The sequence below is a fragment of the Hydrogenophaga sp. FW305-3-2-15-A-LB1 genome, from assembly GCF_058787875.1.
This window is the reverse complement of the sequence record NZ_JBYTAE010000002.1, coordinates 1-115,343: the sequence shown is the minus strand read 5'-3', so window position 1 is coordinate 115,343 and position 115,343 is coordinate 1. Positions and strand designations below refer to the sequence as shown.

The following is a 115,343-nucleotide window of genomic DNA, read 5'->3' as shown; positions in this document are numbered from 1 at the left end:
GACGACCACCACGTGCTGTTCTTCATGACGCACCACGTGATCTGGGACGGCTGGTCGTTCGACCTGCTGTACGACGAGATGAACGCGCTCTACCAGGCCTTCTCGGAAGGCCGGCCCTCGCCGCTGCCGCCCCTGGCCCTGACCTACGGCGACTTCGCCGACTGGCACGCGCGCTGGCTGGACAGCGACGAACTGCAGGACCAGCTGACCTACTGGAAAAAGCAGTTCCTCGGCAAACCGGTGCAGGAGCCGCTGACCGACCTGGCCCGCCTGCCCGGCATGCTGCGCGAAGGCGCCACCGAGTCCATGCACATCGCCGCCGAGCAGGCCGACCGCGTGCGCGACATCGCCAAGCGCACCGGCTCCACGCTGAGCATCGTGGCGCTCTCGGTCTACGCCGCCATGGTCTCGCAGCTGCTGCGCGAGCCCGCGCCGACCATCGGCCTGCCGGTGCGCGGCCGCCCCACGCCCGAGCTCGATCCCATCATGGGTTTCTTCAACAACATGCTGCCGGTGCGCCTGCCGGTGGACACCTCGCTGAGCTGGCTCGACTGGATCGGTCGCGTGCGCGCCGCCGTCGTCGAGGCCTTCGCCCACCAGGACGTGCCCTTCGAGCGCATGGCCCACGTGCTCGAAGCCGAACAGCCCGGCGTGCACGCGCGCCTGTACCAGTGCATGTTCTCGTTCCAGGACGCGCGCAACCGGCCCACCCACTGGGGCCCGCTCGAGCACGAGCGCGTGCACGTGCGCCACAAGGGCGCCACCGAAGACCTCAACCTCTGGCTGGTCGAGATCCCCTCCGGCATCGAAGGTGGCATCCAGTACGACACCCACCTCTACCTGCCTTCCACCGCGAAGTCCCTGCACGAGCGCTTCGTGGCCCTGCTCGATGCGGTGGCCCGCACGCCGAACCAGACCGTGGCGCAGCTGATGGCGCCCACGCCCGCCGAACAGGCCCGCGTGCTGGCGCTGGACGCGCCGGCCGTGGCGCCCGCGCAAAGCCTGTTCGATCTGCTGGAGCAGCGCGCCAGCGCCCTCACCCCACCCGCGCTGCTGCGCATTGGCGGCACCGAACTCGACGCCCGCGAGCTGGTCCGCCGCGTGAACGACAACGCGGCCCAGCTCAAGACCCGCCTGCCCGCGGCGGGCCACCCGCTCACCGTGGCCATCGCGATGCAGGAGCCGGTGGCCCAACTGGTCACCGCCCTGGCCGTGCTGCGCCTGGGCCACCACTGCCTGCCCCTGACGCCCGGCGACACGCCGCCCGCCGACGCGGTGGCTTTCGGCGACGCACCCTGGCTGCAAAGCCAGCCCGCCGCCATGGCGCGCAAGGCGGCGGTCCAGCCGCAAGCCTTCGACGCCGCGCTGGTCGCCCTGATCAGCGCCGGCCTCGCCCGCCAGGCCCACCTGCTGGTGGGCGACTGCCTGCGCGCCAGCGCCCACGCCACCGGCACCGCGCTGGCCCTGCTGGGCCTGGCGCTGCACACCGGCGGCCGGCTGGTGCTGTGGGACCAAGCGCCCGACGGCGCCACCCTGGTGGCCGACCTCCAGCGCGAGCGCACCGGCCTCGTCTTCGCGGACGCCAACACCTGGGCCGACGCCCTGCAGGCCCGCCGTGGCGCCTCGCTCTCGGTCATCGCCGCCGTGGACGCGCGCGACAACTCCCCCGACCTCGTGGCGCAGCTGCTGGACGCGGGCCTTTCCGTGCTCAACGTGCTGCAGACCGACTCACTGCCCCTGCCGCTGGCCGCCCACTGGGTGGCCGACGCGGCCGAGGCCGGCCTGGTGGGCCGCCCGCTGGTGCCGCACACCGTGCGCGTCGCGCCGCGGCCCGAGGGCACGGCCCCGATCGGCGTGGCCGCCCCCGTCTGGGTGAAGGCCGGCGCGGCGGGCGCCTGGACAGCCAGCCACACCAGCGCGCGCTGGCGCAGCGACGGCGTGCTGCAACACGTGAGCGATGCGAACGAACCCACGGTGCTGCTCGGCGGTGGCCTGGTGGACCTCGAGGCGCTGGAGCAGGCGGCGCTGGCGCTGCCGGGCGTCGACGTGGCCGCCGCGCAGGCCGCGGTGGACTCGAACGGGCGCCGCCGGCTGGTGATCGGCCTGCAGGCCAGCGGCCTGTCCGCCGCGCAACGCGAATCCCACGCCCGCGCGCTGCTCGACGCCGTGCCCACCGAGGCCCGCGCTGCGCTCGACCTGCGCTGGTTCGAGCAGATCGTGCGCCACCCCTCGGGCCGGCTGCAGCTGGCGCAATCGCGCGCGCTCAAGGCGCAGACGAGCCAGACCGGCGACCGCTTCGCCGGCACGGCCACCGAGCAGGCCATCCACGCGGTCTGGAGCGAGCTACTGGGCATGAGCCACATCGGCCGCAACGACAACTTCTTCGACCTGGGCGGCACCTCGCTCACCGCCATGCAGGCCGTGCTCAAGCTGGAGCAGCAGATCGGCAAGCAGATCAGCCCGCGCCGCTACGTGAGTGAAACGCTGGCCCAGCTCGCCGTGGCCTACGACGCCACCGGTGCCGACACGCCGGCCTCCGCGGCCGCCAACGCCGACGCGGCCGAACCCGCGCCGGGCCTCATGAAACGGCTCGCGCGCCTCGTTCAACGGGCCTGACCCGGCACACCACCGATTCGATTCCATGGACCTTGCGATCAGACGTTTCGGCCGCCCCGGGCGGGAGATGGTGGGCGTGTACCAGACCGCCAGCAGCGGTGGCGCACCGCGCGCGCGCTTCCTGCTGTGCCGCCCGCTCGGCCAGGAGGCCGTGCGCACCGCGGCCATCTACCGTGTCGTGGGCGAGCGGCTCGCGCGCGAGCGCTGTGAATCCCTGCGCTTCGACTACCACGGCACCGGCGACTCCCCCGGCAACGAGGAAGACCAGTCGCTCAGCGGCTGGCTGGACGACACCCTGGCCGCCCACGAGCAGCTGCAGGACGGCGATGGCGCGCCCGTGATCTGGTTCGGCATGGGCCTGGGCGCCACCCTCGCGCTGCGCGCGGCCCTGCGCGCGCGCAAGCCGCCCACGCAGCTCGTGCTGTGGGAACCGGTGCTCGACGGCCCCACCTACATGCGCCAGCTCATGGAAGGCCACCAGCGCGAACTGGTGCGCATGTTCCGCGTGCCCTGGGACCGGCTGCTCGCCAGCGACAAGGGGGTGGCCCCCGGCCTGCCGGGCGACCTGCTGGGCTTTCACGTCGGCCAGTCCCTCGCCGACGAACTGCAGAACCTGCGCGACGTGCAGGTGGCGCCCGCGCTGCGGCGCGGTGTGCGCGTGCTCTGCGCCGTGCCCGATGAACAGCGCGGGCATTTCGCCGACCTGGAGAACCACCCCGAATTCCGCCTGCACAATATCGGGCAGATCACCGACTGGATGTCCAGTCAGGCGATGGGCACGGCGATCGTCCCTCCGGACCTGCTGCGCGCCGTTCTCTCCACCCTCGACTGACCGATGGCCGAACACACCCTGACGCTGGGGATCGAAAACCACCTCGTCGCCACCTTCACCCCCGCCGACACGGGCTTCAACGGCGCGCCGCCCGTCGTGGCCCTGTTGACCAACTCCGGCGTGATCCCGCGCAGCGGGCCGCACCGCATGAACGTGCACCTCGCGCGCCGCCTCGCGGCCCAGGGCATTCCTTCGGTGCGTTTCGACATGAGCGGCCTGGGCGACAGCCGCCGCACCGCCAGCACCCTGCCGGTGGTCGAACAGTGGGTGGCCGACACGCGCTCGGTGATGGACGCGGCCCAGGCGCGCTTTGGCTGCGCGCGTTTCATGATGGTGGGGTTCTGTTCGGGCGCCGAGGTGGCGCACCTGGTGGCGCTGGAAGACCCGCGCCTGCGCGCCATCCTGCTGTGGGACCTCTACGCCTACCCGACGGCCGCCTCACGCACCCGGACCTTCTTCTACAAACTGCGCCGCGCGGGCCTGGCGGGCGCGGTGCGCAAGGCGGCCGACCGGCTGCTCGGCCTGTTCCGCGCCAGATCCACCGACGGCCATGGCGGCAACGGCAGCGGGCGCGCGGTGGAAGTGTCCCTGGCGCCACCGAAAGAGGTCTTCGGCCAGCGCATCCAGACCCTGAGCGACGGTGGCGTGGAGCTGCTGTTCGTCTACTGCGGCGGCGAGCCCGAGTGGTTCAACCACGCCGGCCAGTTCAAGGGCATGTTCGGCCAGTTCCCGTTCCACGAGAAGGTGGGCTTCAACTACCTGGAAGTGTCGGACCACCTGATCACGACACGCACCGCGCAGCAGGCCTTCCTGGCCATGACCGACGACTGGCTGACAAGCCGCGTGCTGCCTTCGAACCGCTGAACCGTTCGCTCAGCCCTTGGGCGGCGAGCGGAAGTTGGTCGCCTTCATCCACGTCTCCACCAGGCCGATCAGGCGGGCGCGGTTGGCCGACGACGCGAAGGTGTGGTCGCATTCCTTGAAGTACTCCAGCCACAGCTGGTCGCCGAAGGTCAACAGGGGGAAGGCGTCCAGCAACTGGCGGCGGTAGTTGTGCTGGCGCTGCCGGTCTGAGGTGAGCACGGCCAGCATCTGCACACCGCTGCCGAGCGCGCGGCCGTAGGCATTCTGCAGGAAGGCCTTGACCTTCGGATCTTCCAGCGACGGCCCCCGGGCCTCCACCTCTTCGGCCGGCGACCCGCCGGGCGCCTTGCGGCTCAGGCGGCGCCGCAGCGCGCGCCAGATCGGGTGGCGGCCCAGCATCAGGTTCAGCCAGGCGCGCAGGCCCAGGATGCGGTGGCCGTAGTGGTGCACGTAGTAGCCCAGGGTGCGCGGAATGGACGGGTCCATCAGCGCCACACCCACCACGCGCTCGTCGGTGCCGGCGTAGATGATGGAATGGTCGGCGCCCGAGCACAGGCCCACCAGCACCACGCGCTGCACCTGGCGCGTGGCCTGCAGCATGTCCAGGATCTCGCGGATATCGGCCATGGTGGCGTCCAGCGGCGGCAGCGCATCGCTGCGCGCCTCGCTGTCGCCCAGGCCGGAGAGGTCGACCCGCAGCACACCGAAACCCGCGGCCGCCAGCGCGCGGGCCAGCAGCACGTGCATGCGGTTGGGGCCGACGCGGTGGATGATGCCGGCGTTGAGGATAACGACAAAAGGCGCGTCGGGCACGGCCGAGCGCGTGGACGCGGGCGTGATCACCCCGACCATGGATTTGCGGGGGCCCAGCAGCAAGGCCTGTTCGACGACGCGTTCCATCAGGCCAGCCACTCCACGACACGCTGCAGCAGCTTGACGGGCACGGCGCCCGCGCCGGAATGCTGGTCCTCCAGCCAGGCGGGCTGGCTCTGGATGTGCTCGAAGGGCTGCGCGCCGGGCCGCGCCGTTTCGAGCGCGGTGCGCACGGCGTCCTGCCCGAGCACGTTTTCCGACACCACCATGAGCGTGCGCGCCGGCAGGCCGGGCGCGTGCTGCAGCAGTTCGATGGCCTGCAGCTCGGTGGCCAGGGCCACGGACATGGGAAAGCCCAGCAGCTCCCCGGCGTTCACCTTCAAGGCGCGCTCGCGGGCCACGGCCGCGTCCAGGCGCTGCAGGCCGGCCAGGTGATCGGCCCCCTGCACCACCGGATCCCACAGCACCACGGCATCCACGTCCTTGCGCCGCACCGGCGCCACGCGGGCCGCGAGCAGGCCACCCAGGCGCAGGCCCACCAGACCCACGCGCTGCAGGCCGGCGGTGTCCTTGAGTTCGTCGATGGCGGTTTCCACGTCGGCCTGCCAGCCTTTCAGGTCGCCCTCGTTCGTGTCCCCGGCGGAATCGCCGGTGCCGTAATAGTCGAAACGCAGCACGTGCACGCCGGACTCGGCCAGCAGCCGGCCGAGCTGGCAGACGCTGCGGTGCGCGCGCAGGTACTCCGTGCCCCAGGGCGGGCAGATCACGACCCCGCGCGCCTTCCCGCCGCGCGCGTGCGCCGGCGTGTAGACGCCGAACAGGCGGCGCGAGCTCTCACCAAAAAACAGTGGCGTCATTCCTGGAGGCTTCCCTTTTCGGCGGCCGCGGTGGCCACCACCTGACGCAGGTTCTGGAAGAACAATGTACGCGCATCCATGCGCCACCCCAACCGCTTTTCCACCGCCTGCGCCACGCGCAGCGACAGCAGGGAATGGCCGCCGAGTTCGAAGAAGTTGTCCTCGGCGCCCACACGATCGACGTGCAGGATGTCGCGCCAGATCTCGGCCATGGCCTGCTCGTGGCCCGGCTCGGGTGCGACGAAATCGCGCGCGGCCTGCACCGCGTGGCGGAACGGGTCGGGCAGCGCGGCGCGGTCGACCTTGCCGTTGGGCGTGAGCGGAATCGCGTCCACCGCCGCCACCACCGACGGGATCATGTAATCCGGCAGCTGCTTGCGCAGGAAGCGGCGCACGTCGCTGGCGGTCAGGTCTTCGCCCGGCTGGAACGCCAGGTAGGCCACCAGCCTCACGTCGGCCGGGCCGGCCTCGCGGCCCATCACCACCGCCTGGCGCACGGCCGGGTGGGCGGACAGCGCGGTCTCGATCTCGCCCAGTTCGATGCGGTAGCCACGCACCTTCACCTGGTGGTCGAGCCGGCCCAGGTGGTGCAGATGGCCTTGCGCGTCCCAGCGCGCGAGGTCGCCGGTGCGGTACAGGCGCGCGCCCGGCTCGCGGGCGAAGCGGTCGGCCACGAAGCGCTCGGCCGTGAGCTCCGCGCGCTCGTGGTAACCCGTGGCCACGCCGGCACCGCCGATGCACAGCTCACCGGGCACGCCGATCGGCACGGGCTCGCCGCGCGCATCGACCACATAGACCTGCGTGTTCGCAATGGGCCGGCCGATGCGGATGGGCGCCGGCGAAGGCTCCACGCGCTGCACGGTGGACCAGATGGTGGTCTCGGTCGGGCCGTATAGGTTCCACAGCTGGGCCACGCGCTCCAGCAGGCGGTCGGCCAGGTCGCGCGGCAGCGGTTCGCCGCCGCAGAAGGCGCGCAAGGGGCGCGCCGGGGTCCAGTCGGTTTCGAGCAGCAGGCGCCAGGTGGCCGGCGTGGCCTGCAGCACCGTGGCTCCGCACGCGGCGAGCCAGTCGGCCAGCGCCGCGCCGTCGGTGACGGTGTCGCGCGAGGCGAGCTCGACCCGCGCGCCCACGGTCAGGGGCAGGTACAGCTCCAGACCGGCGATGTCGAACGACACCGTGGTCACGGCCGCGAGCACGTCGTCGGCGCCCAGGCCGGGCTGCAGCGCCATCGACGCCAGGAAGTTGGCCAGCGCGCCCTGCGGCACCACCACGCCCTTGGGGCGGCCGGTGGAGCCGGAGGTGTAGATCACATAGGCCGCGTCGCCGGCGCCGGCCGAGGGCGCCGGGTTCTCGCCACTGTGCGCGGCGATCGCGGCCGCGTCGGCCAGCGGGTCCACGCAGCGCACGCCTTCGGGTGCGCTCACGGCGTCGGCCGCCTCGCCCGCCGTGACCAGCACCTGCGCGCCGCTGTCTTCCAGCATGTAGGCCAGGCGCTCGGCGGGAAAGTCGGGGTCCAGCGGCACATAGGCCCCACCGGACTTGTGCACCGCCAGCAGCGCGATCAGCAGATCCAGCGAGCGCTCCATGCAGATGCCCACGCGCACGCCGGGCCGCACGCCCAGGCCCTGCAGGTGGTGCGCGAGCTGGTTGGCGCGACGGTTCAGCGTGGCGTAGTCCAGGGTCTGGCCCTCGAAGCCCGCCGCGGTGCGCGTGGGCGATTCGGCGGCCTGCCGCTCCAGGCGCTGGGCGAAGAGCGTGGTGTCCAGCGCCTGCGTGGTCTCGTTGAAGCCGTGCACGAGCTGTTCGCGCGCGGCCGGCGTGAGCAGGGGCAGCTGGCTGATCGGTGCCTCGTGGTTCGCCACCGCGCCGCGCAGCAGGGCCTGCAGCTGCGAAGCGAGGCGCTCCATCATGTCGCTCGAGTAAAGGTCGCTGCGGTACTCCAGGCTGCAGACCAGCCGGCCGCCCTCCTCGCGCGCGAACCAGGTCAGCTCGTGCAGCGCACCACCACCGGTGATGGCCAGGCCGCTCTCGCTGGCCGAGCCCTGGCTCTGGGTGTTGACGTTGTGCTGCACCACCGCCACCTGGAACAGCGGCGAGTGCTGGAACGAGCGCACCGGGCGCAGCCGCTCCAGCACGCTTTCGAAAGACACCTCGCGGTGCTCGTGCGCGTCCAGCAAGGCGTTGCGCGCGCGGCGCAGCAGTTCGCTGAAAGCCGGGTCGTCGCCGGCCTGCAGGCGCACCACCTGCAGGTTCACGAAGGGGCCGATCAGGTTTTCGAACTCGGCGCGCTCGCGCACGCCCATGGGGCTGCCCAGCAGCAGGTCGCCCTGCGCCGTGTGCGCGCGCAGCAGCGCGGCGGTGGCCGCCAGCAGCGCCATGTAGACCGTGGCGTTCTCGCGCCGCACCAGCTGGCGCAGGCCCGAGAGCAGCTCCGCGTCCAGCTCGAAGTCCACCGAGGCGCCCTTGGGCGGCGCGTCGGACAGCGGCAGGTCGGCGGGAAAGGCCGAGAGCTGGGGCGCGCCTTGCAGCGTGCGTTCCCACCAGTCCAGCCCGGCGGAGGTGTCGACCGCGTGGCGCTGCCAGGCGGCGTAGTCGGCGTACTGCAGCGCGGGCGCGGCGGCTCCGTCGCCACGCGGCGCCGCCAGCTCGGCCGCGATCTCGCTGCGCAGCACGTGCAGCGACCAGGCATCGACCGCGATGTGGTGCGCCGCGACCATCACCACCCAGCTGTCGCCGGCGGTGGCGTAGACCTCGAAACGCGCAGGCGTCTCGTGCGCCAGGTCGATCGGCGTGTGCACCACGCGCTCGACATCGGCGTCCACCTGCCATTTCTGTTCGGTCGGGGTCAGGTGCCGCAGGTCGTGCATGCGCACCTTGGGCACCTGCACGCGGCGGCCCGTGGGCTTGCCCTGTTCCTCGACGAACACCATGCGCAGGCCGAGCTGGCGCGCGTGCACGCGCTCGATCGCGGCCACCAGGGCCTCACCGCTCACGCCCAGGGGCGCGAGCCAGGTGGTGGCCATCAGGTAGGTGGTGCTGTCGGGTTCGAGCTGCTGCAGGATCCACAGCCGCTCCTGGAACGGCGACAGGGGCAACGGCCCGTCGTGCGCCACGCCGGCCACCGGCCCGGCGCCGGGGGCGCGGCGCTGCGCCAGCAGCGCGAGCAACTCGGTCTTGTGTTCGCCGATGGCGTGTTTGAGGTCCTCGTCCAGGCGGCCTCGGGCCGCGCTCACGCGCAGGCGGCCTTCGTCCGCCGTCAATTCGACGCCCAGGCCTTGCAGCTGTGCCAGCAACTCGTGCGCGTTCAAAACTCGATCTCCTCCCGGTCCTCATCCCCAGCGCCGCTCTCGGGCTGGCCTGTGCTCCTGGCGCCCGATGCGCCCTGGGCCACCACTTTCGCCGCCAGTTGGCGGATGCTGGGGCCTTCGAACAGGTCGCGCAGCGACAGGCGCGCGCCGAATTGCTCTTCGATGCGCGCGATGATGCGGGTGGCCATCAGCGAATGCCCGCCCAGCGCGAAAAAGTCGTCGTCGAGCCCGATGTCGTCCACACCCAGCAGGTCGGCCCAGATGGCGCCGATGCGCGCCTCGATCTCGCTCGGGGCCAGCGCCTGCAGGTCCACCGGCGCGGCGGCGCCCGGCTCGGCCGAGGCGGGCTGGCTCTGCATGGCCTCGCCCGAGGTGCGCAACCAGGCCTTCAAGGCCTCCACGTCGCGCAGCATGTCGGGCATCACCTGGCGGGTGACGTACACATGCGGCAGGCCGCTGGCGAGCACGCGACCGAAGGCTTCAGCGCCCTCCTGCGGGCGGATGGCATAACGCAGCGCGGCGTGCGAGCTGTCGCCCCCCTGCGCGGCCGAGAAGCCGACGTCGCGCCACGAATCCCAGCCCACCGCGAGCACACGTTCGCTTGAGCGCGCGAGGCCGGACTTGGCGAACGCGTCCTGGAAGGCGTTGGCGGCCGAGTAGTCGACCATGCCGGCCGAGCCGAAGGAGGTGCTGATGGACGAGCACATCATGAAGAAATCGAGCCCGGCGCCGGCGAGCACGCGGTCCAGCACCAGCGTGCCTTCGAGCTTGGGCCGCAGCACGGCCTCGATGCTTTGCGCCGTTTTCTCGAACACCGTGCCGGTGCCCAACGCGCCCGCGGCGTGCACCACGCCGTGCACCGCGCCGAAACGCGCGCGCGCCATGGCGACCACGCCCTGCATCTGCGCTTCGTCGGCCACGTCGGCCGAGCACAGCAGCACCTCGGCACCGGCGGCTTCCATCGCGCGGATGCCGGCGATGCGCTCCTTCTGCGGCGCGGGCGTGTCTTTCGCCGCCAGCAGCGTGTCCCACTGCGCCCGATCGGGCCAGGCCGAGCGCGAGACCAGCACCAGCCGGGCCGCGCGCGCGGTGCGGGCCAGCCATTGGCCCAGCGTGAGGCCGATGCCACCGGCACCGCCGGTGACGAGGTAGGTGCCACCCTCGCGCAGCGGCAGCGCGCCCGCGTCGGCGCCCAGGCGCTGCGGCGTGAGCGTGGGCGTCCAGCGGTGGCGCCCACGGTAGGCCACCACGCCGTCCGGATCGGGCCGGGCCGCTTCGGCGCGCAGCGAGGCGGCCAGCCGGGGCGCGGCCTCAGGCGTCCATTCGCTGCCCGCCAGATCGATCGCGCGGCAGTGCACGCCGGGCACGTCCAGCGGCAGGAGCAAGGCCGGGCCGAGCAGCAGCGCGCGCTCGGGCCGAACGGACTCGGTGCCCAGCACCGGCTCGCGGTCGCTGCTGAGCACCAGCACCGGCAGCGGCTGGGCGCGCTTCACGCCACCCAGCGCGCGCGCCAGGCAGATCAGCGCGTCGAAGGCCTGGCGGCGGCCTTGCGGCAGTGCGGCGTCCAGGGCGCCGGCCATCAGCGGCGCATCGGGCGCCACGTTCCAGGCGTGCAGCACGCAGGCCAGCGGTGCCTCGCCCAGGGCGCCGAACAGTTGATCGTGGTCGGCCTGAGAACTGGGCGCCACCTCGTAGTGCGTGGCGGAGACCTGCCGGAACACGTCACCGGTGGTCACCGAGACCACCTCGGCGCCCTGCCCGGCCAGCGCGCTCGCCAGGGCCTGTGACGCGGCATCGTCGCCCCGGAACACCAGCCAGCGGCCCTGGGCCTCGGTGGACGGCGACAGAGCGGTCGGCAAGGCGCCCGCGCGTTGCCAGGAAGGTTCCCAGAACCAGTCGTCGACGGGCCGCTGCACGGCGGCCTCCGCCACCGGGGCCGCCGCCTTGGGGGGCGCGGCCTTGGGCGCCGCCGGGTCCACCGCGTGGCGCTTGCGTTCGAACGGATAGGTGGGCAGCGGCACGCGGTGCGGCCGCACCGGGCCGTGCAGGCCGGCCCAGTCGAGCGACACGCCCGCGAGCCAGAGGCGGCCGGCGGCGTCGAGCACCGCCTGCGAGCCCTGGCGGGCGTCGCGCGCATTGCCCATGGACAGGCTGGTGCGGCGCACGCCTTCCACGCCCAGCGTCATGCCCGCCAAAGTGGCCAGCGAGCGGCCGGGGCCGACCTCGAGCAGGTGCAGCGAGGCATCGGCCGCCAGCGTGCGCACGCCGGCCTCGAACAGCACGGCGCGGCGCAGGTGCTCGGCGTAGTACGCGGGCGAGGTGGCCTGGGCCGGTGTGATCCACAGGCCGGTGACGTTGGACACGTAGGGCACGCCGGGCGCGGCCAGGGCCATCTTCTCGACCAGCGCGGTGAACGGCGCGAGCACGCCTTCCATCATCGAGGAATGGAACGCGTGCGAGGTGTGCAGCGGCTGGGCGTCGATGCCCTGCTCCTTCAGTTGTTTGAGGCAGGCGTCGAGCGCTTCGTGCGGGCCGGAGATGGCGCACAGGCCAGGCGCGTTCACCGCCGCGATCTCCAGCGTGCCGGCCGGCGTGGCCAGCCACTTCTGCAGCTCGGAAGCGCTGAGCTGCACCGCCGCCATGCCGCCGGGCGCCATGCCCTGCATCAGCTGGCCGCGCGCGGCCACCAGGGTGAGCGCATCGGCCAGCGACATCACGCCGGCCAGGTGGGCCGCCACGTACTCGCCAATGCTGTGGCCCAACATCGCGGCCGGGCGCACGCCCCACGACTGCCACAGCGTCGCCAGCGCGTACTCGGTGACGAACAGCGCCGGCTGGGCATAGCGGGTTTCGTTGATGGTGAGGTCGCCCGCGGGGGCGAACAGCACTTCGCGCAGGTCGCGGCCCAGGGGCTCGCGCAGCAGCTCGGCGCAGCGGTCGATCGCATCGCGGTACACGGCGTGCTGCGCGTACAGGTCGGCGCCCATGCCGGCGAACTGGCTGCCCTGCCCGCTGAACAGGAAGGCCACGGGTCGCTCGCCGCCTTCGTGGCGGGCCGTGTGCACCGGGGCGCGCTTGGGCGCACCGAGCGCGGCCACCGCGTCGGCGGCCGTCGCGGCCACCAGGGTGCGGCGGTGCGGGAAGGCACGCCGGCCTTCCTGCAGCGTCCAGGCCACGTCGCGCAGGTCCTGCGCCGCGCCGGGCCCGGCGAGGTGCTCGCGCAGGCGCTGCGTGGCGGCTTCGAGCGCGGCCTCGCTGCGCGCGGACAGCACCAGCAATTGCGGTTGGCCTTTGGTTTCTGCGCGCTCCAGCTCGGGCGCTTCCTCCAGCACCACGTGGGCGTTGGTGCCACCGATGCCGAAGGAACTCACGCCCGCGCGGCGCGGCGCATCCCCCGCTGGCCAGGGCGCGACCTGGGCGCTGGCCGTGAACGGCGAGCGGTCCAGGCCGAGCTGCGGGTTGGCCTGGCGGAAGTTCACCAGCGGCGGCAGCTCGCGGTGCTGCAACGCCAGCACGGTTTTGATCAGGCCGGCCACGCCGGCGGCGGCGTCGAGGTGGCCCAGGTTGGCCTTGAGCGAGCCCAGGCGGCAGAAGCCCTGGTCGGCGGTGCCGGCCTCGAACACCTGGCGCAGCGCCGCGATCTCGATCGGGTCGCCCAGCGGCGTGGCGGTGCCATGCGCCTCCAGGTAGCCGATGCTGCGCGGCTCCACGCCGGCCAGCATCTGCGCCGTGGCGATGGCCTCCACCTGGCCGTCCACGCTGGGCGCGGTGTAGCCGGCCTTGCCGGCGCCGTCGTTGTTGATGGCCGCGCCGCGGATCACGGCGTGGATGGTGTCGCCATCGGCCAGCGCATCGGCCAGGCGCTTGAGCACCACGATGCCGGCACCGGCGCCGGGCCGCGTGCCCTTGGCGTCCACGTCGAACGGCCGGCAGTGGCCGTCGGGCGAGAGGATCATGCCCTCCTGGAACAGGTAGCCCCCGCGCTGCGGGAAGTTCACCGACACGCCACCGGCCAGCGCGATGTCGCACTCGTGCCGCTCCAGCGCGCGGCAGGCCACCTGCACCGCCACCAGCGAGGTCGAGCAGGCGGTCTGCAGCGTCATGCTGGGTCCGTGCAGGTCCAGCTTGTAGGACACGCGCGTGCAGAGAAAGTCCTTGTCGTTGCCCAGCATGAGCTGGTAGCCGCCGACCGAGGCGGCCAGCGCCGGGTCGCGCAGGATCTGCGACAGCAGGTAGGTGTTCATGCTGGCGCCGGCGTAGACGCCGACGGCCTGCGCGATCGCGCCGGGCGCGTAACCCGCGTGCTCCAGCGCCTCCCAGGCGCACTCCAGGAAGATGCGCTGCTGCGGGTCGATCACCTGCGCCTCGCGCGGCGACATGCCGAAGAAGCCGGCATCGAAGTGGTCGGCGTTCTCCAGCACCGTGCCCTTGCGCACGTACTGAGGCTGCGCGCTCAGGGTCGGGTCCACGCCCGCGCCGTGCAGGTCGGCGTCGCTGAACGGTTCGAGCGACTCGACGCCCTCGCGGATGTTCCGCCAGAACGCGTCCAGATCGCGCGCGCCCGGGAAGCGCCCCGCCATGCCGACGATGGCCATGGCGTGCTCGGGAAATTTCTCGCTGGGACCCATCCCCTTACCCCTGAATCTGTTTGGCGGCGCGCGCGCGGGCGCGCTCCAGCGCCCCACTGGCGCCCACCGGTGTTGACATGCGTTCGGCCTGGGCGGCCACGGTGGTGCGCTGGAACAGCTCCACCAGCGGGAACTCCTTGCCGAACTCGCGCTGCATCGCCGACTGCAACCGGACCAGCAGCAGCGAGTGGCCGCCGAGGTCGAAGAAGTTGGCGTGCAGGCCCACGCGCTGGGTGTTCAGCACCTCGCGCCAGAGCGCGGCGACCTGGCGCTGCACCGGCGTCATGAGGGCCTCGTCGGCGACGTCGGCCGCCTCGTCCACCACCAGCGCCGGCGCCGGCAGGGCCTTGCGGTCCACCTTGCCGTTGGGCGTGAGCGGCAGCGCCTCCAGCACCATGAAGAGGTTGGGCACCATGTACTCGGGCAGCTGCACGCGCAACGTGGCGCGCGCGGCCTCGGTCTCGAAAGTGGCGCCGGGCTGGCTCACGACATAGGCCACCAGGCGCTGATCGCCGGGCGTGTCCTCGCGCACGTGCACCACGCAGTCCTTGATGCCCTCGTGTTTCGCGAGCACGGTTTCGATCTCGCCCAGCTCGATGCGAAAGCCGCGCACCTTGACCTGGTGGTCGCGCCGGCCGACGAACTCCATGCGGCCGTCGGCCAGGAAGCGCACCACGTCGCCGGTGCGGTAGACCCGCGTCGGTCCCACGCCGGGCAGGTCCAGTGTCACGAACTTCTCGGCCGTCAGGTCGTCGCGGTTGCGGTAGCCGCGCGCCAGGCCGTCGCCACCGATGCACAGCTCGCCGCCCACGCCCACCGGCGCCGGCAGGCCCGAAGGCTCCAGCACATAGACCTGGGTGTTGGCGATCGGGCGCCCGATGGAGATCGCGCGCTGCGTGTCGGTGACGCGCCAGACCGTGGACCAGATGGTGGTCTCGGTCGGGCCGTACATGTTCCACAGCTCGCCGCCGGTGGCCAGCAGCTTGTCGGCCAGGTCGCGCGGCAGGCCTTCGCCGCCGCACAGCATCTTCAGGCCGGGCCGGCCTTGCCAGCCGCTTTCCAGCAGCAGGCGCCAGGTGGCCGGCGTGGCCTGCAGCAGCGTGGCCTCGGACCGGTCGAGCAGCGCCGCCAGGCGCACGCCGTCGAGCGCGGTCGCGCGCGAGGCCAGCACCACCGTGCCACCGACCGTGAGCGGGCCGTGGATTTCCAGGCCCGCGATGTCGAACGACAGCGTGGTCACCGAGACGAAACGGTCCTGCGCCGTGATGCCCGGCTCGCGGTGCATGGACAGCAGGAAGTTCACCACCGCGCGGTGCTCCAGCATCACGCCCTTGGGGCGGCCGGTGGAGCCGGAGGTGTAGATCACGTAGGCCAGGTCGCCGCAAGCCGCCAGGGGCGCCGGGTCGGCGGCTGGCTGGGTCGCGAGCGTGGCGGCGTCGCGGTCCATGCAGACCGCGCGGATGCCGGCGGGCAGGCCTTCGGCCAGGGCCGACTGGGTCACGACGATGGACAGCTCCGCGTCTTCCATCATGTAGTCGATGCGGTCCTTGGGGAACGCCGGGTCGAGCGGCACGTAGGCCGCGCCGGCCTTGAGCACGCCCAGCACCGCGACCACCATGTCTTCGCTGCGCTCCATCCACACCCCGACCAGCGACTCGCGCCCCGCGCCCAGGGCGCGCAGGTGGTGGGCCAGCTGGTTGGCCCGGGCGTTGAGTTCGGCGTAGCTCAGCGCCACGTCCTCGAACTGCAGCGCCACCGCGTCGGGCGTGCGCCGGGCCTGCGCCTCGAACAGGCCGTGCACGGTCTGCTCGGTCGGGTACGGCATGGTGGTGGCGTTCCAGTCCAGCAGCAGCTGGCGCTGTTCGCCGTCCGTCAGCAGGGCGAGTTCGCTCACGCGCGCGTCCGGCCGCTCCACGAAGCCTTCGAGCAGCTTGCGGTAGTGGTTGAGCATGCGCTCGATGGTCGAGACGTCAAACAGGTCGGTGTTGTATTCGAAGTAGCAGCGCAGGCCGTGCACGATGTCGAACACGTCCACCGACAGGTCGAAGCGCGAGGCGGTCACGTCCAGGTCCACGCTGTCGCAACGCAGGCCGGGCAGTTCCAGGCTGGTCATGGACAGGTTCTGCAGCACGAACAGCACCTGGAACAACGGCGAATGGTCCAGCTCGCGGCGCGTGCCCAGCTCGTCGACCAGCATGTCGAACGGCATCTCCTGGTGCGCGTAGGCCCGCAGCGCGCGCTCGCGCACGCGGACCATGAGTTCGCGCACCGTCGGGTCGCCGTTCAGGTCGGCGCGCAGCACCAGGTTGTTGGCGAAGAAGCCGATGGTGTGCTCGACCTCGGAGCGGTTGCGGTTGGCGATGGCCGAGCCGATGGCGATGTCGGTCTCGCCGCTGTAGCGGTGCATGAGCACCTGGAAGGCCGAGAGCATCACCATGAACAGCGTCGTGCCCTCGGCGCGGCCGAAGGCCTTGAGGCGGTCGGAGAAGGCGGGCGTGAGCTGCAGCGCGCAGCGCGAGCCGTGGGTGGTCTGCACCGGCGGGCGGGGCCGATCGGTGGGCAGCTGCAGCATCGACGGCAGGCCGGCGAGTTCGCGCTTCCAGAACGCCAGGTGCTCGTCGATCGCGCCCTGCGCGAAGGCGCGGCGCTCCCATTCGGCGTAGTCGTAGTACTGGATGGGCGGCTCGACCACCGTCACTTCGTGGCCCGTCGCCAGGCGCGAATACAGGTCGCGGAACTCCAGCATGAAGATGCCGAGCGACAGGCCGTCGGACACGATGTGGTCCAGCGCGAAGGCGAACACCTGCTGCTGCCCGCTCTCGCGGATCAGGCCGGCATGAATCAAGGGCGCCTGCGACAGGTCGAACGGGCGCCGCGCGATGCTTTCGATGGCCTGCTTGCACGCCGCGTCGCGCGCGGCGCCCTGCAGGTGCGAGATGTCGATGCGGTCCAGGTGCACGCGGGCGTTCGGGTCGATCACGAAACGCGGCTCGCCCTGCACCGAGATGAAGCGCGTGCGCAGGCTTTCGTGCCGCGCCACCAGCACCGCCAGCACGCGCTCGAGCACGGCTTCGTCCAGCGGCCCGGTGATGCGCAGCGCCGCCGCGATGTTGTAGGCGTGGCTGGTGGGGTCCATCTGGCGCAGGAACCACAGCCGCTGCTGGGTGTGCGAGATCGGCATGTCGGCCTGGCGCGGCACGCGCTCCAGCGCCGGCAGCACCGAGCGGGCGGGCGCGGTGCCGTGCGCCGCCAGGTAGGCCTTGACCTCGTCCTTGCGCCGCCCGAGTTCCTCGCGGAGTTCGGCCGTCACCGCGCCTTTGGGCGCGTTGACGCTGAGCCGGTCTCCGTCGAGTTTCAGATGGATGTCCAGCCCTTGAAGCCGCTTGATCAACTCAACGGTATCGCTCACAACGTGAGTTCCTCCCGGCTGTCGGCGTCGGAGGCATCCGAGGTGTCGTCATCGCCATAGAGGCTGTTCAGGTGGGTCGCCATCTCGCCCACCGAGGGCCATTCGAAGGCGGCCGTGGCGGCCACGCTGCGGCCCAGCGCCTGTTGCAGGCGGTTGCGCAGTTCCACCGAGGTGAGCGAGTCCAGGCCCAGCGCGGTGAAGGTCTGGTCGACCGGGATCGATTGCGGCGAACCCGCCAGGCCCAGCACGGTGGCCAGCTCGCGGCGCACCAGCGTCACGAGCTGTTCGCGCCGCTCCTTGGCCGGCAGGCTGGCGTAGTCCACGCGCGCGGCGCTGCCCTGGGCCTGGCCGCCGCCGCGGTTCTGCGCCGCCGCGAGCAGGTCCGACAGGAGCCTGGGCGCCTGCCCGGCCGGCATCTGCTGGCCCAGCAGCGCCCAGTCGATCGGCGCGACCGAGCTGCGGGTGGCGTTGTCGCGCAGCAGCACGCTCAGCGCCTGCATGCCCTCGGCCGGCGACAGCGAGGCCAGGCCTTGCGCACCCGCCTTGGAGACCGTGCCGGCGCGCACCGCCATGCCCACCTCGCTCCACGCGCCCCAGTTGACGCTGAGGGCGGAGCGGTCCGCGTCGCGGCGCTGGCGCGCCAGCGCATCGAGAAAAGCGTTGGCCGCCACGTAGTTGCCCTGCCCCGCCGAGCCGAACACGGCCGACAGCGAGGAGTAGAAGACCACGAAGTCGGGCCGGTGACCGGCGCGCTCCAGGGCCACGCTCAGGCGCCACGCGCCGTCGGCCTTGGGCCCCATCACGGTAGCGAAGCGCTCCGGCGTCTGCTTGATGAGCACGCCGTCGTCGAGCACCGCCGCGCCGTGGATGACACCGCCCAGCGCGGGCATGTCCTTCAGGGCGGCCATGAGGCGCGCGATGCCGTCGGCCGTGGCCACGTCGGCCGAGACAGTCTTCACGCTCACGCCCTCGGCTTCCATGGCGGCGATGGCGTCGCGCGCGGTCGCATCGGGTTCGCTGCGACCGGCCAGCAGCAGGTGGCGGGCGCCCTCGCCGGCCAGCCATTGGCCTGCCAGCAGGCCCAGGCCCTTGAGGCCGCCGGTGACGAGGTAGGTGGCGTCGTCGCGCACCGCCTGCGTGACCTTGCGCGGGTCCACGCGGTGGCGGAACACCACGCGGCCGATGTGCTTGGCCTGCGCCATGTAGCGGAAGGCGTCGGGCGCGTTTTCGAACGGGAAAGTGGTGCAAGGCAGCCACGGCAGCACGCCGGACTCGATCTCCTGCAGCACGCGCGTGAAGATCTGGCCCACGATCTCGGGGGTGTCGCGCGCGTTGTCGTTGCAGTCCACGATGTGGTACTCGATGCCCCGGTTGAGCTCGGCCACGCGCTCGTGCGTCCACAGGCCGCGCTTGCCGATCTCGAGGAAGACGCCGCCGTCGGACAGGCATTCGAAGCTGCGATCCAGCAGCTGGCCGGCCAGCGAGTTGAGCACCAGGCGCACACCCTTGCCTTCGGTGATGCGGGCGATCTCGTCGGCGAACGAGTCGCTGCGCGAGTCCAGCGGGTGGTGCACCCCGAGGCGGCGCAGTTCCTCGCGCTTCTCGGGGCTGCCGGCGGTGGCGAAGATTTCCGCGCCCGCGCGGCGGGCCAGCGCGATGGCGGCCATGCCCACGCCGCCCGCGCCCGAGTGGATCAGCACGCGGTCGCCCTTGCTCATCTTGCCCAGCAGGTTGAGCGTGATGTCGGCGGTGAGGTAGGCGGTGGGGATCGCGGCGCCCTGCTCGAAGCTCACGCCGTCGGGCAGGGGTGCGACGAACTCCCAGCGCGCGATCGCGTGGCTGGAGAAGGCGCCTTCGAGCATCGCGACCACGCGGTCGCCGACCTTGAACTGCGTCACGCCCTCGCCCACGGCCACGACCTCACCCGAGGCGTCGCTGCCCAGGTGGCGGATCTCGCCGGGGTACATGCCCAGCGCGCTGAGCACGTCGCGGAAGTTCAGGCCGCTGGCGCGCACCCGGATCTCGACCTCGCCTTTACCGGGTGCGCGGCGCTCCAGCGTGCCCAGGGTCAGGTTTTCGAGCGTGCCGCGCTCGGTGATGTTCAGGCGGATCGGCGCGTCGTCGATGTGCGGCGCGTTGGAGCGCGGCTGGCGCGCCAGGCGGGCGGCGTAGCGCACGCCCTTGCGCAAGGCGACCTGGTTCTCTTCGCTGCCGGACAGCATTTCGTCGAGCAGCAGGCGCGCGTCGCTGGGCGTGGCCTGCGGATCGAGGTCCACCAGGGTCACGCGCAGCTCGGGGTGCTCGGTCGCGGCCACCCGCGCCAGGCCGGCCACCGGGGCCTGCGTGATGCGCAGTTCCTCGGTGCCGTCCACCGACTGGCTGCCGGCGGTGGCGATCCACAGGCGCGGCGCCGACGGCAGCCCGGCCTGCGCCAGGGCCTGCAGGGTCAGCAGCGCGGCGTCCACGCCGAAGCGCTGCACCGCGCTGGGCAGGTCGTCGTCGCGCAGCGCCGGCACGCGCAGCGGCCACAGCGACACCACGCCACGCAACGCGCCACTCTCGGCGGCCTTGGCCATCAGGCGGGCGTACTCGCCGGCCTGGGTCTCGTCGATCACCGTGGCGCCCGCTCCGGCCGCGCTGCCCGAAGGCAGCACACGGAGGGCCTGGCCACCGCGCTGGGCGATCTCGTCGGCCAGCCGCTGGCCACGGCCCTGGCCTTCGTCGAACACCAGCCAGGTGCCTTCGGCGGTGGCGGGCTCGGCCACCAGGGCCTCGGGCTTCCATTGCAGTTCGTAGAGCCAGTCGGCCACCTGCGCGTCCACGCGCTGGCGGAACAACTCGCGGCTGGCGCGGCGGCAGCGCAGGCCTTCGAGCAGGGCCACGGGCTGGCCGTCGGGCGTCTCGATGTGCACGTCGAGCACCAGCATGTCGCTGTGCGGCGGCGCCGGGCGCACGCGCGCATGGCTGCGCAGCGTGGCGGTGGGCGTGGCGTTCCAGAGGTAGCGGTCGACACCGATGGGCAGGTAGAAACGGCCGTCGTTGGCGCTGGGCAGCGTGTCCATGGCGACCGCCGAGGTGTGGAAGCAGGCGTCGAGCAGCGCGGGGTGCATCAGGTACTTGCCGGCATCGGCCTGGACCGCGTCGGTCAGCACGATCTCGCCGATGGCCTCGCCCTCGCCGCACCAGACGCGGCGCATGCCGCGGAAGCCGGCGCCGAAATCGACGCCCAGCTTGCGCACCTTCTCGTAGAACGGCGCGACCTCGACCTCGTTGGTCAATCGCTTCGCCGCGTCGGCCACGGGCGACACCGGCACCGCCTCGACAGGGCCACGCAGCGGCTCGGCGCTGGCGTGCTGGGTCCATTCGGCGTCGGGCCGCTTCGCGTCGCGGCTGAACACCCGCACGCGCGAGGGCGCACCGCCCAAAGCCTTGTCCACCGAGACCTGCATGAGCCGCTGTTCGCCGTCGAGCAGGGGCATGGGTTCGCCGATCTCCACCGCCGTGAGCCCGGTGACGGCCGGGTCGGCCTGCCGCGCCCCGGCCAGGGCGGCTTCGAGGTAGGCGGTCAGCGGCATCACGGCCTCGGACGCGATCACGTGGTCCACCACCCAGGCCGGGCTGGTGGCGTCCACCGTGCGTTCGAACTGCGCGGCCACACCGGCCACGTTCAGGCGCTCGCCGAGCAGGTCGTGCACGGAGTCGCCGGCCACACGGCGGGCGCGCGGCGCGAAGGGCACCAGGTAGGCCTGGCGCTGGAAGGGGTACAGCGGCAGCTCCAGGCTGTGGCGCACGCCCGGGCCTTGCACGGCCGTCCAATTCAGTTTCGCGCCACGCACATACAGGCGCGCCACGCTGTCGAGCATCTGTTCCCAGCCGCCCTTGCTGCGCTTGAGCGAGGGCAGCCAGTCGGTCGCCGTGCCTTCGGGCACGCACTGCATGCCCAGGCCGATGAGCGTGGGGTTGGGCCCGACTTCGAGGTGCACGTCGCACTGCGTGGCGGCCAGCGCGCGCGCGCCGCTCTCGAAGGCCACCGGTGCGCGCACATGGCTGGCCCAGTAGTCGGCCATGCGGGAGCCCCATTTCGCCCAGTCCATGGGCGCGCCGTCGAGGTTGGAGATCCAGGTGAGTGTGGGCGCCGAGTGGGTCACGCTGGCGGCGAGCTGGCGGAACTCCGCGACCATCGGGTCCATCAGCGGCGAGTGGAAGGCGTGCGACACCGACAGCGCCTGCGTGCGCAGGCCCTGCTCGGCCAGGCGCGCCGCGATGGCCGTCACCTCGGCGCCGGCACCGGCGATCACCAAGTTGCCCGGCGCGTTGAAGGCGGCGACCGACACCTTGTCGGCGTGCGGCGCGATCTCGCGCTGCACCAGCGCCGCGTCGCCCTGCACCGCCACCATGGCGCCACCGGCCGGCAGCGCCTGCATCAGGCGGCCCCGGGCCGCGATCAGGCGCGCGCCGTCTTCCAGGCTGAACACGCCCGCGACCACGGCGGCGGCGAATTCGCCCACGCTGTGGCCGATCACCACCGTGGGCTCGATGCCCCAGCTGCGCCAGGTGGCCGCGAGCGCGACCTCGATGGCGAACAGCGCGGGTTGCGTGAAACCGGTCTGGTCCAGGCTGCCACCGGTCTCTTCGAACATCACCTCGCGCAGCGGCCGGCCCAGCAAGGGGTCGAGCACGGCCGCGCAGCGGTCGATCGTGGCCTTGAACACGGGCTCGGCGTCGTAGAGCTCGCGGCCCATGCCGACGTACTGCGCGCCCTGTCCGGTGAAGAGGAAGGCCACGCGGTTGCGGCCGCTGGCCGAGACGGAACCCTGCACGGCCGACTGGCCGGTGCTGGCGAGTTCGCGCAGCTGGGTCAACATGCCGGCGCGGTCGGCCGCGACCAGCACCGTGCGCAGCAGATGGTGCGAACGGCCGATGGCGGCGGTGGCGCACACGTCGGCCAGGGCATCGGCCGGGCGTTGTTCCAGGTGGTCGGCGTAGCGCTGCGCCAGCGCCTGCAGCGCCGCGTCGTTCTTGGCCGACAGCGGCATGGCGTACAGCGGCCGCGCGGGCGCGGCGGCCAGCGCGGGCGCGGCGGGCGGCTCGGCCACCAGCACGTGCGCGTTCATGCCGCTGAAGCCGAAGGCGCTGGCGCCGGCGATGCGGCGCGCGTCGCCCACCGGCTTCCAGTCGTGCAGCGCGGTGCTCACGCGCACCGGCAGCGTGTCCCAGGGGATGGACGGCGTGAGCTGCTTCACATGCAGGCTGGCGGGCAGCTTCTGGTGGCGCAGCGCCATCACCAGCTTGATCACGCTGGCCACGCCGGAGGCGGCTTCGAGGTGGCCGATGTTGGATTTGACCGAACCGACCTCGAAGGGCTGGTGCATGGCGCGGCCTTCGCCGTACACGGCGGCCAGCGCCTCGACCTCGATCGGGTCACCCAGCGAGGTGCCGGTGCCGTGGGCCTCGACGTAGCTCACGTCGGTGGGTTTAAGGCGGGCCGAGGCCAGCGCCTGGCGCACCACTTCCTGCTGGGCCAGGCCGTTGGGCACGGTCAGGCCGCTGGAGCGGCCGTCCTGGTTGATCGCCGAGCCCGGGATCACACCCAGGATGCGGCGGCCGTTGGCCACGGCGTCGGACAGGCGCTCGAGCACGATCAGGCCGCAGCCTTCGCCGCGCACGAAGCCGTTGGCCGAGGCATCGAAGGTCTTGCAGCGGCCGTCGGGCGACAACATGCCCCACTTGGAGATCAGCACGAAGGGGTCGGGCGAGAGGATGGCGTTGACGCCGCCGGCCAGCACCAGGTTGCTCTCGCCGTTGCGCAGGCTCTGGCAGGCGGTGTGGATGGCCACCAGCGAGGACGAGCAGGCGGTGTCGATCGCCATGCAGGGGCCACGGAAGCCGAAGGTGAAGGACACGCGGCCGGCCGCCGCGTTGAGCGCGGTGCCGGTGGCCAGGTAGATGTCGCTGCGGGCCGGGTCGGCCACGTCGATGCGGTTGGAGTAGTCCATCGACGTGATGCCGACGAACACGCCGGTCAGGCTGCCGTCGAGCTGGTCGGTCGGGATCGCGGCGTGCTCCATCGCCTCCCAGGCCACCTCCAGCAGCAGCCGCTGCTGCGGGTCCACGCCCGCGGCCTCGCGCGGCGACATGCCGAAGAAGCTGGGTTCGAACTGGTCGATGTCTTTCAGGAAGCCGCCGGCCTTGGTGCGCGCCTTGCCCTGCTTGCTCGGGTCCGGGTCGTAGTACGCGTCCACCTCCCAGCGGTCGGCGGGCACCTCGCCCACCACGTCCTTGCCCTCGGTCAGCAGGTTCCAGAAGCTGTCGGCGTCTTCCGCGCCACCGGGCACGCGGCAGGCCATGCCCACGATGGCGATCGGCTCGTGCTTGGCGTTCTCGACCGCGTCCAGGCGGGACTGCAGGCGCTCGATGGCGCCGAGCGCGTTCTGCAGCATGTTGCGCCGATCGGCGGCGGGCGCCGGCTGGGCGGGCGTCGATTCAGGGGGGTTGGTCCGATCTGACTGCATATCACTTCCTCACTGAAAACTTCATCACGGCGTCGACCGCGCCATCACCGCGTCGCGGGCATGCAGGCGCGGCTCGCGCAGCCACAGGCAGAGCGCAGCACCAACGATCAACAGGAGCCCCAGCGCCATGCGCGGGACCGACATATCATGCCCCAGCCCTGCCACCCAGAAGAGCGGCACGGTGAAGGCAATTTGTAAATACGCGAAGGGTGCCGAAATACTCACGGGCGCGGCGGCGGCGGAGCGGTCCAGCGCCAGCAAAGCCACGTAACCGAGCAGGCCGATCGCCACCATGGTGAGCAGGTCGGTCAGCGGCGGCGTGATCCACAGGCCGGGCATGGCGGGCGTGAGCGCCACGAACACGCCGGCGGCGGTGTAGAACAGGTTGGTGCGGGTGGTTTCGGTGCGCAGCGAGCGCGTCATCACCACGTAGACGCTGAAACACAGGGCCATGCCCAGGGGATAGACCAGCAGCGACGGCCCCGGCAGCCCGTACAGGCCGTTGACCAGCAGGCCACCCAGGCAGGCCACGAAGGTGGCCACCCAGACCAGCAGCGGCACGCGGTCCTGCAGAAACACCCAGGCCAGCCCGAGGATCAGCACCGGGCTGATCCAGAAGATCGTCATGACCGAATGCCCGGGCACGCCCATCTGCATGCCGATCACCCAGGACGCGGGCATGCCGAGCATCAGCAGCGAGCGCGCCACATGGAACACCGGGCGGCGCGTCTGCCAGAGCGAGGCCGGCTCGCGCCATCCCCACAGCGCCAGCATCAGCGCCAGGTGCACGGCATAGCGGGTCCAGACCACCTGGTACGGGGAATAGTGGCGCAGCACGTTCGCGGCCATGGCCTCGATCCCCGCCCACAGCAGGACGAAGGCCAGCATCAGCAGGATGGCGCGGCGGTTGGCAGTCACCCTGTCACCTCCTTCAGTCCAAGCCCGCGTGGCCGGTGTCGGCCAGCAGCGAGGTCATGTGCCAGGAAGACCCGCGCCGGCGCTGGCGCAGCGCGAGCCACAGGCCGGCGGCGAGCAGCACGGCGCCCACGGCGATCAGGCCCGGCAGCGGGTGCGATGCCACCCAGGCGAAGGCCAGCGTGAAACCGATCTGCAGGTACAGCAGCGGCGCGGTGCGTGAGATCGGCGCCACCGCCGTCAGCCGCTCCAGCGCCAGCAACGCGCCCAGGCCCAGCACCGCCACGCCCACGAGCAGCAGCAGGTCGGGCGCGCTCGGTGTCACCCAGCCCGAGGGCATCAGCGGCAACAGCAGCAGGCAGGCGCCCAGGCCGGTGTAGAACAGGTTCACGCGGGTGGGCTCGGCGTGCAGCAGGCGCGTCATCACCACGTACACGCTGAAGCAGGCGGCCATGGCCACCGGGAACACCAGCAACTCGGGCCGGGGCAGCGCGTGCGGGCCCAGCAGCAGGAACACGCCCACGCTGGCCGCCGCCGCGAAGCCGAAGAGCCTGAGCGGCACGCGCTCGCGCAGCACCAGGCGCGACAGGCCCAGGATCATCAGGGGCGCGATCCAGAACACCGCCAGGAAGGTGACCGGCGCCAGGCCGCGCTGCACACCCAGCGACCAGCAGGCCGGCATGCCCACCATCATCGCGGCGCGGAACAGCTGCGACACCGGCCGGCGCGTGCGCCACAGCGAGGGGCCGTTGCCGCGCCCGAACAGCATCCACAACAGGGCCAGGTGCAGCGCGAAGCGCAGGCACACGACCTGCGCGAGGCCGTAGCGCTGCAGGAGCACGCCGGTGAGCGCCTCCTCGGCCGCCCACAGGGCCACGAAGATGATCGTCAGGCGCATGCCAAGAGAACGGTATTTCATCGGGTCTGCTCCAGTCTGGCCAGCAAGCGGGCTTCCAGTTCGTCGTCGCTGAGCGAATCCAGGTCCGCATCGGCATCGGGCACCTCGACCTCGGCCACCGTGGCGGGCGCCGCGGTGGGTGCCGGGGGTGCGGCCGGCTTGACGGTGAGCTGGGTTTCCAGAAAGCGCGCGAGCGCGCCCACGTTGGGGTAGTTGAAGGTCAGCGTGGACGGCAGCGCACGGGCGGCGCCGCGCTCCAGCCGCCGCTTGAGTTCGACCGCCATCAGCGAGTCCATGCCCAGGTCGAACAGCCCGGTGGCGATCGGCACCACGGCGGGCCCGGCCAAGCCGAGCACCGAGGCCACCTCCTGCCGCACGAACTCCACCAGCAGGTCGTGGCGCATCGCGGGCGGCGCGGCCTCCAGCCTCGCCTGCAGCGAAGGCCCGCTGTCCGCGCGCGGCGCTTCCACCACGGCGGCGCGCGGTGCGATGCCCAGGTGCGACAGCAGCGGGCGCGAGCGGCGCGCCTCGTGCAAGGCCTTGAGCGCGCTCCAGTCCACCTGGGCCACGACCGCCTGCCGCGCCGTGCCGCCCAGCAGGCGGCCCAGCGCGTCCAGCGCGTCGGCGGCGGCCATGGGCTGCAGGCCGCCTTCGCGGTAGCTGCGCTGGTCGTCGCTGGAGGCCAGCCGCATCACCTCCCAGGTGCCCCAGTTCACCGAGATCACGCGGCGCGAGGCGTTGCTGGCCTCGGCCAGCGTGTCGAGGAAGGTGTTGGCGGCCGCGTAGTGGGCCAGCCCCGAGGCGCCGAGCAAGGCGGTGGTCGAGGAGAACAGCACCAGGAAATCGAGCGGCATGCCGCGCGTGAGGCGCTCGAGCACCAGCGTGCCCGCGAGCTTGGGTGCCAGCATCTGGCGCACCATCGCGTCGTCGAGCTGGAGCAGCGGCGCCGCGCTCAGCGCGGCGGCGGCGTGCATCACGCCGCGCAGCGGCGGCGCGTCGCGCTTGAGCTGTTCGAAGGCGCGCGCCATCGCGGCCTCGTCGGCCACGTCGGCCTGCACGGTGTGTACCTTCGCGCCCAGGGCCTCGATCTCGGCCACGCCGGGCGCACCGAGGTCGGGCCGGCGGCCCAGCAAGGCGATGTGGCGCGCGCCGTGTTCCGCCAGCCAGCGCGCCACCACCAGGCCCAGGCCGCCGAAACCGCCGGTGACGAGGTAACAGGCGTCGGCGCTGAAACTCAGCGGTGCGGCGGGCGGCGTGTCGGCCTGGACCAGGCGCGCCACACGGCGCTGGCCATCGCGCCAGGCCACCTGGTCTTCACCGTCCACCGCGTCGAGCGCTTCCAGCAGCGTGTCCGCGGTCGAGGCCGAAGGCAGGTCGATCAGGCCGCCCCAGGCGCCGGGCTGTTCGAGCGAGAAGCCACGCCCCCATCCCCACAGCGGCGCCTGCCAGGCGGCGCCCGGGCTCATGGCTCCACCGGCACCGCCTTGCACGCCCTGCGTCACGAACCGGATGCGGCCCTGCCCTTGCGCGGCCGCCGCCAGCCAGCGGCGCGGCGTTTCGCCCGCGAGCGTGTGAGTCAGGGTGGCGGCTTCGCGGTCGTCGAGACCGCGCTCTGCGAGTTCGAGGCCGGCCAGGTAAATGATCTCGCCCAGCGCGCCGGCGGGCGGCGCGGCGTCCGCCGCCAGGATTTGCACCTGGTCGCCGCGCGCGCGCAGGCGCTCGGCCAGCGCCTGGCCCAGGCCCTGCACGTCGCCCACCAGGGTCCAGGTCTGGCCGCCCAGCGGGGCCTGCGCCAGCATCAGCGCCTGCTGGGCCGCGCCGCGCGTGGTCCAGCGGTCGTCGGGCACCGCGCAGGCGCCCTGGAAGCCCAGGCCTTGCAGCGTGGCCAGCCAGGCCGAGCGCGGCACCAGGGGGTAGTCGGGCCGCAGGGCCGTGTCGGTGAAACGCCACCAGCCTTCGGTGAGGCCGAAGGTGAGGTCCACCCAGCGTTCCGGGGCCACGCCTTCCAGCAGGAACAGCAGGGCGCCGGGTGCCATCAGGCTTTTGGCGTGGCGCAGGGTCTGGGCCAGGTCGGCGGTGGCGTGCAGCACGTTGGCCGCGATCACGATGTCGTAGGCACCGGCCGCGAAGCCTTGCGCCAACGGGTCGCGCTCGATGTCGAGCAGCGCGTGGCGCACGAAGGGATAGGCGGCGAAGTTCTCGGCCGCGCGCTCCAGGAACAGCGGCGAGAGGTCGGTGAAGGTGTACTCGGTGCGCTCGGCGGGCAGCAGTGGCAGCACGTAGGTGGTGGTGCCGCCGGTGCCGGCGCCGATTTCCAGCACGCGCAGGCGCGCGCCGGCGGGCAGTTGGGCGATGGCCGATTGCAAGGCTTCGCCGAGCGCGCGGTTGTAGGTCTGCGCGTAGGGCGAGTCCACGTAGAGCTTGCGCGCCTCGTCGAACGAGCCGCCCGGGAACAGCAGCTGCAGCGGGTCCTGCTCGCCGCGCAGCACGGCGGCCAGCGCGGGCCCGCAGCGGCGCAGCGTGCGCAGTTCGCCGTCGACCTCGCCGAAGGTCTGCATCAACGTGTCGTAGCGCGTGGCGGCATCGGCAGTGCCCAGGCGGGCCAGCACCGTGTGGCGATCCCCTTCGCCACGCAGCAGGCCGTCTTCGGCCAGCATCTGCAGCAGGCGCGCGAACAGGCGTTCGTGGCGCGGCACGACGCCCAGGCGCTGCGATTCACCGGCGGTGTCGAACCCGCGCCCCGGCGTGTCGTCGAAGCCGAGCTGGCGCAAGGCGGTGGCGACGTGGTCGGTGCTCAGGCGATCGAGTTCGGGCAGCAGCCGTTCGTACACGGCCAGGCCGTGCTCGGCCGCCAGCGCGCCGAAGCGCTCGCGCAGGGCCGGCGCGAGGCCGGCGGGATCGGGCAGCGAGGCAGCGGCCGGCGCATGGGCCGGCGCGTCTTCCCACACCACCTCATGGAACAGGCCATGGCCCGAGGCATGGCCCAGGGACCGTGCCAGCGCGTCGCGCGAGGCGCGGCGCAGGTGCACGCCGCGGATCTGGCCGAGCACGCCGCCGTCGAGCGAGCGCAGGGTGACTTCGGCCTGCCACTCGGGCGGCTGCGGCTCCTGGCCCGCCGCGTTGAGCAGGCGGGCATGGCACCACAGGCTGGCGGGCAGCGGGCCGGCGAGGTCGATGCGGTCCAGGCCGGTGAAAAGGTAGGTGTGTTCGGTGTCCTCGGTCTGCGGCAGGGTCAGGCCGATGGATTGCAAGGCGCCGTCGAGCAGCGCGGGGTGAGCCCAGGTCACGGGCTCGTCGGCGCAGGCGGTGGGCAGCGCGATGCGCGCCAGGGCCTCGCCGTCGCGGCGGTGCACTTCCTGCAGACTGCGGAAAGCGGGCCCGAGGTGGATGCCCAGGGCTTCGAGGCGCTGGTGGTAGCCCTCGCCACTGGTGGCCACGCCCAGCGCGTCGCGCGTGGCGGTGAAGCTGGTGGTGTCGGCGCCGGCCTGGGCCTGCTGCGCGCTGCCGGGCTGCAGCCGGCCGCTGGCGTGCAGGTGCCATTCGCCCGACCCATCGGCCGCCTGGCTGTAGACGGAGAAGGGCTGCGAACCACCGGACTCGGGACCCAGGTGGGTCTGCACCGTGCGGCCCGCCTCGGGCAGCACCAGGGGTTCGACGATCTCGAAGGCCTCGACCGCGCGCAAGGCACGGCCGTTCACCGCCTGGGCCGCGCCCTGCGCGAGTTCCAGCAGCAGCGGGCCGGGCACCAGCACCACGCCCTGCACCACGTGGTCGGCCAGGTAGGGCGTGCTCGTGGGCGAAAGCAGGGTCTCGAAGATCGGCACGGCGGTCGGCAGGCGCCGGCCCGGCAGGCCGCTGGGCGCCGGCGCGCGCACGGCTTTTTCGGCGGTCGGCGTGATCCAGAAATCGCGCCGTTCGAAGGGATAGGTCGGCAGGTCCACGCGCTGGCGCGCGTAGGGGCGGTCCACGCCGGCCCAGTCGACCGCCGCGCCCCGCACGTACAGCGCGGCGAGGCTGGCGTTGAGTTCGTGCCAGTCGCTCTTCTCGCGCCGCAGTGAGGTCAGCAGCAGGTGGTCCTGCTCGGGCAGGCTGCGCTGGGCCAGGGCCATCAGCACCGGATGCGGGCCGACTTCCAGGAACACGCGGTAGCCCTGCGCCGCCAGCGAGGCGATGCCTTCGGCGAAGCGCACCGGCTCGCGCAGGTGGTCGCGCCAGTAGCGCGCATCGGGCGCGCCCGGCGCGGGCAGCGAGGCGCCGCCGGTGACGTTCCAGGCCACGGGAATCTGCGGCGCGCGCATGGTCACGGCGCGCGCGCAGGCTTCCATCGCGTCCAGCGCGGGGGCCACCAGGGGCGAGTGCGCGGCGAGCGAGACGAACAGTTTCTGGCCCTGCACGTTGCGCGTGGCGAAGTCGGCGAGCAAGGCGTCGACGGCCTTCGCATCGCCCGAGACCACCACGCTGTCGGGCGCGTTGATGGCGGCAATGGCCAGCCGGTCGGCCATGGGCGCGATGGCCCGGCCCACCTCGTCGGCCGAGGTGAACACGGCGGCCATGGCGCCGCCGGGCGGCAGCGCCTGCATCAGGCGGCCGCGCTCGGCGATGAGTTTCAGGCCTTCTTCGAGCGTGAACACGCCGGCCACACAGGCCGCCACGTACTCGCCCACCGAATGGCCGATCACGGCCGCCGGCGCGATGCCCCAGGCGCGCCAGAGCTGCGTGAGCGCGTATTCGACGGCGAAGAGCGCCGGCTGCGTCCAGGCGGTTTCGTGGATGGCCGCGCCTTCGGCCGGCCCGGCGCGCAGCACGGACTTGAGCGTGCGGCCCTGGGCGTCGGCGCCCAGCAGGCTGTCGCAGCGGTCGATGATGTCGCGGTACAGCGGCGAGGCGGCGTACAGCGCCTCGCTCATGCCGGGGTACTGCGAGCCCTGGCCGGTGTAAAGGAAGACCACCTCGGGGGCCACGCCCGGCGTGGCAGTTCCCCGGTGCAGCGCGGGGTGTTCGCGACCCTGGGCGAAAGCCTGCAGGGCGGCGCGCGCTTCCTGCGCGTCGCTGGCCACCACGGCCAGGCGTTCGGCGAAATGCGAGCGGCCCACGCCGGCGCTGTGGGCCACGTCCGCCAGCGGCGCGCCAGCCGCGAGCGCGTCGGCGAAGCGGGCAGCGAGCGCGCGCAGGGCGGGCTCAGAACGGGCCGAGAGCGGCAGGCAGTGCACCGGGCGCTGGTCACCCGAGGCGGCGGCCACGGGCGCGGGGGCCTCTTCGATCACGACGTGCGCGTTGGTGCCACTGAAGCCGAAGGAACTCACGCCGGCCAGGCGCGGGCGTTCGCCGCGCGGCCAGGCATGGCCGTCGCGCGTCACGCTCACCGGGTACTGCGACCAGGCGATGTGCGGGCTGGGTTCGCTGAAATGCAGGTGTCGGGGGATGCGGCCGTGCTGCAGCGCGAGGATCACCTTGATGACGCCGGCCACGCCGGCCGCCGATTCGAGGTGGCCGATGTTGGTCTTGACCGAGCCGATCAGCAGCGGGTTCGCCGCGTCGCGGCCCGGGCCGAGCGCGCCGGCCAGGGCGCGCACCTCGATCGGGTCGCCGAGCGAGGTGCCGGTGCCGTGGGCCTCCACATAGCCGATGTCGGCCGGGGCCACGCCGGCGTCGGCCAGCGCGGCGCGGATCACCGCTTCCTGCGCCGGGCCGTTGGGCACGGTGAGGCCGCCGCTGCGGCCGTCCTGGTTGGCGGCACTGCCCCGGATCACGGCGAGCACACGGTCGCCGTCGGCCTGGGCGTGGCTCAGGCGCTTGAGCACCAGCACGCCGCAGCCCTCGCCGCGCGCGAAACCGTCGGCCGAAGCGTCGAAGGTCTTGCAGCGGCCGTCGGGCGCGAGCATGTGCGCCTTGGTCAGGGCGATGGTGGTCTCGGGCGAGCACATCAGGTTCACGCCACCGGCCAGCGCGGTGCGCGATTCGCCGCTGCGCAGGCTCTGGCAGGCCACGTGCAGCGCCACCAGCGAGGACGAGCAGGCGGTGTCGATGGACATCGCCGGGCCCTGCAGGCCGAGGAAATACGAGACGCGGCCCGAGGCCACGCTGTGCGCGTTGCCCGAGGCGATGTAGGCGTCGATGCTGTCGCTGCCGCGCTGCAGCACGCGGTGGAAGTGGTCGCTGTTGCACAGGCCGAAGAACACGCCGGTGGGCGAGCCCGCCAGGCCTTCGGGCGAGAGGCCGGCCTGCTCCAGCGCTTCCCACGAGACCTCCATCAGCAGGCGCTGCTGCGGGTCCATGGTGAGGGCCTCGCGCGGCGAGATGCCGAAGAAGGCGGGGTCGAAACCGGCCACGTCGTCCAGGAAGCCGCCGTTGCGCACCGACATGCGGGCCGGGGCGTCGGGATCGGCGTCGAAGAAGGCGTCCTTGTCCCAGCGGTCGGCGGGCACGTCGCGGATCGCGTCGCGCCCGGCTTCGAGCAGGTCCCAGAACGCTTCGGGGCTGGTGGCGCCGCCGGGGAAGCGGCAGCCCATGCCGATCACCGCGATCGGCTCGTTGGAATGCGTGCCGGCGGCTTCCGCCTTTTCGTGCAGCTCCAGCGCCAGCAGCGCCAGGCGCTTGGGCGAGAGTTTGCTGATGCGGTCGAGAAAGTCGCTCATGTCGTCTTCATCCCTTGCGTTGCGCGCGTTGCGCGAGCAAGCGGTCCACTTCTTCGTCGGAAAGGTCTTCGATCGCGTCCACCATGCTGGCCGGCTCTTCGACCGTGACCGCCACCGCCTCGGGCGCTGCGGGCGCGGGCGGCTGGATCACGTCGTTGAGCAGGTAATCGGTGAGCGTGTCGATGGTCGGGTAGTCGAACAGCAGGGTGGCCGAGAGCGTCTGCCCCAGCGCCGAGCCCAGCGTGTTCCTCAGTTCCACCGCGAGCAGCGAGTCCAGGCCGAGCTCGCCCAGCGGCGTGCGCGGATCGACCGCGCGGGCCGGGTCCACGCCCAGCGCCTTGAGCGCGCGCTCGCGCACGAAGGCCGCCACCAGCGGGCGACGGCGCCCGGGCGGTGCGTCCTGCAGCTGCTGGCGCAGGCCGGCGGCCGGTGCGCTAGCGCCGGCCTTGGCGGAGGTGATCGCCACGGCGACCTGCCCGGCCACGCCGGCCAGGAACGCCGGCGGCGTGGACAGGCCCATCGCCTGCAGGTAGCGCGGCCACTCGATCGGCAGCACGGCGGCCTGGGCCTCGCCCTGGGCCAGCAGGCGCTCGAAAGCCAGCAGGCCCTGCGGCGGCGTGAGCGCGCCGATGCCCTGCGCGGCCAGGCGCTGCGCGAGCTGGCGATCCGCCGCCGCACCCACTTCCGTCCAGGCGCCCCAGTTGATGCTCAGGCCCGGCAGGCCCCGGCCCTGGCGCTCGTGGGCCAGCAGGTCGAGGAAGGCGTTGGCCGCCGAATGGTTGGCCTGCCCGCGCGAGCCGAGCACGGCCGCCACGGAGGAGAACAACACGAAGAAGTCCAGCGCGTCGCTGCGGGTGAGCTGGTCCAGCAGCCAGCCGCCGCGCACCTTGGGCGCGAAGACGTGCTCGAAGCGCGCCGCGTCCTGCTGCAGCAGGCCCGCGTCGTCCAGCACCCCGGCGCTGTGCACCACGCCGCGCAGCGGCGGGCCGTTGGCGCGGATGCGCGCGAGCAGCGCGGTCATGGCCTCGCCATCGCTCACGTCCACCGCCTCGGCCACCACGGTGGTGCCCAGCGCGCGGATCTCATCCAGCACGGGCGCCACCTCGGGCGTGACGCCCCGGCGGCTGATCAGCACCACGCGGCCCGCGCCCTGCTCGGCGAGCCGGCGCGCCACCACCGGGCCCAGCCCGGCCAGGCCGCCGGTGATGAGGTAGGTGCCGTCGCGGCGCACCGAGGCCGGCGCGGCCGCGCCGTGGCGCACCACGACCTTGCCGGTGTGTTTGGCCTGGGCCATGAAACGGAAGGCGCGCTCGGCCTCGTCCAGCGCGAACACGTGGCGCGGCAGCGGGGCCAGCCGGCCTTCGCCCAGCTCGGCCACGAGGCGCGCCAGCATGCCGCCAATGAGCGCCGGGTCGCGCTCGCCGGTTTCGCCCCAGTCCACGATGTGGTAGCGCAGGCCCCGGTTCAGCGCCTGCACCCACTCGGGTGTCTTGATGCCGCGCTTGCCGATCTCGACGAAGCAGCCGCCATCGGCCAGCGCCCGAAAGCCCGCGTCGATCAGCTCGCCCGAGAGCGCGTTGAGCACGGTGTCCACGCCCCGGCCTTGCGTGAGCGCGAGCACCTCGTCGGCGAAGTCGGCGCTGCGCGAATCCATCACGTGCGGCACGCCCATGGCGCGCAGCAGCTCGCGTTTCGCTTCGGAGCCGGCGGTGGCGAACACCTCGGCACCGGCGCGCTGCGCCAGCCGCACCGCCGCCATGCCGACACCGCCGGCCGCCGCGTGGATCAGCACGCGGTCGCCGGCCTTCATGCCGGCCAGGTGGCCCAGGCAGAACTCGGCGGTGACGAAAGGAATCGGGAAGGACGCGCCCTCTTCCGCGCTCAGGCCGGCCGGCCGGGGCTGCACGAAGGCGGCGCGCGCGATGACGTGCGAGGCGAAGCTGCCGCCGGCCACGGCCAGCACGGCATCGCCCACGCGCAGGTGCGTCACACCGGGGCCCACCGCGCTCACGCGGCCGGCGCACTCGCCGCCCAGCGGGCCCGGGTCGCCGGGGTACATGCCCAGCACGTTGAGCACGTCCTTGAAATTCAGGCCCGTGGCCTCCACCGCGATCTCGACCTCGCCGGCACCGGGCGCGCGGCGCTCCAGCGGCTGCAGGCCGAGTTCGTCGAGCGCGCCCCGGACGGCGGGCGCGAGGCGGTAGGCGGCCGGGCGGCCGGTGCTGCCCGTGACGGCTGAGCGCCGCAGGTGCGCCAGTTGCGCGGCGCGGCGTTCGCCCGCGCGCCAGGCGATCTGCTTCGACGCCGACGGGCCGGCCGCCGGCGCGTCGAGTTCGGCCAGCAGGGCCTCGATCTCCGCGCCCTCTTCCAGGTCCACGCAGGCACAACGCAGTTCGGGGTGTTCCAGCGCCACCGCCTTGGCCAGGCCCCACACCGGTGCCTGCGCCGGGTTGAGCGCGCGATCGCCCTCGTCGGTGCGCTGGGCACCGCGCGTGGCGAACCACAAGGGGGGCGGCGCGCCCAGGCCGATGAGCGCCTGCGCCAGCAGGGTGCCGCTCACGGCGCCCACGGTCTGCGCGGCGCTCAGCTGGCTGGCCGAGAGACCTTCCCAGGGCTCGGCGTCGAGCGACCAGGCGTGCACCACGCCGTGCACCGCCTGGCCCGCGGCCTGCAGCTCGCTGAACACGCGGCGGTGGTCGGCGGCGGACGCCGGGTTGATGCTGAGGGTGCCGTCGGCACCCGACATGAAGCGTTCACCCGCGCGCACCAGCACGCACTGATCGCCGCGAGCGCGCAGTCGATCGGCCAGTTTTGCGGCCACGCCGCCTTCGTCGGCCCACAGCAGCCAGCGGCGCGCGGCCGGGCCGGCGGCGCGCGCCAGCAGCAGCGACTGCAGGGCCAGCGTGCCCTGGTGGCCGCCGCCTTCGGGCAGGGCCGTGCGTTCTTCGAAGCCCCGGTCGGCCAGCAGCGAGAGCCAGGCCTCGCGCGGCAGGGTGGCGTAGTCGGGCCGCAGGTCGGTGTCGTCGAAGGCCCACCAGCCTTCGGTGAGGCCCACGGTGAGGTCGAACCAGCGCTGCGGCGCCGTCACCTCCAGCATGGCCAGCAGGCCGCCCGGCACGAGCAGGCCGCGCACGCGGTCGAGCGTGCGGCGCAGGTCGGCGGTGGCGTGGATCACGTTGGCGGCGATGACCACGTCGAAGCTCTGCGGATCGAAGCCCTGAGACTTCGGGTCCTGTTCGAGGTCGAGCACCGCGAAGCGCATGAAGCCGTGCGCGGCGAAGCGCTCCCTGGCGCGCGCCACGAACAGCGGGCCGATGTCGGTGAAGGTGTATTCCACGCCCTGCGTGGGCAGGCGCGGCGCCACGCGCGCGGTGGTGCCGCCGGTGCCGCCGCCGATTTCCAGGATGCGCAGCGGCCGGCCGCTGCCGGCGGCCTGGTGGGCCATCACGGCGAGCATGACCTCGGTCATCAGGCCGTTGAAGACCTGGGCGGTGGGCGCGTCGCGGTACATGCGCTCGGCGGTGTCCAGCGAACCGCCGGGGAACAGCAGTTGCATGGGCTCACGTTCGCCGCGCAGGGCCTCGGCCATCTCGGCGGCCACGCGGCCGGTCATCTCCAGCTCGGCGGTGGCGTCCGGGTAGGCGGCCTTCAGGCGCGCCAGTTCGGTCTCGGGCTGTGCCTCGTGCAGGGCACGGCGCACCACCCAGCCGGAAGCCTCGCGGGCCAGCAGGCCGACCTCGCCCAGGATGGCCAGCAGGCGGCCGAACAGGCGGTGGTGGCGCGCCTGCACGCCCAGGCGCGCGGCCAGGGCGGCTTCGATGGCGTGTTCGCCCACGGCGGGCGCCCAGCCCAGGCGCGAGAGCGTGCGCACCACGTACTCGGCGCACAAGGCTTCGAGCTGGGGAATGAAGGCGTCGTAGGCGTCCAGGCGCGCCGATTGGCGCAGCGCGGGCAAGGCCTGCATGGCCTGCGCGCTCAGCAGCGGCAGCGGGGCCTGCGGCGCGGCGTCCTGCACCAGCGCCGGCGCGGCGCGCCAGACGGTCTCGTACAGGCAGTCGTCGAGCCAGCGCTCGCCCAGGCGCGCCAGCGCGTCGCGCGAGACGCGCTTGAGTTGCACGTCGGCCAGCTCGGCCAGCAGCGTGCCGTCGGCCTGCCAGACGGTGACGGTGGCGCGGCTCGATTCGGCGCTGCTGGCGAGCACGTTCACATGGCTCCAGCAGCGCGCGCCGGGCGTGCCGTGCAGCGCGAAGCGGCCGATGCCGATGGGCAGGTACAGGCCTTCCTCGCCGTCGGTGGGCAGCGCGGCGGCCAGCACCTGCAGACAGCCGTCGAGCAGCACGGGGTGCATGCCGTAGGCGCCGGTTTCCCGGGCCAGCGCATCGGTCAGGGCGATCTCACCCACCGCCTGCGACGGCCCGCGCCACAGGGTTTGAATGGACTGGAAGCCGGGGCCGAAGTCCAGGCCACGGCGCGCGAAACCTTCGTAGAAACCGGCGATGTCCACCGGCTCCGAACATGCGGCCTTCAGGGCGGCCAGGGAACCCGTCGAAGCCGGCGCGGCGCCCGCGCGCAAGGTGCCCGACACATGGGCCACCCAGGGTTCGGCGTCGGCGGCGTCTTCACCCAGGCTGCTGAGCGTGACCGCCACCGCGCCGCCCTGCCGCGCCGCGCCGCAGACCACCTGCAGCGTGCGCGCGGCGCCGTCGTCGGCCAGCAGCATCGCTTCCTGCACGGTGATGTCTTCGACCGCCACCGGCCCCTGGCCGAACAGCTGGCGCGCGGCGGTCAGCAAGGTGTCGAGGTAGGCGGTGGCCGGCACGACCACGTGGCCTTGCACCCGGTGTTCGCGCATGAAAGTGGGCTCGTCCGCGCTCAGGCGGGATTCAAAAACCGTTTCGCTGCCCGCGCCACGCAACCGCGTGCCGAGCAGGGGATGGCCCGTGCCCCGGCCGCGCACCGCGGGCACCGGCGCGGGTGGCTTGGCCTGGAACCAGCAGCGCTCGCGCTGGAAGGGGTAGGACGGCAGGTCCACCGTGCGGCCGGGGCCACCGGCGCGCCAGTTCAAGTCGGCACCGGCCAGGTACAGCGCGCCGACGGCGTCGAGCATCTGTTCGCCGTCGTGGCGCCCCTTGCGCAGGGACGCGACCAGCGTGGGGCCGGCATCGCCCCAGGCCCGGCTGGCCATGGTCAGCAAGGTGGGGTGCGGGCCGATCTCGATGCACACGTCCGGCCGCAACGCGGCCAGCGCCTGCAGGCCGTCGCCGAAACGCACCGCCTCGCGCACGTGCTGGCGCCAGTAGCTGGCGCGGGTGAACGCCTCGCTCGCCAGCGCGCCGCTGAGGTTGGACACCACGCGCAGGCCGGGGCGCGAGAAGCGCAGCTGCGCCGCCTCGCGCTCGAAGGCGTCGAGCATGGGCTCGACCAGGGGCGAGTGGAAGGCGTGGGAGACGGTCAGGGCCTGGGTGCGCACGCCCTGCCCCGCCAGTTCGCGGCAGACCGCGTCCACGTCGGCCTGCACGCCGGAGATCACGACCTGGTCCACGCCGTTGACGGCGCCCAGCGACACGCTGTCGCGGTAGGGTTCGATGGCTTTTTTCGCCTGTTCCTCGGTGGTGAAGATCGCCGCCATGCCGCCGCCGGCGGGCAGCGCCTGCATCAGGCGGCCGCGCACCGCGATCAGGCGCAGCGCGTCTTCCAGGCTGAACACGCCGGCCACGCAGGCCGCCACGAGTTCGCCCACCGAATGGCCGATCACCGCCTGCGGCGCGACGCCCCAGGCGCGCCACCATTCGGTGAGCGCGTATTCGACCGCGAACAGCGCGGGCTGGGTGTAGGCGGTCTCGTTGAGCGGCGAGGTCTCGCCCTCGGGCGGGAACAGCACGGACAGCAAGGGCCGTTCGAGCTGCGGCGCGAGCAAGGCGGCGCAACGGTCCAGCGCGGCGCGGAACACCGGCTCGCTGTCGTACAGGCCTCGGGCCATGCCGGCGTACTGCGCGCCCTGGCCGGTGAACAGGAAGGCGATGCGTGGCGGGTCGCGGCGCGTCACGCGGGCGGTTTTCACGCCCTCGGTTTCGGCGCCGCGCGCGAGCGCGTCGAGGCGCTCGCAGAGTTCGGCCACGCTGTGGGCCAGCACGGTGGCACGCTGCGCGAAGTGCGAACGACCGACGTTGGCGGTGAAGCAGATGTCGGCCAGCTCGGCGTCGTCGCGGCCACGCAGGGCCTGGGCGTAACTCGCGGCCAGGGCGGCGAGCGCGGTCTCGTCTCGCGCCGACAGCGCCATCAGGTGCGCGGCGCGCGCCGGGCGGGCCGGCAGCGCGGGGGCCTCGGGCGCTTCTTCGAGCACCACGTGCGCGTTGGTGCCGCTGAAGCCGAAGGAGCTCACGCCGGCGATGCGGCGCCCGCCGATGGGCTGCCAGGGCGTGTGCTCGGTGGGCACGCGCAGCGCGTGGTCGGCCCAGGGAATGTGCGGGCTGGGCGTCTTGAAATGCAGGTGGGCCGGGATCTCGCGGTGCTGCAGCGAGAGCACCAGCTTGATGAGGCCGGTGATGCCGGCGGCCGCCTCCAGGTGGCCGATGTTGGTCTTGACCGAGGCCAGCCACAGCGGCTGCTCGCGGTCCTTGCCGAACACCGCGCCCAGGGCCTGCACCTCCAGCGGGTCGCCGAGCTGGGTGCCGGTGCCGTGCGCCTCGACCAGGCCCACTTCGTGGGGTGCCACGCCCGCGCGGGCCAGCGCCTCGCGGATCACGGCTTCCTGCGCCGGGCCGTTGGGCGCGGTCAGGCCGCTGCTGGGGCCGTCCTGGTTGACCGCGCTGCCACGGATGACGGCCAGCACGCGGTCGCCATCGGCCTGGGCGTCGCTCAGGCGTTTGAGCACCACCATGCCGCAGCCTTCGCCGCGCGCGAAGCCGTCGGCCGAGGCGTCGAAGGTCTTGCAGCGGCCGTCGGGCGCGAGCATGCGCGAGTGCGACAGCGCGATGTACAGGTCGGGCGAGAGGATGAGGTTGACGCCGCCGGCCAGCGCCATGCGGCACTCGCCGCTGCGCAGGGCCTGGCAGGCCAGGTGCACCGCCACCAGCGAGGAGGAGCAGGCGGTGTCCAGCGTCAGGCTGGGGCCCTGCAGGCCCAGCAGGTACGAGAGGCGGCCGGAGACGATGCTGTGCGCCATGCCGGAGGTGAAGTGCGCGTCGAGCAGCGAGCGGTCGCCGCTCATGAGCTGCATGTAGGCGTAGTCGCTGGCGGTCACGCCCACGTAGACGCCGGTGCGCGAGCCTTCGAGCCGGTCGGGCGCCTGGCCGGCGTTCTCCAGCGCTTCCCAGCTCACTTCGAGCAGCAGGCGCTGCTGCGGGTCCATGCCCTGCGCCTCGCGCGGGGCGATGCCGAAGAAGCCGGCGTCGAACTGGTCCACCGGGCCGAGGAAGCCGCCCTGGCGCGTGGCGATGCGGCCCGGGACTTCGGGGTCGGCGTCGTAGAGCGCGTCCATGTCCCAGCGGTCGGCGGGCGTGGGGCCGATGGCGTCCACACCGTCGCGCATGAGGCGCCAGAAGCTGTCGGCGTCGTTCCCGCCGCCGGGCACGCGGCAACCCAGGCCGATCACCGCGATCGGCTCGCGCGCGGCGCGCTCCATGGCCGCCAGGCGCGACTGCGCGTCCTCCAGGGCCAGGAAGGCGCGCTTGAGGGGCGACAGGGCCGCGGGCTCCTGCGGCGCCGCAGCGGGGTTCGGACGCTCGTCGTTCATGGTTTTCCCAGGCGGTCGAGGAGCAGGGCCTCGATGTCCGCATCGCTCATGGCCGCGACCGCGGCCTCTCCCAGCACCGCCGGGGCGGGTGCAACTTCCATGCCCGTCGGGGCCCCCGGCACCGGGGCCTCGGGCGGCGCCAGGCGGCCCAGCAGGTGGCTGGCCAGGGCGTCGATCGTCGGGTAGTCGAACATCAGGGTGGCGGGCAAGGGCTTGTCCAGGCCCAGGCTGGCGCCCAGCTGGTTGCGCAGCTGCACCGCCATCAGAGAGTCGAAACCCAGGTCCATCAGGCGATCATGCCGCCCTGGTGTGTCGTTTTTGTCCAGGCGCAGCACACGCACGACCCGATCGCGCACGAATTCACGCAAAAGCTCCAGACGTTCGCCCGGCAGGGCCGCTTCCAGCTGCTCGCGCAGGACGCCGGCGGGGGTCTGGGCCGGGGTGGCGCTGGGCGCCATCGCCTCGGACACCTCGCCGGCCTGCGCCGCCGGCGTGCCCGCCGACGCATCGCCGGGCACGCGCGCGACGATGACGTGCTGGCCCAGCCACTCGGCGCTGGAGCCGGCCTGGGGCCAGGCGCCCGCGGCGTCGAAACCGGCGTCGCGCAGCGCCTGCAGCCAGGTGGCGGGCGGCAGCAGCGGGTTGTCGGTGCGCAGGTCGTCGGCGAAATGCTGCCAGCCTTCGATCAGGCCGGTGGTCATGTCGAACCAGGCCATGTGCACGGTGGACTCGACCAGCAGCAGCACGCCGCCCGGGGCCAGCAGCTGGTGCAGGCGCGAGAGGGTCAGGCGCAGGTCCTTGCTGGCGTGCACCGCGTTGGCCGAGACGATGACGTCGAAACTGTGCGGCGCGACGCCCTGCTCCAGCGGATCGCGGTCCATGTCCAGCACGCCGTAGCTCACGAAGGGGTACGCCGCGAAGCGCTCGCGCGCCCGGTCCATGAAGAAGTCCGACACGTCGGTGAAGCGGTAGGCCGTGCGGTCGGCCGGCAAGGCGGGCAGCAGCGAGGCAGTGGTGCCGCCGGTGCCGGCACCGACCTCGAGCACGCGCAGCTGGCGCCCCGGTGCCACCGAGGCGCCCAGGGCCTCGAAACCCGAGGCCGCGAGCGCGTTGATGTAGCGCATGGTGGCCGAGCGCTCGTACAGGCCCTCGGCCAGCTCGAAGCCGCCACCGGGGAACAGGGTTTCCAGCGGGCTTTCGCCGCCGCGCAGCACCGGGCTCACGAGCTCGCCACAGTGGCGCACGTAGGCCAGCAGGGGCTGGTTGTCGGCGAACAGCGCCTCGGCCTCGCGCCAGAGCGCGGCCAGGTCGGGCTCGGCCAGCGGCGCGGGCGCCACGAAGCTGTCGCCCTCCTGCACGAGATCGCCCTGGGCGACCAGCCGATCCAGCCAGCGCTGCACCAGGTGGCCGTAGGTCTCGGCGATGCCCGCGCGCTGCAGCACCTGGGCCGGGGTGTGGCGCTCGCCCGCCGCCTTGAACAGCCCGCCATCGCGCAGGGTGCGCACGGCGTGGGCCGAGGTGATGCGCTCCAGGCAGGCCCACTTGGCGGGGTAGGAGGCGGCGTTCAGGTCGAGCGGGCCGCGTTCGGCCTGGCGCTGGAGCGCGCGCGTGAGCGTGTCCCAGCGGCGGGCGGCGCCGTCGGCCGGGGCGGCCGGCTGGCCCACCACGTCCATCCAGTGGCGGCGCTCGCGGAAGGGGTACGTGGGCAGGGCCACGCGCTGGCGGGCCTGGCCGGCGTCGAGCGCGGCCCAGTTCACGTCCGTGCCCGCGAGGTACAGGCGCTGCAGGCCTTCGAGCAGGTCGGTCCAGTCGGCGCGCTCGCGGTGCAGCGAGGGCAACCATTCGACCGGCGCGCCAGCGGCGCATTCGGCGCCCATGCCCAGCAGCACGGGGTGCGGGCCGATCTCGATGAAGTGCGTGATGCCCTGGGCCAGCAGCACCTGCAGGGACTGCTCGAAGCGCACGGGCTGGCGCATGTGGTCCAGCCAGTAGCCCGGGCGCCCGATCTCTTCCACGCCCGCGAAGTGGCCCGTGAGGTTGGACACCAGCGCGATCTGCGGCGCCGAGGAGCGCACGCCTTCGAGCGCGCGGCCGAACTCGGGCAGCACCGGCTCGATCCAGCGCGAATGCGCCGCGTGCGGCACACGCAGCGCCTTGGCGCGCACACCGGCGCGATCCAGGTGGGCCAGCAGCGCGTCCACCTCGGTGCGCAGGCCGCTGACGACGAAGTGCTCGGGACCGTTGTAGGCGGCGATGGTCAGCGCGCCGCCGGCGCGGGCCAGCTCGGCCGTCACCACCGCCTCGGGCGCGAAGACCGCGGCCATGCCGCCGTCGGCGGGCAGTGCGTGCGTGAGGCGGCCGCGCTCGGTGACCAAGCGCAGCGCGTCGTCGAGCGGGAGCATGCCGGCCACGCAGGCGGCGGCGTACTCGCCCAGGCTGTGGCCCATCACGGCCACCGGCTCGATGCCCCAGGAGCGCCAGAGCGCGGCCAGCGCGTACTCGATGGCGAAGGTGGTGGGCTGCGCGTAGAGCGTGTCGTTGATCGGCGAGGCCTCGCCGGGCGCGGCGAAGATCACCTCCAGCAGGCCACGCGGCAGCAGGGGCGCGAGGCGCGCGGCGCAGTCGTCCAGCGCCTGGCGGAACACCGGCGCGCTGTCGTACAGGGCCCGGCCCATGCCGGCGTACTGGGCGCCCTGCCCGGTGAACAGGAAGGCCACCTGCGGGCGCTGCGCGCCTTGCACCTGGCTGGCCTCGGCCTGGGCCAGGCCCTGGCGGATCCCGTCGAGGTCGGCACCGACCACGGCCACGCGGTGACTGAAGTGGGCCCGGCCGGCGTTGGCGGTGAAACAGAGGTCGGCCAGGGGCGCGGTGGCCGTGGCCAGCGCGGCCTCGTGGCGGCGCACCAGTTCCTGCAGCGTGGCGCCGTCGCGCGCGGAGAGCGCCAGCAGGTGCAGCGGGCGGTCCTTGCCCGCCGGGGCGGGTGTCTTCTGCGGGGCTTCTTCGAGGATGACGTGGGCGTTGGTGCCGCTGAAGCCGAACGAGCTCACGCCCGCGAGGCGGCGGCCTTCGATCGGCGCCCAGGGCGTGACCTGCGTGGGCACGGTCAGCGCCAGGCGGTCCCACGCAATGTGCGGGCTGCCGGTGCGGAAGTGCAGGTGCGGCGGGATCTCGCGCCGCTGCATCGCCAGCACCACCTTGATCACGCCGGCCATGCCGGCGGCGGCTTCCAGGTGGCCGATGTTGGTTTTGACCGAGCCGATGGGCAGCGGCTGCGCCGCGCTGCGGCCCTCGCCCAGCACCGCGCCGAGCGCGCCCACCTCGATCGGGTCGCCCAGCGGCGTGCCGGTGCCGTGCGCTTCCACATAACCGATCGCGCTCGCCGGCACCCGGGCCGAGGCCAGCGCCGCGCGCAGCACGGCCTCCTGGGCCGGGCCGTTGGGCGCGGTCAGGCCGCCGCTGCGGCCGTCCTGGTTGAGCGCGCTGCCGCGCACCACGGCCAGCACGCGGTCGCCCTGCGCCAGCGCGTCCGAGAGGCGGCGCAGCACGAGCACCGCGCAGCCTTCGCCGCGCACGTAGCCGTCGGCCTCGGCGTCGAAGGTCTTGCAGCGGCCATCGGCCGCCATCATGCGGGCGCGCGAGAAGTTGATGTTCATCTCGGGCGTGAGGATCAGGTTCACCGCCCCGGTCAGCGCCCGGTCGCACTCGCCCGCGCGCAGCGCCTGGCAGGCCTGGTGCAGCGCCACCAGCGAGGAGGAACAGGCGGTGTCCACCACCACCGCCGGCCCCTGCAAGCCCAGGAAGTAGGACAGCCGGCCCGCCACCACGCTGTAGGCGTTGCCGGTGCTGAAGTAGGCGTCGATCAGCTCGCGGTGGGCGAACAGCGCGCGGCCGTAGTCGTTGTTGCTCACGCCCAGGTAGACGCCGGTGCGCGAGCCCGCGAGTTCGGGGCCGGCGTGGCCAGCGTCTTCCAGCGCTTCCCAGCTGACCTGCAGCATGAGGCGCTGCTGCGGGTCCATGCTGGCGGCCTCGCGCGGCGAGATGCCGAAGAACTCGGCGTCGAAGCGGTCCACCTGATCGATGAAGCCGCCGAAGCGCGTGGTCATCTTGCCCGGCGCGTCCGGGTCTTCGGCGTAGAGCGCGTCGAGCGACCAGCGGTCCGCCGGGATGCCCTGGATCGCGTCGGTGCCCGACCACAGCAGCTCGGCGAAGCTCTCGGCGTCGTGCACACCGCCGGGCAGGCGCATGCCCATGCCGACGATGGCGATGGGTTCGTGCAGCGCCGCCTGCGCGCGGGCCAACTGGGCCTTGAGATCGCGGATCTCGAGCAGCGCGCGCTTGACGGGGGTGAGCGCTTCGGCGCCCGGCGGGGTGTCTGTCATGTGTGCTCCGAGGACCCGCTTTCGAGTTCCTTCAACAAGAGGGCTTCGGCTTCTTCATCGCTGAGGTCGGCCAGTTCATCGAGCGCGGGCGGCGCGGCGGCGGGCGCGGCGAACGATTGCGCGGGCGCCGCCTCGACCTCCAGGCCCAGCGTGCGCAGCAGGCTGGTGGCCAGGGCGTCGAGCGTGGGGTAGTCGAACAGCAGCGTGGCCGGCAGCGGGTGCGCGAAGGCTTTGGCCAGGGCGTTGCGCAGCTCCACCGCCATCAGGGAGTCGAGGCCGACTTCCTTGAGTGCGATGCGAGGCTGCAGTGGCTGTGCCGATTCCAGGCCCAACACCTGCAAGGTGCGCTCGCTCAGGTAGGCGATGAGGGCCGCGCGGCGCTGGCCGCTGGGCATGGCCTGCAGCCGCTCCAGCACCGCGGGCCCGGCGGGCGGGGCAGCGGGCGCCGTGGTGGGCATGGCGGTGGCCAGGGTCTGGAAGAAGCCCGCGTCGGCCCCGGCCGGCAGCTGCGCCAGGAAGCGCGTCCAGTCGATCGGCAGCACCAGCGCATGGGCGGTGCCCTCCTGCAGCAGCTGCGCCAGCGCGGCGAAGCCGGTGGCGGGCGTGATCTGGCCCAGGCCGCGCGCGGCCCACGCGCCGTGGCCGCCGCTGGCCGACTGCGCGGCCATGCCGACCTCGGCCCAGGCGCCCCAGGCCACGCTCAGGGCGGGCAGGCCCTGGCCCTGGCGCGCGTGGGCCAGGGCATCGAGTTCGGCGTTCGCGGCAGGGTAGGCCCCCTGCCCCGCCGCGCCCAGCCACAGGCCGGCGGCGGAATAGAGCACGAAGAGATCGAGCGGCAGGTGGCGCGTGAGATCGTGCAGCACCCAGGCGCCGTGGGCCTTGCCGCGCAGCACGGCCTGGCAGCGCGGCCAGGTCTGGCGCAGCAGCACGGCGTCGTCCAAGGCGCCGGCGGCGTGCACCACGCCGCGCAGCGGCGGCATGGTGCGTGAAAGGCTCTCGAGCACCGAGGCCATGCGCTCGCGGTCGGCGGCGTCGGCCTCGAAGGTGTTCACGGTGGCGCCCGAGGCGCGCAACTCGGCGATCACCGCCCGCGCGTGGTCGCCAGGCGCCGAGCGGCCGCTGAGCGCCAGGTGGCGCGCGCCCGAGGCGACCAGCCAGCGCGCCGTTTCCAGGCCCAGGCCACCCAGGCCGCCGGTGATCCAGTAGGTGGCGTCGGCGGCGATCGCCGCCGGCTGCGGCACGCGCAGCACGATCTTGCCCACGTGCTTCGCTTGCGCCATGAAGCGGAAGGCTTCCTGCGCGCCTTCCAGTGGGTAGATCCGCACCGGCAGGGGCGCAAGACTGCCATCGGCGAAGGCCTCGAGCAGGTCGTCGAACATGGGCCGCAGCAGGCCGTGGTCGGCCTGGGCTTCGGAGCCCAGGTCGTAGGCGTGGTAGCGCACGTCGGGGCGCAGCGCGGCGGCGCTGTCCACGGTCAGGATGTCGCGCTTGCCCAGTTCCAGGAAAGTGCCGCCCTGGCCCAGCGCGCCCAGCGTGGCGGGAATGAAATCGCCGGCCAGGGAGTTGAGCACCACGTGCACGCCCTGCCCGTTCGTGGCGGCGCGCAGCTCGTCGGCGAAGGCGAGCGAACGCGAATCCATCACTTGCGCCACGCCCATCCGGCGCAGCAGCTCGCGCTTGTCGGGCGAGCCCGCCGTGGCGAACACCTGGGCGCCCGCGCGCAGCGCGAGCTGCACCGCGGCCAGGCCCACGCCACCGGCGGCGGCGTGGATCAGCACGCGCTGGCCCGGCCGCAGTTGGGCGAGGCGGTGCAGGCCGTGGTGGGCGGTGAGAAACGCCACCGGCAGGGCCGCGGCGTCTTCCACGGCCATGCCGGCCGGCAGCTTGGCGAGAAAGGCCGCCGGCACTGTCACGTCCGTGCCCAGGCTGCCGGGCGCGTAACCGAACACGGTGTCGCCCACCGCGAGCCCCTCGACGCCCACGCCGAGTTCGGTGACCTCCCCGGCGCACTCGGCGCCCAGCGGCACGCCGGGCGCGCTGTACATGCCCAGGGTGAGCAGCACGTCGCGGAAATTGATGCCGGCCGCGCGCACGCGCAGGCGCACTTCGCCGGCCTGCAGGCGGTGGGGCGTGGAGGCCTGCAGCCGCGCGCCGTCGAGCGTGCCGGCCTGGGCCACCACCCAGTGGCGGGGCTCGCTGCGGCGCGCACCCTCGCCCCGGCGGTGGCGCACCAGCCGGGCCGCCCAGCGCTGCGCGCCACGCAGGGCGATGCGCTGCGGGGACGCGGGCGGTTGCCGCAGTTCGGTCAACAGGTTCAGGGCCGCGTTCGCGGTGTCGGTGGGGTCCAGGTCGATCGCATGGACCTGCAGTTCCGGGTGCTCGACCGCCACCGCGCCCGCCAGGCCCCAGAGGCCGGCCGCGCGCGGCCGCAGGGCGTCGGCGGCTTCCTGGCCGCTGACCGCCTGCGCGCCCCGGCTCACCAGCCACAGCGGCGCGGGCGCGGCGCCCAGGCCCTGCACCAGCGCGAGCGCGCTGCCCACGGTGAGCCAGTCGTCGTCGTGCTCGGCGGGCCAGTCGAGCGGCGCCGTGTCCAGGCTCCAGAGATGCACCACGCCGCGCCAGGGGCCGGCGGTGTCCAGGGCGTCGCCCGGTCGCACACGCACGCACTGCGCGCCGGCCTGCGTCAGGCGGTCCGCGAGTTCGTCGGCCACACCGGAGCGGTCGGCCAGCAGCAGCCAGCGGCCTTGCAGATCGGCCGTGGCGGCGAGCAGCGGCTGGGGCTGCCAGGCCAGGTCGTACAGCAAACCGTCGCTGGCATCGGCGGCCGCGAAGGCGCTGGCGTCGGCCGGGGCGAAACGCATGCCGTCCAGGCGGGCGACCACGGTGCCGTCGGGTTCGCAGAGGGTCACGCGCGCGGTGAGCGAGCTGCCGGTCTCGACCACGCTCGCCGCCACCTGGAGGCGCCGCGACCGCGACGGGCGCAGCAGCAGCTCGTCCACCCCCAGCGGCAGGTAGAGGCTGGGCGGCAGGCCGCCACCGGCGTGGCCCGCGGCCACGGAACAGAGCTGCAGCGCGCCATCGAGCAACACGGGGTGCAGGGCATGGCCCGTGGCCAGGCCTTCGTCGGGCAGTTCCACCCAGCCGCTGGCCACGCCAGGGCCGGACGCCACGTCCTGCAGCACGCGGAAACGGGGACCGAAGGCCACACCGAGTTCGGCAAAGCGCTGGTGGACCGCCGAGGCGTCCACGGTCTGGTCGGTGGTCACGGCATCGGCCACCTCGGCACCGTTCGCGGCCACGGCGCGGGCGTTCGCCACCGGCTGCCACCCATCGCCATCGAGCGCCTGGTGCAATTCGAGGTCCACGGCGCCACCCTCGTCCAGCGTGGCCGAGACCTGCCACCGCGTGGCCGGCTCGTCCGCCTCGGCGATGACCAGCGGGCGCGAGAGCGTGAAGCCGGTGAGCCGCACGGCGTCGGCCCGCAGCAGGTCGCGCGCGGCCGCGCCCAGCACGTCCATCATGGCGGCGGCCGGCATCAGCAGGCGGCCGAAAACGCGGTGGTCGTTCAGCCAGGCGTGCGCGGCGGACGCATCACCCTCGTGGATGCGCATCTTCTGACTCGCCATGGGCAGGCGCCGGCCGAGCAAGGGGTGCACGGCCGCGCCCTGTGCCGTTGAAACGCTCGGTGTCGAAACAGGGCGCGGGCGGATCCAGTGGCGCTTGCGCTGCCAGGGGTAGGCCGGCAGCGGCACCACCTGCCCGCCGTCGGGCTGGAGCGCGTCCCAGGCCGGCATGAGGCCGGCGGCGTACAGGCCGGCACAGGCCTGCAGCAGGGTTTCGCGCTCGGGCTTACCGCGGCGCAGCGAGGTCAGCAAACGGGGCTCCACCTCCGCACCGGCCAGGCATTCGGCGATCGAGGCGCCGAGCACCGGGTGGGGGCCGATTTCGAGGAACACGTCGAAGCCGTCGTCCGCCATGGCCTGGATGGCCGGGGCGAAGCGCACCGTCTGGCGCACGTTGCGGCCGAAGTAGCCGACGTCGAGCGGCTGCGGGTCGAGCAAGGCGCCGGTGACGGTGGAGTAGACCGGCACGCCCGGCGCCGCGCAGCGCAGGCCCGCGAGTTCGTCGGTGAGCCGCTGCTGGAACGGCGCCATCTGCGCGCTGTGGAAGGCGTACTGCACCGGCAGCATGCGGTGGGTCACACCGCGTGCCGTGAGCTGGTCGAGCGCCTCGTCCAGGGCCTTCGCGTCGCCCGAGAGCACCACGCTGCGCGGCCCGTTGAGCGCGGCCACGGAGAGTTGGCCGTTCCACGGCCTCACGAATTCGTCGGCGGCCTCGGCGCTCAAGCCGACCGAGGCCATGCGCCCCAGACCGGTGGCCTGCTGCATGGTGCGGCCCCGATGCCAGACCACGCGGATCGCGTCGGGCAACGGGAGCACACCTGCCACGTGCAGCGCGGCCATCTCGCCGATGCTGTGGCCCACCAGGCCATCGGGCTGGATGCCCCAGGATTTCCAGAGCGCCACCAGCGCCACTTGCAAAGCGAACAGCGCGGGCTGCGCGACCTCGGTTTCGCCGAGCCGCGAGTGCGCTTCGTCCGCCGCCAGGGCGTCCAGCAGCGACCAGCCCGAGAGCGGGCGCAGCAGCGCGTCGCACTCGGTCATCACCGCGCGGAACACGGGCTCGCTGGCCAGCAGTTCGCGGCCCATGGCGTGCCACTGCGGCCCCTGCCCGCTGAACACGAAGGCCACGCGCGGCAGCGCGATGGACGAGCGCTGGCCGCTGGCCAGCGCCGGCGCGTCTTCGCCGAGCGCGAACTGGTTCAGGCGCGCGGCGATGTCTTGAGCCGACTGGCCGACCACGGCCAGGCGCACATCGTGGTGCGTGCGGCGCTCGGCGGCGGTGAACACGGCATCGGGCAGGGCCACCACGCCCTGGGTGAGGAAACCGGCCCAACGCTGCGCCACGGCGCGCAGGGCCTCGGGGCTTTTGGCCGACAAAGGCAGCAGGTGCCCGGCACCGTCGCCGGGCGGGGACGGCTCGGCCGGCAGCGCCGGGGCCTCTTCCACGATCACGTGGGCGTTGGTGCCGCCCACGCCGAAGGAACTCACGGCGGCGCAGCGCGCCTGTGCGCCACGCGGCCACGGCGTGAGCGCGGTGGCCACGGCCAGGCGCGTGCCGGCGAGCGAGATGTGGTGGCTCAGGCGGGTGAAATTGGGTTGCGGCGGGATCGCCTCGTGCTGCAGCGCCAGCACGGTCTTGATCAGGCCGACCACACCGGCGCCCGCTTCGAGGTGGCCGATGTTGGCCTTGGCCGCGCCGATGTAGCAGGTGCCGGCGCCGGGCGCGGGCTGGCCCACGGTGGCGGCCAGGGCCTCCACCTCGATCGGGTCGCCCAGCGCGGTGCCGGTGCCATGGGCCTCCACGAAGCCGATGCGGTGGGGTTCGAGCTGCGCGTTGTCCAGCGCCTCGCGCACCATGGCCTGCTGGGCCAGGCCGTTGGGGGCGGCCAGCAGCGTGGAGTGGCCGTCGGAGTTCACGGCCGAGCCGCGCAGCACGCCGAGCACGCGGTCGCCATCGGCCACCGCGTCGGCCAGGCGCTTGAGCACCACCACGCCACAGCCTTCGCCCCGGCCGAAGCCGTCGGCCGATTCGTCGAAGGTCTTGCAGCGGCCGTCGGGCGCCATGAAACCGACCTTGGACAGCGAGACCATCAGCTCGGGCGAGATCATCAGCGACACGCCACCGGCCACCGCGAGATCGCTTTCGCCGCTGCGCAGGCTCTGGCAGGCCAGGTGGATCGCCACCAGCGAGGACGAGCAGGCGGTGTCGATCGACAGGCTGGGGCCGCGCAGGTCCAGCAGGTAGGACAGCCGGTTGGCGACCACGCTGTGCAGCGTGCCGGTGAGCGTGCGCGCGTCGACGGCGGCCAGGTCGTTGTGCTGCATCTGCGCATAGTCGCTGTGGTAGCTCGCGATGTACACGCCGGTGCGGCTGCCTTGGAGGTGCGCCTCGGACAGGCCGGCGTCGTCCAGCGCCTCGATGGCGACTTCGAGCAGCAGGCGCTGCTGGGGATCCATGCGCTCGGCCTCGCGCGGCAGCACGCCGAAGTACGCGGCGTCGAAGCCGTCGATGCGGTCGAGGAAGCCACCCCATTTGGTGAGCGACTTCGCGGGTGCGGCGGCATCGGTGCTGTACCAGGCATCACCGTCCCAGCGGTCGGCGGGCACTTCGCGGATCGCCTCGCGGCCATCGCGCAGCAGTTCCCACAGATCGGCCGGCGACTCCACGCCGCCGGGCGTGCGGCAGCCCATGCCGACCACCGCGATGGGGTCGGCGCGCAGCACCGGCTCGGCCGATTCGCGCAGTTGTCGCGCCATCAGCGCGAGCTTGAGCGCGGACAGGCCTTTGAGCGCGTCGGATGCCATCAGCCTCCTCCCCGGCGGCGGTTGCCGCGCAGCGCCAGCAAGGCGTCTTCATCGGACAGGGCAGCCACGACGGGCGCGGCCGGTGGTGGGGGGGCATCCTGGGCCGGTGGCGCCCCCGGCGCGGCGGCATCGGCGCCCGCCAGATGGGCGGCCAGCGCTTCCACCGTGGGGTAGTTCCAGGCCAGGGTCGCCGACAGCGAGCGGCCCGTGGCGACTTCGAGCCGGTTGCGCAGTTCCATGGCCATCAAGGAGTTCAGTCCCATCGAGCCCAGGGCCTTGCGCGGGTCCAGGCGCGCGGGCGCGATGCGCAGCACCGCCCCCACGGCTTCCTTCACCAGGCCCTCCAGCAGGCGGCGCCGTTCGGCCGGCGCTGCGGTGGCGAGTTGTTCACCCAGGCCCGTGGTGGTGACCGGTGCCGCCGGCAAGGCGGCCAGCAGGTCGCGGCACAGCGGCGCGGAGCGGCCGGCCCGTGCCATCGCGAAGGCCGCCCAGTCCAGGGGCACCACGATCAGATGCGCCTCGCGGCGCTGGCACAGCCAGGGGAACAGCGCGGCGCCTTGCGCGGGCTCGAACGCCCGGATGCCCTGGCGCTCCATCTGCGCGACGTTCTGGGCACCGGCGTCGTCGTGCACGAGGCCGGTGCCGGCCCACACGCCCCAGCCGATGCTGAGCGCGGGCAGGCCGCGCGCGCGCCGGTCCTGCGCCAGCGCGTCCAGCCCGGCGTTGGCGGCCGCGTAGTTGGCCTGGCCCGCCTGCGCGAACACGGCGCCGGTGGAGGAAAAGGTGACGAACAGGTCGAGGTCGGGCAGCAGCTGGTCCAGCCAGCGCGCGCCCTGCAGCTTGGGCCGCAGCACCGCGTCGAAGGCGGTCTCGTCCATCTGGCTGGCCAGGCGGTTGTCGAAGGTGCCGGCGGCGTGCACCACGCCCCGGATCGCCGGCCAGGCCTCGGCGGCATAGCGCGCGAGGAAGGCTTGCAACTGATCCTTGTCGGCCACGTCCACCGCGGCGACGTGCACCGAGGCGCCCAGGGCTTCGAGCGCGCGCACGGCGGCCACGCGCCGGCCTTCGGCACTGGCGGGGTCGAGCGCGCCCCAGGCCGCGCGCTCGGGCAAGGGGGTGCGGCCCAGCAGCACCAGCCGGCGCGCCCCGCCTTCCACCATGGCCTGTGCCACGTGGCCGGCCACGCCGCCCAGGCCACCGGTGATGAGGTAGGCCGCGTCGGCGCGCCAGGCGAAGGGCTGCGCCAGGCGGTCGCGCTCGGCGCGCGCCAGGCGCAGGACATGGCGGTAGGGGCCGCGCCAGGCGACCTGGTCTTCGCCATCGGCGCACAGCAGGTGGTCCGCCAACGCGCCTGCGCCGCGCGCGGCGTCGAAGTCGGTACCGAGGTCGATCAGACCGCCCCAGTGTTCGGGGTGCTCTTCGGCGAGCACGCGGGCGCTGCCCCAGAGCGCGCCTTGCAGCAGCTGCACGCGCTCGCCCGGCACCACCGCCTGGGCAGCCTGGGTGATGAACCAGAGGCGGGCGTCGGAGCCCGCGCTGCGCAGAGCGCGCAGCGCCTGCAAAGGGAGAAACGGCGCCGTGGCGTCCTCTTTCGCCCAGAGCACCACATGGTCGCAAGGCTCGGCAAGCGCGGCGTGCAGCCCGGCCAGCGGCACGCCGCGCGCCTGCATGCCCGAGGCGCGCAGCGCGGCCACCAGGGCCTCGTCGGCCGCACCGACCACCAGCCAGCGCGAAGCGCGCGGCGCGCTGTCGTGGGAAGGGTCGCTGGCGGTCCATTGGAGCTGGTACAGCCAGTCCAGCGAAGCGGCGTCCGGCTTGCGGGTCGGGCCCGGCGCGCCGCTGGTGTTGAAGCTCGGCACCTCGGCCGCATCGGCCCAGTGCCGTTCGCGCTGCCAGGGATAGGAAGGCAGGTCCACCCAGCGGCCCGGCGCCGGCTGGCTCGCGCGCCAGTCCACGGGAACACCGTGCGTCCACAAGGCGCCCAGTGCGGCGCGGGCGCCCAGGCAGGCCGGCTCGTCGCGGTGGCCGCAGGCCACGGTGGCGATGTCGCGCGCGGCGATCTGCGCGGTCTGCTGCAGGGACGGCAGCAGGACCGGGTGTGGACCGAGTTCGACGAACACGGTGATGCCCTCGGCCAGCATCTGCTCCACGGCGTGCGAGAACAGCACCGGGCGGCGCAGGTTGTCCGCCCAGTAGGCGGCGGGCATTTCATGGCCCTCGACGCGGCGCGCGCGCACGGTGGAATACAGAGGGCAGCGGGCGGCCGAGGGCGACAGGCCGTCGAGCTGCTGGGCCAGTTCCTGCGCGAGCGGCTCCATCTGCGGGCTGTGCGAGGCCACATCCACCTTCACCAACCGGCAGAAGATCTGCTCGCGCTCGAGTTCGGCCATCACGGCCTGCACCGCCTCGGGCTCGCCCGAGATGACGCTGGATCGCGGGCTGTTGCTCACCGCCACCGACAACCGGTCTTCCCGGCCTCGCAGGCGCTGGCGCGCATCCTCCATCGACAGCTCCACCAGGGCCATGGCGCCCAGGCCGCTGACGCGCCGCATGAGCCGGCTGCGCGCGCACACGATCCGCATGGCCTGCCCGATGTCGAGCACGCCGACGATGCAGGCCGCGCCCACCTCGCCCATGCTGTGGCCCACCACCGCGTCGGGCTCCACGCCCCAGGAGCGCAGCAGCGCCGCGTAGGCGATCGCGAGGGACACCAGCACCGGCTGCACCACGTCGATGCGGTCGAGCTGGGCGTCGGCGCTGCCGGGTTCGGCCTGCAACAGCGCCAGGATGGACACGTCCAGGTAGGGTCGCGCGGCGGCATCGCACTGCGAAAGGATGTCGCGGAACACGGGCTCGGCGTCGATCAGCTGCCGCGCCATGCCGCTCCATTGCGCGCCCTGCCCGGGCACGACGAAAGCGAGCCGCGGACGCTCACCGGGGCGCGCCTGGACGCCCTCGCCTTCGCCCGAAGCGAAGCGCTGCAGGGCCTCGCGCAGCGAAGCCGCGTCCTGCGCGGCGAAAGCCGCCCGGACGTCCAGCGCCGAGCGCCGCAGCGCGGCCGCCTGGCAGAGTTCCTCCAACGCCAGGGCCTCCGCGTCCGCGTCCGCGAGCCGATCGGCGTACCGGGAAGCGAGCGCGCGCAAGGCCTCCGGGCTCCTGGCGGACAGCGGAAGCACCACCGCCGGGGCCGGGGCGGCGGGCGAAGCCTTCGCCTCGACCGCCGGCGCCTCCTGCAACACGACGTGGGCGTTGGTGCCCGCGATGCCGAACGAGTTGACGCCCGCCACGCGCGGGGTGCCCGATGCCGGCCAGGCCGCGAGCGAGGTCGGCACGCGAAACGGCAGCTCGCCCCAGGGCACGCCGGGATTGGGATTCACGAAATGCAGGCTGGCCGGCACCGCACCGTGGTGCAGCGCGAGCGCGGCCTTGATCAGCCCGGCCACGCCGGCCGCGCCCTCGGTGTGGCCGATGTTGGTCTTGACCGACCCGATGTGGCAGGTGCTGCCCGCCTCGCGGGCATCACCCAGCACGGCGCCCAAGGCGGCGATCTCCACCGGGTCGCCGGCGCGCGTGCCGGTGCCATGCGCTTCCACGTACGACACCTGCGAGGCGGCCACGCCGGCGTCGCGGTAGGCGGCGCGCAGCATCTCTTCGTGGCCGATGCGGCTGGGCCGGCCCATCACGCCGCTGCTGCGGCCATCGTTGTTCACCGCGCTGCCGCGAATCACCGCGTAGATGCGGTCGCCGTCGCGCACCGCGTCGGCCAGCCGCTTGAGCACCACCAGCCCGGCGCCTTCGCTGCGCACGTAGCCGTCGCCCGAGGCGTCGCCGAACTTGCAGTGGCCGTCAGCGGCCATCATGCGACTCTGCGAGTAGCCGATGGTGATGTGCGGCTGCAGGATCATGTTCACACCGCCGGCCAGGGCCAGGCGCGTCTCGCCGCTGCGCAGGCTGCGCACGGCCAGGTGCACCGCCGCCAGCGACGACGAGCAGGCCGAATCGATCGTCAGGCTCGGCCCGCGAAAGCCGAACACGTAGGAGATGCGCCCCGACGAGGCGTAGCGCCCGCTGCCCAGCGTGGACGGGAAGTCGATCGCCTCGGGTTGGGCGAACAGCCGGGACTCGAAATCACTGACCCACTGGCCGATGTAGACCGCCGTCTCGCTGCCTTCGAGCTGCGGCACGTCCTGGCCGGCGTCTTCCAGCGCCTCCCAGGCCGTCTCCAGCAGCACGCGCTGCTGGGGATCGATCACCTGCGCCTCGCGCGGCGAAATACCGAAAAAATCGGCATCGAACAGGTCCATGCGATCGAGGAAGCCACCGCGCCGCGACATCATGCGGCCCGGGGTCGCGGGGCGCGCGTCGAAAAACCGCTGGAGGTCGATGCGGTCGGCCGGCACCTCGCCAATCGCATCCTGCCCTTCGCTCAAAAGCCGCCAGAAGCTGGCGGAGTCGATCACGCCCCCCGGGAAGCGGCACCCGATGCCCACGATGGCGACGGGTTCCTTCGAGGGGTGGTTCATGCCGAGGTCTCACGCGGCCGGGCCTCGGCCAGCAGCGGCGCCAGCGTGGCCGACAGGTCGGCCAGCAGCGGATCTTTCTGCGCCTGGAGGTAGAAGTGGTCGCCCGGGAACACCCGCACGCGGAACGCGCCCTGGGTTTCGCCGCGCCAGCCGTCCAGGTGCGCGCGCGGCGTCAGCGGATCGTCCGAGCCGCCGAACACCGTGACCGGGCAGGCCAGCGGCGCTCGGGAGGCCGGCGGCAGGTGGGTCTCCAGCGCGTGGATGTCGGCCCGCAGCGCGGGCAACAGCAACGCCAGCAGCTCCTCGTGCTCGGCCACCTCGGGCGGAATGCCACCGTAGCGGCGGTTGATCTCGGTCACGAAATCGGCGTCCGACAGGACGTGCAGCAGGGGATCGGGGTTGGGCCAGTGCGGCGGCCGCCGGCCCGAGACGAACAGGTGGCGCGGCATCGGCGCGCCGGTCGCGTGCAGCGCACGCGCCACTTCGCTCGAGAGCACGGCACCCATGCTGTGGCCAAAAAAGGCGAACGGCAGATCGAGATGGGGTTGCAGCGCGGCCACCACGGCGCTGACGAGCTCGGGCAGGTGCGTCATCGCGGGCTCGTTCAGGCGGTTGGCGCGGCCAGGCAGCTGGATCGCGCAGAGCTCCAGATCGGCGGGCAGCGCAAGCGACCAGGGCCGGTACACGGCCGCGCCCACCCCGGCATGGGGAAAGCAGAACAGGCGGGCCCGCGCCTGCGGCCTGGGCGTGAAGCGTTGCAACCACAGGCTGTTCATCGCGCGCCCCACAGCCAGGCTGAAGATGGCGTCCCGATGGTCACGGTTGTTCCGCGGTCAGGATGTGAAGCGGTCCAGCGTTTCATCGTGTCGTCCCTTGCGATTCACCCCCCGCCACCATCGCGCGGCGAGGCGTGAACGTCTCTGCCTTCATGAAAGAATGATGTTACCAAACGTAGCATCGTGACAACGCGAAAGTACCTGCCATTAAGTGCATTTCCGCACACTTGGGGACGGGGCAGCAGTGAGGTAGTACTAGGTTGTCGCACTGCACTGGAAAGTGCTCGTGCACTATAGACGAATCCCTTCTCCTCCCAGCCCGGAAATATGACCATTCAAGCAGCCTTTTCCGCATGACCGCCACGCACCTGACCTCACCCGAAGCCATCGGCATCACCCTCTGGCTCGTCGACCTGAGCCTGCCCTCGTCGGACCCCGGCGATCCCGACCAGCTGGCGCTGCTCAGCGCGACCGAAAGGGCCAAGGCCGGCCGCTTCCATTTCGAGCGCGATGCCCGCCGTTACCGCGCCAGCCACACGGCGCTGCGCCAGCTGCTGGCGCAGGTCACGGGCCAGCCCGCGCGCGTCCTGAGCTTCGTCGAAGGCCCGTTCGGCAAACCGCGCCTGCGGGGCGAGGGGCAGCCCCACTTCAACATGAGTCACAGCGGCGACTGGGCGCTGATCGGGCTTTGCGCCGACGCGCCGATCGGCGTGGACATCGAGGTGCCACGGGAGATGAACGACCTCGAATCGCTGGCGCAGCGCAATTTTTCCCCGGCCGAGTTCCTGGCCCTGTGCGCGGTCGATCCGGACCAGCGCCTGGAGGCCTTCCTGCGCTGCTGGACCCGCAAGGAAGCCTGCCTCAAAGCCCTGGGCAGCGGCCTGTCCATCGAGCCCGGGGTGTTCGAGGCGGGGATCGAGACCGAGCCTCGGTTCACCGCGATCGACGTCCAGGGTCAGGCCTGTGCCATGGCGGTGCACAGCCTGGCGCTGCCATTCCCCGGCCAGGCCGCCTGCGCGCGCCTGGCGGACACCGACCGCCACCTGGCGATGTAGCGGACGGCTTTCAGGCGCCCGCGCGGGGCCGGTCGCGGCGCCACCAGGCACCGGCGTTCCACAGGCTCAGCAGGCGCGCGCGGTACCAGTCGCGCCGCAGCTCGCCCACCTGGGCCAGCGCCCAGGTGGCGGCCAGCACCGCCAGCAGGAGCACGCCGTACAGGCCCCAGCCGGGCTGCGACAGGCCCAGGGCGCTGGCGAACACCAGCAGGGTGAAATGGATCAGGTAGAAGCTGAAGGTGAAGCCGGCGAGCCGCTGGATCCAGCGCGCCCCGGCCCCCTTGAAGTCCCATTCACAACGCGCGCAGCCGATGACGAAGCCCGCGAAGATCAGGGCCACCACGTAGTCCGACAGCACATGGACCGTGGAACCCGGGTCGAAAGGCACGGGCAGGACCTGGCTGAAACCGGCGTACAGGCGGCGCGATGCCTCGTCGGTCACGCCCCGCAGGCCCGACAGGAAAAACACCAGGTAGGCGGCCACGGCAAGGCCCATGAGCAGCCGAGCGGCGCGCGGCCCCATCCGCAGGCCGGGCAGGCGCCGCTGGAGCCAGACGCCCAGCAGCCAGACCGGCAGCAGCAGCACGATGCGCGGCCCCATCACGGCCAGTACCCCGATCAGGGCGACCCAGCGCAGCGGCCCGCGCAGAAACAGGGCCACGCCGAACAACACGTAGTACCAGACCTCGTAACCGAGCGACCAGTACGGTGCCATGCTGAACGGCTGGATGGCGCCGAACCAGGTCTCGCCCAGAAACAACCAGTGGAACGGCAGGTAGAACCAGAGCCTGGGGTATTGCCAGTCGGGTGTGTACAGGCTGGGGTTGAGCCGCATCCCGACCAGATCGATGGCCAGGGCCAGCAGCACCGCGGGCAGCGCGACGGAGTACACGCGCGAGAGGCGCGCCAGCGCGTACCGCCCTCCGCTGAGCTGGCGATCGCGGGTGGTGTGCGCGATCACCAGACCGGAGATCACGAAGAAGGCGATCACTGCGTCGTCGGCCGACCGGTGCCAGGTGAGCGTGAGCGCCGATGGCGCCACCTTGAGGTAGACCGAATGCCCGATGTAGACCGCCAGGGCCGCGAGCACGCGGCACAGGTCCAGCCACACGGAGAGCGCGGGCGTCATCGTCGCGGCGGGGCGCGCGGCATCGCTGGTCGCGGGCATGGGGGAACTCCGTCTGGGGGGGACGCTCAATGTAACAAATAGTTGACAAAGTGGACCCGCAAAAGTGGTGGGATTCCGCATTGCTTCACATCTGGCGAGGAATCGAATGCCCCAAACGCGACGAAACCCGTACACACTGCCGTACCACTGGAAAACCTTCGAAACCAGACGCCGTCGAGTCATGTCGGCTCACTACAATGCCACGCAACACCTGAGCCCCCCGTGAACCGCCCAGAGGCACTCGCCACCGCCGCGCCGCCGCACCCGCGTGCCCCCCTGCCCCAACGAAAATCCGGGAACCTCCGTTGAACATAAGAAAAAAAATCGGCCTGCAGTTTTTGGTGAGCAATGGCGCCACGGTCGCCAACTTCGCCCTGTCGGTCATCCTGGCGCGCCTGCTGACCCCCACGGACATCGGCATCTTCTCGATGAGCGCCATCCTCATCACCTTCGCGCACGTGTTCCGCGACTTCGGTGTGTTCTCCTACATCGTCAAGGAGAAGGAGGTCACGCAGCAGACCATCCGCACCGCGCTGGGCGTGCTGCTGGTGACGTCCTGGACCGTCGCCGCCATCCTGTTCTTCACGTCCGATGTGTGGTCGGTGTTCTTCAAGACACCCGAGGTCGGCGACGTGGTCAAGGTGCTGGCCATCGGCTTCGTCTTCATTCCGTTCGGCTCCATCCCCTACGCCCTGCTCACGCGCAACCTGGAGGTCAAGCGCACCTCCAAGGTCATGGCGATCTCGGTGGTGACCTACTTCATCACCACCATCGCCCTGGCCTACACCGGCCACGGCCACATGACCATGGCCTGGGCCAACCTGGTCAACATCATCGTCACTGGCGCGGCCTACCACTGGTACTCCACCACGCCCATCCCGTGGCTGCCCAGCCTCAAGGGCTGGAAGAAGATCACCCACTTCGGCACCGGCACCATCGTCACCTCCACCGTCGCGGCCCTGGACGCGGCGCTGCCCGACGTGATGCTGGGCAAGATGAGCACGCCCGCGGCCGTGGGCTATTTCAGCAAGGCCGCCTCGGCGGTCTCGCTGCCCTACACGGTGCTCAAGTCGACCATCGACTATTTCGCGCTGCCCTACCTCTCCAAGCTGCACCACGCCAACGAAGACATGGCGGCGGCGATCCAGCAGGCTTCGTCGTACATCTCCGTGGTCATCATCCCCGCCATGGTGTGGATGATGGTGATGGACCGGGAGATCATCCTGTTCCTGTTCGGTCCGCAGTGGGTGGCCAGCATCGACGTGATCCCCTGGCTGTGCCTCACGGGGGCCGCCGGCATCCTCTTTCGCCTGGTCACACCCGCGCTCACCAGCATCGGCAAGCCGTATGCGGCCGCCGTGCCCTCGCTGCTGGTGCTGTTGATCAAGGTGGTGCTGGCCATCATGCTGTTCGACGGCACCCTGGTGAGCTTCGGCATCGCCATGGCCATCGGCCAGATCGTGGGCATTCCGCTCTACGTCATGGTCAACAAGGTCTACTTCGGGCTGGGCGTGCGCCAGTGGCTGCGGGGCAATGTGCCCATCGTGCTGATCTCGCTGATCACCGGGACCTTCAGCTACGCGCTCAAGACCTACGTGCACCCCAACTTCCCGATCTTCTTCAGCCTGCTGTTCAACGGCGTGATGTTCGTCGCCGCCTGGTACGCCTGCATCATGCTGATGAAGCCGCCGATCGAAGCCGAGCTGCGGCGCTTCCAGGACAGCGCGGTGGCCTTGATCTTCAAGAAGGACGCGGCGGGCTGAACGGCCCCCGCGCCCACCGGCCTCAGGCCGGGGCTGGCGGCGGCACCTTGCTGGCCGCCACGGTCTTGCGGACGTGCTGCTTGAGCACCTCCATCAGGATCAGGAAGATGTAGGGCAGCTCGAAGTAGGCGGCGCTGAGCAGCGAGCCCGTCACCACGAAGGCCAGCAGGGCGGCGCCCAGCATGTCGGCCAGGTCGGACGCCCAGCGCAGCGAGGGCCCTCGCGCCTTGGTCAGCTTCAGGATTTCCCGGCGCGTGAGGAAGGCATTGGCCACCAGCGCGACGAACAGCAGGAAGCCGATGAAGCCCATGTCGCCCATCACCTCGAACCAGATGCTGTGCGCGGCCAGGCCCGAGGGGCTGCTTGGCGCGACCTCGATGAAGGGCAGCAAGGTGGGGCCATCCTTGAACGAGTCCCAGAGCGCGGACGACTGCACGGCCCGGAAACCGCCACCGAAGACCGGGTTGGACAGGGCAATGGACGAGCTCACCCGCCAGGCGCCGAAACGGCCCAGCAGGGAATCGTCTTCCTTCGCGGTCTTGATGGTCTCCATGCGCTCGGACCACGAATCGGGCGCCAGCTGCACCACCACCGCCACGCTGATGGCCACGATCACGATGCCGATCATGCGGTTGCGGCTCTTCATGAGGATGAAGAAGACGATCACGCACAGGCCGATCAGGGCGCCGCGCGAGGCCGTGGCCACCACGGCGAAGGCCGTGAGCGGCAGCAGCACGGCAAAGCCGATCTTGGCCAGCTTGCGCGAGGAGATCTGGTAGAGGTAGTACAGCAGCGGCAACACCATCAGCAGCACCATCGCGAAGTGGTTGTTGTCACCGAACTTGGCGATGCCGCGCGCGTTGTGCCCGCCGCCGCTGGCGATGAATTTCAGCCCATCGAGGGCGCCGTGAAAGCTCGTCGCCAGCACCACCATCACCACCATGGCATGGATGCGGTAACGCGAGGTCACGAACACCGGCATCAACAGGCAGAACAGCACGGTCTTGACCAAGTTGCCGAAGAGCTCCCAGTTGCGGTCCAGGCCCGGGTAGGCGAACAGCGCGACAAAGAAGCCGTGCACCGCGAACAGCATCATCAGCACCGTGGTGCGGTTGATCTCGATGCGCTCGAAGCGGTCGCCCCGGCGCATCAGCAGCGAGGCCATGGTGACCAGAGCGAACAGCTGCACGAAGGGCACTGCGCCCATGAAGCCGTGCACGTAGCTGTTCATGGCGATCAGGCCGGCCCAGCCCCACAGCAGGTAGCCGATGAAGGCGTTCGAAAAGCCCAGGGGCACGAAGAGCAGCACGGCCCCGAAGACCAGCAGGTCACGCATGGCGGTTCCTAGTTCCTTTTCTTCGGCGCGGGCGGTGCGTCATCGGTGAGCACCTCGTAGGAGAAGAAGCCCATGTCGGGCGTCTTCGGATCGCGGGCCTTGCGCCGCACCGCCAGCAAGAGCAGCGCGAGCAGCACCAGTTCGGCCAACAGCAGCAAGCCTTCGGTCATGCGAACCTCCTGAAGATGTCGAGTTGCCCCTGGGTGGTGGAGTCCCAGGAAAAGGTTTCGGCGTGCGCGCGCGTGGCCGCGCGCGTGGGCAGGTCGCCCATCAGCCGGCCCCAGGCCTCGGCCAGGGCCGGCCCGTCACGGCGCGCCATCAGCAGGCCGGCGGCGTGCTGGCTGACCACCTCGGGCGTGCCCCAGATGTTGGTGGCGATCACCGGCGTGCCACAGGCCATGGCCTCCAGCAGCACATTGGCCCAGCCTTCGCGGCTGGAACACAGGGCCAGCGCATCGGCCGCGCTGTACCACCACTTGAGTTCGGTCTGCGGCACCACGCCCACCCAGCGCACGCGCTCGCTCACGCCCAGGCGCGCCGCCAGCGCCTTCAAGGCGCCCTGCTCCGGCCCGCCCCCGGCCACCAGCAAGGTCACGCCCGGCATGGCGGGCAGCGCCTCGATCGCGATGTGGTGGCCCTTGCGCTCGATCAGGTGGCCCACCGACAGCAGGTACGGCCCCTGCACATCCAGGCCCAGGCGCTGCCTCGCGGCCTCGCGCGGCTCGGGGGTGAAGCGCTCGAGGTCGACGCCGTTGCGCAAGGTGTTGAGCTTGCCCGAGTCCGCGCCGAGGGCGGCGAGCGAATCCATGAGCGCACGGCACACGCCGATGGAGGCCTGCGCCTGTTCGGCGGTCTGGAGGATGAGCTTGCGGGGAAAGGGGTACTCGGGAATGAGGTTCAGGTCGGTGCCGCGCGCGGTCACGACGAAGGGCTTTTTCAGCCAGCGCGCCAGCAGCCCGGCGGCCACCCCGTCGGGGTAGTAGTAGTGGGCGTCGATCAGGTCGAAATCGAAGCCCTGCTTCTGCAGGCGCCGCACCGTCGCCAGGGCCCCCAGGGCCATGGTGTAGGGCGCGAGGTTCATGCCGACCTTGGGCAGCAGCAGGTAACGTGGGTGGTGCACTTCCAGCCCGTTGCGCTGCTCCAGGCGCGGCGTGGCCGCGAACTGGGCGTATTCACCGAAGCGAGGCGACTTCAGCGGGAACCAGGGCACCGGCGCCACCACCTTGGCCTGGACCTGCCCGGTTTTCAGCAGCTCGCGCAGGCGGGTCTCGACGAAGATGCCGTGGATGGGCCGCACCTCGCTCGGGTACAGGCTGGAGAACAGCAGGATGCGAAGGGGCTTCAGGGATTTTTGCATTCGAACACCATCACACCTTCAAAACTTTTCCGGGACGTCTCGCGCCCCTGCGGGCAGGGCTGGGCCTTGTCGCGGTCGTTGTTGTCGCCCACCAGGTAGTAGCCGCGCGCTACCACCTCGTCGGGCAGCGGGCTGTAGCCGATCCACAGGCGTCCATGGGGCGTGTCGATGAAACGCGCCGTGCCCTTCAGGTGCAGCCGCTCCAGCCAGGTGTCGCCCAGCTTCTGGTAGATCCGGCGCCAGGTGTCGGAATCGTCGATCTTCGCCGGGTCCTGGATGGCGAGCAGGCTGCCCCAGCCCGGCCCCTGGAGGTAGCGGGCCGTGGCCCAGTAGCGCACGTTGGACGGCACGTAGATGTCGCGGCGCTCGGTGTTGTGCTGCGCGATGTGCCGGGCGACCTGGTGGAAGTCCATCTTGCGCGGGGCCTGCAGCCGCTCCCAGCCGGCGCCATAGGCCGCCACGAAAACCAGCAAGGCCACCACCAGCGCCGCGCCCCACACCCGCAGGCGCGCGTCCGGCCGCAGGCGCTCGTGCAGGTGCACGGCCAGCGCCACGGCGAGGAAAGGCGAGGTGTAGGCCAGCGTGCGGTCCAGCCAGATGGGCCGCAGCACCAGCGAGATGACCCCCACCACCAGCACCGGCAGCACCACGAACGAGACCACGCAGGCCCTCACGTAGGCCGAGCCGAACACCAGCAGGTAGAACACCAGCGCCAGCACCAGGGCAGCGGCCACCGCGTACTGCGTGGTCGTGGCCCCGGGGAAGTAGCCCAGCAGCCAGCCGCCGAGGGTCTGCGCCACGCTGTCGAAACTCGGCATGCGGGTGTGCGACACCGAACGGAAGCTGGCGTTCGCCAGCCAGGGCAGCAGCAACACACCCGAAATCCCGATGAACCCCAGCAGGGGCTTGAGGCGGCGGCGCTCGCCGGCCACCCAGCAGCGGATCAGCGTGTAACACAGCACCGACCCCACCGCGATGAACGCGATGCTGTGCAGCATGGACAGCGAGAGCACCAGCAGGCACATGGCCCACCAGTGGCCGCGCCGGCCGTGCAGCAGCCATTGGTCGACGCAGTACCAGAGCAGCAGCACGTTGCAGCCCAGCATGGCGTACATGCGCAGGTCGGAGGCGTAGTAGATCTCGCTGCCCAGCAGCGCCGTGAAGGCCGCGGCCAGCAGCGCGGCGCGGCGGCCGGCCCGCGCGGCCACGCCCAGGTACACCACCACGATGGAACCCAGGCTCCAGAACACCGAGTTCAGGAGCAGCCAGGTGTCCTGTTTCGAGAACACGCCCCAGGCGTTGAGCTGCAGGTAGTACAGCGGCGGATGGATGTCGAAGCGCATCACCGCGACCACCACGTCCAGCGGATTCAGGTTGACGTAGCTCGCACCGAAGATTTCATCGAACCACAGGCCCCCATCGGCCCGGATCGCCATGAAGCGCAAGCCGAACGCGACCAGCAGCACCAGCAACAGGCCGCCCAGGGCCGCTTTGCTCGAAAGAGAGTCGGTGCTTCGCGTTGTCATGGTTCACCTCGTCGGGGAAGCCTGGGCCAGGGAGGTCGACAGCGCCACCACCCGCCGGGCGTTGCCCGTCCAGGTGAGACTGAGCCGGTCGATGGTGTCGTGCGCCGCGACGGCCAGCCGCTCGCGCAGGCTGTCGTCGGTGCAGAGGCGCGTCAGCGCGTCCTGCATGCCCGTGGGCACGGCCTCGTCGAACAGCAGGGCGTTGTCCTCGTGGGTCAGCACCTCCAGCAGGTTGGGGGTGGCGGGCGCCACGACGGCCTTGCCCAGCACCAGGTATTCCATCAGTTTCAGGGGCGAGGCATAGGGCGTCACGGCGGGCTGCAGGGCGACGTCGAAGGCGGCCACGTGCGCGGGCACCCGGTCGCGGTGGATCACGCCGGTGAAGGTCACGCGGTCGGCCAGGCCCAGGCGCCGGGCCTGCTGCTCGAGCGCTTCGCGCACCGGGCCGTCGCCCACCACCAGCAGGTGGGTGTGGGACGGCGCCTGCGGGGACGCCATCCAGTCGACGATGCGGTCCACGCCGTGCCAGTCGCGCACGAAGCCGGTGAAGCCCAGCACCAGGCGGCCCTGCAGGCCGAGGTGGGCCTTGGCGGTCTCCTGGGTCGGGGCCTGGGCGAAGTGCGCGCGGTTGATGCCGTTGGGGATGATCTGGATGCGCGAGTCGGGCACGCCGCGGGCGCGCACGTGGTCGGCCAGCACATTGGTCACGGGCAGCACGCAGTCCGCGCCGCGCCAGGCCACACCCTCGGCCCAGCGGGCCAGCCCCTGCAGGGCCAGGCCGCCACTGTGCTGCGAGCGTTCGAACACCAGCGGCGCGTTCACCTCCAGCAGCAAGGGAATGCCGAGCCGCTTCTTGGCCATCAGGCCGCTGAGCAGGAAGAGGTTGTAGCGTTCGTAGATGACGTCGGGCCGGAAGTCTTTCGCGGCCTTCATCAGCTTGCGGTAGGCCAGCACGCTGTAGGCCAGCTCCATGAGTTCGTACAAGGCCTTGGGCATCAGGGCTTTGAGGCGGTGCACCCAGCCCATGTCGCTGCCCATCTGGCCATTGCCGCCCTGCCCTGGCGCGCTGCTTTCGGGCTCGTCGCCACCCGGACTGACCACGCGCACCTCATGCCCCTCGCTGCGCAAGGCCTCGATCATCTCTTCGATGTGCACGGCCTGGCCGTCTTTCGATGCCGTGCGGTGGTGGTACAGGATTTTCATGGGTCGAGCGGCCTCAGGCCGCCACAGAGGATCGGTGAAGTTGGCCATCGAACACCCGCTTCCATTGGGCGGTCATGAGGGCCTTGGCGTACGAGGCCTGCACCTTCTCGCGGCCGGCCCGGGCCCACGCCGGCCACAGGGGCTGCTGGTCCAGGGCGCGCGCGAGGGTGGCGGCGAACGGGCCGTCCTGCGGCTCGCAGAGGTTGTCGGGCGACACGTCCGAGAGGATGTCGCCCACGTCGCCCACGCGCGTGGCCACCACCGGCATGCCCACCGCCATGGCTTCGAGCAGCGCGATCGGCAGTTGCTCGGTGTCCGACGACAGGGCGAACAGGTCGAAGTCCGTCAGGCGCGCGGACGGGTCCTTGAGGTAGCCGGTGAATTCCACGTCGGCGGCGACGCCGAGCTGCTGCGCCAGCGCTTCCAGCTCGCCGCGCTGCGCGCCGTCGCCGACCACGATGAGGCGGGCGGAACGCCGGGCCCGCACGTCGGCGAAGGCGCGGATGAGGCGGGCGATGTTTTTCTCCGGCCGAAGCCCGGCCACCGTGCCGATGCACACCGGCCGGCCTTCTTCCACCGACACCGCGCGCGCCGCCGCGGGAATGTCCACGCCATTGGGGATGAAGGTGACCCGGCGCGCCGGCAGCTTCCACACGCCCGTGGCCAAACGCTCCAGGTTGCGCGAGGCCACCACCACCGAGACGCGGTTCCAGCCCAGCAGCACGCGCCGCATCCAGACGCGGCGCGGCAGTTGCCGGGCGGCCTCTTCGGGGCCGAAGCCGTCTTCCACGTGCACGTGCGGCACCACGCGCGGCAGGTTGGCCGCCGCCCATTCGATGGCGCCCCAGTTGTAGGACAGCAGCAGGTCGGGTTTCAGGCGCTGGAGCAAGGCGCGAAAGGCGCCCCGGTTGGCCAGCGCCCCGCCCTTGACCACCTCGAGCCGCATCGGCTCCCAGTTCACCGCCGGGTCGAGCCGCTCACCGGCGTCGAAACAGTTGTCCATCGCCACGATGAGGTGGCGGTAGCCCGGCCCGAGGGCATTGGCCAGTTGCACGAAGCGCGCCTGCGGCCCGCCCAGCTTGAAGGTCGAGAAGGCGTGCAGCAGCACGCGCGGGGGGCGTGCGCCCTCGCTCATGCAGAACCTTCTCCGGCGTGCACGGCCATGGCCTGGCGGTGGAAGGTGGCGGCATCGCCCACCGGTTGCCAGCCCAGGTCCTGTTTGGCGTTGCTGCAGTCGATTTTGGCCAGCAGGCCGCGCGACATCAGATCGCGCTTGAACGGTCGGGCCACGGCGCGGCCGGTCACGCGCTTGATCAGCCACTTGCCCATCTCCACCAGCCACAGGCCGGTGGGGGACGACGGCACGAACTTCAGCGGACGGCCGACGGTGCGCGAGAGGTCGGCCAGGTATTCGCGCGCGCTCGGGCGCACATCGCCCACCAGGTTGTAGGCACGGCCCGGCGCGGCGGGCGCCGTGACGGCGGCCACGATGGCCGAGGCGCAGTCGCCCACCAGCACCCAGGGCAAGGCGTTCTGGCCACCGTTCCAGCCGACGCAGTACTGGTCGTTGTTGAAGAAGCCCAGGCCGCTGTGGAAGGGCGAGGTGCCCGAACCCACCACGAGGCCGGGGCGCATCAGCACGATGGGGAAGCCGGTCTTCTGATGGATATCCATCAAGGCCTGGTCGGCCAGGGCCTTGGCGCGCGCGTAGTCCGCGCGCGTCTCGGGTCGGGGGTCCGGTGGCGTGGCGCCGGTGATGGTCTCACCCGCATCGCCCAGGAACAGGCTGGCGATGGAGCCCACGTGCACCATGCGCTGCACACCGGCCGCGCGGCACACCTCGGCCACCATCACGGCGGAATCGACCATCGCGGCGCGGATGGCCTCGAAGTTCGCGCCACCGCCGCCGTGCGCGAGGTTGATCACGTAGGGGGCGCCGGCGATCGCGCGCTCCAGGTCGGCCTTGTTCTTCACGTCGCCGCGCACGATCTCCACGCCAGGCCGGCTGAAGACCGGCTGCAGGTTGTTCACGCCGCGCGCCATCACGCGCACGCGGTGGCCCTGGCCCAGCAGGGCCGCCACGGTGTGCGAGCCGATGAAACCGGTGCCGCCCAGCACCACGACCAGGTCACCCGTGGGCGCGGGCTCGGCCACCGGCGTGGCGCGCGCGGGCAAGGGCTTGAAGGCCGCGGCCATCTGCTCGCAGACCGAGACCAACTCGGCGCCGAAGTCGAGGTCGATGCGGGGCTTGCCCTGGCTCTGCAGCTCCTGGTAGAAGGCCTGCAGGCTGCCCTTCATGCCCAGGTAGAACGCATCGGAGCGCGGCTTGAGCTTGGCCGTGGCCATGACGTAGTCGCGCAGCACCGAGAAGCCTTGCGATTTCACCTGTTTGCCAGTGGCGCGCGCCGACAGCCAGGCGTCCACCGGCTCCATGTAGGCGGTGCGCTCCAGGGTGTGGAACTGGTTGGCGAACATGTCGGCCACCGCCACGCCGTCGTCGCAGACCACGGTCATGCGGCAGACGGTGAATTCGGCGCCCACATGGAAGCGCATGTGGGCGGGCATGCGCTCGCAGCGCAGCGACACCTGGCAGGCGTTGTGAAGACCGACGCCGGGCGAGATTTCCACCGGGTCCTCGGCCAGCACCGAGAGCTCGCGCACCGAACCGGCGAGGTCGAGCACCTGCGACAGCGGGTGCACCGCCTGCTCCAGCAGGATGTTGAGCGGCTTGCGGAACATCCAGTGGCCGAACTGGCGCGCGGCCAGCTGGCGCAGCGGCACTTCGTACACGTAGTCGAGGTAACGCGGCTTGCCCAGGCGGCCCGACGCGATGGCTTCCTTGAGCTGCACGTAGGCGGGGTTGAACACCAGGTTCTGGTTCACGCCGATCACGGCGCCGGACTGACCTGCGGCTTCGCGCAGTTGCTCGCACTCGGCGGTGCTCACGCCCACCGGCTTTTCCAGCAGCACGGTCTTGCCCGCGGCCACGAAGGGCATGGCGGAAGACAGGTGGAAGTCCGGTGGCGTCAACACGTGCACGGTGTCGGCGTCCGAGGCGGCGGCTTCCTCGATCGAGTTGAACACGCGGCCCGCGCCGAATTCCTTGACCAGGCCCTGGGCGGTGGCGGCGTTCACGTCGAACACGCCATACAGCTCCACACCCGGGATCTCGCGCAGCGCGGCCGCGTGGGTCTTGGCGATATTGCCGGCGCCGACCAGCAGCACCTTCTTCTTGTTGCTCACAAACATCCTCCTGGAAATGAATTCTTGGCCCGTCAGACGGGCGCGCTCTTCTCGTTCTGCCGCAGGAACGCATCGAACATGATCAGCATCCACAAGGGCGTGGAATGGTCGGACTGGCCGCTCAGGTGTTCCTTCACCATGCGCTCGAGCACGGTGGCATTGAAGTAGCCCGAGTCCAGCATGCGCGGGCTCAGCACCGATTCGCGCATGCGCTGCGCCAGCGGCCCGCGCAGCCACTTCGCCAGGGGCACCGAGAAGCCCATCTTGGGCCGGTACAGCACGTCGTGCGGCAGCAGCGGCTCGAAAGCCTTCTTGAACACCGCCTTGCCCTCCCCGCCCTGGATCTTCAGATCGCTGGGCAGCGTGGCCAGCCACTCGATGAGCTGGTGGTCCATCAGGGGTTCGCGCACCTCCAGCGAGTGCGCCATGGCGGCGCGGTCCACTTTGGTGTTGATGTCACCGACCAGCCAGGTCTTGTAGTCCAGGTACTGGATCAGCGCGAGCGGGTCGTCGGTCTGCGCGCGCTGGGCGTGCTCGCGGAACACCTCGATGGCGTTGTAGCCGCCCAGCTCGCGCTGGAACGCGGGCGAGAACAGGCGCGCGCGCTGGTCGGCGCGCAGGTGCGACATGCTGTGGTGGTAGGCCTGCACGCTGTCCATGGCCATGGCCTGGAAGGTGGTCTTGGCGCGGAACATGCGCGGCGCCCAGTCGGCCTTGGGGTAGAGCCGGCCCAGCGTGCCGAACACCGACTGGCGCAGGCCGTGCGGCAGTCGGTTGCGCACGCGCTCCTCGCCCAGGTGCATGCGGTAGCGCCGGTAGCCGCCCAGGCTTTCGTCGCCGCCATCGCCAGAGAGCGCCACGGTGACGTGCTTGCGCGCCATCTCGCAGACGCGGTAGGTCGGGATGGCGGAGCTGTCGGCGTAGGGTTCGTCGTACAGCCAGGCCAGGGTGTCGATCAGGTCGAAGTCGTCGCTCTTGACGATCTCCAGCCGGTGGTCGGTCTTGTAGCGGTCGGCGACCTGCTGGGCGAACTCGGACTCGTTGAAGCGCGGGTCGTCGAAACCGATCGCGCAGGTCTGTACCGGTGTGTCGGACAGGCCGGCCATGGTCGCGACCACGGCGCTGGAATCGACCCCACCCGAGAGGAAGGCACCCAGCGGCACGTCGGCGATCAGGCGCAGCTTGACGGACTCGCGCACGCGGTCGCGCAGCTCGACCTCGGCATCGGCCTGCTCGATCGGGTTGTCGTTGGTGAACTGCACGTCCCAGTACGGCACGGGCGCGGGTTGGTCGGCTTCGCCCCGGCGCAGCAGCAGCGTGTGCGCCGCCGGCAGTTTGTGGGCGTTGCGGTAGATGCAGCGCGGGTCGGGCACGTAGCCGAACGAGAAATAGTCTTCCACCGCCTTCGGATCGATCTCGCGCACGAAGCCCGGGTGGGCCGTGATCACCTTGAGTTCGGAGCCGAAGATGAAACTGCCGTCGGGCAACCAGGCGTAGTGCATGGGCTTGACGCCCATGCGGTCGCGCGCGAGGAACAAGGACTGCTGCGCGCGGTCCCAGATGGCGAAGGCGAACATGCCACGCAGGCGGTGCACGCAGGCCGTGCCCCAGGCCGACCAGGCGTGCACGATCACCTCGGTGTCGCTGCGCGTGCGGAACACGTAGCCCAGGGCCTTGAGCTCGGGCACGAGTTCCTGGAAGTTGTAGATCTCGCCGTTGAAGACGATGCCCACGCTGGCGTCGGCGTTGAACTGCGGCTGCTGGCCCGTGGCCAGGTCGATCACCGACAGGCGCCGGTGGCCCAGCGCCAGGCCAGGTTCGAGGTGCAGGTCGTCTTCGTCCGGCCCCCGGTGGGCCTGGATGTCGTTGATGCGGGACACCAGCGCGCGGTCGTAGCTGCGCAGACCCTGGGTGTCGAACAGGCCGGAAATGCCGCACATGTCAGTGGGCCTCCTGAACGGTGGCGTTGAGTTGGTGGGGGTCGTCCAGGCAGGCGTCGATGCCGCTCAGGTGGGCCTGCCAGCTGAAACCCTGCAGCACGAAGCGGCGGGCCTCGCGGCCGAGCGCGGCGGCCTGGGCTGGCGGCGCATCGAGCAGTTGCTGCAGCGCCTGCAGGAAACCGTCGGCATCCTCGGCTCGCAGCAGCCCCTGCGCGCTGCTGGCGCCGATGGCTTCGGCGCAGGAAGGCACGGTGATCACCGCCTGCTCCATGGCCATGGCTTCGAGGATCTTGTTCTGGATGCCGCGCGCCACGCGCAGCGGCGCCACGACCGCGGCGGCGTGCTGCAGGTAGGGCCGCACATCGGGCACGGTGCCGGTGACCACCACGTGCTGGCCGGCCAGGGCCTGCACCTGCGGCGAGGGGCTGCGGCCCACGATGTAGAAGCGCGCCCGCGGCCAGTGCGCGCGCAGGCGCGGCAGCATGTCCGAGACGAACCAGCTCACGCCGTCGATGTTGGGCCAGTAGTCCATGGCACCGGTGAACACGATCGCCTGCTCGTTCGCCGCGAACGGGTTGGCGCGCGCGGGATCGGGGGTGAAGAAATCGGCGTCCACGCCGTTGCTGAGGGACTGCACATGGCCTTGGGCCTCGGGCGCGTGCGAGAGAAACAGCGCGGTCTCGTTCGGCGTGACGAAGAAGGAGCGGCGCGCCTGCGAGGCCACCTCGCGTTCGTAGGCCAGCAGGCGTTCGCCTTCGCGCCGGTACACAGCCGACATCGGCCAGCGGTGCGCGGGGGCGTATTGCGTCCACTTGGCCGAATCCACATCGACAAAATCAACCAGCATGGGCACGGCCGGCGCCAGCGGCTGCGCGTACTGCGCCATGGCGCCCGAGAACACCACGCTGGCCTGCAGCTCATGGGCCTGGGCCACCTGCTCGACCCAGCGCCGCATGCCGGCGTTGCGGTAGTAGGCCAGCGTCAGCGCCTCGCCGCGCAGCAGGCCGGTGGCGCTCATCAGCTTGGCCCGGCGCGGCGCGATGCGCTCGACGTGCAGGTCCGGACACAGGGCCTTCAGCGTGGGCAGGTGCTGCTCGTCGTCAGGGTCGTCGATGAAGGTGCCCAGGAACACGCGGTGTTTCTGCAGCAGGTGGCGCAACAGGTGGTACGAGCGCACCTTGTCGCCCTTGTTGGGCGGATACGGAAGGCGGTGAACGAGGTACAGCAGGTTGGCCATGGTGCGTCAAGGAGGCGTCGCTCAGCCCAGATTGCGCACGATGAACGGGCCCAGCCAATTGGCCACGCCAATGGGCAGGCGCCGCCAGGTCGCGATCAGCAGCTTGTACTTGGCGTTGGCCGGGTTGTTCTGCGGAATGCCCTCGCGCTTGTACAGGCGGTACTCGTAGTTCAGCGGCGTGGGCTCGAAGCCCCAGTTCTTCTTGAACGCGTAGGGGCCGGTGCCCTCCTTGCTGCGCCCGTAGTCGAACACCTTGAGTCCGCGCGCGCAGGCCAGGCGCATGAGTTCCCAGTACTTGAAGTCGTTGGCAGCGAGGTCGCGGGCGGCCTCGTCGTCGCCCGCGTAGTACGGCAGCACCTCGTCGCGGAAGTAGAAGCTGAGCACGCTGGACAGCGGCGTGCCTTCGGCCGAACACACGGTCAGCACCTCGGCGTCGGCACCGAAGGTCTTGAGCAGGGTCTGGAAGTAGCGCTTGGGCATGGCCGGCGTGCCGTGGCGGTGCACGTTGTCGGCGTACAGGGCGAAGAAGCGGTCGACGGTCGGGTCGATGTGCGAGGTCAGGCCGTTCTTGATGCCCTTGCGCACCATCGCGCGCTGCTTGCGCGGGATGGCCAGCATGTTGTCCTCTTCCTTGGGCAGGATGGCCTTGCGGAAGGTGACGTAGAGCTCCTGCACCGGCCAGTCGGTGTGGCGGCGCTCGATGTGGCGCAGCTCCAGGTGGTCGGTGCCGAGCTCGACGGCCAGGCGCTGGGCCTCGGCTTCGAGCGCCGTGGCGGCCTCGGGGGTCGCGGCGGCCGCGCCGCCGTACACCGCGAACGGCAGGCCGGTCAGCGCGTTGCCGAACAGGCGGCTGTTGACATGGGCCAGCGGCAGCACGCCCTGGATCTCGCCGCCGGACTCGGCGTAGAGAAAGTAGGTGTCGTGGCGGAAGACGTCGCGGATGACCGTCTGCCAGCCCGCGCGGTGGAAGAACGTGGCCTGCGGCTGCGCCAGGACGAAGGCGTCCCAGCGGGCGATCTGGTCGGCTTGGGCGCTGTCGAGGCGGTGGATGCGAAGAAGAGCAGGCTCAGACAACGGACACCTCTTTCTTCACGCGGCTGCCGATGAAGATGTTGTCCATGCGGTCCCATTGGAAATCGTCCAGCAGGCGCGCGAGGCGCTGTTCCGTGCGGCCAATGTTGACGTAGTGGCGAAAGCGGGTCTTGAGGTCGATGCCGGCCACGCGCGGTTGCCCGGGGTCGATCTCCCAGGGGTGGAAGTAGAAGATGGCGGATTGCTCGTCCTGCTTGTTCACCTGCTGCAGCATCCAGCGCGAGAGCGCATAGGGCATGAGGCGGAAATAACCGCCGCCGCTGGACGGCAGGTTGCGGTTGAACATGCGCAGCGTGGTCGGCGGCACTTCCATCATGCCGCCCGAGGTCTCGTAGGCGAAGCGCGGCGCATCGGGCATGCCGTAGTGGTCGTGCTTGACCGGGTAGATGCTGGAGCTGTAGCGGTAGCCCGCGCGCTGCAGGGTGTCGAGCGCCCACAGGTTCTTCGCACCGATGGAGAAGCTCGGCGCCCGATAGCCCCAGACCGCCTGGCCGCCCAGGTCTTCCAACAGGCCCTTGGAGCGCGTGATGTCGTCGAAGAACTCGGCCTCGGTGAGGTCGCTCACCCGCTGGTGCCCATAACCATGGCTGGCGAGTTCATGGCCTTCGCGCACGATGCGGCGCACCATGTCGGGGTAGCGCTCGGCGATCCAGCCCAGGGTGAAGAAGGTGGCGTGGGTGTTCTTCGCCGCGAGCAGCTGCAGGATGCGGTCGATGTTGTGTTCGACCCGGCACTCGCAGCGGTCCCAATCGGCGCGGTCGATGTAGGGCGCCATGGCCGAGACCTGGAAGTAGTCTTCGACGTCGATGGTCAGCGCGTTTTCGATGGGTGCGTTGGATGGCATGGGAACCCCCTTGGGATCAGTTGCTGCCGTTGTTGCGCGACTTGCGGGTGGCCGCGACGATCTTCCTCAAGGCACCGAGGATCTCCAGGCTCACCCGCTCCTGGCGCAGCACGCTGCGCTCCATGCGCAGCAGGCGGGTGCTGAGCTGCTCGGCCGTCACGCGGGTGAGCTCTTCGCCGATGCCGTCCACCACGCCCGGGTCCAGGTCGAGGTCTTCGGGGCCGATGCCATCGACCAGCGAAGGGCGGGCCTCGGCGCCCTCGCCCGCCTTGGGCAGGTGGGCCCAGCGGTCGTCGCTGCCCTGGTGGTCCGGCGCGGGCACCGCGCTCTCGGCGTGCATCTCCGCGACCACCTCGTTGAGCGCATCCAGCGTCAGGGTCGGCGATTCGGACAGGTAGCCCTGCAGCAGCAGGCGGTCGCACAGGGTGTTGATGCGGCGCGGAATGCCGCCGCTGTGCTGGAAGATGCCGGCGAACACCGCCGGCTCGAAGACCGGCTTGTCCACCGCGCCGGCGCACTTGAGCCGGTGCTCGATGTAGGCGCGGGTGTCCTCCTCGTCCAGCGGGCCGAGGTGGCAGCGCGCGGTGACGCGCTGGCGCAGTTGCAGCATGCCCGGGCCCTGCAGGATGGTGCGGAACTCGGGCTGCCCGACCAGGAAGGTCTGCAGCAGGGCCTGTTCGCCGAACTGGAAGTTCGACAGCATGCGCAGCTCTTCCACCGCCAGCGGTTGCAGGTTCTGCGCTTCGTCCACGATCAGCAGGCAGCGCTTGCCCTGGGTCGTCTGGGTGATGAAGAAGGCTTCCAGCGCCATCAGCATGTCGGCCTTGCCGGTGCCGCGCACGGGCACGCCGAAGGCCGCGCAGACCAGTTTCAGCGCGTCTTCGGCGCCCAGCTGGGTGCTCACAAGATGGGCCGCCACCACCGAGCCGTTTTCCAGGCTGTCGAGCAGGTCGCGCACGATGGTGGTCTTGCCGGCGCCCACCTCACCGGTGATGACGATGAAGCCCTCGCCGCGCATGACGCCGTACACCAGGTACGAGCGCGCGCGCCGGTGCGGCTTGCTGCTGTAATAGAAACGCGGGTCGGGGTTGAGTTGGAAGGGTTTGCTGGTCAACCCGTAATAGGCTTCGTACATGTATCAGAACCGGTGGGTGACCACGCCCAGGATGGCGGTTTCCTTGTAGGGGAAGGTGCCGCTGTAGAGCGAACGCCGGAGCTGCACGCTGCCGCTGGTGCGAGCGGCCAGGCGCGTGCTGACGCCGAACGTCAAGGTCTTGAGGGTGTTGCTGAACGAGGTGTTGATGCCTTCGTTCGTCTGCCGCGTGAAGGACACGTTGGCCGAGGTCAGCCGCGTCAGGCGGTGGGCGTAGGTGACCCGCCAGGCCTTCTCGACAATGTCGGAGGCGATGTTGAAGTCGTCGCTGAGCGTGATCACCGGATTGAGGCGGCGCCCCGTGTTGCGGGCCACGGCCACCACAAAGGCATCGCGGGGACCGAACAGGCCCAGCGAAAGCTCCTGCAGGCGTTGCACCGACGCCGACGAGGTGAGGAAGCCCGGGTTGAGCTGGAAATCGGCCGGCAGGCCCAGGCGCTGCAACTCGGCATTCACCTGCTGCGCCCGCCGCACCGGGTCGGACTCGTTGGACAGCGCGTCGATCAGGCCATAGAGCGAACCCTGGGACGCGCCCGCGGCATCCAGCTGGCTGGTGACCACGTCGCGGGTGTCCACATAGCGCCAGATCGCGCGCCGGCTGCGGTACTCGACCTCGACGTTGTGGCCGTTGCCGAAATAGCGGTTGGACCGCTCGGCGAAGACGCGCGTGCGATCGGAGGGCCGCCATTCGACACCCAGCCCGGTGGAGCGGTACGACTTCATGTCGGGGGTCAGCAGGTCGTTGGACTCCACGCCGACCAGCGCCGACAGGGTCAGCGTCGGGTTCAGCGCGTAGAACAGGCGGCCATTCACCGCGTCCAGGGTCTGCCGCTGTCCGAAGCTGTAGTCGAGCTGCGTGCGACCCGCTTCGAGCGTCCAGCCCAGCGATTGCCCGGTCACCTGCCGCGACAGCCGCGCCAGGCCCTCTTCGGAGCTGATGTCGGAACGCAGCCGCGTGTCGGTGCGGGTGGTCTGGTAGGCGTAGCGCAGCTCGTAGTCCACCGAACCCATCAGGCTGCCGCGCAGGTAAGGCGAGAACCGGAAACTCGAGGTCTCCGACAGGTTGTCGTTGCCCAGGGCGTCGATGCTCGGCGACTCGAATGCCGAGATGGCCTGCTGGCCGATGATCCCGGAGAAATCGATGAAGGCGCGGTTGTCCCAGGCCTCGAAGGTGCCATTGGTGTTCAGGGACTGCTGGATGTTGTCCTGCACCGTGTTGCGCGCGTCGTAGATGCCGCGCAGCGAGTAGTCGAAGAAGCCCTTGAGGCGCGGCTTGTTGACCACCACGCCAATGCCCGGGCTGATTTCGGTGATCTGCTCGCTCTGGCGGTTCTGCGTGGAGAGATCGCCGTTGTTGGAAAAGCCCTGGCTCACGGAGATGCGGGGCGTCACCCAGATGGCAGGGGGCGGGGCCACCGGCGTCTCCACCTCCACCAGATCCCCTGCGGGACCGACCTCCTGCGCCCTCACCTGGGCATGCAGCGACAGCACGAGCAGGCCCGACAAGGCCTGCACCAGCGTGGCCACCGGGAACGATGTGGGCCGGCGGGATGATCGATGTGTCACTGGGAAACCTCCGTGAACCGATTCAAGCCGGCGTGGTCTCTGAGACCTGGGCGTCGCTCGACGCCCCGTGCCCGTAGCCGTAGCCGTACCCATAGGCATCCTGATCGCCACCATGCACCTGGTTGAGCACCATGAGCTTGATCGGGCACGACTCGATCGTCGTCAGCGCGTGCCGGACCTGGGACTGCAGGGTCTTCTCGGCCTGCACCACCACCACGATCTGGCCCATGTGCGTGGCCAGCACGCGGGATTCGGTGGTCAGCAGCAGGGGTGGCGAATCAAAGATGATGATGCGGTCGGGGTAACGGTGGCCCATCTCTTCAATCAGATCGGTCATCGCGTCGCTGGCCAGCAGCTCCGTGGCGCGCGGATGCGGCGTGCCGCTGGGCAGCAGGCTGAGCTTGTCGATGTTGGTGCGCAGCAGCGTGTCCGACATCTCCATCTGCTTGTTCGTCAGCAGGTCCAGCAGGCCGGGGCCGGGCGGCAGGCCCAGCGTTTTCATGATCGAAGGGCGGGACACGTCGGCATCGACCAGCAGGACCGTGTAGTCCAGCTCCATGGCGATGCTCATCGCCAGGTTGATGGCGGTGAAGCTCTTGCCTTCGCCGGGCATGGCGCTGGTCACCATGATGCGGTTGCCATGCTGCACGACCGAGGCCCCCTTGCCGGTGGCATTGGCGATCAGGGGGCGTTTGATGACACGGTACTGGTCGGCGATGGCGGCGCGCGGCGCGTTCGGCGTGACGAAGCCCGCCTCGGTGAGCCCGGCCAGATCGAGGCGCACGCTCTTGGAGACGGTCTTGGCGGCCTCTTTCATCACGGGCGCAGGCTTGGCGGCAGCGGCCACAGGCGCCGTGGTTTCGGGTGCGCTGGTGGGCGCCGCGGCGGCATCGGGCACCGCCGGCATGTCGGCGCCGGCCTGTCGCAGTTGCTCAAGCCGTTGGGCTGCTTTTTCAATCAAGCTGGACATGTTTTCAGATCACCTTCAAAGGCTCGATCGGTACGACAAGGTCACCATACCGATGAGGAACAACACGACCAAGGCCATGATGGCCAGCAGGAAACGCCGCAGGCTTCGGGATTCGCGCCGGCGCATGGCGTCGTTCTTGACCAGGGTCACCACGCCCAGCAGGGGCAGCTCGGTGGCACCACGCAAGGCCGAGGCATCGAAGAACACCGGGCGCAGCTGACTGACCAGGAAGGTCACGCCAACACCCGCGGCCAGCGCGGCCAGCAGGGCCACGGGCAACAGCAGTGCGCGGTTGGGGGCCACCGGGCGGCGCGAGACCTGCGGCGGTTCGACCACGCGGAAGTCGGCCAGGTTGGAGGTGCTTTCCAGCTCGCCGCTCATCAACACCGTCTCGCGGCGCGACACCAGGTCCTGGTAGTTCTTGCGGTGGATTTCGTAGTCGCGGTTGAGCTGGGCCAGCTCGGCTTCCATCTGCGGCGCCACCTTGAGCTGCTCGCGCAGGCGGGCCGAGCGGCCTTCGTATTCGCCGACGCGGGCGCGCAAGGACGCCACCTGCACTTCGGCCGAGGCCAGCGTGCGCGTGATTTCCACGATGGCCGGGTTGTTCTCCACCACCGGCGAGGCGGGCGAGGCCGCGGCGGCGCGGCGCATTTCAGCGATCTCGCGGCGCTTCTGGTCTTCCAGTTCCTTGATCAGGCGGCGCGTGTTGAGCACGTCCGGGTGCTGGTCCGTGAAGCGTTGCAGCAGGGCGTCCAGGCTGCGCTTGAGCGCATCGATGCGGGAATCCAGGTCGGGCGTGGCCAAGTTCAGCGACGAGGTGTCGGGCGCGGTCCGCGCCATGCTGCGCGCCTGCTCCAGCTGCTTGCGCGCGGCCTCGCGGGCGCTCTCGGCTTCGCGCAGCTCCAGGCGGGCCTGGCTGAGCGTGCTCAGCATCTCGGCCATGCGGCCGGCCACATCGAGACCACCCTGCCCTTGCATGTCCAGGTTGCGCAGGCGGAAATCCTTCAGGCGGGACTCGGCTTCGGACAGCTTGTTCTCGTAGTTCTTGATCTGCTCTTCGATGAACTTGCGGGCGTTGTCGGAATCGGTGCCGGCGGCGCCCTTGCCCGACTCGACAAAGATCGTCAGCAGCGACTTGACCACCTGCAGCGAACGCTCCGGGTTCTCGTCGCGGTACGACAGGGTGTAGAGGTTGTCGCGCCCCGTCGAGCGGATGGCGAGCGACTTGAACAGGTTGTCCACCAGGGCATCGCGCTGCGCCTTGGTCTGGCCCGCGGTTTCCAGCTGGGCCATCTGCATGAGCTTTTCCACCGTCGGCCGGTTGATCAGCGTGCGGCTGAGCATGGCGACCTGCTGCTCCACATCGGGCTGGATCGCCAGACCGGTCATGAGCGGGCGCAGGATCGACTGGGTGTCGACGTACACCCGCGACGTCGCCTCGTAGCGATCGGGGATCATCAACACGCCGGCGGCGCCCACGGCGGCCACGATCCAGGCGATCAGCACCCCGAGTCGGCGGTATTTCCACATGCCCCGCAGGGTGGTGGAGATTTGGTTCAGGAGATCGTGCATGCAGAAATCTGTGTGTGACAGCAGAACAGCGAGGGACTGGCTGGTCGCCCGACCAACCCCGAGGCCGACCGGACGGCGGCCTTAGAACCAGCCCTGCGGGATGATGAGAATGTCGCCGGGCAGCATTTCCACGTTGGCGGAAATGTCGCCGCGCTTGACCAGGTCCTGCAGCCGCACGCTGTAGCGCTTGTTGCTCTCAGCGGCGCGCACGATGGTGGCCTTGTTGCCGTCGGCGAAGTCGGTCAGCCCGCCCACCGCGATCATCACGTCCATGACCGTCATCTTCTGCTTGTAGGGCAGGAACTGCGGCTTGGTGGCTTCACCCACCACACGGATCTGCTCGCTGTAGGGGCCGACGAAGTTGGTGACGATCACCGTCACGACGGGATCGCGCACGAACTTGCCCAGCGCCTTCTCGACGTCGCGGGCGATTTCGGAGGACGTCTTGCCCTGCGCGACGAGTTCGTCGACCAGCGGCGCGGACACCTTGCCATCGGGGCGCACGGGCACCGTCAGCGAAAGCTCGGGGTTGCGCCACACGGTGATGTTCAGCGTGTCGCCCGGTCCCACCAGGTAGTTGTAGTTGGCGGTGCTGGCCACCACCGGCGCGGCCGGCAGGTTGCTGTTGCTCGCGCAGCCACTGACACCCACCAACAACGCGGTTGCAGCGGCGCCAATGGCGAGAACACGAACGAGACCGGAAGTATGTTTTCGCATGACCCATTTCCTCCATGGAACGGTGAAATGTTAATAAAAGTTAACGCCCTTTTGAATATACCGCAGACATGCGGCAATGGAACGCTTGTAAACGGTAACGAATACCCAAACCCTCCTCTGTCATGAGGAAGCGCACGCTTGTGGCGAAAACATGCATGCGAAGGCCACAACGGGCACACCATTTGGCATCAGGAACGCAACACGCCCGGCCGCTAAAATGCCGGTTGCTCCCGACCTCAACCCAGGAAACCCAGCATGTCCCTCTTCTCCGCCGTCGAAATGGCGCCGCGCGACCCGATTCTGGGTCTGAACGAACAGTTTGCCGCCGACACCAACCCCAACAAAGTCAACCTCGGCGTCGGTGTCTACTTCGACGACAACGGCAAGCTGCCCCTGCTGCAATGCGTGCAGGCGGCCGAGAAGACCATGATGGACAAGCCTGCCGCGCGCGGCTACCTGCCCATCGACGGCATCGCGGCCTACGACGCCGCCGTCAAGAGCCTGGTGTTCGGCAGCGATTCGGAGCCGGTGAAGTCCGGCCGCGTGGCCACGGTGCAAGCCATCGGCGGCACCGGCGGCCTCAAGATCGGCGCTGACTTCCTCAAGCGCCTCAATCCGAACGCCAAGGTCCTGATCAGCGACCCGAGCTGGGAAAACCACCGCGCCCTCTTCACCAACGCGGGCTTCACGGTCGACAGCTACGCCTACTACGACGCCGACAAGCGCGGCGTCAACTTCGACGGCATGCTGGCCAGCCTGAACGCCGCGCAGCCCGGCACCATCGCCGTGCTGCACGCCTGCTGCCACAACCCGACCGGCTACGACATCACCCCGGCCCAATGGGACCAGGTGATCGCCGCCGTCAAGGCCCGCGGCCTCACGCCTTTCCTGGACATGGCCTACCAGGGCTTTGGCCACGGCATTGCCGAAGACGGCGCGGTCATCGGCAAGTTTGTCGCCGCCGGCCTGACCTTCTTCGTCTCGACCTCGTTCTCCAAGAGCTTCAGCCTGTACGGCGAGCGCGTGGGGGCCCTGTCGGTGCTGTGCGAAAACGCCGAGGAAGCCTCGCGCGTGCTGTCGCAGCTCAAGATCGTGATCCGCACCAACTACTCCAACCCGCCCATCCACGGCGGCGCGGTGGTGGCCGCCGTCCTGAACAACCCGGAGCTGCGCGCCCTGTGGGAAAAGGAACTCGGCGAGATGCGCGTGCGCATCAAGGCCATGCGCCAGAAGCTGGTGGACGGCCTCAAGGCCGCCGGCGTGAAGCAGGACATGGGCTTCATCACCAGCCAGATCGGCATGTTCAGCTACTCCGGCCTGAACAAGGACCAGATGGTGCGCCTGCGCAGCGAGTTCGGCGTCTATGGCACCGACACCGGCCGCATGTGCGTGGCCGCGCTCAACAGCAAGAACATCGACTACGTCTGCCAGGCCATCGCCAAGGTGGTCTGAGTCGGGTCTGACGCAAAAAAGCCGCTCGATGAGCGGCTTTTTTCATGGGGCGTCCCCGGGTTCAGCTCCAGATGACCGAGCGCATGGAGATGGAGGCACCCTGGAAGCCGTCGTTGAAGAAGCGCGGCTCCTCCTTGTCGGTGACCGCACCCGCCGTGTACAGCAGCGGCAGGTAGTGCTCCCAGCTGGGGTGCGCCATCTGCGCCACGGCGCCCAGCTGCTGGAAGTCGTTGAGCGCTTCCAGCCGCCCCTGCGCGAGATGCTCGGCGGTGATGCGGTCGAACTCGATCGCCCATTCGTAGGCCTGGTTGTCGGCCGCGTCCCGGCGCATGGTGCGCAGGTTGTGCACGATGTTGCCGCTGCCCACGATCAGCACACCGCGCTCGCGCAACTGGGCGAGCTGGCGGCCGACAGCGAAATGCTCGGCCGCGGGCCGGCGGTAGTCCATGCTGAGCTGGATGACCGGGATCTCCGCGGCCGGGAACATGGGCTTGAGCACCGACCAGGTGCCGTGGTCCAGGCCCCACTCGCGCTCGTCCAGGTCCAGCGCGCGGCCGGAGTCGGGCTGCCTAACCACCCCACTGATGGCACGGGCCATGGCTGGCGAGCCCGGCGCGGGGTACTGCTGGTCGAACAGGGCCTGCGGAAAGCCGCCGAAGTCGTGGATGGTGGGGGGCTGGCTCATGGCCGTGAGCTGCCAGCCCGGGGTCAGCCAATGCGCCGAAACGCACAGGATCAGGCTGGGCTGCGTGCCCCGCGCGCGCAGTTCCTGGCCCAGGGCCTGCCAGCTGCGGCGCCAGGCGTTGTCCTCGATCGCATTCATGGGGCTGCCATGCCCCAGGAACAGCACCGGCAGGCGCTCGGTCGCAGGCAGCGCGGCGGCCAGGTCGGCCAGACCGGCGGCGGCGGACGTGGGTGAAGGGACGGAGGCCGAAGCGCTCATGTAGGTTCCGAGGGCGGTGGCCGCGAGGGCCCCGCCGGCGATCAATAGGGGGCGACGTTGCATGGGGGGTGGCGATCGGCGGAAAAGCCATGGAGCCCGCCGCCGCGCACGAAGTTCCGGCAGGATTCTTTCACGAAGGTGACAACAACACCCGGGGGTATAGTGTTTTCACCCTTATAGGGACTTGCACATGCTGCTATATTGCACTGCAACATAACCAGATTCGACGCCCATGCTGTACCAGATTTACGAAACCCAGCGCTCGATCATGGAGCCGTTCGCTGACCTGGCCGAGGTCGCGTCCAAGCTCTTCACCAACCCCATGCTGCCGCTGGCCCAACTGCCGGGTGCCCAGCGCATCTCCGCCGGTTACGACCTGATGCACCGGCTGGGCAAGGACTACGAGAAGCCGGTGTTCGGCATCCACACGGTGGATGTGGACGGTGTGGACATCGCGATCCACGAGCGCATCGAGATCGACAAGCCGTTCTGCGAGCTGCGCCGCTTCAAGCGTTTCTCCGACGACACCGAGACGCTGGCCAAGCTCAAGGGCCAGCCGGTCGTGCTCATCGTCGCCCCGCTCTCGGGCCACTACGCCACGCTGCTGCGCGACACCGTGCGCACCATGCTCAAGGACCACAAGGTCTACATCACCGACTGGAAGAATGCCCGCCTCGTGCCGATGGCCGATGGCGAGTTCCATCTGGACGACTACGTGAACTACATCCAGGAGTTCATCCGTTACCTGCAGCAAGGCTACGGCAACTGCCACGTGATGAGCGTCTGCCAGCCCACCGTGCCGGTGCTCGCGGCGGTCTCGCTGATGGCCAGCCGGGGCGAGACCACGCCGCTGTCCATGACCATGATGGGCGGCCCCATCGACGCGCGCAAGTCGCCCACGGCGGTGAACAACCTGGCCACCCAGCGCAGCTACGAGTGGTTCGAGAACAACGTGATCTACCGCGTGCCCGACAACTTCCCCGGCGCCGGCCGCCGCGTGTACCCGGGCTTCCTGCAGCACACCGGTTTCGTGGCCATGAACCCCGACCGCCACGCGTCGAGCCACTACGACTACTTCAAGGACCTGATCAAGGGCGACAACTCCAGCGCCGAGAGCCACCGCAAGTTCTACGACGAGTACAACGCCGTGCTCGACATGGACGCCGACTACTACCTCGAAACGATCGAGACGGTGTTCCAGGAATTCAAGCTGGTCAACGGCACCTGGGACGTGAAGAACGAACAGGGTGAGCTGGAGCGCGTGCGTCCGCAGGACATCAAGCGCACCGCCCTGCTCACGGTGGAAGGCGAACTCGACGACATTTCCGGCTCCGGGCAGACGGCCGCCGCGCACGACCTGTGCACCGGCATCTCGAAGACGCACCAGATGCACTACGAGGCGCAGGGCGCTGGCCACTACGGCATTTTCAGCGGCCGGCGCTGGCGCGACATGGTGCACCCGGTGGTCAAGACCTTCATCCGCGCGCACCAGCCCGCCGCGGATGCCGCGCCTGCCGCAGCGAAACCGGCCGTGAAAGCGGCCCCCAAGGCCGTGGCGCGCAAACCGGCCGCCAAGGCACCGGCAGCGGCCCGCAAGACGGCCAGCCGCAAAGCCGCCAAGGCCTGAGCGGCGAAGCCCACGGCGCCCTGGCGGCGCCGGTATATTCGCGGGCATGAACGACCTCGCCCGGCGCATCGACGCCGCCCTGCCGCAGACCCAGTGCACGCGTTGCGGTTACCCCGACTGCGCGAGCTATGCGCAGGCCATCGCGGACGGCGAAGCGGGCATCAACCAGTGTCCCCCCGGCGGGGTCGAAGGCATCGAGCGGCTCTCCGCCCTCACCGGCCAGCCCGTGCAGGCGCTGGACCACCGCTTCGGCATCGAAGGCCCGGTCACCGTGGCGGTGATCGACGAGGCCTGGTGCATCGGCTGCACGCTGTGCATCCAGGCCTGCCCCACCGACGCCATCCTCGGCATCCACAAGCGCATGCACACCGTGGTGGAGCCCTATTGCACCGGCTGCGAGCTGTGCCTGCCGGTCTGCCCGGTGGACTGCATCTCGTTGGAAATCGTGAGCGGTGAACGCACCGGCTGGCAGGCCTGGTCGTCCGAACAGGCCGCGCAGGGGCGCGAGCGCTACAGCCTGCGGCAACAGCGCCTGGCGCGCGAGAAGCGGGAACACGAAGTGCGGCTGGAAACGAAGGCGCGCGAGAAACTGGCCGATCTGGCCGCGCACTCGAAGATCAGCGACGAGGCCGTGCTGGACAAGAAGCGCGCCGTGATCGAAGCCGCGCTGGCCCGTTCCCGAGCCAGGCGCGGGCAGACCGGCGGCTGACCCGCCCCTTCAGGCGCCCTGGCGCGCGGCCACGGTCTTGTAGACACCGCAGCCCACGTAGAGATCGTCGATCTTCATCACGTAGGACATCTTGGCCTGGATGGCGCCGGTGACCGGGTTGGCGATGTCGTACTCCACCCAGCCCTCACCCGCCTCGCCCTGCGCGACGATGGCGTTGAGCAAGGCCTGCCCGTCGACACCCGCGATGTCCTGCACCCGGCTGCCCACCTTCTCCGGCTTGCCGCCGAAGGCGCGGTAGACGCCCGCGCTGTCGAGCGCGAACACGTACATGTCGCGGTCGTGGAAGCCACTGGAGGGCTCGGTGATCGAGCGCGAAAACGCCTCGCGCCCGCCTTGTTTGCGCTGAGCCAAGGCACGGCTCACCAATTGCATGGCTTCATCGGCCGTGCCTTGCTGCAGCATGAAGGAGGACACCGCTTTCGACAGGTGGGCCGCGCGCTGCTCCAGCTGGTTGGCCTGCTGCACCGCGCGTTCCACCATCTGGGCGTTGTGCTGGGTGATCTGATCGAGCTGGGTCACGGCCGCCGAGATCTCGCTCAGGCCGGTGCTCTGCTCCGCGCTCGACGCGGAGATCAGCGACATGTTGGCCGCCACGCCGCGCACGCCGGTGACGATCTGACCGATGCTGTTGCCGGCCGTGCGGATCTGGGCCACGCCCGCCTCCACCTGGCTGCGCGAGGCTTCGATCAGCTCGCGGATTTCCTTGGCCGAGGCGGACGAGCGCTGGGCCAGCGTGCGCACCTCGGCGGCCACCACCGCGAAACCCCGGCCCTGTTCACCGGCCCGAGCGGCTTCCACCGCCGCGTTCAGCGCGAGGATATTGGTCTGGAACGCGATGCTGTCGATCACGCCGATGATCTCGTTCATCTGCTGCGCGCTCTTCTGGATGCCTTCGACCGACTCGACCGCATGGCCCATGTACTTCGCACCCGACTCGGCCACGTCGCGCACCTGCGCGGCCTGCTGGTCGGACTCGCCCGCGGTGCGGGCGTTCTGCTGCACCGTGCCCGAGAGCTCGTGCACGCTGGCCGCCGTCTGCTCCAGGTTCGCGGCCTGCTGCTCCGTGCGGTCGGCGAGGTCGCGGTTGCCCATCGCCAGGCTCTTGCCGGCGTGGGCGACGAGCGCGGAATTGCTGCGCACCTCGGCCACCATGGCCGAGAGGTTGCCGATCGTGCGGTCCAGCAGGCGCGCCAGCTCGGCCAGTTCGTCGCTGCCCTGCACGCGAATGGTGGAGCGCAGGTTGCCCGACACCGTCTGCCCCATGGCGCCGAGCACCTGCTGGAAGTCCGCGGTGAAGCTGACGTAGAACGAGACCATGAGGTAGGCCAGCAGGGCCAGGCCTGCGATCGCGACCATCAGGGCGCCGCCGTGCAGCCCGTCAGGGCCTTGCAGGCCCCAGGCGAGCAGCAGGGGCAGGACCGACGAGGCCGCGAGCAGCAGAAGCTTGCCGCGCAGGCGGAACCGGCGCATCAGGGCGATGCCGGGCAACAGCGGATGGAATCCGGACATGGGTGTACCGCTCCTCGGTGTGAATGGGTTCTTATCGGTGCCGCGCCATCCGCCTTGAGCCGGGGAAACCCCGTGGGCTCAGTGCAGACCGGCGATGCCGGACTGGCGGGCTTCGAAATGCCGGAACAGCTGCACGGCCATCATCCGCAGCGTGTCGTCGGCCATGTTGTGGGCATGCGCAAGTTGTTCCAGCGCGTAGCGGCGGTCGCAGATCATCAGCGCCCGGCTCACGCACATGCCCTGGGACGACATGCGCAGGCAGAAGTGCTCCAGCAGTTCGGCGGGCCAGGCGGGCGCCATGCCCCGCCCCAGCCAGCTGGACGCGCTGGCGAGGTCGTTCGAATCTTGGCCGGGTGACGGGTTCATGCGGAACTCCTGCGACAAGGGGTGGGCCGCGCCACCCTTGGCACAGCCTTCACAGGTCACAAGATTAAGTTCGCGGCCCGGGCCGCGGTGCGCCGAACAGCGCCCGAAAAGCCGCCCTGCTCCGGGCGCTCGGCCGCTCGTCCCGGGAATCAGGCCGGCTGGGCGGCCAGGCGCGCGAAAGCGTCCACCACTTCGGGGGGCGCCTGCACCAGTTCGATCAGCACGCCCTCGCCCGCGATGGGGAATTCCTCATTCGCCTTGGGGTGCAGGAAGGTGATGTCGAAGCCCGCCGCGCCCTGGCGGATGCCGCCCGGCGCAAAGCGCACGCCCTGGGCGCCGAGCCACTGCACGGCGGTGGGCAGGTCGTCGATCCACAGGCCGATGTGGTTGAGCGGCGTGGTGTGCACCGCCGGCTTCTTCTCGGGGTCCAGCGGCTGCATCAGGTCGACCTCGACCTTGAACGGGCCGGCGCCGATGGCGCAGATGTCCTCGTCCACGTTCTCGCGTTCGCTGCGGAAGGTGCCCGTGACCTCCAGGCCCAGCATGTCGACCCAGAGCTTCTGCAGGCGCTGCTTGTCGGGCCCGCCGATGGCGATCTGCTGGATGCCCAGCACCTTGAAAGGACGTGAGGAGGAAGGCATGTCTCAATGAACTCCGTTGAGGGAAACGGGCGCGCGCTCCAGCGCCCAGACCGTGGCCGGTGGCAGGTTGGCCCAGACCGAGGCCGAGCGCCGCCAGTGCCAGCCCGGGGGAATGCCGTTGAAGGGCCGCAGGTGCGGCGCCGCGTAGGTGTACTGGATCAGGCGCGAGCCCGGCTGGCGGCCGATCAAGCTCAGCATGGCGTTCACGCACTCGCGGGCTTCGTCACGCGGCATGGACAGCAGCGGCAGGGACGACACCAGCGTGACGGGCGAGCGCGCCTCGATCGTGAGCTGGTTCACGTCGGAGGCACAGTGGTTGAGCACCTCGGCCAGCGGGAAGGCGTGGCGCAGCAGGCGGGCGAAGTCGGGGTCGCGCTCGATCACCACGAAACGCTCCAGCGCCGCGAACGACATGGCCAGCTCGCGCGTGATGGCACCGGTGCCCGCGCCCACCTCGATCAGCACGCCAGGCTGGCTGCGCCAGACCTCGCTCACGATGGCCCGGGCCAGTGCCCGGGAAGCCGGTGCGATGGCACCCATGCGGCGCGGATCGCGCAAACATCCCAGGGCGAAAGCCAGACCATGCTTCATGCGAATCCTTCAGAGCCGGGTGGCTTTGCAGGTTAGCGCATTTCACGGCCCGCTGTCCGTATCCAAAGGTGCCCACCCGCGCCTCAACCGAATTCGACGATCGGCTGGTCCACCACCAGCGACTCGCCCATCTTCGCCAGCACCTTGGAGACCACGCCGTCGGCGGCGGCGAACAGCACGTTTTCCATCTTCATGGCCTCGATCACGGCCACGCGCTCGCCGGCCTGCACCTTCTGGCCCGGCTGCACCGCCACCTCGACCAGCAGGCCCGGCATGGGCGAGAGCACGTATTTGCTCATGTCGGCCGGCGCCTTGAACGGCATGAGGGCGTGCAGCTCGGCCATGCGCGGCGACACCACCATGGTCTCGATGCGCGTGCCGTTGTGCTGCACCACCAGGGCCAGCGGGTTGCGCGGCGTGCCGCGCTCGATCTGCGCCGTGTAGGGCTGGCCGTTGCAGGTGCCGGTCACGCAGATGTCGTTCAGGCGCGAGGGGCTGGACATCGCGTAGCGCTTGCCGTCCACGGTCACCACGGCCGAGCCGAGCTGGCCCACCACCTCGTCCACATGCACGGACTTGTAGGCGTGTTCGCCCTGGGCGTCGAGCACGATCACCGAGTAGTCGTGGCCCACCTTCACGCCATAGCCGGGCAACTGGCCCGACAGGCCAGCCGCGCGCTCGCGCGACTTGCGCCGCACGAAGGCGGCCAGGGCGACGAGGAAGTCCGGGTCGCTGTGCGGCACGTCTTCGGCGCGGAAACCCTGGCCATAGTGCTCGGCGATGAAACCGGTGTTGAAGTCGCCCGCGACGAATTTCGGGTGCGCCAGCAGCGCGGCCTGGAAGGGAATGTTGCTGCTGATGCCCCGGATCACGAAGCCATTGAGCGCCTCGCGCATCTTGGCAATCGCGTCCAGCCGGTCCTTGCCGTGCACGATGAGCTTGGCGATCATCGAGTCGTAGAACATCGGAATCTCGCCACCGTCCTGCACACCGGTGTCCACGCGCACGCCGAGCAGATCGGCGGTGTTGCCCTGGAACATGGTCTGCGCCGGCGGCGCGAAACGCACCAGACGGCCGGTGCTGGGCAGGAAGTTGCGGAACGGGTCCTCGGCGTTGATGCGGCATTCGATGGCCCAGCCGTTGCGCTGCACCTGGGCCTGCGTCAGCGGCAGCTTCTCGCCGGCCGCCACGCGGATCATCAGCTCCACCAGGTCCAGCCCGGTGATGCACTCCGTCACCGGGTGCTCGACCTGCAGGCGCGTGTTCATCTCCAGGAAGTAGAAGTCCTGGTTCTTGCCGACCACGAACTCCACCGTGCCCGCGCTCTGGTACTTCACCGCCTTGGCCAGGGCCACGGCCTGCTCGCCCATGGCCTTGCGCGTGGCCTCCGAGATGAAGGGCGATGGCGCCTCTTCGATCACCTTCTGGTGGCGGCGCTGGATGGAGCATTCACGCTCGTTGAGGTAGATCACGTTGCCGTGCGAATCGCCCAGCACCTGGATCTCGATGTGGCGCGGCTCCTGCACGAACTTCTCGATGAAGATGCGGTCGTCGCCGAAGCTGTTGCGCGCCTCGTTGCGGCAACTGGTGAACCCCTCCAGCGCTTCCTTGTCGTTGAAGGCCACGCGCAGGCCCTTGCCGCCGCCGCCCGCGCTGGCCTTGATCATCACGGGGTAGCCGATGTCGCGGGCGATCTCCACCGCGCGGTCGGCGGATTCGATCGCGTCGTTCCAGCCCGGGATGGTGTTGACCTTGGCGGCGTTGGCCAGCTTCTTCGAAGCGATCTTGTCGCCCATGGCCGCGATGCTGAAGTGCTTGGGACCGATGAAGGCCATGCCCTCGTCTTCCACGCGCTTGGCGAAGGCCTCGTTCTCCGACAGGAAGCCATAGCCCGGGTGGATGGCCTGGGCGCCGGTGCGCTTGGCGGCCTCGATGATCTTGTCCGCGACCAGGTAGGACTCGCGCGAGGGCGCGGGGCCGAGCAGCACGGCCTCGTCGGCCAGCTGCACGTGGCGCGCCTCCTTGTCGGCCTCGGAATACACCGCCACCGTGGCGATGCCCATCTTCTTCGCGGTGGCGATCACGCGGCAGGCGATCTCGCCGCGGTTGGCAATCAGGATCTTGGTAAACATCATTTGTCCAATCTGTTCTTTACCGACTCATGTCCGGAGCAACATTCCAGAAGTGCCGCGGAACCGGCTTTGCCGGGCCGCTGGCGCTGCCCCCTTGAGGGGGTGACGCGCGAAGCGCGGCGCGGGGGTGGGCCTGTTCACAGCGGAATGTTGCCGTGCTTGCGCCACGGGTTCTCGAGCTTCTTGTCCTTCAGCATCACCAGGCTGCGGCAGATGCGCTTGCGCGTCTCGTGCGGCAGGATGACGTCGTCGATGAAGCCGCGCGCGCCCGCCACGAAGGGGTTGGCGAAGCGGGCCTTGTACTCGGCCTCGCGCTGCGCGAGCTTGACCGGGTCCTTCTTCTCTTCGCGGAAGATGATCTCCACCGCGCCCTTGGCGCCCATCACCGCGATCTCGGCGTTGGGCCAGGCGAAATTCACGTCGCCGCGCAGGTGCTTGGAGCTCATCACGTCGTAGGCGCCGCCGTAGGCCTTGCGCGTGATCACGGTGATCTTGGGCACTGTGCACTCGGCGTACGCGTAGAGCAGCTTGGCGCCGTGCTTGATGATGCCGCCGTACTCCTGCGAGGTGCCGGGCATGAAGCCGGGCACGTCCACGAAGGTAACCACCGGGATGTTGAAGGCATCGCAGAAGCGCACGAAGCGCGCGGCCTTGATCGAGCTCTTGATGTCCAGGCAGCCGGCCAGCACCAGCGGCTGGTTGGCCACGATGCCCACGGTCTGGCCGTCCATGCGGGCGAAGCCGATCAGGATGTTCTTGGCGTACTCGGGCTGCAGCTCGAAGAAGTCGCCGTCGTCCACCGTCTTGACGATGAGCTCCTTCATGTCGTACGGCTTGTTCGGGTTCTCGGGCACCAGCGAGTCCAGGCTCAGTTCCATGCGGTCGATCGGGTCGCCGCTGGGGCGCACCGGCGCCTTCTCGCGGTTGTTGAGCGGCAGGTAGTTGTAGAGGCGGCGCAGCATCAGCAGCGCCTCCACGTCGTTCTCGAAGGCCAGGTCGGCCACACCGCTCTTGGTGGTGTGCGTGATGGCACCGCCCAGTTCCTCGGAGGTCACCTCTTCGTGCGTCACCGTCTTCACCACCTCGGGGCCGGTGACGAACATGTAGCTCGAGTCCTTGACCATGAAGATGAAGTCGGTCATGGCGGGTGAGTACACCGCGCCGCCGGCCGAGGGGCCCATGATCATGCTGATCTGCGGCACCACGCCCGAGGCCATCACGTTGCGCTGGAACACGTCGGCATAACCGCCGAGCGAGGCCACGCCTTCCTGGATGCGCGCGCCGCCCGAGTCGTTCAGGCCGATCACCGGCGCGCCGACCTTCATCGCCTGGTCCATCACCTTGCAGATCTTCTCCGCGTGCGCTTCGGACAGCGCGCCGCCGAAGACGGTGAAGTCCTGGCTGAACACGAACACCAGGCGGCCGTTGATCATGCCGTAGCCCGTCACCACGCCGTCGCCGGGGATCTTGTTGTCCTGCATGCCGAAGTCAGTGCAGCGGTGCTCGACGAACATGTCCCACTCTTCGAAAGTGCCCTCGTCGAGCAGCACCTCCAGCCGCTCGCGCGCGCTCAGCTTGCCCTTGGCGTGCTGCGCGGCGATGCGCTTCTCGCCACCGCCCAGCCGCGCCGCGGCGCGCTTGCGTTCGAGTTGTTCAAGGATGTCCTGCATGGTGGTTCTCCGGAGGAAACGGTCGGTCAGTCAAAGAGGTCGAGCAGCTGGCGCGCCGCGGTGGACGGCGGCAGTTCGCCCGCCAGCACCCGGCGGGTGGTCTCGTCGAGGTCGGCGCGCACCTGGGGGTGCGCGCGGAAGCGTTGTTTGAGGCCGGCGTCGATGCGTTCCCACATCCAGGCGCGGGCCTGTTGCTGGCGGCGCTGGGCGAGCTGGCCGTTGCCGGTCTGCAGCGCGCGAAAACGCGAGACTTCGGCCCAGAAGGCGTCCACGCCCCGGCCTTGCAGCGCGCTGAGCTGGATCACCTGCGGGTGCCAGAGGCCGTCGTTGTGGTGCGCGTGCTCGGGGTGGCCATGCAGGCCGAGCAGGCGCAGCGAGGAGGTGATCTGCGCGCGCGCGCGCGTGGCGGCGTCGGGGTCCAGGTCGGCCTTGTTGATGACCACCAGGTCGGCCAGCTCCATCACGCCCTTCTTGATCGCCTGCAGGTCGTCGCCCGCGTTGGGCAGCTGCATCAGCACGAACATGTCCGTCATGCCGCTCACCGCGGTCTCGCTCTGGCCCACGCCCACGGTCTCGACGATCACGATGTCGTGGCCGGCCGCTTCGCAGACCATCATGGCCTCGCGCGTCTTTTCGGCCACGCCGCCCAGCGTGCCGCTGCTCGGGCTGGGCCGGATGTAGGCCTGGTCGTGCACCGAGAGTTTTTCCATGCGCGTCTTGTCGCCCAGGATCGAGCCGCCCGAGACGGAAGAGGACGGGTCGATGGTCAGCACCGCCACGCGGTGCCCCTTCCCGATCAGGTACAGGCCCAGCGCCTCGATGAAGGTGCTCTTGCCCACGCCCGGCACGCCGCTGATGCCCAGGCGCAATGCGTTCCCGGTGTGCGGCAGCAAGGCGGTGAGCAGCTCGTCGCCCTGGGCTCGGTGGTCCGCGCGGGTGGACTCCAGCAGCGTGATGGCCTTGGCCATGGCGCGGCGCTGCGTGGCAGGCGCGCCACGCACGATGCCTTCCAGCAATGCCTGAGGGGTCACCCCAAAGCCTTCCGGATCTGCTCCAGCACGTCTTTCGCGCTCGCCGGGATCGGCGTGCCCGGGCCGTAGATGCCCTTGACGCCCGACTCGTACAGGAAGTCGTAGTCCTGGCGCGGGATCACGCCGCCCACGAACACGATGATGTCGTCCGCGCCCTGCTTCTTCAGCTCGGCGATGATGGCCGGCACCAGGGCCTTGTGGCCGGCGGCCAGGGTGGACACGCCCACCGCGTGCACGTCGTTCTCGATCGCCTGGCGCGCGCATTCTTCGGGCGTCTGGAACAGCGGACCCATGTCGACGTCGAAGCCGAGGTCGGCGAACGCCGTGGCCACCACCTTGGCGCCCCGGTCGTGGCCGTCCTGCCCGAGCTTGCTGATCATCACGCGGGGCCGGCGGCCCTGCTCCTCGGCGAAGGTGTTGATCTCGGTCTTGAGGGCTTCCCAGCCCTCGGCGGAATCGTAGGCAGCTGCGTACACACCGGTCACCTTTTGCGTATCGGCGCGGTGGCGCCCGTAAATCTTCTCCAGCGCATCGCTCACCTCGCCCACCGTGGCGCGCAGGCGGATGGCCTGGATCGACAGGTCCAGCAGGTTGCCCTCGCCGCTGTCGGCCGCAGCGGTCAGCGCCTCCAGCGCGGCCTGCACCTTCGCCGCGTCGCGCGTGGCCTTGATCTGTTTCAGGCGGGCGATCTGCCCGTCGCGCACCGCCACGTTGTCGATGTCGCGCGCCTCGATCGGGTCTTCCTGCTTGAGCTTGTACTTGTTGACGCCGACGATCACGTCCTTGCCCGAGTCGATGCGCGCCTGCTTCTCGGCGGCGGCGGCTTCGATCTTGAGCTTGGCCCAGCCGCTGTCCACCGCCTTGGTCATGCCGCCCATGGCCTCCACTTCTTCGATGATGGCCCAGGCCTTGTCGGCCATCTCCTGCGTGAGGCTCTCCATCATGTAGCTGCCGGCCCAGGGGTCCACCACGTTGGTGATGTGCGTCTCTTCCTGGATGATGAGCTGCGTGTTGCGCGCGATGCGCGCGCTGAACTCGGTGGGCAGCGCGATGGCCTCGTCGAACGAGTTGGTGTGCAGCGACTGCGTGCCGCCGAACACCGCGGCCATGGCCTCGATGGCGGTGCGCACCACGTTGTTGTAAGGGTCCTGTTCGGTGAGCGACCAGCCCGAGGTCTGGCAGTGCGTGCGCAGCATCAGGCTCTTGGGGTTCCTGGCGTTGAAGCCCTTCATGATGCGCGTCCACAGCAGGCGGGCGGCGCGCATCTTGGCGATCTCCAGGTAGAAGTTCATGCCGATCGCCCAGAAGAAGGACAGGCGCCCGGCGAAGTCGTCCACGTCCATGCCCTTGGCGATCGCGGTCTTCACATACTCCTTGCCATCGGCCAGCGTGAAGGCCAGCTCCAGCGCCTGGTTGGCGCCGGCTTCCTGCATGTGGTAGCCCGAGATCGAGATCGAGTTGAACTTCGGCATGTGCCGCGCCGTGTATTCGATGATGTCGCCGATGATCTTCATCGACGGCTCGGGCGGGAAGATGTAGGTGTTGCGGACCATGAACTCCTTGAGGATGTCGTTCTGGATGGTGCCGCTGAGCTGGTCCTGCCCAACCCCCTGCTCCTCCGCCGCCACCACATAACCCGCCAGCACGGGCAGCACCGCGCCGTTCATGGTCATGGACACGCTCACCTTGTCCAGCGGGATCTGGTCGAACAGAATCTTCATGTCCTCCACGCTGTCGATCGCCACGCCGGCCTTGCCCACGTCGCCGGTGACGCGCGGGTGGTCGCTGTCGTAGCCCCGGTGCGTGGCTAGGTCGAACGCGACCGAGACGCCCTGCCCGCCCGCGGCCAGGGCCTTGCGGTAGAAGGCGTTGCTCTCTTCGGCGGTGGAGAAGCCCGCGTATTGGCGGATCGTCCACGGCCGCACCGCGTACATGGTGGCCTGCGGGCCACGGATGAAGGGCTCGAAGCCTGGCAGGGTGTTGGTGTGCGGCAGCCCGGCCGTGTCTTCGGCGGTGTACAGCGGCTTGACGCGGATGCCGTCGGGCGTGACCCAGTCCAGCGCCGAGACATCGCCACCGGGTGCGGATTTGCGGGCCGCCTGAGCCCAGGCTTCCAGGGTGGCTGCGTTGAATTCGGGCTGTTTCTGGCTCATGGCAAAACTCGGTTTGGACGGGATCAGGACCGCCGGGATTCTACATGATTCATAATTATTGATGCAAAATATTCCTATTGGCTTACAATGCCGGCCTGTGTCCCACACCCCCGATTGACCCCTCCCTGACCATGTCCGCTTTGTCGCTTTCGCCCCGCGCCCTGTACGAAGAAGTCGCCGAGCTGCTGCGCCAGCGCATCTTCCGCCGCGAGCTCGAGCCCGGCAGCTGGATCGACGAGCTCAAGCTCGCCGAGGAATACGGCATCAGCCGCACCCCGCTGCGCGAAGCGCTCAAGGTGCTGGCCGCCGAAGGCCTGGTCACGATGAAGGTGCGGCGCGGCGCCTACGTCACCGAAGTGTCCGAGAAAGACCTTGCGGATGTCTACCACCTGCTGGCCCTGCTGGAGTCGGACGCGGCCGGCGTGGTGGCCGCGCGCGCCAGCGACGAGGAGCTGGCCAGCCTGCAGGCCTTGCACCAGGAACTGGAAGCCGCCGTGGGCGAGCGCGACCGCTTCTTCGCGCTCAACGAGCAGTTCCACATGCGCGTGCTCGAACTCGCGCGCAACCGCTGGCGCGAGCAGATGGTGGCCGACCTGCGCAAGGTGATGAAGCTCAACCGCCACAACTCGCTGCTCAAGAGCGGGCGCATCGAAGAGTCGCTGGCCGAGCACCGCGCCATCGTGGCCGCGCTCACGCAGCGCGACGCCGCGTTGACGGTGCAGCGCATGCGCGAGCACTTCGAGAACGGCCTGGAAGCCGCGGCCTGACCGATCCCGGCCCACGGGCCGCTGGTAAAGTCCCGCCTGCCTTTCTGCCGCGCGACTTGCGCCCGCGCGGCGCGCCGCCATCGCCCCATTCCCAGAACAACCCATGTCCGTTCCACTCCCTGCCCAACCCGGCATCCTCCAGCCCATTCCCACCCAGGCCCGCTACCTCAGTTGCCAATTGCGCATCGGCGCCACCCCCCAGGCCGTGCTGCGCGAACTCGCTGCTTTCGCCGATGGCGAAGCGACCGTCGTCGGCCTGGGCGAGTCGCTGGTGCGTGCGCTCGGCACGCAGGTCCCTGGGCTCAAAAGCTTCCCTCAGATCGAGGGCGCGCTCGTCAAACTGCCGGCCACGCCCATCGACCTCCTGATCTGGTTGCGTGGCAGCGACCGCGGGGAACTGTTGCTGCGCAGCCGCCAGCTGGAGGCCTTGCTGGCGCCGGCCTTCGAGCTGCGCGCCATCACCGACGCCTTCAGCCACCGCACCAACCACGACCTCAGCGGCTACGAAGACGGCACGGAAAACCCGCAGGGCGAGGACGCGCTCGCCGCGGCCCTGGTGGCCCAGGGCCCGCTGGCTGGCAGCAGCTTCCTGGCGGTGCAGCGCTGGCGCCACCAGTTGAGCCATTTCGCCGCCATGCCCGAGCTGCAACGCGACCACGTCTTCGGCCGCGCCCACCACAACAACGAAGAACTCGACGACGCACCGGCCTCGGCGCACGTGAAGCGCACGGCCCAGGAAGACTTCGAGCCGCCGGCGTTCGTGCTGCGCCGTGCCATGCCCTGGGCGGAGGGCAACGAAGGCGGCTCCATGTTCACCGCCTTCGGCCACTCGTTCGATGCCTACGAAGCCCTGCTGCGCCGCATGTCGGGCGCGGAGGACGGCGTGGTCGACGCCCTCTTCTCCTTCACGGAACCGGAAACCGGGGCCTACTTCTGGTGCCCGCCCCTGCACCAGGGCCGCATCGACCTGCGCGCCGTGGGGCTCTGAGCCTCAGGCGCCCACCAGGCCGTCGGTTTCGGCTTCCTGGCCCACGTGGGCCTGGGCCATGGCCCACACCTCGCGCGGAGGCAGTGGTTTCAGGCGGTGGTCGCTCCAGACCTGGCGCCAGCGCCGCGCGCCGCGCAACCCGTGGCGCAGGCCCAGCATGTGGCGCGCGATCGCGTACCAGGGGCAACCGTCTTCCAGGAAGGCGCGCTCCATGTAGGCCACCATCTGCTCTTCCACCGCTTCGCGCGTCACGGTGGACGGCGCGGCGCCGAAGAAGGCCTCGTCCCAGCCGGTGAGCACCCAGGGGTTGTGGTACGCCTCGCGGCCGACCATCACGCCATCGACCGCACTCAGGTGCTCGGCGATCTGCGCGTTGGTGGTGAAGCCGCCATTGATGGCAAAGGTGAGTTGCGGAAAGTCCTGCTTGAGGCGGTGCGCGAGTTCGTAGCGCAGCGGCGGAATCTCGCGGTTCTCTTTCGGCGAGAGGCCGTCCAGCCAGGCGTTGCGCGCGTGCACCAGGAACACGCCGCAGCCGGCCTCGCTCACGGTCCCGACGAAATCGCGCACGAAGTCGTAGCTCTCGACCCGGTCGATGCCGATGCGGTGTTTGACGGTGACGGGAATCGAGACCGCGTCCACCATGGCCTTGACCCCGTCGGCCACGGTTTGCGGCTCGGCCATCAGGCAGGCGCCGAAGGCCCCGCGCTGCACGCGGTCGCTCGGGCAGCCGCAGTTGAGGTTGATCTCGTCGTAGCCCCATTGCTCGCCCAGGCGCGCGGCGCTTGCCAGCTCGGCGGCGTCGCTGCCCCCCAGCTGCAAGGCCACCGGGTGTTCCTCGGCGTTGAAACGCAGGTGGCGTTGCACGCTGCCGTGGGTGAGCGCGCCCGTGGTCACCATCTCGGTGTACAGCAGGGTGTGCTTCGAGAGCAGGCGATGCAGGTAGCGGCAGTGGCGGTCGGTCCAGTCCATCATGGGCGCGACGGACAGGCGCCAGGGACTCGGAGCTTGCAGGGTGGGATGTGGTTGCACCCCGGTATTTTCTCACCCCGGCGAGCAGGCAAAAGAAAACCCGCCGAAGCGGGTTGAACCTCCTGGCGGAGGGAAGCTCGGGGGGGAGGGAGCTTCGGAGACTTGGTGTGACAGTCACGCCAGTATTCCGGCGCTGCCGCAGGCCCCTTGTCGGAGAGTTGCCGACGCGCTTGTAGGACGGGAGGAGATTCGCCGCGCCAGGGGTGGAAGCGGCCGGGTTGCACCACCACAATGGGCCATGCATACACCAACACGACCCCATCTGAACCTCTTGGCTTGCGCCCTCGCCGCGCTGGCGCTGGCCGGCTGTGCCGCCGCAGAACAAAGGGTGGATCTGCAACCGCCTGTGGCCAGCGGTGCCGGTGTGCAGGTGCAGGACTCGCGGCATGACACCGATCTGAAGCTCAAGACGGACACCGGCACCCTGCCTGTCGAGATCCGGCCCCCGGTCGCCGAGGCCCTGCGGAACTGGGTGGCCGCCAGCTACACCGGGCCTCAACCCTTTTACGTGGGCTTGCAGCGCCTGGAGCTGCAGCACCAGGGCGGCCTGGCCTCGGGAGACGAACTGTCCTGCACCGTGGAATCGCAGGTGCGCGTGGGTGGTGAGGTGGGGCGGCCCGTGCGCACCCGGGTGCACAACAACGCCCGGCTGACACCCGATGCCACCAGCGCGGTCCAGCTCATCGTCTCGCAATGCCTGGAAGCCCACGCCAGGGACATCAACGCGCCGACGGGCAGCCGCTAGGCTCCCCGCCTTCGTGATCGTCCGATCAGAACATCAGGGCGATCAGGATGATGATGGGAATGGGGACACCGAGGAAAAACAGCAGCAGGGATTGCATGGAAGGCTCCTTGGAAAGGTGAAGGGGTGTGCAGGGCGGGAACTCAGGCCCGATCGCGCTGGCGGCCACCGAAGGTTGCGGCCAGGCTGGCGAAGAAGGCGCCGATCAGCAAGGAAACGAACAGCCACAGCGCGCCATAGGCCGACGCCTTGCGCGCCTTGTCGGCCGCCTCGCGCGCGGCGGTTTCGGCTTCGCGGGCCTTGATCTGCATCCGCCCGAAGGTGTCGGTCACGCGCTTCTGTGCGTCCTGCGCGCTGACGCCGGTGCGCAAGGCCACCTGCTGGCCGAGGTAGCTGGCGTCCTCGGGCGGCAAGGCGCCGTTCTTCAGGGCCGTGAGGAAGATGCCCGAAGCATCGGCAGCGATCGCGGCAGGCGACGGGTTCACCATCAACACGCCCGGGGCGCCGGCCGTCGACGCCGCCGCCGCGTCGGTCCGGAACAGCGTGCCGACAAAGTAGTCCAGGTCGGCCTCGCCGTCCTTTTCACCATCGGCCTTGTCCGCCACCTGGGCCACCGCCGCACCCGCGCCACCGGCCGCCACCGTGGCGCCGGCGTTCACACCGGTGCCCACGATCGCACCGATCACCGAGGTGAGCAGCGTTGCCGTGGCCAGGGTCGCCACCGCCCAGGCCAGGAAGCCGTGCGCGGTGTCGCGGAAGTAGACCTCGTCGGCCTGCGTGCCGGCCCAGCGCGTGCGCAGCCGACCGGCCAGATAGCCGCCCATGCCAGAGGCCACCAGTTGGGTGAAGGAAATCCAGAGGATGGTCGAGACGCCGAAGGTGGCGGCACCGATGCCCTGCTGCACCCAGGGCGAGACCGATGCCAGCCCCAGCCCTGTGCCCAGGATGAGCAGGATCAGCGAGAGCGCGGCCGCGCCGGCCGCGCCGGCGAACACCGCGGGCCAGGACACCGCGTGCTCGGATGCCGGCGCCACGGCGATGTCGTCGAATGTGGGCGAATGGGTCAATGCCATGATGGGCCTCCTGTTGGAATGTCAGGCCATCATGGGTGGCGTCCTCATGGGCGCCTGTCGGACGGGTGCGCGAAGGCGTGTAGGACCGGCCCTGGTGCCGATCCGAGGTCAGGCCGCGGCGCGCGCGCCCGGGTTCGCGAGCTGGGAATGCTCGATCACGTAGCGCGTCATCGACTGCGCCAGCTCTTCCTCACCCAGGAAGACCTTGCCGGCGACTTCTTTCTCGAGCAGGCCGGCCTCTTCCTCGCTGTGCGTGCGCACCACGGTCTGAATCTCGGGATTGAGGGCGCGGGCGGTGGCGATCATCTGCCGCACGTTGAGCGTGTCGGGCGTGGCGATCACCAGCATGCCGGCGCGCGCGATGTGGGCCTGGATCAGCACCGCCGGGTCCGCCGCGTCGCCGAACACGGCAGCAATGCCGCGCTCGCGCAGCCGCTCGACGATGTCGCGATTCTCTTCGGCCACCACATAGGGCAAATGCTGTTCATCCAGCGCGGCGGCGATGCGCCGCCCCACCCGGCCGTAACCCACCAACACCACCTGGCGCGAGAGAAATTTCTCGTGCGTGGTCATGGGCAGTTCGGCCAACGGGTCGTCGCGCTGTTCCAGCTTGCGCGCGAACTCGGAGTTCTTGCGCAGCCATTCCTGCAGCGGGTTGATGGCCTTGAACCACAGCGGGTTGGTGGCGATGGAGATGAGCGCACCCGCCAGCACCAGGCTCTGCCCCTCGGGCGGCAGCAGGCCCAGCGATGCCCCCAGGCCGACCAGGATGAAGGAGAACTCGCCGATCTGCGCCAGGCTGGCGGAGACGGTGAGCGCGGTGTTGAGCGGGTAGCGCATGGCCACCACCAGGGCGGCGGCGGCCACCGACTTGCCCACGATGATGATCAGCACCACGCCGAGCACCTGCAGCGGGCGCTCGATCAGCACGGCGGGGTTGAACAGCATGCCCACCGAGACGAAGAACAGCACCGCGAAGGCATCGCGCAGCGGCAGCGACTCTTCGGCCGCGCGGTGGCTGAACTCCGATTCGCGCAGCACCATGCCGGCGAAGAAGGCACCCAGCGCGAACGACACGCCGAACAGCGCCGCCGAGGCGAACGCGATGCTCACCGCCGCCGCCACCACGCACAGCGTGAACAGCTCGCGCGAACCGGTGCGCGTGACCTGCCACAGCAGCCAGGGGAACACCCGGCGCCCCACCACCAGCATCAGCGCCACGAAGCCACCCACCTGCAGCAGGGTGAAGCCCAGCGTGCGCCAGATCGAATCGAGATCGCCGTCCGAGCCCTTGCCGCCCAGAAAGCCCGCCAGCGGCGGCAGCAGCACCAGCACCAGCACCATGGCCAGGTCTTCCACCACCAGCCAGCCCACCGCGATGCGGCCCGTGAAGGAATCGAGAATGCCCAGGCTCTCCAGCGCCCGCAGCAGCACCACAGTGCTGGCCACCGAGAGCGACACGCCGAACACCAGCGCCGAGCCGAAGCTCCAGTCCCACCACCACATGGCCATGCCAATACCCATCAGCGTGGCGACCGCCATCTGCACCACCGCGCCGGGCAAGGCGATCTTGCGCACCGAGAGCAGATCTTCCAGGGAAAAATGCAGGCCCACGCCGAACATCAGCAGCATCACACCGATCTCGGCGAGCTGGGCGGCGATGCCGGCGTCGGCCACGAAGCCCGGCGTGAACGGTCCGATGATCACACCCGCCAGCAGGTAGCCCACCAGCGCGGGCAGGCGCACCTTGGCCGCCAGGAAGCCGAGGATCAGTGCCAGACCCAGGCCCGCAGCAATGGTGTTGATCAGTGAAACGCTGTGCGGCATGGGCCGGAAACTCCTTGGCGGAAAGGGGGTGGGGGTGCGGTCGAATTTACACCACGCTTTCGCAGGAACCATGCCCGCAACAAAAAACCCGCCGAAGCGGGTTTCTCTTGGAGCGCGTGGGGGGGGGTGTTCAGCCCATGTGCAGGCCGCCGTTGACAGAGAAGTCCGCACCGGTGGCGTAGCCGCCCTCCTCGCTGGCCAGCCAGGCGATGATGGACGCGATCTCGCTCGGCTCACCCAGGCGCTTGACGGGCACGGTGGCCACGATCTTCTCCAGCACGTCGGGCCGGATGGCCTTGACCATGTCAGTGCCGATGTAGCCCGGGCTCACGGTGTTGACCGTGACACCCTTGGTCGCCAGCTCCTGCGCCAGCGCCATCGAGAAGCCGTGCATGCCGGCCTTGGCGGCCGAGTAGTTGGTCTGCCCAGCCTGGCCCTTCTCGCCGTTGACCGACGAGATGTTGATGATGCGGCCCCAGCCCTTTTCCACCATGTCGGCCACGACCTGCTTGGTCACGTTGAACATGGAGTTCAGGTTGGTCTCGATCACCGCATCCCAGTCGTCGCGCGACATTTTCAGGAACATGCGATCGCGCGTGATGCCGGCGTTGTTCACCAGCACGTCGATCGTGCCGTGCTCCGCCTTGGTCTTGGTGAAGGCTTCCACGGTGGAATCCCAGTCGCCGACATTGCCGACCGAGGCGTGGAAGGTGTAGCCCTGAGCCTTCTGCTCGTCGAGCCACTTCTTGAAGTCGCGCGTGGGGCCGCAGCCCGCAATGACCGTGAAACCTTCCTTGTGCAGGCGCTGGCAGATGGCCGTTCCGATGCCACCCATGCCGCCTGTGACGTACGCGACTTTCTTGCTCATTTCTTGTGCTCCTTGTGCCTTTGGCGATGGTGACCGGAAGGCCCTCCCTCCGGTCATCCGTTGTTGATTTAACCGTGAATTCAGCGTTCGACCGCGAGGGAAACCCCCATGCCGCCACCGATGCACAGGGCCGCGAGACCTTTCTTTGCATCGCGGCGCTGCATTTCATGCAGCAGCGTCACGAGGATGCGGCAGCCGGACGCACCGATGGGGTGGCCGATGGCGATCGCACCGCCGTTGACGTTCACGCGCGCCGGATCGATGTCCAGCGCCTTGTTGACGGCGCAAGCCTGGGCCGCGAAGGCTTCGTTGAGCTCGAACAGGTCCACGTCGCTGGCCTTCCAGCCAGCGCGCGCCAGGGCCTTCTTCGATGCCGGCACCGGGCCCATGCCCATGGTGGCCGGGTCCAGGCCGCTGGTGCCGAAGGCGGCGATGCGCGCCAGCGGCTTGAGACCCAGCGCCGCGGCCTTCTTGGCGGTCATCACCACCACCGCGGCGGCGCCGTCGTTGATGCCCGAGGCGTTGCCCGCCGTCACCGAACCGGCCTTGTCGAACGCGGGGCGCAGGCCGGCCAGGGCTTCGGCGCTGGTTTTCTTGTTGATGAACTCGTCGGCATTGAAGAGGATGGGGTCACCCTTGCGCTGCGCAATGCTCACGCCCACGATCTCGTCCTTGAACTTGCCGGCGTCCTGCGCGGCGCTGGCCTTCTGCTGGCTGCCCAGCGCGAGCGCGTCCTGCGCGTCGCGGCTGATGCCGTGTTCCTTGGCCACGTTCTCGGCGGTGATGCCCATGTGGTATTGGTTGTATACGTCCCACAGGCCGTCGACGATCATGGTGTCGGTCATCTTCCAGTCGCCCATGCGCTGGCCGTCGCGGCTGCCGTTGAGCACATGCGGCGAGGCGCTCATGTTCTCCTGGCCACCAGCGATCACGATCTCGCTGTCGCCCCAGGCCACGGCCTGCGCGGCCAGCATCACGGCCTTGAGGCCGGAGCCGCACACGGCGTTGATGGTGAGCGCCGGCGTTTCCTTGGCCACGCCGGCCTTCATCATGGCCTGACGGGCCGGGTTCTGACCCACGCCAGCGGCCAGCACCTGGCCCATGATCACTTCACCGATGGCGTCGGCCGGCAGGCCGGTGCGCTCCAGCAGCGCCTTGATGACGATGCTGCCCAGCTCCGTGGCCGGTGTCTTGGCGAGCGTGCCGCCGAACTTGCCCACGGCGGTGCGGGCGGCTGAAACGATGACGATGTCTTCCATGCAATGTCTCCTGGGGGTGCGGATGAAAAAAAATGTTCAGGCTTTGGCTTTGACGTAACGGCCGGGTGCGGGCTCGATGGCGGTGTAGCGCTTGGCCTTGCCATACGCCTTGGGCGCTGCAATTTGCTTGCCAGCCAGCGGCTTGAGCCAGGCGGACCAGTCGGTCCACCAGCTGCCGGGGTGTTCGGTGGCGCTGGCGATCCAGTCCTTCACGTCGGCCGGGAACTTGCCCGCCGGGCCGATCCAGTGGCTGCGCTTGTTCTTCGACGCGGGGTTGATCACGCCCGCGATGTGACCCGAGGCGCCCATCACGAAGCGCTTCTTGCCCGGGAAGATCTGCGTGCTGCCGTAGGACCCGCCGATGGGCACGATGTGGTCTTCGCGCGAGCCGTAGATGTAGACGGGGAGCTTGACCTGGCGGAAGTCGATCTTCTCGCCGCACACCGTGGTCTTGCCCGGCTTGACCAGGTTGTTCTCCAGGTACATCTGGCGCAGGTACCAGGCGTAGTACGGGCCCGGCAGGTTGGTGCTGTCGGAGTTCCAGTACAGCAGATCGAATGGCGGCGGCGTCTCGCCCTTGAGGTAGTTGCCCACCACGTAGTTCCACACCAGGTCGTTCGGGCGCAGGAAGCTGAAGGTGGTGGCGAGGTCGCGCCCGGGCATGAGGCCGCCATCGGCGAACTGCATCTCGCGGAACTTCACGAAGTTCTCGTCGATGAACACGTCGAGGATGCCGGTGTCGGTGAAGTCGAGCAGCGTGGTGAGGAAGGTCGCGCTGTTCACCGGCGTCTCGCCCCGCGCGGCCAGCACGGCCAGCGCGGTGCCCAGCATGGTGCCGCCCACGCAGAAGCCCAAGGCGTTGATGGTCTCGGCGCCGGTGATGTCCTGCGTGACCGCGATGGCCTTGACGACCGCGTCTTCGATGTACTCGTCCCAGGTCTTCTTCGACAGCGATTCGTCGGGGTTGCGCCAGCTCACCACGAAGGTGCGGTGGCCCTGCTCCACGCAGTAGCGGATCAGCGAGTTCTCGGGCTGCAGGTCGAGGATGTAGAACTTGTTGATGCAAGGCGGCACCAGCAGGAAAGGCCGCTCGTACACCTTGGCGGTCAAGGGCTTGTACTCGATGAGCTGGAACAGCTCGTTCTCGAACACCACGGCGCCTTCGGTGGTGGCGACGTTCTTGCCGACCTCGAACACGCTCTCGTCGGTCATGGACACGTGGCCCTGCTTCATGTCGTGCAGCAGGTTGGCCACGCCCTTGGCAATGCTCTCGCCCTGCGTCTCGATCGCCTTCTTCTGCGCTTCCGCATTGAACGCCAGGAAGTTGCTGGGCGCGCTGGCGTCGATCCACTGCTGCACGGCGAAACGAACGCGCGTTCGCGCCTTGGCGTCGCCCTGCACCGCCTCGGCCATGGCCATGAGGGTGCGGGCGTTGAGCAGGTAGGTCGCGGCCGCGAAGGCCGCCATGGGGTTGCTGGCCCAGGCGTCGGACGCGAAGCGCCGATCACCCGCAGGCTTCACGTTCGGCCCCTGGTTCCACAGCCCGGCCAGTTCCTGGAGGTAGGTGTTCTGGATCTCCAGCAGCTGGGCCGGGTCGAAGCTGACCGCCTGGCCCTGGCTGGCCTGGCTGAAGATGTCGCCCACGGCCGGCATGCCGGGGAAGCCGGCGGCGCCCGTGGGCATGGCCATACCGAAGGGGCTGGCCGCGCCCGCTTTCGGCATGAACGCCTTGAACGCGGCAAAAGGGTCGCTGGCGGCGGATGGGGGGGCGGAGGCCCCGGGAAAGGCCTGGGCCATCTGCGTCCACTGTTGAACGAGGTTCTGCTGGAACTGTTGCGCGGTTTCCAGCCAGTCTGAAGAAGGGTTCTTGCCCGATGTCATGCTGGTCTCCTAGGGTGTTGCCTGCGACTTATCATGGGCAGCCCTCGGGGGAGAGATTCCGGATCTTCCCCAGGTTTTTCGTATCAGCATCCAGCAGGCTGACACGGGTGGTCCGGGCTGCAAGGAATGTTGTGTATCTGGTGGTGATCGGTTGGATGTACGTGGTGCTCATGATGTCGGTGGCCGAAGCGACCAACACCACAGGCTCTGTGCTGGGAGCCATTGTGACCTTTTTTCTTTACGGTTTGCTGCCGGTCGCACTGGTGGTTTACCTGATGCTCACGCCACAAAGGCGCAAAGCGATCAAGGCACGCGAGGCCGCCGAGCTCGAAGCACAGCGGGCCGCGACGACCTCGACCACAGCTTCAGTCGATCCAGACGCAGGCGGCCATGCGCCCGGTGCTGCCGAGGCGGACGGCATCGCGCCGGTGCGAAAAGAACCGTGAGGCCTGCGTGACGGTGCACCACGCGGCGCTGCCGTCGTTGCCGTGCACCTGTGCCACGCCCGCGGCCTGAAGCCGGCGCCGCGCGAGCGCGGGCAGGTCCGCCAAAGATTTGCCGTCTCGCCCATGAGACCGAAAACAGGAAGCGGCTTCGACATCGACCGACACGAAGGCGTCCTTCACTTCCGCGCCGACTTCGAACGCCGACGGACCGATGCAGGGGCCGAGCCAGGCCACCACCTCACCCTCGCCCGCCGCTTCGCGCAAGGCGCGCAGCGTGGCCTCGAGCACACCGTTCGCCAGCCCGCGCCAGCCCGCGTGCGCGGCGGCCACCACCTGGCCCGAGGCATGGGCGAACAGCACCGGCAGGCAATCGGCCACCATGATGGTGGCGGCCAGGCCGGGCCCTTGCACCACACAGCCATCGGCCTCGGCGCCGTCCGGCGTCGCGCGGTCCAGCCGCACCACCCCGGTGCCATGCACCTGCTGAAGAAACACGGGACGTGCGGGCGCGGTCAGCGAGGCCAGGCGGGCGCGGTTGGCGGCCACCGCAAGCGGGTCGTCGCGCACGTGGTCGCCCAGGTTGAAGCGGTCGAACGGCGGGGCCGACACACCACCATCGCGCGTGGTAAACAGCGCCCGCACGCCCGGTGGTGCGGGCCAGTCGGGAACCAGGCTGTCCGGGGACTGGGGCATCAGGCCTCGGCGTCCGGGCAGGCCGATGGCTGGGCCTGCTGGAACGCGGGCAAGGCCATGCAGGCCTCGAACGCGGCCATGGTGCGCGGCAGGCCGCTGAAGTCGGTGTTGAAGCGCTGGCCGTTGAAGATCTGCGGCACCAGGCAGCAATCGGCCATGGTGGGCGTGTCGCCCGCGCAGTAGGTGGACGGGGGCTGCAGCGCGAGCTGGCGCTCGAAGGACTCCAGACCGCTGCGCACCCAGTGGCGGTACCAGACGTTCTTGGGCTCCTCTTCCACCTTCAGTTCCTTGGTCAGGTACTTGAGCACGCGCAGGTTGTTGATGGGGTGGATCTCGCAGGCCACGATCTGCGAGAGCGCGCGCACGCGCGCGCGGCCCAGTGCATCGGCCGGCAGCAGCGCGGGCGCGGGCTGCACCTCGTCCAGGTACTCGATGATCGCCATCGACTGCGTCAGGCGCGTGCCATCGTCGAGCTCGAGCAGGGGCACCAGGCCTTCGACCGCCTTGTCGGTGAAGGCCGGCAGCTTGTGGTCGCCGCGCGCGATGTGCACGGGCACGTAGTCGTAGGCAATGCCCTTGAGCGCGAGCGCGATGCGCACGCGGAACGAGGCCGAGGAGCGGAAGTAGTTGTAGAGCTTCATGGGCTCCAAGGATAAACCCGCAGCGGCCAGGCCCCTCAGGCCGTCAAGGCCGGGTAGTCCGTGTAGCCCTTTTCGCCGCCGCCGTAGAAGGTGGTCTTGTCGGGCTGGTTGAACGGGCCACCCTGCTGGAGCCGGGCCACGAGGTCGGGGTTGGCGATGTAGCTCTTGCCGAAGGCCACGAGGTCGGCGCCGTCGTCCAGGGCCTTCTGCGCCAGCGAGAGGTCGTAGCCGTTGTTGACCATCCAGGCCGCACGGCCGCCGGCCGCGCGGTAGGTGGCGCGCAGCGCGGCGTAGTCGAACGGGCGATCGGGAATCTCGCGCGGGCCACCCGTGGCGCCTTCGATGACATGCACATAGGCCAGATCGAAACGCGCCAGCTCGCGCACCACGCAGGTGAAGAGCGGCTGCGGGTCGGCGTCGACCACGTCGTTGGCCGGCGTCACGGGCGAGAGGCGGATGCCAGTGCGCGCCGCGCCGATCGCATCGGTCACGGCCTGGACCACTTCCAGCAGCAGGCGCGCCCGGTTCTCGATACTGCCTCCGTAGGCGTCGGTGCGCTGGTTGCTGCCGGTCTTGAGGAACTGGTCGATCAGGTAGCCATTGGCCGCGTGGATTTCCACCCCGTCGAAGCCAGCCTCGATGGCGGCCAGCGCGGCCTTGCGGTAGTCCTCGACGATGCCAGGCAATTCGGCCGCGTCGAGCGCGCGCGGCACGGAGGTTTCCACGAAGGTGGGCACACCGTCCTTGATCAGCACCGTCTTGGTCTTGGCGGCAATGGCCGAGGGCGCCACGGGAGCACCACCGTTGGGTTGCAGCTCGGTGTGCGAAACGCGGCCCACGTGCCAGAGCTGGGTGACGATCTTGCCGCCGGCGGCGTGCACCGCCGCGGTCACGCGTTTCCAGCCTTCGATCTGTTCGGCCGCGTACAGGCCCGGCACATCGGCATAACCCTGGCCCTGGTGGCTGATGGCGGTGGCTTCGGTGATCAACAGGCCGGCGCTGGCGCGCTGCTGGTAATAGGTGGCCATGAGCGGCGTGGGCACGGCGTTGGGCGCGCGGTTGCGCGTGAGCGGTGCCATGACGATGCGGTTGGCCAGCGACAGCTGGCCTGCAGTGGTGGGTTCGAAAAGGCGGGTCATGCGGATGGGTCAGCGGGGTTGAACGATGGCCCATTGTGCGCAGCCACCCCCGTCCACTCCTCGGGATGGCGCAAATCCCCACGGCCGCAAGGTCGTTGCGGCCGTCCCTGCAAACCCGCCGCGCTTGTGCTGCTGAACGCTCAGCCCACCACCAGGCGGATGCCGGGCAGCACCTGCTCGGACTCGGCGCGCCGCTCCAGCGCCAGGCGCATGTTCATCTGCGCCACTTCGGTGTGTTCCACCGCGAGCGCCTGGGCGCGCGCGCTTTCGCCGCGCCGCAGGGCATCGAACAGCATGTGGTGCTGGCGGTGCGCGTACAGCATCCAGTCGCGGTCCATGGTCACCGTGCCCTGCATGGGCAGCATGGCCGAGGCCGGCGCGAACGGCAGCTTGTCGTTGAGTTCCACCGAGCGTTGCAGGGCCCGGTTGCCGCAGGCATCAAGGATCAGCGCGTGGAAGCGGTCGTTCATCAGGGCGTAGGCCGCATAGCTTTCGATGGTCAGCGGGTTGTCCGCCAGCAGGCGGTCACCCTCGTCGAGCACGGTCTGCAACTGGCCCTGCAACTGGCGCGACACCCCGTGTTCGGCCACCAGCCGTGCCGCCATGCCTTCGAGGTGGCCGCGCACCGCGATGGCGTCGATCACCTCCTGCGCGGTGAACTGGCGCACCAGGTACTTGCCGGTCTCGTTGGCCTGCACGAGCCCCTCCTGCTCCAGCGTGACCAGCGCGGCTCGCACCGGCGTGCGCGAGGCACCCAGGCGTTCGGCCAGCTGTTGCTCGGCCAGGCGCTGGCCGGGTTCGAACTGACCGCTCAGGATCAGGTCGCGCAATTGCATCAAAACGGTTTCTTGCAGGCTCATGGCACAAAATGTACACCGAAATCAAAAAACGGTATACCATTTCGACACCCCACCCCGTTTTATTGCCGGAGATTCCCCACATGAAAGCCGAACTCAATCAACGCATGACCCAGGTCGGACCGGGCACGCCCGGTGGCGAGCTGCTGCGCCGCTACTGGCAGCCGGTGGCGCTGATGGACGAATTCAACCCCGCGCTGGACCCCCAGATGGCCGTGCGCCCCGTGAAGGCGGTGCGCGTGCTGGGCCAGAACTTCGTGCTGTTCCGCGACGCCCTGGGCGAGTTCGGCCTGCTCGATCGCGACTGCCCGCACCGCGGCGCCGACCTCGCCTTCGGCCGCAACGAAGGCGATGGCATCCGCTGCCCCTTCCACGGCTGGAAGTTCGACACCACGGGCCAGTGCATCGACACCCCGGCCGAGCCCGCCGGCAGCAAGATGTGCACGCGCATCAAGCAGCGCAGCTACCCGCTGGTGCAGCGCAGCGGCGTGCTGTTCGGCTGGTTCGGTCCCGAGGACCAGACGCCCCCGCCCTTCCCCGAGCTGGACTGCTTCACCGCGCCCGAAAGCCACACCTTCGCCTTCAAGGGCCTGTGGCACTGCAACTGGCTGCAGTCGCTGGAAGTGGGCATCGATCCGGCGCACGCCTCCTACCTGCACCGCTTCTTCAACGACGGCTCGCTGGAAGACAGCTACGGCAAGCAGTTCCGCGGCGCCAGCGCCGGTGACGTGGGCGGCGAGCGCTGGCCCATGACGCGCGTGATGCGCGAATTCGGCCAGCCCCTCATCAGCTTCGAGCCCAAGCCCTATGGCCTGCAGCTCACCGCGCTGCGCCCCATGACCGACGAGCTGACCCACGTGCGCGTGACCAATGCCGTGTTCCCGCAGACCTTCGTGATCCCGCTGTCGGAGACCATGACGATCACGCAGATGCACGTGCCGGTGGACGACACCCACAACTACTGGTACGCCTTCTTCACCAGCTTCACCGGCCCGGTGGACAAGGACGCCATGCGCACGCCGCGCCTGCAGGCCGTGACCCTGCCCGACTACATCCCGAAGTCGGGCCGCCACAACAACTGGGGCTTCAACGCCGAAGAGCAGCAGACCCGCACCTACCTCGGCATGGGCGAGGACGACATCAACGTGCACGACCAGTGGGCCTGCGAGAGCATGGGCCCGATCCAGGACCGCACGCGCGAACACCTGGGCACCACCGACAAGGTGGTGATGGCCAACCGCCGCATGCTGCTGCAGGCCATCGACGCCGTGGAGCAAGGCGGCACGGCCCCCGGCGTGGCCGACCCGGCCTTGCACGGCGCCATTGCCGGCCCCGACACGGTGGACGGCATCGCCCCCGCGCAGGGCTGGGAAACCTGGTGGCAGGACGCGGTGCGCGACAAGCGCGAAGGTGCGCCCTGGCACGCGAAAGCCTCCGCCGAGGAAACGGCGGGCGCCAAATGACATCGTTCGCCCAACGCTGCGACCTCGAATCCCCCGAACGCGACGCCGAATGCCGGCGCGTGGCCCAACTCATCGAAGCCAGCGGCATCGAGCTGGTGCGCTTTGGCTGGTGCGACGCCCACGGCATGCTGCGCGGCAAAACGCTCACCGCCAAAGCAGCGCTGCGCGCGCTGAACGACGGCGTGGGCATGGTGGGCACGCTGATGCTCAAGGACACGGCCGACCGCACGGCCTGGAAGGTGTTCGAGCCCGGTGGCGCCGACGGCCTGCCCGGCTTCGCCGGCGCGGCCAACCTCATGCTCATGCCCGATCCGCAGAGCTTCACCGTGCTGCCCTGGCTGGAGCGCACCGGCTGGCTGCGCTGCCAGCCCTGGTTCGCCGACGGCACGCCCGTGCCGCTGGACGCGCGCGGCATGCTGCAGACCGCGCTGGCGAAACTGGGCCAGGCCGGCTACGGCCTCAAGACCGGGCTGGAGGTGGAGTTCCACATCTACCGCATCACCGACACGCGCCCTCAGCTCGACCCCGAACTCGCGGCCTGGCCCGGCCTGCCGCCCACGGTGGAGATGATCCACCCCGGCTACAACCTGCAGGCCGAAGCCATGGGCGACATGAGCGACGAGCCGCTGCGCATCGTGCAGCGCACCGCGCAGGCGTTGGGCCTGCCGCTGCAGTCGCTGGAAATCGAACTCGGCCCGAGCCAGGTGGAGGCGGTGTTCGACGCCACCGACGCCCTGACCGCCGCCGACCAGATGGTGCTGTTCCGCAACGGCGTGCGCCAGGCGCTGCGCCGCGCGGGCTACCACGCCACCTTCATGTGCCGCCCGCCGTTCCCCAACATCATGTCCAGCGGCTGGCACCTGCACCAGTCGCTGGTGGACCTGAAGACCGGCCGCAACGCCTGCGTGCGCGACACGCCCGCACCCGGCACCACCCGCACCGACGCCACGCACACGCTGTCCGAGGCGGGCGCGCACTGGCTCGCCGGCCTGCTGTCGCACGCGCGCGGCATGACGGTGCTGTGCACGCCCACCATCAACGGCTTTGCCCGCTTCCGGCCCAACGCGCTGGCACCGCAGGCCGCGCTGTGGGGGCAGGACAACCGGGGCGCCATGCTGCGCGTGGTGGGTGCGGCCGGCGACAACGCCACCCGCATCGAGAACCGCGTGGGTGAGCCCGCCGCCAACCCCTACCTCTACATGGCCGCGCAGATCCACGCCGGACTCGACGGCTTGGCGCGCGCCACGCTGCCGCCGCCCGCGAGCGAATCGCCCTACGCGGCCGACAACCAGAAGCTGCCCTCTTCGCTGGGTGAAGGCCTGGATGCGCTGCGCGCCGACAGCGCGCTGTGCGCAGCGCTGGGTGAGGACTTCGTGCGCTACTTCTGCCGCATCAAGCAAAGCGAGATCGACCGCCACGCGCAAGCCGAGGACAAGACCGACTTCGAGCGCCGCGAGTACTTCGCCAGGACTTGAGCCCGCCCATGATCTCGATCCGATTCCTCAACGCCGATGGCACGGTGCAGGCCATCCAGACCGAGCCGGGCCAGAGCCTGATGAAGGCCGCGGTGGACGCGAACATCCAGGGCATCGAGGCCGACTGCGGCGGCAGCCTCACCTGCGCCACCTGCCACGTGATGATCGGGGCGCCCTGGGCCGCGATGCTGAGCGCCCCGGTGCCTGACGAGATCGACATGCTGGACTTCGCGTCCAGCCCGGTGGAGGCCGACAGCCGCCTGAGTTGCCAGGTCAAGCTCACGCCGGAGATGGATGGCATGGAGGTCCGGCTGCCCGCGTCCCAGCACTGAGGACGCACCGAAAAGCGGTCTGCGCCCATGGCACACTGGTGATCTTCGATTCCAACGAAACCATCCGCCATGCCAGACACCACCTACCTCTTCGCCCCCCCGGCCACCGTGAGCGTGCCCGTGGTGGGGCGCGCCGAGCGCTTCCCCGTGCACCGCATCTACTGCGTGGGCCGCAACTACGAAGAGCACGCCAAGGAGATGGGCTTCACCGGCCGCGAGCCGCCCTTCTTCTTCCTCAAGCCGGCCGATGCCATCGTGGTCGCCGAGGCGGGCCAGACCGCTTCCATGCCTTACCCCAGCCTCACCGGCAACCTGCACCACGAGATCGAACTCGTGGTCGCCATCGGCGTGGGCGGCAAGAACATCCAAGCCGCCGACGCCGCGAAGCACATCTGGGGTTATGCCGTGGGCCTGGACATGACGCGCCGCGACCTGCAGAACGACATGAAGAAGCAGGGCCGCCCCTGGTGCATCGGCAAGGCCTACGACCAGTCCGCGCCCATCGGCCCCATCACCCCGGCCGCGCAGGCCGGCCACGTGAACGAGGCGCCGATCTGGTTGCAGGTCAATGGCGCGGACCGCCAGCGCAGCACCGTGGCCAAGCTGATCTGGAACGTGGCCGAGACCATCGAACACCTGTCGGCCGCCTGGGAACTGCAACCCGGCGACCTGATCTACACCGGCACGCCCGAAGGCGTGGCGGCCGTGGTGAAGGGCGACACCCTGCACGGCGGTGTGGACGGCCTCACACCCATTTCGGTGCGCGTGGCCTGAACGAGAACGTGACGCAGGTCGCATCCGAGGGTTAGACCTCTCACGAAAACGACCTGGCCTGACATATGCTTTTCCCGTTTTTCTTTGACCCCAGGAGACTTTCAACATGATTCAACGCAGAACCCTGCTCCAGTCCGGTGCGGCCGTGGCCCTCGGCGCACCCGCGCTCACAGGCTTCGCCCAACAAAGCGTCACGCTCAAGTTCCACACGTTCATGGCGCCTCAGTCCAACGTGTACATCAACATGCACAAGGCATGGATGGACAAGGTCGAGAAGGACTCCGGCGGCCGGATCAAGTTCGAAGGTTATCCCGCCATGCAGCTGGGCGGCACGCCCGTGCAGCTGTTCGACCAGGCGCGCGACGGCGTGGTCGACATCGTCTGGACGCTGCCGGGCAACACCCCGGGCCGCTTCCCGCGCACCGAAGTGTTCGAGCTGCCGTTCATGATGAACAACGCCGAAGCCACCTCCAAGGCGTTCTGGGAGTACATCACCACGATGGCCCCCGACGAGTACAAGGAAGTGCAGCCCATCGCCCTGCAAGTGCACGGCCCGGGCATGTTCCACATGCGCAGCAAGCAGATCAAGACCGCGGAAGACCTGCGCGGCTCCAAGGTGCGCGGCCCGACCCGCCAGATCACCAAGATGCTGGGCTACCTCGGCGCCATCCCCGTGGGCATGCCGCTGCCGCAGATCCCCGATGCGCTCTCCAAGGGCGTGATCGACGGCTGCGTGATCCCCTGGGAAGTGGTGCCCTCGGTCAAGGTGCACGAGCTCACCAAGTTCCACAGCGAGTTCGACCCCGCTGGCGGCGCGCTCTACACCACCACCTTCGTGATGGGCATGAACCGCAACAAGTACGCCTCGCTGCCGCCCGACCTCAAGGCCGTCATCGACAAGAACTCGGGCATCGAGACCTCCGGCTGGCTGGGCAAGGTGCAGCAGGCCGGCGATGCGCCCGGCCGTGAAGCCGCCGTCAAGCAGGGCAACACCATCTACACCATCCCCTCGGCCGAAGCGCAGGAATTCAAGCGCAAGGCGCGCCTGGTGGAAGTGGAGTGGGTGCAGGACATGGACAAGCGCGGCTTCAAGGGCCAGGAGCTGTTGAACGCAGCCAAGGCCCTGATCGCCAAGCACGGCAAGAAGGCCTGAGTCTTCCCTCCTCGAAAAGCCGGGCCCAGCCCGGCTTTTTTCGCCCTGTGACGGCCCGCTAAACTGCGCTGATGCTGCGCACACCCCCCAAACACTGCCGCAACTGCGGCACCGCCGTCGACATGCGCCTGCCCGACGACGGCGATACCAAGATCCGCGCCGTCTGCCCCACCTGCCATACGGTGCATTACGAGAACCCGCTCAACGTCGTCGGCACCGTGCCGGTGTGGGGCGAGACGGGCGAGTACGTGCTGCTCTGCAAGCGCAACATCGAACCGCGCTGGGGCAAATGGACGCTGCCGGCCGGCTTCATGGAGCTCGGTGAAACCACCGCCGAAGGCGCGGCCCGCGAGACCGATGAAGAAGCCGGCGCGCAGTTCGAACTCGGCGACATCTTCACGCTGATGAACGTGGCGCGCGTGGGCCAGGTGCACATCTACTACCGCGCCCGGCTGCTCAGCGACCGCTTCGACCCCGGCCACGAAACCATCGAGGCACGGCTGTTCACCGAAGACCAGATTCCCTGGGACGAGATCGCCTTTCGCACCGTCAAGGAAACCCTGGAACACTACTTCGCCGATCGCCGGCAAGGCCGCTTCGGCTTCCACGCCTTCGACATCGCCTGAGCAGCGGCATGGGCTCGGCACGCGACTGGCCCCTGGTGCTGCGCCTGGGCACGGCGCAGACGCTGGCCTGGGCCTCCACCTACTACCTGCCGGCCCTGCTGGCCGCGCCGATGGCCCGGGGCCTGGGCGTGCCGGCGTCCCACGTCTGGGGCGCGGTCACGGCCGCGATGCTGCTGGCGGCGGCACTGGGCCCCTGGGCCGGCCACGCCATCGACCGCTGGGGCGGTCGCCCGGTGCTCACGGGCACCAGCCTGCTCGCCGCCGCGGGCCTGGCGGTGCTGTCGCAAGCGCAGGGCACGGCGGGGCTGGTGCTGGGCTGGCTGCTGCTGGGCATCGTCATGGGCAGCGGCCTGTACGAAGCCGCCTTTGCCGCGCTGGTGCGGCTCAAGGGACATGACGCCCGCGCGTCCATCACCGGCATCACCCTGCTGGCCGGCTTCGCCAGCACCGTGGGTTGGCCACTCAGCGGCTGGATGGAAACGGCCTGGGGCTGGCGCGGTGCCTGCCTGGGCTGGGCCGGCCTGCACCTGTTGCTCGGCCTGCCGCTGAACGCCAGCCTGCCCCGCGCCTCCCCCTTGCCCGAGCCAGCCCGCAA

General features: G+C 70.3%; 69 protein-coding genes (1 of these 69 running past the window's edge). 19 read left to right on the top strand and 50 right to left on the bottom strand.

The features are described from left to right. The 3 genes in view from AC3WPZ_RS01085 to AC3WPZ_RS01075 are tightly spaced (at most 25 nt apart) and all read left to right on the top strand, a layout consistent with a single transcriptional unit that may run on beyond the window. Positions 1–2,616: the 3' portion of an amino acid adenylation domain-containing protein gene (locus AC3WPZ_RS01085; protein ID WP_492437811.1), read on the top strand. Its footprint begins 10,068 nt before the window's first position; the window shows 2,616 of its 12,684 coding nt (coding positions 10,069–12,684); its start codon lies off the left edge, out of view; it ends in the stop codon at positions 2,614–2,616. Between the two features lie 25 nt (positions 2,617–2,641). Then, positions 2,642–3,448, top strand: a complete 807-nt coding sequence (locus tag AC3WPZ_RS01080; protein ID WP_382324617.1) for an alpha/beta fold hydrolase — start codon at positions 2,642–2,644, stop codon at positions 3,446–3,448. A 3-nt stretch (positions 3,449–3,451) separates the two neighbouring features. Continuing rightward, positions 3,452–4,312 (top strand): serine aminopeptidase domain-containing protein, encoded by an 861-nt coding sequence (locus AC3WPZ_RS01075; protein WP_492437809.1) that lies wholly within the window; start codon positions 3,452–3,454, stop codon positions 4,310–4,312. 9 nt (positions 4,313–4,321) lie between these two features. Here the strand turns inward: AC3WPZ_RS01075 and AC3WPZ_RS01070 are convergent, their stop codons facing one another. The 14 genes from AC3WPZ_RS01070 to AC3WPZ_RS01005 are packed head-to-tail and all read right to left on the bottom strand — an operon-like array spanning position 4,322 to position 56,128. Next, on the bottom strand, positions 4,322–5,212 hold the full coding sequence (locus AC3WPZ_RS01070) for an alpha/beta fold hydrolase (RefSeq protein WP_382324613.1): 891 nt from the start codon (positions 5,210–5,212) through the stop codon (positions 4,322–4,324). Beyond that, entirely contained in the window at positions 5,212–5,982 is a 771-nt protein-coding gene (locus AC3WPZ_RS01065) for an alpha/beta fold hydrolase (protein WP_492437807.1), read from the bottom strand. Before AC3WPZ_RS01065 ends, AC3WPZ_RS01070 begins: the two co-directional genes overlap by 1 nt. Beyond that, positions 5,979–9,290 carry a non-ribosomal peptide synthetase gene (locus tag AC3WPZ_RS01060; protein WP_492437805.1) on the bottom strand — a complete coding sequence of 1,104 codons (3,312 nt, stop codon included), beginning with the start codon at positions 9,288–9,290 and terminating at the stop codon, positions 5,979–5,981. Before AC3WPZ_RS01060 ends, AC3WPZ_RS01065 begins: the two co-directional genes overlap by 4 nt. Next, positions 9,287–13,885: a type I polyketide synthase gene (locus AC3WPZ_RS01055; protein ID WP_492437804.1), complete on the bottom strand. Its 4,599-nt coding sequence runs from the start codon at positions 13,883–13,885 to the stop codon at positions 9,287–9,289. The genes AC3WPZ_RS01060 and AC3WPZ_RS01055 overlap by 4 nt, the downstream gene beginning before the upstream one ends. Positions 13,886–13,922: 37 nt before the next feature. Beyond that, on the bottom strand, positions 13,923–17,327 hold the full coding sequence (locus AC3WPZ_RS01050) for a non-ribosomal peptide synthetase (protein ID WP_492437802.1): 3,405 nt from the start codon (positions 17,325–17,327) through the stop codon (positions 13,923–13,925). Next, entirely contained in the window at positions 17,324–23,839 is a 6,516-nt protein-coding gene (locus tag AC3WPZ_RS01045; RefSeq protein ID WP_444686484.1) for a type I polyketide synthase, read from the bottom strand. Before AC3WPZ_RS01045 ends, AC3WPZ_RS01050 begins: the two co-directional genes overlap by 4 nt. A gap of 24 nt (positions 23,840–23,863) precedes the next feature. After that, positions 23,864–24,757, bottom strand: coding sequence for a DMT family transporter (locus AC3WPZ_RS01040; RefSeq protein ID WP_382158218.1), 894 nt, complete (start codon positions 24,755–24,757; stop codon positions 23,864–23,866). Between the two features lie 13 nt (positions 24,758–24,770). Further along, positions 24,771–25,673 (bottom strand): DMT family transporter, encoded by a 903-nt coding sequence (locus AC3WPZ_RS01035; RefSeq protein WP_382324599.1) that lies wholly within the window; start codon positions 25,671–25,673, stop codon positions 24,771–24,773. Next, a complete protein-coding gene (locus AC3WPZ_RS01030) occupies positions 25,670–32,287 on the bottom strand; it encodes an SDR family NAD(P)-dependent oxidoreductase (protein WP_492437799.1) in 6,618 nt (2,205 codons plus the stop codon). Before AC3WPZ_RS01030 ends, AC3WPZ_RS01035 begins: the two co-directional genes overlap by 4 nt. A gap of 7 nt (positions 32,288–32,294) precedes the next feature. Then, a complete protein-coding gene (locus AC3WPZ_RS01025; protein WP_492437797.1) occupies positions 32,295–40,022 on the bottom strand; it encodes an SDR family NAD(P)-dependent oxidoreductase in 7,728 nt (2,575 codons plus the stop codon). Continuing rightward, entirely contained in the window at positions 40,019–44,401 is a 4,383-nt protein-coding gene (locus AC3WPZ_RS01020; RefSeq protein WP_492437795.1) for a type I polyketide synthase, read from the bottom strand. Before AC3WPZ_RS01020 ends, AC3WPZ_RS01025 begins: the two co-directional genes overlap by 4 nt. Further along, entirely contained in the window at positions 44,398–50,829 is a 6,432-nt protein-coding gene (locus AC3WPZ_RS01015; RefSeq protein ID WP_492437793.1) for an SDR family NAD(P)-dependent oxidoreductase, read from the bottom strand. Before AC3WPZ_RS01015 ends, AC3WPZ_RS01020 begins: the two co-directional genes overlap by 4 nt. Continuing rightward, a complete protein-coding gene (locus tag AC3WPZ_RS01010) occupies positions 50,829–55,352 on the bottom strand; it encodes a type I polyketide synthase (protein ID WP_492437791.1) in 4,524 nt (1,507 codons plus the stop codon). Before AC3WPZ_RS01010 ends, AC3WPZ_RS01015 begins: the two co-directional genes overlap by 1 nt. Then, entirely contained in the window at positions 55,349–56,128 is a 780-nt protein-coding gene (locus AC3WPZ_RS01005) for a thioesterase II family protein (RefSeq protein ID WP_382158230.1), read from the bottom strand. The genes AC3WPZ_RS01010 and AC3WPZ_RS01005 overlap by 4 nt, the downstream gene beginning before the upstream one ends. Before the next feature lie 353 nt (positions 56,129–56,481). Between AC3WPZ_RS01005 and AC3WPZ_RS01000 the strand changes: the two genes are divergently transcribed. Continuing rightward, positions 56,482–57,183: a 4'-phosphopantetheinyl transferase family protein gene (locus tag AC3WPZ_RS01000; RefSeq protein ID WP_492437789.1), complete on the top strand. Its 702-nt coding sequence runs from the start codon at positions 56,482–56,484 to the stop codon at positions 57,181–57,183. 10 nt (positions 57,184–57,193) lie between these two features. Here AC3WPZ_RS01000 and AC3WPZ_RS00995 read toward each other — a convergent pair whose 3' ends face one another. Further along, complete coding sequence (locus AC3WPZ_RS00995) at positions 57,194–58,351, bottom strand: acyltransferase family protein (RefSeq protein WP_444686477.1); 1,158 nt, start codon at positions 58,349–58,351, stop codon at positions 57,194–57,196. Positions 58,352–58,692: 341 nt separating this feature from the next. Between AC3WPZ_RS00995 and AC3WPZ_RS00990 the strand changes: the two genes are divergently transcribed. Continuing rightward, on the top strand, positions 58,693–60,114 hold the full coding sequence (locus tag AC3WPZ_RS00990; RefSeq protein WP_382158236.1) for an oligosaccharide flippase family protein: 1,422 nt from the start codon (positions 58,693–58,695) through the stop codon (positions 60,112–60,114). 22 nt (positions 60,115–60,136) lie between these two features. Here AC3WPZ_RS00990 and AC3WPZ_RS00985 read toward each other — a convergent pair whose 3' ends face one another. The 16 genes from AC3WPZ_RS00985 to AC3WPZ_RS00910 form a co-directional block, all read right to left on the bottom strand. Then, on the bottom strand, positions 60,137–61,450 hold the full coding sequence (locus tag AC3WPZ_RS00985; protein ID WP_492431997.1) for a putative O-glycosylation ligase, exosortase A system-associated: 1,314 nt from the start codon (positions 61,448–61,450) through the stop codon (positions 60,137–60,139). Positions 61,451–61,458: 8 nt separating this feature from the next. After that, positions 61,459–61,620 (bottom strand): hypothetical protein, encoded by a 162-nt coding sequence (locus AC3WPZ_RS00980; RefSeq protein WP_382158240.1) that lies wholly within the window; start codon positions 61,618–61,620, stop codon positions 61,459–61,461. After that, positions 61,617–62,807, bottom strand: a complete 1,191-nt coding sequence (locus AC3WPZ_RS00975) for a glycosyltransferase family 4 protein (RefSeq protein WP_492437786.1) — start codon at positions 62,805–62,807, stop codon at positions 61,617–61,619. The genes AC3WPZ_RS00980 and AC3WPZ_RS00975 overlap by 4 nt, the downstream gene beginning before the upstream one ends. After that, positions 62,792–64,333, bottom strand: coding sequence for a hypothetical protein (locus AC3WPZ_RS00970; RefSeq protein WP_492437784.1), 1,542 nt, complete (start codon positions 64,331–64,333; stop codon positions 62,792–62,794). The genes AC3WPZ_RS00975 and AC3WPZ_RS00970 overlap by 16 nt, the downstream gene beginning before the upstream one ends. A gap of 3 nt (positions 64,334–64,336) precedes the next feature. Continuing rightward, positions 64,337–65,536: a glycosyltransferase family 4 protein gene (locus tag AC3WPZ_RS00965; protein ID WP_492437782.1), complete on the bottom strand. Its 1,200-nt coding sequence runs from the start codon at positions 65,534–65,536 to the stop codon at positions 64,337–64,339. Between the two features lie 13 nt (positions 65,537–65,549). Next, complete coding sequence (locus AC3WPZ_RS00960; RefSeq protein WP_492437780.1) at positions 65,550–66,671, bottom strand: glycosyltransferase; 1,122 nt, start codon at positions 66,669–66,671, stop codon at positions 65,550–65,552. Beyond that, the gene (locus AC3WPZ_RS00955) at positions 66,668–68,779 is read right to left on the bottom strand and encodes an NAD-dependent epimerase/dehydratase family protein (protein ID WP_492437778.1); all 2,112 of its coding nucleotides are present in this window, start codon (positions 68,777–68,779) and stop codon (positions 66,668–66,670) included. Before AC3WPZ_RS00955 ends, AC3WPZ_RS00960 begins: the two co-directional genes overlap by 4 nt. Positions 68,780–68,811: 32 nt before the next feature. Then, the gene (locus tag AC3WPZ_RS00950) at positions 68,812–70,719 is read right to left on the bottom strand and encodes an XrtA/PEP-CTERM system amidotransferase (RefSeq protein ID WP_382326759.1); all 1,908 of its coding nucleotides are present in this window, start codon (positions 70,717–70,719) and stop codon (positions 68,812–68,814) included. Position 70,720: 1 nt separating this feature from the next. Next, positions 70,721–71,956 carry a TIGR03087 family PEP-CTERM/XrtA system glycosyltransferase gene (locus AC3WPZ_RS00945; RefSeq protein WP_382326761.1) on the bottom strand — a complete coding sequence of 412 codons (1,236 nt, stop codon included), beginning with the start codon at positions 71,954–71,956 and terminating at the stop codon, positions 70,721–70,723. Between the two features lie 21 nt (positions 71,957–71,977). After that, the gene (locus tag AC3WPZ_RS00940) at positions 71,978–73,030 is read right to left on the bottom strand and encodes a FemAB family XrtA/PEP-CTERM system-associated protein (protein ID WP_382326763.1); all 1,053 of its coding nucleotides are present in this window, start codon (positions 73,028–73,030) and stop codon (positions 71,978–71,980) included. Further along, positions 73,023–73,892, bottom strand: coding sequence for an XrtA system polysaccharide deacetylase (locus AC3WPZ_RS00935; protein WP_444686468.1), 870 nt, complete (start codon positions 73,890–73,892; stop codon positions 73,023–73,025). The genes AC3WPZ_RS00940 and AC3WPZ_RS00935 overlap by 8 nt, the downstream gene beginning before the upstream one ends. 16 nt (positions 73,893–73,908) lie before the next feature. After that, positions 73,909–75,027 carry an XrtA/PEP-CTERM system-associated ATPase gene (locus AC3WPZ_RS00930; RefSeq protein WP_382158260.1) on the bottom strand — a complete coding sequence of 373 codons (1,119 nt, stop codon included), beginning with the start codon at positions 75,025–75,027 and terminating at the stop codon, positions 73,909–73,911. A gap of 3 nt (positions 75,028–75,030) precedes the next feature. Continuing rightward, positions 75,031–76,611, bottom strand: coding sequence for a TIGR03016 family PEP-CTERM system-associated outer membrane protein (locus AC3WPZ_RS00925; protein WP_444686466.1), 1,581 nt, complete (start codon positions 76,609–76,611; stop codon positions 75,031–75,033). Between the two features lie 22 nt (positions 76,612–76,633). Then, positions 76,634–77,581, bottom strand: coding sequence for an XrtA-associated tyrosine autokinase (locus AC3WPZ_RS00920; protein ID WP_444686465.1), 948 nt, complete (start codon positions 77,579–77,581; stop codon positions 76,634–76,636). 15 nt (positions 77,582–77,596) lie between these two features. Next, entirely contained in the window at positions 77,597–79,153 is a 1,557-nt protein-coding gene (locus AC3WPZ_RS00915) for an XrtA system polysaccharide chain length determinant (protein WP_492432012.1), read from the bottom strand. Positions 79,154–79,234: 81 nt separating this feature from the next. Further along, positions 79,235–79,870, bottom strand: coding sequence for an XrtA/PEP-CTERM system exopolysaccharide export protein (locus AC3WPZ_RS00910; RefSeq protein WP_291116680.1), 636 nt, complete (start codon positions 79,868–79,870; stop codon positions 79,235–79,237). 255 nt (positions 79,871–80,125) lie between these two features. Between AC3WPZ_RS00910 and AC3WPZ_RS00905 the strand changes: the two genes are divergently transcribed. Further along, a complete protein-coding gene (locus AC3WPZ_RS00905; RefSeq protein WP_382158268.1) occupies positions 80,126–81,322 on the top strand; it encodes an amino acid aminotransferase in 1,197 nt (398 codons plus the stop codon). A gap of 61 nt (positions 81,323–81,383) precedes the next feature. On the opposite strand, the gene ygiD is transcribed toward AC3WPZ_RS00905, so the two are convergent. Next, positions 81,384–82,265, bottom strand: coding sequence for a 4,5-DOPA-extradiol-dioxygenase (gene ygiD, locus AC3WPZ_RS00900; RefSeq protein ID WP_492437775.1), 882 nt, complete (start codon positions 82,263–82,265; stop codon positions 81,384–81,386). Positions 82,266–82,497: 232 nt separating this feature from the next. Between ygiD and AC3WPZ_RS00895 the strand changes: the two genes are divergently transcribed. Next, a complete protein-coding gene (locus AC3WPZ_RS00895) occupies positions 82,498–83,892 on the top strand; it encodes a polyhydroxyalkanoate depolymerase (protein WP_492437773.1) in 1,395 nt (464 codons plus the stop codon). Between the two features lie 46 nt (positions 83,893–83,938). Further along, entirely contained in the window at positions 83,939–84,601 is a 663-nt protein-coding gene (rsxB, locus tag AC3WPZ_RS00890) for an electron transport complex subunit RsxB (protein ID WP_492437771.1), read from the top strand. 9 nt (positions 84,602–84,610) lie between these two features. Here the strand turns inward: rsxB and AC3WPZ_RS00885 are convergent, their stop codons facing one another. The 8 genes from AC3WPZ_RS00885 to scpA all read right to left on the bottom strand — a co-directional run bounded on the left by AC3WPZ_RS00885 (position 84,611) and on the right by scpA (position 94,715). Then, on the bottom strand, positions 84,611–86,131 hold the full coding sequence (locus AC3WPZ_RS00885; RefSeq protein WP_492437769.1) for a methyl-accepting chemotaxis protein: 1,521 nt from the start codon (positions 86,129–86,131) through the stop codon (positions 84,611–84,613). Positions 86,132–86,209: 78 nt separating this feature from the next. Next, positions 86,210–86,497: a hypothetical protein gene (locus AC3WPZ_RS00880; protein WP_492432023.1), complete on the bottom strand. Its 288-nt coding sequence runs from the start codon at positions 86,495–86,497 to the stop codon at positions 86,210–86,212. 149 nt (positions 86,498–86,646) lie between these two features. After that, positions 86,647–87,138: a VOC family protein gene (locus tag AC3WPZ_RS00875; RefSeq protein ID WP_382324543.1), complete on the bottom strand. Its 492-nt coding sequence runs from the start codon at positions 87,136–87,138 to the stop codon at positions 86,647–86,649. Between the two features lie 3 nt (positions 87,139–87,141). After that, on the bottom strand, positions 87,142–87,729 hold the full coding sequence (locus AC3WPZ_RS00870) for a class I SAM-dependent methyltransferase (RefSeq protein WP_444686457.1): 588 nt from the start codon (positions 87,727–87,729) through the stop codon (positions 87,142–87,144). Between the two features lie 83 nt (positions 87,730–87,812). After that, positions 87,813–89,861 carry an acetyl-CoA carboxylase biotin carboxylase subunit gene (locus AC3WPZ_RS00865; RefSeq protein WP_382324539.1) on the bottom strand — a complete coding sequence of 683 codons (2,049 nt, stop codon included), beginning with the start codon at positions 89,859–89,861 and terminating at the stop codon, positions 87,813–87,815. Positions 89,862–89,998: 137 nt separating this feature from the next. Then, positions 89,999–91,531, bottom strand: a complete 1,533-nt coding sequence (locus AC3WPZ_RS00860; RefSeq protein ID WP_291116648.1) for an acyl-CoA carboxylase subunit beta — start codon at positions 91,529–91,531, stop codon at positions 89,999–90,001. A gap of 26 nt (positions 91,532–91,557) precedes the next feature. Continuing rightward, positions 91,558–92,562, bottom strand: coding sequence for a methylmalonyl Co-A mutase-associated GTPase MeaB (gene meaB / locus AC3WPZ_RS00855; RefSeq protein WP_492432026.1), 1,005 nt, complete (start codon positions 92,560–92,562; stop codon positions 91,558–91,560). Continuing rightward, positions 92,559–94,715 (bottom strand): methylmalonyl-CoA mutase, encoded by a 2,157-nt coding sequence (gene scpA, locus AC3WPZ_RS00850; RefSeq protein WP_492437767.1) that lies wholly within the window; start codon positions 94,713–94,715, stop codon positions 92,559–92,561. The genes meaB and scpA overlap by 4 nt, the downstream gene beginning before the upstream one ends. Positions 94,716–94,846: 131 nt before the next feature. Here scpA and AC3WPZ_RS00845 point away from each other — a divergent pair, with 131 nt between their 5' ends. Next, a complete protein-coding gene (locus AC3WPZ_RS00845; protein WP_382324537.1) occupies positions 94,847–95,482 on the top strand; it encodes a GntR family transcriptional regulator in 636 nt (211 codons plus the stop codon). Between the two features lie 103 nt (positions 95,483–95,585). Then, positions 95,586–96,470: a Dyp-type peroxidase gene (locus AC3WPZ_RS00840; RefSeq protein WP_382324535.1), complete on the top strand. Its 885-nt coding sequence runs from the start codon at positions 95,586–95,588 to the stop codon at positions 96,468–96,470. Positions 96,471–96,473: 3 nt separating this feature from the next. Here the strand turns inward: AC3WPZ_RS00840 and dusA are convergent, their stop codons facing one another. Further along, positions 96,474–97,499 (bottom strand): tRNA dihydrouridine(20/20a) synthase DusA, encoded by a 1,026-nt coding sequence (gene dusA / locus AC3WPZ_RS00835; RefSeq protein WP_492437765.1) that lies wholly within the window; start codon positions 97,497–97,499, stop codon positions 96,474–96,476. 328 nt (positions 97,500–97,827) lie between these two features. Here dusA and AC3WPZ_RS00830 point away from each other — a divergent pair, with 328 nt between their 5' ends. Beyond that, positions 97,828–98,244 carry a hypothetical protein gene (locus AC3WPZ_RS00830; RefSeq protein WP_444691237.1) on the top strand — a complete coding sequence of 139 codons (417 nt, stop codon included), beginning with the start codon at positions 97,828–97,830 and terminating at the stop codon, positions 98,242–98,244. Positions 98,245–98,384: 140 nt separating this feature from the next. On the opposite strand, the gene AC3WPZ_RS00825 is transcribed toward AC3WPZ_RS00830, so the two are convergent. From AC3WPZ_RS00825 to AC3WPZ_RS00805, 5 genes are all read right to left on the bottom strand, one after another. Further along, positions 98,385–99,314 carry a hypothetical protein gene (locus tag AC3WPZ_RS00825; protein WP_444686454.1) on the bottom strand — a complete coding sequence of 310 codons (930 nt, stop codon included), beginning with the start codon at positions 99,312–99,314 and terminating at the stop codon, positions 98,385–98,387. A 108-nt stretch (positions 99,315–99,422) separates the two neighbouring features. Further along, a complete protein-coding gene (locus AC3WPZ_RS00820) occupies positions 99,423–101,141 on the bottom strand; it encodes a cation:proton antiporter domain-containing protein (protein WP_492432033.1) in 1,719 nt (572 codons plus the stop codon). A 130-nt stretch (positions 101,142–101,271) separates the two neighbouring features. Further along, on the bottom strand, positions 101,272–102,009 hold the full coding sequence (gene phbB / locus AC3WPZ_RS00815; protein WP_382158300.1) for an acetoacetyl-CoA reductase: 738 nt from the start codon (positions 102,007–102,009) through the stop codon (positions 101,272–101,274). An 80-nt stretch (positions 102,010–102,089) separates the two neighbouring features. Beyond that, positions 102,090–103,268 (bottom strand): acetyl-CoA C-acetyltransferase, encoded by a 1,179-nt coding sequence (locus tag AC3WPZ_RS00810; RefSeq protein WP_382158302.1) that lies wholly within the window; start codon positions 103,266–103,268, stop codon positions 102,090–102,092. A 36-nt stretch (positions 103,269–103,304) separates the two neighbouring features. Next, positions 103,305–105,149, bottom strand: a complete 1,845-nt coding sequence (locus AC3WPZ_RS00805) for a PHA/PHB synthase family protein (RefSeq protein ID WP_492437762.1) — start codon at positions 105,147–105,149, stop codon at positions 103,305–103,307. Positions 105,150–105,280: 131 nt separating this feature from the next. Here AC3WPZ_RS00805 and AC3WPZ_RS00800 point away from each other — a divergent pair, with 131 nt between their 5' ends. Continuing rightward, positions 105,281–105,595, top strand: a complete 315-nt coding sequence (locus AC3WPZ_RS00800) for a hypothetical protein (protein ID WP_382158306.1) — start codon at positions 105,281–105,283, stop codon at positions 105,593–105,595. Here the strand turns inward: AC3WPZ_RS00800 and pgeF are convergent. From pgeF to AC3WPZ_RS00780, 4 genes are all read right to left on the bottom strand, one after another. Then, positions 105,515–106,288: a peptidoglycan editing factor PgeF gene (gene pgeF, locus AC3WPZ_RS00795; protein ID WP_492437760.1), complete on the bottom strand. Its 774-nt coding sequence runs from the start codon at positions 106,286–106,288 to the stop codon at positions 105,515–105,517. The genes AC3WPZ_RS00800 and pgeF overlap by 81 nt on opposite strands. Continuing rightward, positions 106,288–106,929, bottom strand: coding sequence for a maleylacetoacetate isomerase (gene maiA / locus AC3WPZ_RS00790; RefSeq protein WP_492432037.1), 642 nt, complete (start codon positions 106,927–106,929; stop codon positions 106,288–106,290). Before maiA ends, pgeF begins: the two co-directional genes overlap by 1 nt. 35 nt (positions 106,930–106,964) lie before the next feature. Further along, entirely contained in the window at positions 106,965–108,068 is a 1,104-nt protein-coding gene (locus AC3WPZ_RS00785; protein ID WP_492437758.1) for an alkene reductase, read from the bottom strand. A gap of 140 nt (positions 108,069–108,208) precedes the next feature. Beyond that, the gene (locus AC3WPZ_RS00780) at positions 108,209–108,928 is read right to left on the bottom strand and encodes a GntR family transcriptional regulator (RefSeq protein ID WP_291116596.1); all 720 of its coding nucleotides are present in this window, start codon (positions 108,926–108,928) and stop codon (positions 108,209–108,211) included. An 80-nt stretch (positions 108,929–109,008) separates the two neighbouring features. Here AC3WPZ_RS00780 and AC3WPZ_RS00775 point away from each other — a divergent pair, with 80 nt between their 5' ends. From AC3WPZ_RS00775 to AC3WPZ_RS00745, 7 genes are all read left to right on the top strand, one after another. Further along, complete coding sequence (locus AC3WPZ_RS00775) at positions 109,009–110,388, top strand: Rieske 2Fe-2S domain-containing protein (protein WP_382324519.1); 1,380 nt, start codon at positions 109,009–109,011, stop codon at positions 110,386–110,388. Then, positions 110,385–111,863, top strand: a complete 1,479-nt coding sequence (locus AC3WPZ_RS00770; RefSeq protein ID WP_492437756.1) for a glutamine synthetase family protein — start codon at positions 110,385–110,387, stop codon at positions 111,861–111,863. Before AC3WPZ_RS00775 ends, AC3WPZ_RS00770 begins: the two co-directional genes overlap by 4 nt. Before the next feature lie 8 nt (positions 111,864–111,871). Beyond that, positions 111,872–112,195: a 2Fe-2S iron-sulfur cluster-binding protein gene (locus tag AC3WPZ_RS00765; RefSeq protein WP_382324515.1), complete on the top strand. Its 324-nt coding sequence runs from the start codon at positions 111,872–111,874 to the stop codon at positions 112,193–112,195. 69 nt (positions 112,196–112,264) lie between these two features. Next, entirely contained in the window at positions 112,265–112,969 is a 705-nt protein-coding gene (locus AC3WPZ_RS00760; RefSeq protein ID WP_444686447.1) for a fumarylacetoacetate hydrolase family protein, read from the top strand. A 106-nt stretch (positions 112,970–113,075) separates the two neighbouring features. Further along, positions 113,076–114,122, top strand: coding sequence for a TRAP transporter substrate-binding protein (locus AC3WPZ_RS00755; RefSeq protein WP_382324511.1), 1,047 nt, complete (start codon positions 113,076–113,078; stop codon positions 114,120–114,122). Between the two features lie 71 nt (positions 114,123–114,193). Then, positions 114,194–114,748 (top strand): NUDIX hydrolase, encoded by a 555-nt coding sequence (locus AC3WPZ_RS00750; protein WP_291116575.1) that lies wholly within the window; start codon positions 114,194–114,196, stop codon positions 114,746–114,748. A gap of 8 nt (positions 114,749–114,756) precedes the next feature. Next, on the top strand, positions 114,757–115,343 hold a 587-nt coding region (locus AC3WPZ_RS00745; protein ID WP_492437754.1), incomplete at its 3' end, for an MFS transporter.

Bases quoted from the DNA above. Each gene is read 5' to 3' on its own strand.
- AC3WPZ_RS00880 (WP_492432023.1), bottom strand. From the start codon at position 86,497: ATGAACCCGTCACCCGGCCAAGATTCGAACGACCTCGCCAGCGCGTCC.
- rsxB (WP_492437771.1), top strand. From the start codon at position 83,939: ATGAACGACCTCGCCCGGCGCATCGACGCCGCCCTGCCGCAGACCCAG.
- AC3WPZ_RS01055 (WP_492437804.1), bottom strand. From the start codon at position 13,885: ATGGCCATCGTCGGCATGGCGGGGCGCTTCCCGGGCGCGCGCGATCTG.
- AC3WPZ_RS00770 (WP_492437756.1), top strand. From the start codon at position 110,385: ATGACATCGTTCGCCCAACGCTGCGACCTCGAATCCCCCGAACGCGAC.
- ygiD (WP_492437775.1), bottom strand. From the start codon at position 82,265: ATGAGCGCTTCGGCCTCCGTCCCTTCACCCACGTCCGCCGCCGCCGGT.
- AC3WPZ_RS00870 (WP_444686457.1), bottom strand. From the start codon at position 87,729: ATGAAGCATGGTCTGGCTTTCGCCCTGGGATGTTTGCGCGATCCGCGC.
- AC3WPZ_RS00930 (WP_382158260.1), bottom strand. From the start codon at position 75,027: ATGTACGAAGCCTATTACGGGTTGACCAGCAAACCCTTCCAACTCAAC.
- AC3WPZ_RS00980 (WP_382158240.1), bottom strand. From the start codon at position 61,620: ATGACCGAAGGCTTGCTGCTGTTGGCCGAACTGGTGCTGCTCGCGCTG.
- AC3WPZ_RS00920 (WP_444686465.1), bottom strand. From the start codon at position 77,581: ATGTCCAGCTTGATTGAAAAAGCAGCCCAACGGCTTGAGCAACTGCGA.
- AC3WPZ_RS00810 (WP_382158302.1), bottom strand. From the start codon at position 103,268: ATGGAAGACATCGTCATCGTTTCAGCCGCCCGCACCGCCGTGGGCAAG.
- AC3WPZ_RS00845 (WP_382324537.1), top strand. From the start codon at position 94,847: ATGTCCGCTTTGTCGCTTTCGCCCCGCGCCCTGTACGAAGAAGTCGCC.
- pgeF (WP_492437760.1), bottom strand. From the start codon at position 106,288: ATGCCCCAGTCCCCGGACAGCCTGGTTCCCGACTGGCCCGCACCACCG.
- AC3WPZ_RS00965 (WP_492437782.1), bottom strand. From the start codon at position 65,536: ATGAAAATCCTGTACCACCACCGCACGGCATCGAAAGACGGCCAGGCC.
- AC3WPZ_RS00860 (WP_291116648.1), bottom strand. From the start codon at position 91,531: ATGCAGGACATCCTTGAACAACTCGAACGCAAGCGCGCCGCGGCGCGG.
- AC3WPZ_RS01070 (WP_382324613.1), bottom strand. From the start codon at position 5,212: ATGGAACGCGTCGTCGAACAGGCCTTGCTGCTGGGCCCCCGCAAATCC.
- AC3WPZ_RS00750 (WP_291116575.1), top strand. From the start codon at position 114,194: ATGCTGCGCACACCCCCCAAACACTGCCGCAACTGCGGCACCGCCGTC.
- AC3WPZ_RS01080 (WP_382324617.1), top strand. From the start codon at position 2,642: ATGGACCTTGCGATCAGACGTTTCGGCCGCCCCGGGCGGGAGATGGTG.
- AC3WPZ_RS01025 (WP_492437797.1), bottom strand. From the start codon at position 40,022: ATGAACGACGAGCGTCCGAACCCCGCTGCGGCGCCGCAGGAGCCCGCG.
- AC3WPZ_RS00905 (WP_382158268.1), top strand. From the start codon at position 80,126: ATGTCCCTCTTCTCCGCCGTCGAAATGGCGCCGCGCGACCCGATTCTG.
- AC3WPZ_RS00895 (WP_492437773.1), top strand. From the start codon at position 82,498: ATGCTGTACCAGATTTACGAAACCCAGCGCTCGATCATGGAGCCGTTC.
- AC3WPZ_RS00910 (WP_291116680.1), bottom strand. From the start codon at position 79,870: ATGCGAAAACATACTTCCGGTCTCGTTCGTGTTCTCGCCATTGGCGCC.
- AC3WPZ_RS00760 (WP_444686447.1), top strand. From the start codon at position 112,265: ATGCCAGACACCACCTACCTCTTCGCCCCCCCGGCCACCGTGAGCGTG.
- AC3WPZ_RS00885 (WP_492437769.1), bottom strand. From the start codon at position 86,131: ATGTCCGGATTCCATCCGCTGTTGCCCGGCATCGCCCTGATGCGCCGG.
- AC3WPZ_RS00935 (WP_444686468.1), bottom strand. From the start codon at position 73,892: ATGCCATCCAACGCACCCATCGAAAACGCGCTGACCATCGACGTCGAA.
- AC3WPZ_RS00780 (WP_291116596.1), bottom strand. From the start codon at position 108,928: ATGAGCCTGCAAGAAACCGTTTTGATGCAATTGCGCGACCTGATCCTG.
- AC3WPZ_RS01005 (WP_382158230.1), bottom strand. From the start codon at position 56,128: ATGAACAGCCTGTGGTTGCAACGCTTCACGCCCAGGCCGCAGGCGCGG.
- AC3WPZ_RS01020 (WP_492437795.1), bottom strand. From the start codon at position 44,401: ATGACAGACACCCCGCCGGGCGCCGAAGCGCTCACCCCCGTCAAGCGC.
- AC3WPZ_RS00820 (WP_492432033.1), bottom strand. From the start codon at position 101,141: ATGCCGCACAGCGTTTCACTGATCAACACCATTGCTGCGGGCCTGGGT.
- AC3WPZ_RS00775 (WP_382324519.1), top strand. From the start codon at position 109,009: ATGAAAGCCGAACTCAATCAACGCATGACCCAGGTCGGACCGGGCACG.
- AC3WPZ_RS00915 (WP_492432012.1), bottom strand. From the start codon at position 79,153: ATGCACGATCTCCTGAACCAAATCTCCACCACCCTGCGGGGCATGTGG.
- AC3WPZ_RS00875 (WP_382324543.1), bottom strand. From the start codon at position 87,138: ATGCCTTCCTCCTCACGTCCTTTCAAGGTGCTGGGCATCCAGCAGATC.
- AC3WPZ_RS00985 (WP_492431997.1), bottom strand. From the start codon at position 61,450: ATGCGTGACCTGCTGGTCTTCGGGGCCGTGCTGCTCTTCGTGCCCCTG.
- AC3WPZ_RS01000 (WP_492437789.1), top strand. From the start codon at position 56,482: ATGACCGCCACGCACCTGACCTCACCCGAAGCCATCGGCATCACCCTC.
- AC3WPZ_RS00825 (WP_444686454.1), bottom strand. From the start codon at position 99,314: ATGGCATTGACCCATTCGCCCACATTCGACGACATCGCCGTGGCGCCG.
- AC3WPZ_RS00945 (WP_382326761.1), bottom strand. From the start codon at position 71,956: ATGGCCAACCTGCTGTACCTCGTTCACCGCCTTCCGTATCCGCCCAAC.
- AC3WPZ_RS00995 (WP_444686477.1), bottom strand. From the start codon at position 58,351: ATGCCCGCGACCAGCGATGCCGCGCGCCCCGCCGCGACGATGACGCCC.
- AC3WPZ_RS01065 (WP_492437807.1), bottom strand. From the start codon at position 5,982: ATGACGCCACTGTTTTTTGGTGAGAGCTCGCGCCGCCTGTTCGGCGTC.
- AC3WPZ_RS00970 (WP_492437784.1), bottom strand. From the start codon at position 64,333: ATGACAACGCGAAGCACCGACTCTCTTTCGAGCAAAGCGGCCCTGGGC.
- AC3WPZ_RS00805 (WP_492437762.1), bottom strand. From the start codon at position 105,149: ATGACATCGGGCAAGAACCCTTCTTCAGACTGGCTGGAAACCGCGCAA.
- phbB (WP_382158300.1), bottom strand. From the start codon at position 102,009: ATGAGCAAGAAAGTCGCGTACGTCACAGGCGGCATGGGTGGCATCGGA.
- maiA (WP_492432037.1), bottom strand. From the start codon at position 106,929: ATGAAGCTCTACAACTACTTCCGCTCCTCGGCCTCGTTCCGCGTGCGC.
- AC3WPZ_RS00840 (WP_382324535.1), top strand. From the start codon at position 95,586: ATGTCCGTTCCACTCCCTGCCCAACCCGGCATCCTCCAGCCCATTCCC.
- AC3WPZ_RS01045 (WP_444686484.1), bottom strand. From the start codon at position 23,839: ATGCAGTCAGATCGGACCAACCCCCCTGAATCGACGCCCGCCCAGCCG.
- AC3WPZ_RS00950 (WP_382326759.1), bottom strand. From the start codon at position 70,719: ATGTGCGGCATTTCCGGCCTGTTCGACACCCAGGGTCTGCGCAGCTAC.
- scpA (WP_492437767.1), bottom strand. From the start codon at position 94,715: ATGAGCCAGAAACAGCCCGAATTCAACGCAGCCACCCTGGAAGCCTGG.
- AC3WPZ_RS01030 (WP_492437799.1), bottom strand. From the start codon at position 32,287: ATGAGCGACTTTCTCGACCGCATCAGCAAACTCTCGCCCAAGCGCCTG.
- AC3WPZ_RS01010 (WP_492437791.1), bottom strand. From the start codon at position 55,352: ATGAACCACCCCTCGAAGGAACCCGTCGCCATCGTGGGCATCGGGTGC.
- AC3WPZ_RS00755 (WP_382324511.1), top strand. From the start codon at position 113,076: ATGATTCAACGCAGAACCCTGCTCCAGTCCGGTGCGGCCGTGGCCCTC.
- AC3WPZ_RS00785 (WP_492437758.1), bottom strand. From the start codon at position 108,068: ATGACCCGCCTTTTCGAACCCACCACTGCAGGCCAGCTGTCGCTGGCC.
- AC3WPZ_RS01075 (WP_492437809.1), top strand. From the start codon at position 3,452: ATGGCCGAACACACCCTGACGCTGGGGATCGAAAACCACCTCGTCGCC.
- AC3WPZ_RS00960 (WP_492437780.1), bottom strand. From the start codon at position 66,671: ATGAGCGAGGGCGCACGCCCCCCGCGCGTGCTGCTGCACGCCTTCTCG.
- AC3WPZ_RS01035 (WP_382324599.1), bottom strand. From the start codon at position 25,673: ATGAAATACCGTTCTCTTGGCATGCGCCTGACGATCATCTTCGTGGCC.
- AC3WPZ_RS00975 (WP_492437786.1), bottom strand. From the start codon at position 62,807: ATGCAAAAATCCCTGAAGCCCCTTCGCATCCTGCTGTTCTCCAGCCTG.
- AC3WPZ_RS00865 (WP_382324539.1), bottom strand. From the start codon at position 89,861: ATGTTTACCAAGATCCTGATTGCCAACCGCGGCGAGATCGCCTGCCGC.
- AC3WPZ_RS00765 (WP_382324515.1), top strand. From the start codon at position 111,872: ATGATCTCGATCCGATTCCTCAACGCCGATGGCACGGTGCAGGCCATC.
- AC3WPZ_RS01015 (WP_492437793.1), bottom strand. From the start codon at position 50,829: ATGGCATCCGACGCGCTCAAAGGCCTGTCCGCGCTCAAGCTCGCGCTG.